This is a genomic window from Bradyrhizobium sp. LA6.8 (assembly GCF_040547935.1).
GTDB classification, from domain to species: Bacteria; Pseudomonadota; Alphaproteobacteria; order Rhizobiales; family Xanthobacteraceae; genus Bradyrhizobium; species Bradyrhizobium barranii.
In genome coordinates, this window is sequence record NZ_JBEPQQ010000008.1 from 331753 (window position 1) to 447095 (window position 115343).

Sequence of the window (115343 nt, forward strand, 5' to 3'; positions counted from 1 at the left end):
GGATCGAACGCATCAGCGGTGCAGCCGGCCCAGAAACTGTCCCAGCCCGCCTCGAACCCCGCGATGTCGATGAACTTGGCGCCGCAGCGGTCGTCCCAATACGGCACCGACGACACCGGTGCGAACTGGACGCGGTGCGGATAATAATCCGGGTCGCGCCACGGGCCGCCGGGATCCCATGCGAACACCGGCACGCCGCAGGACAGAGCCTGCTGATAGGCGATGCCCTGGCTTTCGTTCTGGCACAGGAAGATCATCGCGCGCGAGCGCGCCAGCGCGGCCTGATAGTCTTCTTCCTTGTAGCTGCCGTAGCGCAATTCCGTGAACGAGCGGCCCTCCCTGAGGAGGCGGGCGCGAACGGGCTCGATCAGCTCCGGCGCATAGCGCTCGCGATCCCAATGGACCTTGTCGTAGATCAGGACGTCGACGGTCTTTTGCGACGGCGCCGACGGCGCCCAGAGATCCGTGTCGATGCCGATCGGCCAGGCCTCCGTGTCGGGCCAGTACGGCCGGTACATGTCGACGTACCAAGGGCCGGGCACCACGACCTTCTTCACCGGCAGCCGCTTGAACAGATCAGGATCGTCCAGCGGATGATTGTGGGCGGCGACACCGAGCAGGATTGGATTCTTCCACGCGAACTTGTCGAGCAGGAAGGTGCGGCCGATGATGCAGGCGAGTTCGTCGGGATGCTGCGCGATGTAGCCGTAGTCGTTGACGCGGTAGCGGATGCCGAGCCGGTCGAGCCCTGCGCAGAGATTGAGGAACACGCGAAGCTGCCCGCTCATGCGCGGCTCGCCGAGCAGCATCCGGCGCGCCATGCGCCGCAGATGCCGGTCGCCGGGAAACCAGCGATCGTCCTTGTCCTCGTAGAAGAGATTGAGGACCATCGCATCGGGGTCGTGTTCGAACGTCTTTGCGGGCACTAGATCCATCCGCGGCAAACAGGTCGGCATTCTCGCATGGGACCGGCTGTCGCACTCTTCCAAATTTGCGACAGGCTTAATGCCCGCGGCTTAACGCTAATCTACGAAACCAGCGGCACGCAGGTCTTCGCGACAACGATTTGGCCGTAATGCGAGTATCATTCGCGGCGGGCCAATGTTGCGATTGATCGCAATGCCAGTCGGCAGATGCGCCCTGGTTAACAGACCCTTAAAGGCGAGCCGTGGCTCTGATCACCGCCGAAGATGTTCTCGATTTGCCGGCTACCTCGCGCGTCGTTCCGGCGCCGCGTCTCCCGCTGCCGGCCAGCTCAACGACATCGGTGTCCGTCGTCATTCCCGCCAAGAACGTTGCGGCCTATATCGGCGAAACCCTCGCCAGCGCACTGGCGCAAGGCGAGATCACCGAACTGATCGTCGTCGACGACGGCTCGAGCGACACCACCACGGCCATCGTCCGCGCCATTCGTGACCCGCGGCTGCGCCTGATGACCAACGACTCCGCCGGCGTATCCGCCGCGCGCAATCTCGGCGCACGATATGCGAGCGGCGAATGGCTGCTCTTCCTCGATGCCGACGACCGCCTGCGTCCCGGTGCGGTGGCCGCGCTGCTGGCGGCGGCCCGCAATGCTCCACGCGCGGTTCTCGTCTACGGCGACTACAACACGATCGACAGCGAGGGACGGCAGATCGGCCGGCGGGGCCTGCTGAAGGGACGCCGCAAGCCGTCCGGCGACGTGCTGGCGCGGCTCGCGGCGGGCAATTTCATCGTCAATGGCGGCATCGCGCTCGCACGTGCGGAGGCTTTCCGCGCCATCGGCGGCTTCGACACCTCCCTCAGATATTGCGAGGACTGGCATTGCTGGTGCCGCCTCGCCGCTATCGGCGAGTTCGAGTTCGCACCAAAGCTTCTTCTCGACTATCGCCTGCATACCGCCAACACCATGAATGCGGCGGTGCGGACGCCGAAGGACTTCTTCCCTGCGATCGCGCGGGTGTTCGACGATGGGTTGATCCTGGCGAGACTGCCCGAGGGCACGGCGGCCGGGCTGCGCCAGGCCGCCGAGGTCCATCTCGTCACCTATTCGGCGATGCAGGCGGTCCGCTTCGGCAGATATCGCGACGCCTTTGCCTATCTCGGGATGGTCGGCCGGCGCTCGCTCAAATCGCTGCCCCGCGCCGCGGTCAGGGTCGCCCTCGCCCGTTTGGGCATCTAACCCGCGTCAAGATACGATTTTCGACGCTTCGTAGGGCTTCGGTGCGAAGCCGAATGCTGCGAGCATGGAGCCAAGCGCGACCAGCGCGGGATGCATGGCGACGACGGCCTTCGATGTCGCGAGAAGACGAGCGGAACGCGCCAGCGACAGCGGCAGCCGTCCGAGCATCTGCGCGAACACCCGCGCCCGCGCGCCCGCGCCCTGTGCGGCCTTGTACTGCACGCGATAATTGATAGCGCCAATACGCAGGCCGCGCTTGGCGATCCAGCCGAGGCTGGTGCGGCTTTGCGGCACGGTCTCGGTGATGACCGCCTCAGCCGTCCAGTGGAAGATCATGCCGGCATCGCGGCACCGCACGAAGAAATCGCAATCGCCGCCGCCGAGGAAATTGAAGCGCAGGTCGAAGGCGGGACGATCGAACCGCTCGAACGCCGCGCGCGTGATCAGGCAGTTGCCACAGCCATAGATCAGTGGCACCGCGCCGCTGTAATCATAGGCGGGGCAGAAGGCGGGATGACGTGCGAGCCAGGGCTTGCTGTCGTCGTCGAAGACCGGCAGCACCGGCCCGCCGACCACGTCGGCGCCGGTCGCCTCCGCGGTGCGAACCATCAGCTCGAGCCAGTCGGGCGAAGCGATCTCGTCGTCGTCGATCATCAGGAAGCGGGTCGCGGCGGGAAACAGCGCCTGGGCCGTCTCGAAGGCGGCGTTGATCGCCTGGCAATTGCCCTGCCGCTTCTCGACCAGGCAAACGCCCTGGAGCCGGCCGTCGGCCAGATACTCCGCGGCAACCGGCGCGCTTTCGCGCCCCGCCGCGTCGTTCTCGACCATGACCACCGCGAAGGAGCGCGGGGTGCGCTGGCTCACGAGCGAGTCCAGTGTCAACCGCAGATGGTGCGGGCGACGGAAGCAGGGAATACAGACGACGATGCCGACCGACAGGTCGATGACGCGGGAGCTCGCCGCGATCTCCCGGTTGGGATCGCGCACGGCATCCGAGATCCGGCTGGCGGAAAGGTCTGTCGGGATCAGCGTCATGGCATCCTAGATGTCCGATATGTATTGAAAAAGCCCTGCGTCAATCACGCAGTAGTCGGCGCTGTCCTGCGACGGCACATCGCCGCGGGGCAGATCAGTCCCAAAATGAACGGCGGGCCCGAGGCTCGCGACGGCGCAACGCCGCCGATCTCCCGCCCTCCATACGCTTAACTGCTTTTGCGCGTTTCTCCTGTAGGTCCCTGCATACGTGATAGTGCAATTCGCAGTCCATCAAGCGCACGACAGCGCAACATGGACAATGCCGTAGTTAACGCCTGCCCGCATTAACCCGACCGTAAGCACCGCGACCGGTGAAGCGGCGCGGCACCGGATTTGCTCTTCGGGCATGCGAGATTTTTCCTGTAAATTTGAGTCGAACAAGCGCGGTCAGAAAAAATGAACAAGCCAGCCTCGATCGATTTCGCGACAGCCACGGCGATCCAAATCCCAACGGCCAGTGAACGCACCCAGGCGCTGCACGATCTGGTCCCCGGCGAAGCCCGCGACAGCCTGCTCGCCGTCCACGACGTGCTCCGCCGCGAGCTGCCGCAGGGCCAGCTCGCCACCTATGAGGCCGGCGGCGGCTCGTGCAGTGTTCTGCCACCGGAGCTGCTCAACCGCAGCAACGTCACCGTTGTCGATATCGACGAGGACCAGGTCCGCAACAACACTTACGCCGACGAGGCGATCCTAGGTGACGTGCAGACTTACAGCTTTGGACGCGAAACCTTCGATCTGGTGATCTGCTACAACGTGATCGAGCATCTGCCCCATGTCGATGCCGCACTCCTGAATTTCCGCGACGCACTCAAGCCCGGTGGAATGATCCTGATCGGCGCACCCAATCCGCGCTCGCTGTCGGGCGTCGTCACCAAATACTCGCCGCACTGGTTTCATGTCTGGTTCTACCGGAATATCCGCGGCATCAAGGATGCCGGCCTGCCCGGCGAGCCGCCGTTCCCGACCTTCTTCCATCCGCTGGTGACGCTGCCGCGGCTCGAAGCATTCGCCGCGTCCAACGGCCTCGAGATGATCTACCGCCGCGAGGTCGAGAGTCCGCGCTATCCCGAGATGCGCCGGCGCAAGCCGCTGTTCGCCGCTCTGGTCGATGCCGCCGCCGCCGTGATGAACGCCGTGCTGCCGGGCGGGATCGACGTTCGCCGCGGTGATTACCACGTCATTCTGCGGAAGAGCTAACAATCATGGCACGCGCGCGGTCCATCGCAGGACGAGCGAAGCCTTGCGGCGTCGCTGCGCGCGGTAACGAACCGTTAATTCCTTGGGGACCTCAGCGTCATCGCGACGCGTCGAAGAGTGGCATGCGCTTAAACGCTTTGTTTGCCATTTCGGTGAATAGTCCCTCAATGAGTATGGTTAATTTTCCCTGTTGCGTTGATTGGGCACCTATATCCCGGGTGCGTGGCGTAAAGCGAAGAGTAACCCCTCAGCCCGCGATCGTTGGAATGAAAGCTGGGGATTATGCTTGACTACAACCAGCCGATAGATCGGGCCGGACCGGAGGCCCCGCAGCAGAGGTCTCAAGCCAGCTTCAACGTGCTGGACCTCGTCAATCTGCTCTGGCGGCGAAAGATCGCGATTGCCGCTGCCGCGCTCCTCGGCGCGACGCTTGCCGTCACCGTGGGCAAGAGCGTGACGCCCCGCTACACCGCCACCGCCCAGCTCTATGTCGACCCGCGCGAGCTTCAGCTCGTCGATCGCGAGCTCACGCCGCGCGCGCAGGACGTCTCCGGCATGGCCATGGTGGTGGAGAGCCAGGCGCGCCTGATTACCTCGAACAGCGTGCTGCTCCAGGTGATCCAGCAGGCCAATCTGGACAAGGATCCCGAATTCGGCGGCGGCGGTGATGCCAGGAGCCTGATGTCGTCGCTGCTCGGCCTGATCGGCCTTCAGCCCCGCGCGCCCTCCGCCGCGGAGACGAAGGAAGTGCAGCTCGCGGCGCTCGACGCGCTGAACAGGCACATCACGGTCCGCAAGACCGAGAAGAGCTTCATCGTCGACATCGAGGTCTGGTCGACCGATCCGGCGAAAGCGGCGATGCTCGCCAACACGCTGACAAATGCCTACCTCGCCGAATCCCGCAACTCGCAGGCTTCGGCCGCGCGACGCGCCACCAACGATCTCTCCGGCCGCCTCAAGGAGCTGCGCGAGCGGCTGCGCAGTGCCGAGACCGCGCTCGCCACCTACAAGGCCCAGAACAATTTCGTCGGCACCCAGGACGCGCTGATCAGCGACCAGCAGCTCTCCGCCAGCAACCAGCGGCTTTCCGCGGCCCGCGCGGCGACGATGGACGCACAGGCGCGGCTCGACCAGATCGAGGCGAGCCGGCGCACCGCTGCCGATGCCGGCGCGAATTCGGAAGCGCTGCAATCGCCGACCATCGCGAACCTGCGCGCGCAATATGCCGACGCCCGCAAGAAATATGCGGAGCAGGCCGGCGAGCTCGGCCCGCGACATCCGGCGCTGCGCCAGACCGAGAAGCAGGTCGAGGATCTCAAGCGCACCATCAACGAAGAGATCGATCGCTTCGCGCAGTCCGCCAAGAACGATCTGACGCGCGCCCGCGACTTTGAAGCCTCGCTCAACCGGGCGCTGGAAGCGCAGAAGCGGCAGAGCGTTCAGCTCAGCCAGGCCGCCGTGCGCCTGCGCGAGCTCGAGCGCGAGGCCGATGCCAGCCGCGACGTCTATCAATCCTTCCTCAAGCGCTCGCGCGAGACCGAGGAGCAGGAGACCCTGAACACCTCGGCGGCCCGCGTCATCGGCGAAGCCACCGTGCCGCAGCGGCGCTCGTTCCCGCCGGCGATGAGCATGTTTGCCATGATCGGCTTCATCTTCGGCGCGCTCGCTGCCGCAAGCTGGTTCGTCGCGGCCGAGCTGCTGTCCGCCGCTGCGACCGCGCCGGCAGCGCCCACACCGGCCCGTCGCGAGCGCACGCCGGCACCGCTGGCCCCGCGGGCGCCAGAGGTTTCGCGGACACCGGAGATAGCCCAGCCGCAGCCGGCTCCGCGAGTTCCGGAGGTTGCGCAATCTCTACCGGAGCTAGCCGCGCCATCGCTGCAGCCTGAGATGGACGAAAATACGCTGATCGGAAAGCCGCTGATCGCGCGCCTCCAGGAGGCCGACGTCATTCACACGCTCGGCGCCATCCTCGCCACCGGCGGCGGCGTCGATCTGACCCGGCTGGGCTGGCCGACGCTCCGCCCCGGCTTTCCGCTGACGACGCTGCTCAACGCCTGGCGCGACATGCGCACTGCCGTGGCCCGGCGTGCCGGCGGCAAGACCATGCCGGTCATCGCGCTGGTCGGCGCGGGCGAGACCACCGGGCGCAGCGTGACCGCGCTGAATTTCGCGCTCGCGGCCGCGCGCGACGGCGCCCGCGTGCTGATGATCGATGCCGACCATCAGGCACACTCGCTCTCGAGCAAGGTGAGCCGCCCCGGCAAGAGTGAGCCGAGCCGGCTCGGCTGGCTCTCGATCGGCAGCAAGGCCTCGCGCGAGATCAAGACGGTCAACGGCATCTCGGTGCTGCCGGCCGCCGACGGCGATGCCGGCAAAGCGACTGAGGCCATACGCAAGGCCATCGAGCAGGCGCGCGCCGCCGGCGGCTACGATCTCGTGATCCTCGACGGCCCCGTGACGCCGCTTGGTGCGGCCAGCCGCAAGCTGCTCGACGACGCCGACGCGCTGGTGGCGGTGCTGCCGACCAGCCTCGACATCAACGACGGCCTGGAAGAAATCCTAAACACGCTCGGCCGCGCCGAGCGCAAGCTCGTCGGCGTCGTGCTCGACGAGCTCACCCCCGCAACTCAAGCGCGCCAGCGAGGCAGACAATATGCTTGAGCGCCGCGTCAATCTGGACGGCCGCGCCGCAACCGCCGACGTGCCGCGGATCACTCTCGGCGGCCTTCGCATGGCCGCGCTCGACCTGGAAGCAACTGCCGATTTCATGATCGAGGCCACCGATCCCAGACATCGCATCGGCCGTCCGCTGCACCTGACCTCGGCCAATGGCGAGGTGCTGGCGCGCTGCTCGACCGAACCGGAGACCGAACGCCTGTTCCGCGGCGCCGACCTCATCAACGCCGATGGCCAGCCCCTGGTCGCGGCGTCAAAGCTGCAATCCTGGTTTCCGCTGCCGGAGCGCGTCGCCACCACCGATTTGTTCCACGTGGTCGCGCGCAAGGCCGAAGCCGTCGGCCGCACTTTCTACATGTTCGGTGCCAGCGAGGAAGAGAACGCCGCGGCGGTCGCGAATGTCCAGCAGCTGTATCCAAACCTCAAGATCGTCGGGTACAGCCACGGCTATCTGCGCGGCGACGCCCTGCGCGCGAAAGTCGAGGAGATCAACGCGCTCGCCCCGGATTATCTCTGGGTCGCACTCGGCGTGCCCAATGAGCAGGCATTCGTCGAGCAATACACGCCGCTGCTGACCAATGTTGGCGTTATCAAGACATCCGGCGGCTTGTTCAACTTTTTATCGGGCAGCCGGTCCCGCGCGCCGCAATGGATGCAGAAGATCGGACTCGAATGGGCCTGGCGCACATGGCTCGAGCCGCGCCGCCTGCTCTGGCGCTATTTGACCACCAACCCTCGCGCGCTCTATCTTCTCTTCAGCCGCAAACGGCCTTCCAATCGCTGAGAGAAGAGTAGAAGACGACATGACTGACCGACCGACCGTCCTCGTCACAGGGGGCGCGGGCTATATTGGCTCGCATGCCTGCCGCGCACTGTCTGCCGCCGGCTATCAGCCCGTCGTTTATGACAATCTCTCGACAGGTCATCGCAGCTTCGTCGCGGGTCCGCTGGTGACGGGCGACCTGCTCGACGGCGCCGCGCTGGCGCGCGCCTTCGCCGACCACAAGGTCACGGCGGTGATGCATTTCGCGGCGGCAAGCCTCGTCGGCGAGTCCATGACCGACCCGCAGAAATACTACATCAACAACGTCCAGGGCACGCTGTCGCTGCTGCAGGCGATGCGCAACGCAGGCTGCCAGCGCATCGTGTTCTCCTCGACAGGCGCCGTCTACGGCAACGCCGATTCCAAGGAGCTGCCGGAGGACTTCCCGTGCGCACCGATCAATCCCTACGGCGCGTCGAAATGGATGATCGAGCGCATGCTCGCCGATTATCGCGCAGCCTACGGCTTCGGCGCGTTCTGCCTGCGCTATTTCAACGCCAGCGGCGCCGACCCGGCCGGCGGCATCGGCGAGTTGCGTGACAACGAAACGCATCTCATTCCGCGCGCCATGATGGCGCTCCAGGGCCATGTCGACTTCGCCGTGTTCGGCGACGACTACGATACGCCCGACGGCACCGCGATCCGCGACTACATCCACGTCACCGACCTCGCTGCGGCGCATGTCGCTGCACTGAAGCTCCTGGAAACGGGACATGCCGGCGGCAGCTTCAATCTGGGCACCGGCTCCGGCTTTTCGGTCCGCGAGATCCTGAACGCCATCAGGCAGGAGACCGGGCGCGAGGTGCCGCACACCATGAAGCCGCGTCGCGCCGGCGATCCCACTTATCTGGTCGCCGATGCCTCCGCCGCGCGAAAGGTGCTGAACTTCGTGCCGCGCCATTCCGATCTAAAGACGGTGATCCGGACTGCCTGGGCCTGGCACCAGACAGCACATCCGCTCAGGACGCGCTAGACACCCGTATTACGGCTTGCCGGTCGGGCCCCCGAGCGGCTAAAGAGATGATCACAGCCGGCGGCGGCGCATGTCCCGACCGCCGCATGTTGCTCTTATGGCCGCCAATGGAAGCGGCATGTGAGGCTCCGCCAATAGCGCGAGCCTGTTCTTCACAGCGAAGGCCACGATCGAGTCCGGGCATCGGCCTGCTTTCAGGCGCGGCCCAGGGAGCACGGAGCGAATGCATCAGGCCGCAAGCCTGCAATTCGAGCGCGTGATGGACGAGCTCGTCCTATGGCACGCCGTGCCGGAGGACGAACGCTCGCCCGCACCGGCCTGGTGGTGGGGACCGGCGATGGCGGTGGTCGACGCGCACGAGCCGATGCGACAGGTTTGGTGTTGTGAGCTGGGCCTCGGCGACGGCTCAAGCTTTGCCGAAGGTGCGCATGCCCTCCTTGAGCTGTTCGCCGAGCAAACCTCGCAGCCCTGGCCGGATGATTTTCCGCGCAAAGCGGACATCAAGCAAGACAACGTCCGCGAACTGCACCCGCAGCCGTCAGACGACAGCGCGTTTCAGCCGTAACGCCGCGGCTTCGGTCGCAGCGAGGTCAGGCTCCGGCTGGAGCGGCGGCGCGACAGGCAGCTCGATCGGCCGCAGCAGCTCGGCCATCTGCCGCGCCGGCACCGGCCTGGAGATGAGGAAGCCCTGCATCTCGTCGCAGCCATGGGCGCGCAGGAACGCTTCCTGCTCGGCGTTCTCGACGCCTTCGGCGACCACGGTCATGCCGAGCGCCTTGCCCATGCTGATGATCGCCTGCGCGATCGCCTGGTCCTCCGAATCCTGCGGCAGGTCGCGCACGAAGGAGCGGTCGATCTTGATGGTGTCGATCGGAAAATGCTTCATCAGCGACATCGACGAATAGCCGGTGCCGAAATCGTCGATGGCGAGGCGGATGCCGCGGCTCTGGATGGCGTCGAGCACCTTCAGCGCACGACCGACATTGCGCATCATCATGCTCTCGGTGACCTCGAGCTGGAGCAGTACCGGCGACATGCCGGACGCCGCCAGCGCCTCGTCGACGTCCTGCAACAGATGTTCGTCGACGAACTGCCGCGGCGACAGGTTGACCGCCATCGACACCGGCAACAGGCCACGGCGCTGCCAGGCCATGGCCTGCGCGCAAGCCTCCTTCACCACCCAGCGGCCGATCGGCACGATCAGCCCGGTCTCTTCCGCAAGCGGAATGAACTGCGCCGGCGAGATGCTGCCGAGATCCGGGTGCGTCCAGCGCAGCAGCGCTTCCACGCCGGTGATCTGGCCGGTCTCCATGTCCACCTTGGGCTGGTAGTTCAGCGAGAACTGCTCGCGCTCCAGCGCCCGGCGCAGCGCGCTCTCGAGCGACAGCCGCTCGATCGACTGCGTCTTCACCTCCTTGGAGAAGAAGCGATAGCCGTTCTTGCCGTCTTCCTTGGCGAGATACATCGCCATGTCGGCGTTCTTGGTCAGCGTCTGAACGTCGGAGCCGTTGGCCGGATACATCGCGATCCCGATCGAGGCCGTGGTGTGGCATTCGTGGCCGGCCAGCTCCATGGGCTCGGCGAGCGCCACGAGCAGCCCGGTCGCGATGCGCTGGACATCGTCGATCTCACCGCACTGGTCGAGGATCACCACGAACTCGTCGCCGCCGAGGCGTGCGACAACGTCGGTTTCCCGCAGCGCACCGCGCAGCCGGCTCCCCACCTCGAGCAGGAGCAGATCGCCGGCCTCATGGCCCAGCGAATCGTTGATGACCTTGAAGCGGTCGAGATCGATGAACAACACCGCGAAACGGTGATCGTGGCGCTGAGCTTCGTCGATCGCCTCCCGCAACAGCCCGTTGAAGGTCTCGCGGTTCGGCAGGTCGGTCAGGCTGTCATGCGAGGCGAGGTATTCGATCCGCTCGTCGGCCTCGTTCTTCTCGTCGGCGCGATCGAAATTCTCCATCGCGAAGGAGACGTTGTCGGCGAGGCGCTGCAACAACTCGACGAACTCGGCCGTGAAAGTCTCCTGCTCGGTCGACATGTAGATCATGACGCCGACGGGCTGATCGTGCGTGATCAGCGGGAACGCCGCGCCGGAGCGCGCGCCGCCGCCTTGCAGGACGGCGTGGAAGGCGTTCACACGGCTGTCGTTGACATAGTCGTTGCTGACACAGGGCTGCCGGGTGCGGAACGCGGTTCCGCTCATGCCGCGCCCCTCGGGCCGGTCGGCGTCGATGGAGAGACGAACGTTCCTCGTGGTTTCGGCGGACGGTCCTGCGGCCGCGACGATCGCGAGCTGGTCGCTGTCGGCCTTGGCGAGCGCAATGGTCGTCGAGGTGAACTTGCCGCCGGTGGACGCGGCCTGACACACCAGCTCGAACAGCTCGGTGCGGGACTTGGCCCGCACGATCGCCTCATTGGTGGCGCTCAGCGCGGCGAACATGCGCGTCAGGCGCTCCTTCTGCGCCTCGGCCCGTGACCGCTCCTCGGCCCGGGCGAAATTGTCGAGCGCAAAAGAGACGTTCTCCGCAAGGCGCCCCAGCAACTGGATGAGGTCAGGCGTGAAGGTGCCTTCGTCCGGCGAAAGGAACAGAAGGACGCCGACAGCATCGGTGCCGTTCTTCAGCAGCGGGAAGCAGCCGCCGGATTTCGTCCCTTGATCCCGCGCGATTCGACGCCAGTGCGTCGCACGAACGTCCGTGAGGAGCTCGTTCGCGACGCAAGGGGCCTTGGTGCGAAATGCGGTGCCGACGAGCCCGCGTCCTTCGGGCTCATCGGCGGACGTCGCGAAACGCCAGTTCTCGACGTGACTGCGGCACTCGCCCTTGGTGACGGCGATGTCGAGATAGCGCCCCGTCGGATCGACCAAGGCGATGGTGGCAGACGTGAACGTGCCGCCGAGCACGGCGGCCTCGCACACAGCTTCGAACAACTCGGCGCGGGACTTCACGCGCATGATCGCTTCGTTGGTCGCGCTCAGCGCCTCCAACATGCCCCGAAGACGGTTGCGCTGCATCTCGGCCTTCGCCTTCTCGTCGGCGCGATCGAAGTTCTCGAGCGCGAAGGCGACATTGGCCTGGAGCCGTTGCAGCAGCTCGACGAATTCGGGCGTGAACGTGCCGCGTTCCGGCGAGTTGAAGAGGAAGACGCCTTCGACGCTGTCGCCATTGAACAGCGGCAGCGCCGCGGAGGAGCCGATGCCGTTCCGACGAGCGTTGGCCGCCCAGGGCGCGATCCGGTCGTCGGACTGCACATCATTGCTGATGCAAGGCTGGCGCGTGCGGAAAGCGGTTCCCGTCAACCCTCGGCCTTCAGGCACCCGGTCGGACGTGGAGAATTTGAAATTACGGACCATATCCGCGTTCGGCCCGTAGCAAGCAACGACGCGAAGCAGCTCGGCATCGTGATCGACGAGCGCGATGTTGGCCGAGGTGAACTTGGCGCCTTTCGCCGTCGCTTCGCAAACGAGGTCGAAGAGCTCGGCCCGCGAGCGTGCGCGCAGGATCGCCTCATTGGTCGCGCTCAGCGCCGCGTACATGCGCGCCAGGCGGTCTTCCTCCTCGGCGATCCGCGCCTTCTCGGCCTCACGGTCGAAATTGTCGATCGCGAAGCAGACGTTCTCGGCGATGCGCAGCATGAGTGCGACGACCCCCTCGTCCTTCGCCCAGGTCTGGCTGAGGAAGGACAGGATGACGCCGATGCTCTCGCCGTTCCGGATCAGGGGGGCCGCGATGCAGGCGGCAACACCCGTGTTGATATTGGCCTGCTCCCACGGTGTTCCCCTGGTGCGACGCGCGAGATCGCGTTCGACATGGGGCTTCTGCGTTCGAAACACCTCGCCGGAAATGCCGCGACCATAGGGATTCTCGGGGTCGACGGAGTAGTGGGTCCGGGCCACGATCTCCAGATTCTCGCCGGTGCCGGCGACAGGCTTCAGCCAATGCGAGTCCTGCTCCTTCAGCAGAACGAAGGTCGCCAGCGACTTGCCGCCGTGCACCGAGGCGTCGCACACGAGCTGGTACAATTCCCGCTCGGTCTTCGCGCGCAGGATGGCTTCGTTGGTAGCGCTGAGCGCGCCAAACATGCGATTGAGCCGCCGCGTCGCGAGCTCGCTGGTCTGCCGCGCGGTCTCGCGCGCGAAATTGTCCAGCGCATAGGAGATGTTGGCCGACATGCGCTCGAACAGCGACACCATCTGCTCGTTCAGTGAGCCGGCTTCCCTGCGGGTCACATACAGCACGCCGACGCTCTTGCCGTTGCAGAGCAGCGGCAACGCAGCCGCCGCGCCGATGTGAGCCTTGGCTGCGCCCTCGCGCCACGCCAGCGAGCGAGGATCATTCAGGTAATCGTTGCTGATGCTCAGCTTCTGATTGCGAAAGGCTTCGCCGCCGACACCCGCTCCCTCGGGCGTGCCGGAGTCAGTCGTGATCTCGAGCGAACGCAGCCGCGCAACGTCATCGCCGCAACCGGCCGCAAAGCACAGCCGCCGGCCGTCCGGCCCCACCAGGAAAACCGCAACGGCCAAAAAGTCTCCGCTCGAAAACCCGGCGTCGCAGACCTTCTGGTACAGCTCGTCCGGAGATTTCGCGTAAAGGATCGCTTCGTTGATGGCGCTCAACGCTGCAAAGGTGCGCGCGAGGGTCGTCTGCACGGTCTCAGCTCCCGGGCATTTCTGCCTAATTCTCCCGGGTGCTTTATGAACGGCGACGGCCTAAATGGTCGTTATTGCGCGCTGCAAACCCTCGATCAAAGTGAACGAGCTGCGAACGGCCGGCGCCAAACTGTCGGGAATGCCGCCGCACGGGAGGATTCTTCGACGAAAGGCGCGCTCTCTTTACGATTTTGCAGCCCTGTATTGGTTTACGGGAGATTGATATCGCTCCCACGCTTTGAGACGATGGCTCCCAACAAGCAGCCCGTTAAGGGCAGAATGCCGAGGGAACGCCATGCCCGTCGTCAAGACCGACCGCCTCACGCTCATCAGCGCCGCGCTGCTCCGTGCCGCCGGAGCTTCCGACGAAGAGGCCGATGCGGTGGCCACAGGCTGCGTCAACGCCAACCTCGCCGGCCACGACTCCCACGGCGTGATCGCGGTTCCGACCTACATCGACCGCATCAAGGCCGGCCACATCGTGCCCGGCGCCAAATGGACCATCGTCCAGGAATCGCCGACCACGACGGTGATCGACGGCCAGTGGGGGTTCGGCTTCCACGTCAACGCGAAGGCGATGGCGCTGACGATCGAGAAGGCGAAGACGGCGAACGTTGCCGCCTGCACCGTATTCCGGCAAAGCCATGTCGGTCGCCTCGCCGCCTATCCGTTGATGGCGATGCGCGAAGGCATGATCGGGATTGCGACGGCGGATTCCGGCCGCTCGCCAAAGCACGTGGCGCCGTTCGGGGGCAAGGAGGCGCGGCTCGGCACCAACCCGATCTCGATCGCGGTGCCGTCCGATCTCGACGCGCCGTTCTATCTGGACATGGCAACCTCGGCGGTTGCGGCCGGCAAGATCCAGCTCGCGGTCGCCCGCGGCGAGGAGATTCCGACCGGGTGGATCATCGATGCCGAAGGACGGCACACCACCGACCCCACGCAATATCGCAAGGGCGGCGCGCTGCTGCCGCTCGGCGGCACCGAGGGCTACAAGGGCAGCGGCCTCGCCGCGATGGTCGAGGTGCTGTGCGGCCTGCTGACCGGTCTCGGCTTCGGCGTCGAACCGACCGGACGTCACAATGACGGATGCTTCATGGCGGTGTTCAACGTCGCCGCGTTCCGTCCGCTGAAGGAATTCAAGCGCGAGGTCGCCGAATTCGCGCACTATCTGAAATCGACGCCGCCCTCCGAAGGCAGCAAGGGCGTGTACTATCCCGGCGAGATCGAGGGGTTGCGCGAGCAGCAACGCCTGCGCGACGGCATCGAGATCGAGGATGCGACCTGGGAAAAGCTGCGCGCGCTGGCGCGCGAGTACCGGCTCGACACCGTCCTTGATCTGGCCTGACGGAATTTGGGAGAAGAGCATGACGCGGCAGATGGTACTGGTCGGCTTCCTCCAGGCGCAGAACTGCACGAATTTGCCGAGCTCGTGGCGGCATCCGGACTCGCGCGACGATTCGATGTCGGCGGACTATTATCAGGAGATCGCCAAGATCCTCGAAGCCGGCAAGTTCCACATGGCGTTCTTCGACGATCGGCTGGCGATGCCGGACCGCTACGGCAACGATCATGCCCACACCGTCGAATACGGCATCCGCTGCGTGAAGATGGATCCGCTGATCGTGCTGACCACGATGGGCATGGTCACCGACAAGCTCGGCCTCGGCGCTACTTGCTCGACCACCTATTACGAGCCGTTCGACGTCGCCCGCCGCTTCGCAACCCTCGATTTGATGTCCGGCGGGCGCGCGGGCTGGAACGTCGTCACCTCGCTCAATGACGGCGAGGCCCTCAACATGGGCCGCGACTCCCATCCCGAACATGATTCCCGCTACGACCGTGCCGACGAATTCATGGAGGTCGTGCTCGGGCATTGGGACACCTGGGAAGACGGCGCGCTCATCATGGACAAGAAGAGCGGCCGCTTTGCCGATCCGGCCAAGGTGAAGCGGCTCGATCACAAGGGGGCGGCCTTCAAGTCCCGCGGCCCCTTCACGGTACCGCGCTCGGACCAGGGCCATCCCGTCATCATCCAGGCCGGCGCATCCGGCCGCGGCCAACGCTTTGCCGGCCATTGGGGCGAGGTGATCTTCACGGCTGCGCGCAATCTCGCTGGTGCCAAGGAAGGTTATGCCGCCGTTCGAAACGAGGCAGCCAAGGCTGGCCGCGATCCCGATCAGATGCGCCTTTGCAATTTGACGACGCCGGTCTGCGCCGCGACCAGGGCCGAGGCTGAGGACAAGATGGCGCTGATCAACAAACTGCCGCTCGAGATCGACGCGCTGTCGCTGCTTGCTGAAGCGCTCAATTACGATTTCGCCTCCAAGGACCTCGACGAGCCGTTGACGACGGACGATCTGAAGAGCATGCAGGGCATTCTGGGCCTCCGCGACGGCGTGCTGAAGAATTCCGGAAAGAGCAATCCGAGCGCGCGCGACTTCGTCACCTTCTCCGGCCGCGGCCAGGTCCACGACGCCATGGTCGGCGGTCCCAAGGAGATCGCGGACAGGCTGGAAGAGATGTTCGTCGAGCGTGGCTGCGACGGCTTTGTCATCGCCGCGACCTATGTGCCCGGTTCCTACGCCGATTTCGTGCAACATATCGTACCGGAATTGCAGCGCCGCGGCCTGTTCCAGAAGGACTATCGCGGCAAAACGCTGCGGGAAAATCTCGGGCTGAAGCGGCCCGTGGCCGGCGCCTGGAAGGTACAGCCGCGCGATGCCGCGGAATAACTGGAGGATCCGACATGCGCTGGCTGAAATTCACCGCCTCGGACAAGACGTCCTGGGGGCTCGTCGAGGGCGACCAGGTGATCGCGGTCGACGGCGATCCCTTTGACGAATGGCAGCGCACCTCGCGCACGCATCCGCTGGCGCAGGTTCGGATCGAGCTGCCGCTGATCCCGCGTACCTTCTACTGCGTCGGCCTGAACTACCTGAAACATCTGAAAGAGGCCGCCGACAAGCGCGGCGAGGTGCCGGCCGTCCCTGATAGACCCGAGATCGGCTACCGCGCCCAGAACGCGCTGATCGCGCATGACGAGGACGTCGTGATCCCGTCCTTTGCGACGGACAAGATCCACTATGAAGGCGAGCTCGTCGTCGTGATCGGCAAGAAGGTGAAGCATCTCACCAAGCAGAATGCGATGGATTGCGTGTTCGGCTACACCATCGGCAACGACGTCAGCGAACGCAGCTGGCAGAAGGCCGACCGCAGCCTGTGGCGCTCGAAGAACGCCGACACGTTCAAGCCGATGGGCCCGTGGATCGAAACCGAGGCCAATCTGGCGAAAATGGAAACCGTCGTCCGGTTCAACGGCAAGGAGACCAACCGCTTCTACACCAACGACATGATCTTCGGCGTGGTGCCGTTCCTGGTCGAGCTGACCAAGTACTTCACGCTGTGGCCCGGCGATGTGATCTGGATGGGCACGGACGGCGCCTCGCCTGACATCGGGCACGGCGACGTGGTGGAGATCGACATCACGGGCGTGGGGACGTTGCGGAACAGGTTTGTGCGGGAGCAGCGGTAGTCCTCATCCTGAGGAGCTTGCGAAGCAAGCGTCTCGAAGGATGAAGGCCTGACTGTGGCCTCGCCCTTCGAGACGGCGGCTGCGCGGCCTCCTCAGGGTGAGGAGATAGAGTTTTATACGCCGCGAAATCAACGGTGCTGTAGGGTGGGCAAAGCGAAGCGTGCCCACCACCTTCGCAAATCGAGGCGAGATGGTGGGCACGGCGCTATGCGCCTTTGCCCACCCTACGGCACTTCCCGCGCAATCAAAACGGCAGCGCCACACTCGTCTTGATCTCCTTCAGCACCACGTTGCTGCGGACGTAGCGGATGCCGGGAATGCGGAACATGAACTCGTCGAGGAACCTGTTGTAGGCCGCCATGTCCTGCACGACGACGCGCAAATGATAGTCGGCGTCGCCCGTGGTCGCGAAACACTCCAGCACTTCGCGCCGCGTGGTCACCCGCGCGACGAACTCGTCGACGAATTTGGCATCGTGCCGCTCCAGCGAGACATGCAGGATGGCCGACATCGCAAAGCCCGCCTGCTCGCGCGCGATCAGCGCGGCATAGCCCTGGATGACGCCGGCCTCCTCCAGCGCACGCACCCGGCGCCAGCACGCCGAGGTGGACATGCCGACCTCGTCCGCGAGCTGCTGGTTGGTGGCGCGGCCGTCCGTCTGGAGATGGGCGAGAATCCGCGCGTCCTGCTCTTCAATCATGGAAGCCCCCGATTCGGTAACTTCTACCGAATTATGCCATCTTCCGCAAAATTTTACCGAATTATCGATCAAGACAGGGTGAATAGGCAAGACCTACCAGCCTGCCCGGCATACCCTCCCGTCATCAGGCAGGATGCCGCACGAGGTCCGCCATGGACGCCGTTCCATCACTCGACAGCTACGAGCTCTCAGACCGCTACGACCGCGAGGAGGGCCGTGTCTTCCTCACGGGCACGCAGGCCATTGTCCGCATTGCGCTCGACCAGGCGCGGCGCGACCGCGCCGCCGGGCTGAACACCGCCGGCTTCATCTCCGGCTATCGTGGCTCGCCGCTCGGCGGCGTCGATCTCGAGCTCTGGCGCATCCAGGAGCGGCTGAAGCGGGATCGCATCGAATTTCTCCCCGCGGTGAACGAGGACCTCGCGGCAACAGCAGTGCTCGGCTCGCAGCAGGTCGAAACGCAGGCAGATCGCGAAGTCGATGGCGTGTTCGGACTTTGGTACGGCAAGGGCCCAGGCGTCGATCGCTCCGGCGATGCCCTCAAGCACGGCAACGCCTACGGCTCCTCGCCGCGTGGCGGCGTGCTGGTCGTCGCCGGCGACGACCATGGCTGCGTCTCCTCCTCGATGCCGCACCAGTCCGATGTCGCCTTCATGAGCTGGTTCATGCCGACGCTGCACCCCGCAAGCGTCAGCGAATATCTCGAATTCGGCGAATATGGCTACGCGCTGAGCCGCTTTTCCGGCATGTGGGTCGGCTTCAAGGCGATCTCGGAGATTGTCGAGTCAGGTGCATCCGTCGCGCTGCGCCCGCCGCGCGCCTTCCAGACGCCTGACTTCACGCCGCCGCCGGGCGGACTGCACTATCGCTGGCCCGACCTGCCGGGCCCCCAGATCGAGGAGCGGCTGGAGGCGAAGAAGCACGCGGTTTACGCCTTTGCAAAAGCCAATCCGATCGATCGCCACATCTACGATATTCCCAATGCCACTTACGGCATTGTCACGACGGGCAAGGCGCATCTCGACCTGATGGAGGCCCTGCGGCTGATGGGCCTCGATGAAGCGGCCTGCCGCAACATCGGGATCGACGTCTACAAGGTCGGCATGGTCTGGCCGCTGGCGCTGCATGACGCGATGGACTTCGTGAAGGGCAAGCGCGAGATCCTCGTGGTCGAGGAAAAGCGCGGCATCATCGAGAGCCAGTTCAAGGAATATTTTTACGACTATCCAGGCTCAAAGCCCGAGCGCATGGTCGGCAAGCACGACGAGCGAGGGGCGCGGCTGATCTCATGGATCGGCGAATTGTCGCCGCGTGCGCTTGCTGGCGTGCTCGCACGCCGGCTCGATCCGATGTTCCCAGGCCTCAATCTCGCCGCACGCGCGGCCGGCTTGATGCCCGAGGCCGCGCGCACGATCAACGTCAGCGGTGCGACGCGCACGCCGTATTTCTGCTCCGGATGTCCGCACAACACGTCGACGAAGGTGCCGGAAGGCTCCAAGGCACTGGCCGGCATCGGCTGCCATTTCATGGCGAGCTGGATGGACCGCGAGACCTCCTCGCTGATCCAGATGGGCGGCGAAGGCGTCAACTGGGCGGCGTCGTCACGCTTCACCGGCCACAAGCACGTGTTCCAGAACCTCGGCGAAGGCACCTACTACCACTCTGGCTCGATGGCGATCCGGCAGGCGATCGCCGCCAGGGCCAACATCACCTACAAGATCCTGTTCAACGATGCGGTGGCGATGACCGGCGGCCAGCCAGTCGACGGTCCCATCAGCGTGCACGCCATCGCCCACAGCGTTCGCGCCGAAGGCGTCGGGCGCATCGCGCTGGTGTCGGACGATCCCGCGCAGTTCTTGCCGGCAGACCTGCCGATCGGCGTGACCATCCATCCGCGCGAGGAGATGGACGCCGTGCAGCGCGAGCTGCGAGACATTTCCGGCGTCTCCGTCCTGATCTATCAGCAGACCTGCGCCACCGAGAAGCGTCGCCGGCGCAAACGCGGACAGATGGCCGACCCAAAGCGCTTCGCCCATATCAACGATCTCGTCTGCGAAGGCTGTGGCGACTGCTCGGTCGAGTCCAACTGTCTCAGTGTCGAACCGAAGGAGACTCCGTTCGGCCGCAAGCGCCAGATCAACCTCTCGTCCTGCAACAAGGATTTTTCCTGCCTCAACGGCTTCTGCCCGAGCTTTGTCACCGTCGAAGGCGCGACGCGCCGGAAGAAGAGTGCGAGCGAAATCGACGTAGTCGGTCGCGCGGCTACGCTTCCCCTGCCTGCTCCCGCCGCGCTCGACCGTCCCTACGACCTGCTGGTAACAGGCGTCGGCGGCACCGGCGTGATCACGGTCGGCGCGCTGATCGGCATGGCCGCGCATCTGGAGCGGCGTGGCGTCTCCGTGCTGGATTTCACCGGCTTTGCACAGAAATTTGGTCCCGTGCTGAGCTTCATCCGCCTTGCGTCAAGTCCGGACGCGCTGCATCAGGTCCGCATCGACCAGGGCGCGGCCGACGCGCTGATCGGCTGCGACCTCGTCGTCAGTTCCTCACCTAAGGCGTCCGGCACCTATCACCGCGGCACACGCGCCGCCATCAACACCGCGGAGATGCCGACCGGCGACGTCGTCCGCTTCCGCGACGCCGACCTTGCCTCGCCTGCCCGCCTGCGCGCGATCCGACACGTCATTGGCAACGACAATCTCGACACCATCAACGCCAACGCGCTCGCCGAGCGGCTGCTCGGCGATGCAGTTTATGCCAACATCATCATGCTCGGTTTCGCCTGGCAACGCGGGCTTATTCCTGTCGCGCTGCCGGCGCTGCTGCGCGCGATCGAGCTCAACGGCGTCGCGGTCGAACGCAACAAGCAGGCCTTTGCCTGGGGCCGAATCGCCGCGGCCGATCCGGAGTTTTTGCCGGGGAGTGACGAAGCGCCCGAAGCCGAGACGCTCAATCAGATCATCGATCGCCGCGCCGATTTCCTCGCCGCCTATCAAGACGCCGCCTATGCGATGCGCTATCGGGCGACCGTCGCGAGGGTCCGCCAGGCCGAAGCCGCTCTGAGCAGTGAGGTGCTGACCGACGCGGTCGCGCGCGCCCTGTTCAAGCTGATGGCCTACAAGGACGAATACGAGGTGGCGCGTCTGCACATGCAGAGCGGTTTCCTCGGCGAGCTGAAGCGCGAGTTCGAGGACGGTTTTCGCGTCCAATATCACCTCGCGCCGCCGTTCCTGCCGTCAAAACCCGACGCACGCGGCCGTCCGCGCAAGCGCGCTTTCGGCCAGTGGATCCAGATGCCGCTCGCCATGCTGGCGCGGTTGAAGGGATTGCGCGGAACGCCGTTCGATCCGTTCGGCTACACGAATGAGCGGCGCACTGAACGGGAATTGATCGCCTGGTATGAAGGCCTGATCGAACGCATGCTCGGCCAGCTCAACGCAGCGCATCTACCCGACCTCATTGCCGTCGCAAAGGCGCCGATGGAGATCCGCGGCTACGGACCAGTGAAGGACACCGCGATCGCCAAGGTGAAGCCCGAGGTCGAGCGGCTGCTCACGAATTTGACGACGTCGGTAACGCAAAAGATGCACGCCCACGGTTGACGCGGCACCAGTGAGGCCTCAGCCTCCGGACTTTAGGCGGCCCCCTGTTGGCGCCCCTGCAATCGGATGACGCATCATGGATTTGGACCAGTTGACCCTGAGGCAGGCCGTCGCCGACCTGCGCGCCGGGAAAGTCACGAGTACCGCACTCACGACGGAAGCACTGAGCCGCGCCAAAGCCCATGCCGAGCTCAATGCCTTCGTCACGCTGGACGAGGCCGGCGCCCTGAAAGCCGCCGCCGCATTCGACGCGACGGGCGACAGGACAAAGCCGCTCGGCGGCGTGCCCATCGTGATCAAGGACAATATCGAGGTTGCCGGACTGCCCTGTAGCGCCGGCACACCGGCACTGAAGGACTACGTTCCGAAGGCTGACGCGCCCGTAGTCGCGAAGCTGCGGGCTGCAGGCGCCGTCATCATCGGCAAGACCAGCATGCATGAGCTCGCCTTCGGCATCTCCGGCTACAACACCGCGTTCAAGACCGGCGCGGAGTTCGGCGTGCGCAACGCTTATGACCGCACGCGGATCGCCGGCGGCTCCTCGTCCGGCACGGGCGCCGCGCTCGGCGCGCGAATCGTCACGGGCGGGCTCGGAACCGACACCGGCGGATCGGTCCGTGTCCCCGCCGCGCTGAACGGATGCGCCGCGTTGCGCCCGACGGTCGGGCGCTATCCGCAAGCTGGCATCGCGCCAATCTCACACACCCGCGACACCGCGGGGCCCATGGCCGCGACGTTGGCGGATGTCGCGCTGCTCGATCGCGTGATCGCAGGCGGCGACGCGATTGCGCCGGCTGATCTGAAGCAGGTGCGGATCGGCATCGTGAAGACGATGCTGACCAATCTCGACGCCGATACGGAAGCCGCGTTCCACGCGGCGATCGCAAAAGTGAAGGCGCAGGGCGTCACGGTCGTCGAGATCGAGATGCCTGAGCTCGCCGAACTCAACGGCCAGGTCAGCTTTCCCGTCGCGCTGTATGAGGCCTATGACGACATGGTCGCCTATCTCAAGCACACCGGGACCGGCCTCAGCATCGAGGCGCTGGCAGAGAAGATCTCCAGCGCCGACGTGAAAGGCATCTATGATGGCATGGTGATCCCGCGAAAACTGCCCGGCCCCGACAACGCGCTGTTCGACGCGAGGCCGATCTATGACGCAGCGATCAAGACCGCGCGCCCCGCGCTTCAGGCGCTCTACAGCAATACGTTTGCCACCAACAAGCTCGACGCCGTCGCCTTCCCGACCACGCCGCGCGTTGCGATTGCCTCCAACCCGGAGTCCAGCAGCCTCGAGACTTTCGGCCTGATCATCCAGAACACCGATCCTGGCAGCAATGCCGGTATTCCCGGCGTCCAGATCCCGATCGCTCTTGGCGCCACGAGCAAATTACCTGTAGGCCTCGAACTGGACGGCCCTGCGGGAAGCGATCGTCGGCTGCTTGCGATCGGCATGGCGCTTGAGAGCGTGTTCGGGCGATTACCGCCGCCGCGATAGAAGCGAGCCATAAATCTATCTCCTCACCCTGAGGAGCTTGCGAAGCAAGCGTCTCGAAGGGCGAGGCCACCAGCGGGGCCTTCATCCTTCGAGACGCGCGTTCCGCGCTCCTCAGGATGAGGAACGACGACGTCTCACGCATACGGATTGATCAGCTTCTGCTGCTCGGCGCTGTGCTGGACGAGCATGTCGATGAAGGTCCTGACCTTCGCCGACAGATGATGCCGATGCGGATAGACCGCGTTCATCGACATCTCGACCGGCCGGTACTCCGGCAGGAGGCGCACCAGCCGGCCCGCATCGAGGTCATCCCCCACCAGAAAGCCGGCCGCAAGACTGATGCCGGCGCCCTGCAACGCGGCCTCGCGCAGGGCTTCGCCGCTGTTGGTGACGAGATTGCCGGAGACGCGCACCGAGGCCGGCGTGCCCTTGCGATCGAAGAAGCGCCACTCGTCGAAGGGATAGTTGATGTGGCGCACGCAATTGTGCCCGGCGAGTTCCTCGAGCGTCTGCACGCGCCCATGCGCCTCGATATAGCCGTGCGAGCAGCACAGCACGTGCCGCCAGGTCGCCAGGCTCCGCACGATCAGGCTGGAGTCCGGCGGCGCGACCATGCGCAGCGCGAGATCAAAGCCTTCCTCGATCAGATCGACATTGGTCTCGCCCATGCGCAGATCGACCTTCACCTCCGGATAGGTCGCGAGGAATTCGGCCATCACGGGCGCGACGAACGGCACCATGTGGGTTGCGGTGTGAATGCGCAGCGTGCCGCGCGGCGTCGATTGCAGCGCGCCGGCGATGTCATCGGCTTGTTCGAGATCGGCGAGGATCTGCGTCGAGCGGTCGTAATAGGCCTTGCCGATTTCGGTGAGGCTGACTTTTCGCGTGGTGCGGTTCAGCAGCCGAACCCCGAGCCGGTCCTCCAGCGCCTGGACGTGGTTGCTCACCATGGTCGTGGACATGTTGAGCCGGCGGGCGGCGGCGGAAAATCCGCCATTTTCGACCACCCGGACGAAGGCGGTGAGACTGGTGAAGCGGTCCATCGGTCTGGCTCCGGATTATCCGCTATGGGTGGATAATGCTTCCATTTCTTCCGGGATTATCACAAGCGGGAAGACAGCGCATCTTGCCGGCATCAACGGCGCACCGTTCGGACCGGGGCGGTTGGGAATTCCGAGGATGCCATGTCGAACGCTTCTTATGCTACTGAAACCAATCAGAAAATCAGCTTTCGTCCATCCCGGCAGGCGATCAAGCGGGCGGCCATCGGCTTGGCACTGGCCCTCGGAATCGCCGCGGCTGGCGACTTCGGCTACAACTACCTGAGCACCGGCCGTTACCTCGAATCCACCGACGACGCCTATGTGAAGGCGGATTCCACCATCATCGCCCCCAAGGTTTCCGGCTACATCGCGAAGGTGCTGGTTGGCGACAACGAGAAGGTCCGGGCCGGCCAGCTCCTCGCCAAGATCGACGACCGCGACTTCAAAGCCGCGCTCGACCAGGCCCGCGCCGACGTCGCCGCCGGCGAAGCCTCGGTGCGCAACATCGACGCCCAGCTCGAGCTGCAGCAGCCGATCATCGAGCAGAGCACGGCCGACGTGGCCGCGGCCGACGCCAATCTGAAATTCGCGCAGGAAGAGCGAGCCCGTTACGACGACCTGATGAAGTCGGGCTCCGGCACGATCCAGCGTGCGCAACAGACCGATGCGGCACTGCGCGCCAGCAACGCCCAATTGCAGCACGCCAAGTCAGGCCTGGTGGCCGCACAGCGCAAGGTCGACGTGCTCACCACCCAGCGCGCCCAGGCCACGGCGCAACTCGAACGGGCGCGCGCGGTTGCACAGCAGGCAGAGCTGAACCTGTCCTATACCGAGATCACCGCACCGGTGGACGGCACGGTCGGCGCACGCTCATTACGCATCGGCCAGTATGTGCAGGCTGGTACGCAATTGATGGCGGTGGTTCCGCTCGATGCGGTCTATGTCGTCGCGAACTTCAAGGAGACGCAGCTCACGCATGTGCGTGCGGGCCAGCCGGTCGAGCTGCAGGTCGACAGCTTTCGCAATCGCACGCTTCGCGGTCACGTCGACAGCCTTTCGCCGGCCAGCGGACTTGAATTCGCGCTGCTGCCGCCCGATAACGCCACCGGAAATTTCACCAAGATCGTGCAACGCGTGCCGGTGAAGATCGTGCTCGACGACCACAGCCTGACCGGCCTGCTCAGGCCCGGCATGTCGGCGGTGCCGACCATCGACACCAAGGCGACTGTGCTGGCCGAGCGCGAGACGGCCAAGCGACTCGCCGACAACACACCACGCCCGAACGGCGGCTGAGGCGAGGAAGACCGGCAGGATTATCAAGTCCTGCCGGACGATCCTTCCCACGCTTCCTCGATTATCGAAACCAACCGCCTAATGCATCCTGTCTCCATGACCGAGACGAGGCTTCCATGAGCACGCTCCAACCGACCGCCGACGCCGCCTCCGCTGCCAGCATTCCCGCCCCTGCTGCGCCCGCGACGCCGGCCGTTTCCGCAAAGACCTGGATCGCGGTGATCGGCGCGACTCTCGGCGCCTTCATGGCGGTGCTGAACATCCAGATCGTCAACGCTTCGCTCGCCGACATCCAGGGCGCGATCGGCGCCGGCATCGACGACGGCGGCTGGATCTCGACCTCCTATCTGATCGCCGAGATCGTGGTGATCCCGCTCTCCGGCTGGCTCGCGCAAGTGTTCTCGATCCGCATCTATCTGCTCACCAATGCGGTCCTGTTCCTGCTGCTGTCGGCGGCCTGCGCGCTGGCGCAGGACCTGCCGCAAATGATCGTGCTGCGCGCGGTGCAAGGCTTCACCGGCGGCGTGCTGATCCCGATGGCCTTCACGCTCATCATCACGCTATTGCCTCGCGCGAAGCAGCCCGTCGGCCTTGCGCTGTTCGCGCTGTCGGCGACGTTCGCACCGGCGATCGGCCCGACCATCGGCGGCTATCTCACCGAGAATTTCGGCTGGCAGTACATCTTCTACGTCAACCTCGTGCCCGGCGCGATCATGGTCGGCATGCTCTGGTACGCGCTCGACGCCAAGCCCATGAAGCTTGCGCTGCTGCGCGAGGGCGACTGGGCCGGCATCATCACCATGGCGATCGGCCTGTCGGCGCTTCAGACCGTGCTGGAAGAGGGCAACAAGGACGACTGGTTCGGCTCGCCTTTCATCGTCAAGCTGTCGGTCATCGCGGCCACCGCGCTGACCGCCTTCCTGATCATCGAGCTCACGGCGAAGAAGCCGCTGCTCAATTTGCGCCTGCTGGTGCGCCGCAATTTCGGCTTCGGCATGCTCGCGAACTTCCTGCTCGGTGTCGCGCTCTACGGCTCGGTGTTCATCCTGCCGCAATATCTGGCGCGCATCCAGGGCTACAATGCCGAGCAGATCGGCATGGTGCTGGCCTGGACCGGACTGCCGCAACTCGTGCTGATCCCGCTGGTGCCGCGCCTGATGCAGAAGTTCGACGCGCGGATCATCATCGGCGTCGGCTTCGTCCTGTTCGCGGCCTCGAACTTCCTGAACATTTATATGACAAACGATTACGCTGCCGACCAGCTGTTGTGGCCCAATGTCGTCCGTGCGATCGGCCAGGCGCTCGTGATGGCCCCGTTGTCGGCTGTGGCGACCGCCGGCATCGAAGCGGAGAATGCGGGCTCGGCCTCGGGCCTGTTCAACATGATGCGTAATCTCGGCGGCGCCGTCGGCATCGCGCTGCTTCAGACGTTGCTGACCAAGCGCGAGCAATATCACTCCAACGTGCTGACGCAGTCGGTCTCGATGTTCGAGCAGGCGACGCGGACGCGGCTGGAGCAGCTCACCCAGTATTTCATCAATCACGGCGTGCTCGACCGCGCCGACGCCGCGCATCGCGCCTATGTCGCGATCGGCCATACCGTGCAGAAGCAGGCTTACATCTTCGCCTTCAGCGACACCTTCTATCTGCTCGGCATGGCACTGATCGTGGCCCTGATCGCCGTATTCTTCCTGAAGAAACCCGGCCAGACCTCGGCCGGTGGAGCTCACTGAGATCAACCCAAGAGACTAACTCAAGCAAAGGAGAACGACCATGAAACCCCGCATGAACTTCTACCAGGCCGCCCCCGACACGATGAAGGCGCTGATGGCGCTGGAGGAGCAGATCCAGTCCACGGGACTCGAGAAATCGCTGATCGAGCTCGTCAAGATCCGGGCGTCGCAGATCAACGGCTGCGCCTTCTGCATCAACATGCACACCGAGGACGCCCGCAAGCGCGGCGAGACCGAACAGCGCATCTATCTGCTCAACGCCTGGCGGGAATCCCCGCTCTATACCGATCGCGAGCGTGCCGCGCTGGCCTGGACGGAATCAGTGACGCTGATCTCCGAGACCCACGCGCCGGACGACGTCTACGAGCAGGTCCGCGCGCAATTCTCCGATGCGGAGACGGTGAACCTGACGATGCTGATCGGGGCGATCAATGCCTGGAACCGGATCGCGATCGCGTTCCGCGCGGTGCATCCGGTGAAGGTGAAGGCGTCGGTGGCGTAGGACGGCGCTTCCTCTCGGGTAAATCTCGTAGGGCGGGCAAAGGCGCACTTGCGCCGTGCCCACGTCTTCTGACGCCTTCGCTGAAGGAATGGTGGGCACGCTTCGCTTTGCCCACCCTACGATAGCGGAGTGTGTGGCTTAAACCGCCGTCGCCTTGGCGAACTCGATATAGATCTCCCGCAGCCGCGAGGCCATCGGACCGGGCTTGCCGTCGCCGACCTTCTTGCCGTCGATCGCAACCACCGGCTGGACGAACAGCGACGCCGAGGTGGCGAAGGCTTCCTTGGCGTCGAGCGCCTCGGCGACCGTGAAGGAACGTTCCTCGACGCGGAGCTGACGCTCTTCGGCGAGCGCCACAACGGCCTTGCGGGTGCAGCCCGGCAGGATCGCGTTGGAGTTCTTGCGGGTCACGATGACGTCGTCCTTGGTCAGGATGAACGCCGAGGACGAGCCGCCCTCGGTGACGTAGCCGTCTTCCAGCATCCAGGCCTCGCCGGCGCCGGCTTCGGCCGCGGCCTGCTTCGCCAGAACCTGCGCGAGCAGTGCCACGCTCTTGATGTCGCGCCGTTCCCAGCGGATGTCGGGCACCGTGATCACGTTGATGCCGGTCTTGGCCGAGGCGGCGTTGATGATGTCCTTCTCGGAGGTGAACATCACCAGGCTCGACTTGACGTCGCCCTTGGGAAAGGCGAAGTCGCGGCCCTTGTCGGCGCCGCGCGTGACCTGGAGATAGACGAGGCCGTTCTCGACCTTGTTGCGCGCGATCAGCTCCTTCTGGAGCTCGGTGATGCGCTCGACCGTCTCCGGCAACTTCAGCTTGATCTCGCCGACCGAGCGCTCCAGGCGCGTCAGGTGCGAAGCATTGTCGACTAGCTTGCCGTCGAGCACGGCCGAGACCTCGTAGATGCCGTCGGCGAACAGGAAGCCGCGATCAAGCACCGAGATTTTGGCGTCCGAGAGCGGGACGAATAAGCCGTTGACGTAGGCGATCGAGTCCAAGGCAGGTCTCCTGGCGGGAGTGGGGAATTTGCCAGTTCGTATACGGGATTTGTTTGGGCCACGAAACCCTCAACCCGTCATGCCGGGGCGGCGCGAAGCGACGAGCCCGGAATCCATAACCCCGGCCGGTGGTTATGGATTCCGGGCCCGCGCCAAGAGGCGCGTCCCGGAATGACAGCAGAGGTTAGTGCGACAAAATTTTCGACAGGAACTTCTGCGCGCGGTCGCTGCGCGGCTTGCCGAAGAAGTCCTCCTTCGCCGCGTCCTCGACGATCTCGCCGCGGTCCATGAAGATGACGCGGTTAGCGACCTTGCGGGCAAAGCCCATCTCGTGGGTGACGACCATCATGGTCATGCCTTCGCGGGCGAGATCGACCATGACGTCGAGCACCTCGCTCACCATCTCGGGGTCGAGCGCCGAGGTCGGCTCGTCGAACAGCATGACGATCGGGTCCATGGCAAGCGCGCGGGCGATCGCGACGCGCTGCTGCTGGCCGCCGGAGAGCTGCGCCGGAAATTTCTGCGCCTGCTCCTTCAAGCCGACGCGGTCCAGGAGCTGCATACCCTTTGCCACAGCCGTGTCGGACGACCGTCCTAGCACCTTCTGCTGCGCGAGGCAGAGGTTGTCGATGATCTTCAGATGCGGGAACAGCTCGAAATGCTGGAACACCATGCCGACGCGCGAACGCAGTTTCGGCAGATTGGTCTTGGGGTCATTGACTTTGGTGCCGTCGACGCTGATGTCGCCCTCCTGGAACGGCTCCAGCGCATTGACGCATTTGATCAGCGTCGACTTGCCCGAGCCCGAGGGGCCGCAGACCACGACGACCTCGCCCTTGGTCACGCTGGTGGTGCAGTCGGTCAGCACCTGGAAGGTCGGGGTGTACCATTTGTTGACGTGGCTGATTTCGATCATGACCGATGCGCTCTATCGAATGATGGCGATGCGCGACTGGAGGCGGCGAACGCCGAAAGACGCGATGCAGGAAATGGTGAAGTAGACGACGGCGGCAAACAGATACATCTCGACCAGACGGCCATCGCGCTGCGCGACCTTGCTGGCCGCGCCGAGGAAGTCCGGGATCGACAGCACATAGACCAGCGAGGTGTCCTGGAACAGCACGATGGTCTGCGTCAGCAGCACCGGCAGCATGTTGCGGAACGCCTGCGGCAGCACGACGTAGCGCATGGTCTGCGCGTAAGTCAGGCCGAGCGCGTTGGCGGCGGCTGGCTGGCCGCGCGAGATCGACTGGATCCCGGCGCGCATGATCTCGGAGAAGTACGCCGCCTCGAACATGATGAAGGTGATGAGCGAGGATGCGAACGCGCCGACGCTGATCGGACGCGAGGCGCCGGTCACCCACTGCCCGATATAGGGCACCAGGAAATAGAACCAGAAGATCACCAGCACCAGCGGCAGCGAGCGCATGAAGTCGACATAGACACCCGCGATGCGCCCGAGTGTCTTGTAGCCGGACAGCCGCATCAGGGCGATCGCCGTGCCGAAGATCAGGCCGCCGAAGGCGGCGAGCGCCGTCAGCGTCACCGTGAAGGTCATGCCCTCGTAGAACAGATAGGGCAGCGAGCGGCGGATGACCTCGAAATCGAGATTGCTGAACATGGTGCTATTTCCCCGTGATGTAGCCGGGGATCGCGACCCAGCGCTCGAGGAAGCGCATCGCCGTCACGACAATGGCGTTGACAAGGAGATAGAGCAAGGTCGCGGCCGTGAAAGCCTCGAACACCTGGAACGAGAATTCCTGCATCGAGCGCGCCTGACCAGTTAACTCGATCAGGCCGATCGTGATGGCGACAGCCGTGTTCTTGATGGTGTTGAGGAACTCGGAGGTCAGCGGCGGCAGGATGATGCGGAACGCCATCGGCAGCAGCACGTAGCGATAGCCTTGCGCGGTGGTCAGCCCGAGCGCGGTCGCCGCCATTTTTTGGCCGCGCGGCAGCGAGCCGATACCGGCCTGCAATTGTATCGCGACGCGGGCCGACATGAAGAAGCCGATGCCGATCGCGGCCGTCCAGAACGGCGCGTTCGGCAGCTGCTTCAGCCAGAGGCCGGCGGCCTTCGGCAGCAATTCCGGCAGCACGAAGAACCACAGGAACAGCTGCACCAGCAGCGGCATGTTGCGGAAGAACTCGACCCAGCAGAAGCCGAACCAGTAGGCGCCCTTGGACGGCAGCGTGCGCATGACGCCGACGAGCGAGCCGAAGATCAGCGCGATGATCCAGGCGAGCGCCGCCGTCTTGAGGGTCAACACCAGTCCCGACAGCAGCATATCGAGATAGGTGCCGGTCCCCATCGGGTTCGGCTCGAAGAAGATTCCCCAGTTCCAGTGGTAGTTCACGTGTCCCCCGCGCGAACGCGCCAGCTATGGATGTCCCGGCGCCTATGCAAATGTCCGGCCACTCTGGTGTCAAGAGTGGCCGGACATGATCCCGATCCGGAGACCGAGGTTATATCTTACTTATAGTCGTCCGGGTTCGGCGAGTCCGAAGGTTTCGCGAACTCGTTCTTCAGCTCGGCCGAGATCGGGGTGTTGAGGTTGAGGCCCTTCGGCGGGATCTTGGCCGTGAACCACTTATCGTAGATTTTCAGGCCCTCGCCGGAGGTGTAGAGCGCAGCGGTTGCTGCATCGACCACCTTCTTGAACGGCGCGTCGTCCTTGCGCAGCATGATGCCGTAGGGCTCAGGCTTGGAGAACGCGTCCTTGGAGATGACATAGTCGTCCGGCGTCTTCGAGCCGGCAACGAGGCTCGCGAGCAGAACGTCGTCCATCACGAAGGCGACCGCGCGGTCGGTCTCGACCATCAGGAAGGCCTCGGCATGGTCTTTGGCCGGGATGATATTGGCACCCAGGCTCTTCGCGACATTGGCCTCGGTGAGCTGCTTGATGTTGGTGGTGCCGGCGGTGGAGACCACCGTCTTGCCCTTGAGATCGTCGATCGACTTCAGGCCGCTCGACTTCTTGAAGACGTAGCGGCTGGCAGTCAGATAGTGCGTGTTGGTGAAGGCCACCTGCTTCTGGCGGTCGGCATTGTTGGTGGTCGAGCCGCATTCGAGGTCGATCGTGCCGTTGGCCATCAGCGGAATACGGGTCGCCGAAGTCACCGGATTGAGCTTGACCTCGAGCTTGTCGAGCTTGAGCTCCTTCTTCACGGCGTCGACGATCTTGTAGCAGATGTCCATCGCGAACCCGACGGGCTTCTGGTTGTCGTCGAGATAGGAGAACGGGATCGAGGAATCGCGGAAGCCGAGCGTGATGGCGCCGGTGTCCTTGATGTTCTTCAGCGTGCCGGTCAGCTCCTGGGCCCCGGCCTGGCTGACGGCGAAGGTCGCGGCGAGCGCGAGGCCGATGCTACGGAAATGTCTCACTTTTTTATTCCCCTTTCAGGATGATGCGGCCCGGATGCAAGCACAGATTGGGCCGGATTAGAATGTGACTTTCGGCTGGATTGCGGCTCAGGTTAATGGCTCAGCTTAATGGCTTGGGCAATTCCCCGAGATCCCAGAACAGCCCGGCCATCACCGTCAAGGCCTCTTCGGTCAATGGCAGCAGGATGTGCTCATTGGGCGCATGCTGGGAGCAGCCGGGATAGGAGTGCGGGACCCAGATCGTCGGCAGGCCCAGGATCTCGGAAAACACGTCGTTGGGCAGCGAGCCGCCGAAATTCGGCAAAACGGCCGGCGCCTTGCCGGTGGTCTCTTTCACCGAATCCGCCGCCCATGTGATCCAGGGGCTGTCGAAATCGGTGCGCGACGCCGCAAAGCTCTGGGCGGCCCGCACCTCGACCATCGGAAAGCCCTTTTGCACCAGATGCGCGCGGACCGCATCGATCAGGCCATCGACCTTGGTGCCGACCACGAAACGCAGTTGCAACACGGCATTGGCGTGGCCGGGGATGGCATTCGCGGGCTTCTCGATATTACCGGACGACATCGCCAGCACTTCGAGCGTGTTCCAGGCATAGAGCCGCTCGGCGGCCGACAGCCCTTCCTCGCCCCAGTTCTCCGCGAGCGCCGGCTCGTCCTCGGTCGGCACCACCTGCACGTCGGCAAGATAGCTGCGGATCTGGTTGGTGAGCCGCGGCGGCTTCAGCGCGTCGAGCTGAAGCCGGCCATGGCCGTCGACCAGCGTCGAGATCGCGTTGACGAGAATGGTCGCGGGGTTGGCGAGCACGCCGCCCCAATTGCCGGAATGATGGCCGCCATCGCGCAGATTGACGTCGAGATGAATGCGGATGCCGCCACGACAGCCCAGGAACAAGGTCGGCCGGTCGGCCGACAGGCGCGGTCCGTCGGAGGCCATGAACAGATCGGCCTTGAGCGCATCGCGATTGAGGTCGCAGACCTTGCCGAGATCGGGCGAGCCGATTTCCTCGCCCATTTCGACGATGAATTTTGCGTTGAAGCCTAGCTTGCCGCCGCGGGCCTCGCGCACCGCGCGGAGTGCCGCCATGTTGATGCTGTGCTGGCCCTTGTTGTCGGCGGTGCCACGGCCATAGAGCCGCGTGCCCGCAACCGTCGTGCGCCAGGGATCGCGGCCGTCGCGCCACTCCCCCTCCATGCCGTCGACGACGTCACCATGGCCGTAGATCAGCACGGTTGGCGCTGACGCGCTCTCGTGATGCTCGGCGAACAGGAACGGCGCCTTGCCGCTCGGGGATTCGACGATGCGGCTGGTAAAGTCTAGCGCAGCAAAGGAGGGCATCATCTCCTGTTCCAGATAGCCGCGCAGCTCGGCGCCGCGCGACGGGTTCTGGCTTTCGGTCTTGAAGGCCACACGGCGGTCGAGCTCGGTGAGGAACGCACCGGATTTGAAATCGTCACGGGCGCGGGCGATGGCGTCGGCTCTTGTCATGGCTGGTTTTTCGAGGCGTTGGGACGAAGGACCTTACCCGAGACAGGTAGCCCTTCGAAAGTGGCGGGGACTTGGACAGTTCTTGGAGTTCTCTTGTAGTTCTCTTGCGATTTCGTTCTTGCTCTCTTGAGATTGGCTTGCCAAGAGCGGGAGCGCCGCTGATCTTGGCCTTGCCAAGCGCAAGCCTTTCTATTCTTGGCCCTTGCCAAGGGCCAAGAATATGCAAGAACTTCGCCAAGTTGAGGCGCACGTTTATCATTCGAAGAGCGCTCGGTACAGGGCGCCGGGGGATCATCATGGCCAAGCAGATCAGGCTCAACGCCTTTGCGATGAATTGCGTCGCGCATCAATCACCCGGGCTGTGGACCCATCCGCGCGATCGCACCGCCGAATATAACCGCCTGCCTTACTGGATCGACCTTGCCAAAACGCTGGAACGCGGCCGCTTCGACGGGTTGTTCCTGGCCGACGTGCTCGGGGTCTATGACGTCTATGGCAGCAGCCCTGACGCGGCCTTGCGCAACGCAGCGCAGACGCCGTCGAACGAGCCGCTGCTGCTGCTCTCGGCGATGGCAGCGGTGACGCAGAATCTCGGCTTCGGCGTCACCAGCAATCTGTCCTTCGAGCCGCCCTACCCGTTCGCGCGGCGGATGTCGACGCTCGACCATCTCACCGAGGGACGGATCGGCTGGAACGTCGTCACCGGCTATCTCGACAGCGCCGCGCGCGGCGCCGGCAAGGACAAGCAGACCGGGCATGACGACCGCTACGACATCGCCGACGAATATATGGAGGTGGTCTACAAGCTATGGGAAGGCAGCTGGGAGGACGACGCCGTGCTGCGCGACCGGGCGCGCGGCATCTTCACCGATCCGAGCAAGGTTCATCGCATCAATCATGAGAGCGCGAATTACCGCATCAACAACACCATCCACCTCAGCGAGCCGTCGCCGCAGCGGACGCCGGTGCTGTACCAGGCCGGCACCTCGCCGCGCGGGCGGCAGTTCGCGGCGAAACACGCCGAATGCGTGTTCATGTCGGGACCGTCGGCCAAGATCATCGGGCCGCGCGTCTCCGCGATCCGCCAGGAAGCCGCTGCGCGCGGCCGCAACCCGGCGGAAATCCTGATGTTCAACATGATGACGATCATCCTCGGCAACACGGAAGCCGAAGCGGCGGCCAAGTATGCCGACTACCGGTCGCATATCAGTCCGGAAGGCGCACTGGCCCTGATGTCGGGATGGACCGGCATCGACTTCTCCGGCTACGAGCTCGACCAGCAGGTGCGTCACGTCCAGAACGATGCCGGCCGCAGCGCACTCGACAACGTCACCCGCGGCGACCCCGACCGCGTCTGGACCGTCCGCGACGTCATCGAGCATGTCGGCATCGGCGGCGCCGGCCCGGTCGTGGTCGGCACGCCCGAGAGCGTCGCAGACAAGATCGAGGATTGGTTCGAGAAGACTGACGTCGACGGTCTCAACGTCGCCTTTGCGATCTCGCCCGGCGACTTCGAGGATATCGCCGACATGCTGGTACCGGAGCTGACCAAGCGCGGGCGGTACAAGCCGGAATATGCAAAGGGAACGCTGCGGGAGAAGCTGTTCGGCGACGGCCGCGCAAGGCTCGGTGCGCCGCATCCGGCGGCGGGGTATCGGGTGGGGAAGAAGGGGTAGTTGCCACACCCACGCTGTCATGCCCCGGCTTGCCGCCTTCGCCAAAAGGCTTCGGCGGCCGAGCACCCTTGTGGCCCCGGCGTAGCCTTGGCGGAGCCGGGACCGGGGCATCCAGTACGCCGCGGCCTATCGAGGAATCACAGCCGTCTCTGGAATACTGGATCGCCCGATCAAGTCGGGCGATGACAGCTGAGAACCTGGCGAGCACCGACGCGATGGCCGCCCTGCCCTACACCTTCCCATCCACCATCACCTCGATCAGCTTAGTCCCCGGTCGGCCAAACGCCGACGTCAACGTCGCCTTCAGCTCGCGCGGATCACTCACCTTGATCGCCTCGCAGCCGAGCGCCTTCGCGATCCCTGCGAAATCCACCGGCGGATCGACGAAATCCATGCCGACGTAATTGTCGTCGCCATGGAAAGCGAGCAGGCGCTGCTTGATGATGCGGTAGCCGCCATTGTTGGCGATGACGACGTTGAGCGGCAGCTTGTGATGTGCCGCCGTCCACAACGACTGGATCGAATACATCGCACTGCCGTCGCCGGAGAAGCACACCACCGGGCGATCCGGATTGGCGATGCTGGCGCCGACGGAGGCCGGCAGGCCCCAGCCGATGCCGCCGGAGGCAAGCCCATGATAGCCGAAGCGGTCGCGGTGCGGACGCAGCGCCGTGATCTGGCGGCTCGAGGTGAGCCCTTCGTCGACGAGGATCGCATGATCGGGCATGGCCTCGACCATTTGCAGCACCAGGAAGTCCGGATCGATCGGGCTGCGGCCGGCGGTCTTGCCGATCTGCTCGACCAGCGCAGCACGCCGCGCGGTCCAGTTCTTCGGCGCGAGCTCGGCGAGGCGCTGCTTTGCGCGGCTTGCCAGCGCAGCGCCGCCCATCTCCTTCAGCACCGGGATCAGCGCCCGCAGCGTTTCCTTCAGATCCGCCTTCAGCGCGATTTCAGCCCCGTAGTTCTTGGCGATCTCCCAATCGACGAGGCCGATCTGCACGATGCCGAGTCCGTCAGGCAGCGCATCGACCTCGCTATAGACCGACATCCGCAAGGGATCGCCACCGAGTGCGATCAGGAGGTCATAAGGCGCAAGCGTGTCGCGCGCGGCCTTCTGCACGCGGGCCAGCGTGCCGAGGAAGCTCGGGCTTTCCGAGAGGAAATGCGAGCCATAGGGCGTCGAGGACTGATAGGCGGCCGCACCAAGCAGCTCGGCGAGTTCGGCGGCCTCCTTCAGCGCATCGCTCTTGACCACCTCGTCCATGGTGACGATGACGGGACGTTCCGCCTTGAGCAGCCGCGCGGCAAACGCCTTCAGCGCCTCGTCCGACGGCTTTACGCGGGCGTCGATCCGGGTGGAGCGGCCGAGATCGATGCCGGCCTCGCTGTTGAGGATGTCGCCCGGCAGCGAGATGAACACCGGCCCGGTCGGTGGCGTCATCGCGACCTTGGCGGCGCGGCGCACGATGCGCGGCAGATCTTCCAGCCGCGTCACCTCGACCGCCCATTTCACGAGCGGCTCGGCCATCCGCACCAGCGGGCCATAAAGCACCGGCTCCATCAGGCCGTGGCCCTGCTCCTGCTGGCCGGCGGTCAGGATCATCGGCGTGCCCGTGAACTGGGCGTTGTAGAGCGAGCCCATCGCGTTGCCGAGCCCCGGCGCGACATGGACGTTGCAGGCGACGAGCTTGCCGGAGGCGCGGCTGTAGCCATCCGCGATCGCCACCACCAGGCTCTCCTGCATGGCCATCACATAGGTGAGATCAGGATGGTCCTTCAGCGCATGCATGATCGGCAGCTCGGTGGTGCCGGGATTGCCGAACAGATGGGTGATGCCCTCGTCCTTGAGCAGCGCGAGAAAAGCGGAGCGGCCGGTAATCTTGTTCTTCATGTTTCCTCCAGGCCCCGCGGGCGCTGCCGCAAGGTGAGTCATGATGGCCGAACTTGGCCGAGGCACGCAAGGAAGCGCCGTCATGGCAGACTTGCGTCGGCGCGGGCAAGCTGGGAACATGCTCGGGCGTAAGCCTGCACGGGGAAACGCGATGGCCTATGACGAGAACACCGCGGCGCGGGTGCGCAAATTGCTGGCGGGTCAGCGAGACGTCGCGGAAAAGAAGATGATGGGCGGCCTCTGCTTCATGGTGAACAACACCATGTGCTGCACCGTAAGCGGGCGCGGCGGCATGCTGATCCGCGTCGGCCCGGAAGCGCATGCACGCATGCTGCAGGAGCCGCACACCAGCCCGATGGAAATGCGCGGGCGCATCATGACCGGCTTCGTGCGCGTCGCGCCGGACGGCTATCAGAGCGATGCCGAGCTGAAAAAATGGGTCAAGCGCGGGCTCGACTTCGTGGCGGCGAATGCCACGGGACGCAAAGCGGCGCCGCGGAAGGCTGTTGCGGCCAAGACCAAGGTCGCCGCCAAGGCTAAAGCACCTCCTCGCGACCGAGCTCGAAAGGGTCTTCGCCGCTAGCGCGCTTCTTCTTTTTCGAGCGCTGCCAGACCACACCGGGAAAGCCCTTCAGCGGCACCAGCGGCTCGCCGGTATAGGCCCATTCCTGAAGCTCTTCGATCGCGATGTGATAGAGCGGCTGGCGGCCGGTGCGCTCGTTGAACAGGGCGCGGGGGATGTTGACCATGTGCGGTCCGCGCGGCCGCTCGTACGCGATCGGCGTGCCGCAATGGGCACAGAAGCTGCGCGCGGTCCTGGTGGCCTTGTCCTCGTAGCGGGCGAGCGCGGTTTTCCCCGAGGTGATGCGAAAGCGCTTCTTCCAGCTTCCGACATAGGTCGCATAGGCCGCGCCGTGGGCGCGGCGGCTACTGGCAGAATGGTCATGCCAGGCCCAACGCGCGGGGACGTCGATCTCGAAGGTGACCTTGCCGCAGAGGCATTGGCCGGTGGCGGTTCCTGCGGCGGCTGCGGCTTTGGCCATGGTAGGTCCTTCCGTCGTCATTGCGAGCGCAGCGAAGCAATCCAGACTGCCTCTGCGGAAAGACTCTGGATTGCTTCGCTACGCTCGCAATGACGGAGTTTGTGGGCTCGTCGGAGCTACGAATATAGACCTGTAGCCCGGATGGAGCGAAGCGCAATCCGGGGAAGTCTATCGGCGAGGTGAGAAACCCGGATTTCGCTGCGCTCCATCCGGGCTACGAAGGTCTCTACGCCGTCGCGAGCTCGTCATACACCGGGTAATCCGTATACCCCTTCTCCTCGCCGCCGTAGAACGTCGCGCGGTTATACGGCGTGATCGGATAGTCGCGCCGAAGGCGGCGCGGCAGATCGGGGTTGGAGATGAAGATGCGGCCGAAGGCGATGATGTCGGCGTGGCCGTCGGCGATCGCCGCATTCGCGGTCTCGCCGGTGAAGCCGCCGGCGGTCATCAGCACGCCGCTGTAGAGCGGGCGGAACAGCACCATTGCGGAGGGCACGTTCTCCCAGTGGACGTCGGCACGGCCGGCGCCGCTGGAGCGCGGCTCGATGAAGTGAAGATAGGCAAGGCCGAGCTTGTCGATCGCCTTCACGACGTGCGTGTAAAGCGGCATCGGATCGGGCTCACCGGAATCATTGGCGATGCCGTGGGGCGACAGCCGGACGCCGACGCGGTTCGCGCCCCAGACGTCGATGGCGGCCTGCGTGACTTCGAGCAGAAGCCGCGCGCGGTTCTCGATTCCGCCGCCATACTGATCGGTGCGCTGGTTGCTGCGCGACTGCAAAAACTGCTCGAGCAGGTAGCCGTTGGCGCCGTGGATCTCGACGCCGTCGAAGCCGGCGGCGAGCGCGTTCTTGGCGCCCTGCCGGAAGGCCTCGACGATGCCCTTGACCTCGTCGGTCTCCAGCGCGCGCGGGGTCTCGTAATCAGAAATCTTGCCGTCGGCGGTCATCGCCTTCATGCCTTCGGCCTTGATCGCAATCGCCGAAGCCGAGACCGGCGGCTCACCGCCGTGGAAGGATGAATGCGAGACGCGGCCGACATGCCAGAGCTGGAGGAAGATGATGCCGCCCTTGGCGTGCACGGCATCCGTCACCTTGCGCCAGCCGGCGATCTGCGCCTCCGAATAGATGCCGGGCGTCGCGGGGTTGCCGCGGCCATGCGAGAGCACGGGGGACGCTTCAGCGATGATCAAGCCGCCTTGCGTGGCGCGCTGACCGTAATATTCGGCGTTGAGCGGCCGCGGCGAGAAGCTCTCGCGCTCGGCGCGCATGCGCGTCAGCGGCGCCAACGCGACGCGATGCGCCAGCTTGTACGGACCGACCTGCAACGGTTTGAACAACGCCTCGAATTTCATGTGATCCCCGGAATGATCGATGAGAGGACGGGGATCATATGAGAAAGCGTGGTAGCCCGGAAGCCGCTTGGGTGGATGGCTGGCCAGCCGAAAGATGCGGCAGAAGCAAAAAGCCCCGGGCCGGGCCCGGGGCTTGCTGTCCGTCCAGAACGGCGGATCAGTATTTCGCGACGACCGGGCCCGAGCCGAACTTGTAGTTCAAGCCGACCCGCGCGATGTGGCCGGTGAAATCCGCGGTTGCGTCAAAGCCACGCGCGGGGCCCGGAGTGAACGGGAACAGCGGATTGAAGAAAGTGTATTTCTCGCTGCCGAGATCATAATAGAGATATTCGAGCTTGACGCTCCAGCTCGACGCAAAGCGGTACTCGCCGCCACCGCCGACGGCCCAGCCCGCGCGCCAGCTTTCCGACGTCCCCGCGCCACAGATCACGTTGAGGCAGGGCGTGCCGGCCGCAAGCGTGGGATCCACGATCGACGTCGACGCCTTGACATGTCCATAGGCAAGACCGCCGGTCGCGTAGAGCATCAGGTCGGGTGTAACGGTGGCACCGATCCGGCCGCGCACGGTCCCCAACCAGTCGACCTTCTGCTCTTGCCTGGTCATGATGTCCGGAAAGACCGGCAGGGTTCGGGAGACCGTCGCACTGCCCTTGATGCCGGCGGCCGCGATATCGGCTTCGACGCCCCATACCAGGGAGCCCGTCTGCACATTGTAGCCGGCCTGCACGCCGCCCAGCACACCACGCGGGTTTGTTGCCAATGACGGCGGGACAAGGCCTCCCGCGAGGGCCACGTCGAGCACACCCGCGGTGAAAACCGGGTCGTGCGGCGCGAGCTTGATCGCATCATCGCTCCAGCCATATCCGACATTCACGCCGGCGTAGAAGCCCGACCAGTTGTAGGCGACGGGCAATTGCGGCGCCTTGTAGAGCGGCGCACGCGCGACGATATCGGCTGCGACCGCGGGCTGCGCCGAGGCGACGCCCAAAGCCACAAGCATGATCGAAGTGAAGCGAAGCATTCTCGATATCCCAACCCGAGCATTGACGTTGACCAGCAGTAACGGGCCGACGTTCGAAATGGGATAACAATCCTTGCGAGATCGCGGACAACAGCCGTTTCAAAAACGCTTGTAGCGTCCGGGCAACAACTTCTGGTCGTCGCAAGCAGCCTCTCGTCGCCGCAAGCAAGATCAGCCGCTGAAACCCGGACGCGGCAGCAGAAACGCCCTACGCCGTCTTGATCCAGACGGCCTTCACGTTGAGATATTCCTCGACATGCTGCTTGCCGGATTCGCGGCCGTAGCCGCTCATCTTGTAGCCGCCGAAGGGCACGGCCGGGTCCATCGCCTGGTAGCAATTCACCCACACCGAGCCGGCGCGCAAACTCTTCGCGACCGCATGGGCCTTGCTGACGTCGCGCGTCCACAGGCCCGAGCCGAGGCCGAACGTGGTGTTGTTGGCGCGCTTGACCAGCTCGTCCATGTCCTTGAACGCGATCGCGGAGATGACGGGACCAAAAATCTCCTCCTGCGCGATGCGCATGTTGTCCTGCACGCCCGCGAACACCGTCGGCGAGACGAAGAAGCCCTTCGACAGCGCGCCTTCGGTGACACGGCCACCGCCGGCGAGCGCACGCGCGCCTTCCTTCTGGCCGATGTCGAGATAGCCGGTGACGCGCTTGAGTTGCTCCTCGGACACGAGCGGGCCGATCTGCACATTGGGATCAAGGCCGTTGCCGACCTGCAGCTTCTTGCCGAACTCGGCGACGCGGCCGACGAACTCTTCGTAGACCGACTGCTCGACGAACAGGCGCGTGCCGGCGCTGCAGATCTGGCCGGAATTGGCGAACACCGCCATCGCGGCGCCGGGGACGGCGGCATCGAGATCAGCATCGGCAAACACGATGTCCGGCGACTTGCCGCCGAGCTCGAGCGAGACGCGCTTGAGGTTGCCGGCCGAAGCGCGGATGATCGACTGGCCCGTGACATGCGAGCCGGTGAAAGCGACTTTGTCGACATCGTGGTGCGAGGCGAGCGCGGCGCCCGCGGTCTCGCCATAACCGGGCACGACGTTGATGACGCCGGGCGGAATGCCGGCTTCCATCGCCAGCTCGGCGATGCGCAGCGAGGTGAGCGGCGCCTCTTCGGCAGGCTTCAGCACCACGGTGCAGCCGGTCGCGATCGCAGGACCGATCTTCCAGATCGTCGCGGTGAGCGGGCCGTTCCAGGGAATGATGGCGCCGACGACGCCGATCGGCTCCTTCAGCGTGTAGGAGAAGATTTCGCCGGGCAGCGAGTTCTCGATGGTCTCGCCATGGATTGCGGTGGTCTGGCCGGCGTAATAGCGCAGCATGCCGACGGCGCGCAGACGATAGGCGCGGGTGCGGCTGAGCGGCGCGCCCATGTCGAGCGTGTCGAGCTGCGACAATTCGTCGAAATTCTTCTCGACGAGGTCGGCGAGCTTGAGCAGCAGGTTCTGCCGCTCGAACGGTTTGACTTTGCTCCAGGGGCCTTCGAAGGCACGGCGAGCGGCGGCGACCGCACGGTCGATGTCTTCCTTGTCGCCCTCGGCGACCGTCGCCAGCAATTCGCCGGTGGCGGGGTTGTGGGTCTCGAAGCGCTTGCCTGAGGCAGCATCGACCCACTTCCCGTCGATCAGCATCTGCTTGTAGGACCCGTTGGCGAACGGATGGCGCGTGATCGGAATAGCCTGCGACACAGCCATGGCTGCACTCCCTGTCAAATGATTGATTGGTTCGATCTGGGCGGGATCGTTAGGTCGAATAGAATACAGCGCCGCCGGAAAGGCGTAAAGGCGGCGTGGAACGAAGATCTCCCATGCCGACTTGTGCAGGGTCGCGCGAGTGCCATGTTATAGCTCGACCGAGCCCTTCCCCGGAGACCAGCCATGCCACATTCCGCCATCGTCAAAGACAATGTCGCCGTGATCACGGGCGGCGCATCCGGTATCGGATTGGCTGCCGCGCTGGCCTTCGCGCGCGCCGGCATGAAGGTGTGCATCGCAGATGTGGATCAGGCGCGGCTGGCGGAAGTTGCAACAAAACTGTCATCCGTCACGCCTGCCACATATGTGATGACGTTCGCGGTCGATGTCAGCAAGGCCGAGAGCGTGGCGGAACTGGAACGCGGCGTGCGCGAGCGCTTCGGCGGCACCGACATCCTCATGAACAATGCCGGCATCCAGCCGGGCAGCACGCTGTTCGGCGAGCCCGACAACTGGCAGCGCATCATCGGCGTCAACATGTGGGGCATCATCAACGGCTCGCGCATCTTCGCACCCGGCATGATCGCGCGCGGCAAGGCCGGGCTGATCATCAACACCGGCTCCAAGCAAGGCATCACCACGCCGCCCGGCGATCCCGCCTACAACGTCTCCAAGGCCGGCGTGAAGGCTTTTACGGAAGCGCTCCAGCACGAGCTGCGCAACACGAAGGACTGCCGCATCACCGCGCATCTGCTGATCCCCGGCTTCGTCTTCACCGGCCTGACCGCGAAGGGCCGCATCGAAAAGCCGGCCGGGGCCTGGACGGCTGAGCAGACCGTGGATTTCATGCTGGCGCGGCTGGAGGCCGGCGACTTCTACATCCTGTGTCCAGACAACGACGTGCCGCGCGCGCTCGACGAGAAGCGGATGCTGTGGGCGGCAGGAGACATCGTCGAGAACCGCCCGCCGCTGTCGCGCTGGCACCCGGACTATGCCGACGCGTTCGCGAAGTTCGTGAAGGGGGAGTGACTATCAGACCCTCATGGTGAGGAGCGCGGAACGCGCGTCTCGAACCATGAAGGCCCCACTGCGACAGTTCGGCCTCTATCCTTCGACACGCCCGCTTTCAGCGGGCTCCTCAGGATGAGGAGCTAGAGCCTCGCGGCGCGGCAATACCGCGCAAGCGCCCTACAGCGTCTCCTGCTGATGCCCGCAATTCTTGCAGGCGAACTTGACCCGGCTCTGGCCTTTTTCAGCCTGCACCCGGTTCGGCGCGCCGCACTTGCCGCAGACGGCCTCGATGCGGGTCGAGCCCTGCTTGACGACGATGGTCTTCTTTTCCATCGATTCGCGGATCAGGCGCTCGGCCTCCTCACGCAGGGATTGTTTCGACAAAGCTCATCTCCGCCTCTGGAAAGCGCGAGAGCCATAACGCACCTGCGTTCGAATCTCAATCGGCAATGCCGGCTCAGACCTCGACAATCACATAGCTGTCTTCGACATGCACCGGAAACGTCTCGGCTACATACGGGCCCTTCTGCAACTCTTCGCCACGTTCCACCGCGACCGGATAGGACCGGATCTTGACCCGTTTCGGATCGAACCAGGACTGGCCGTTGCGCATGTCGAATTCCCAGCCGTGCCAGGGACAGCGCAGCATCTCGCCGACGCGCGAGCGCTCATAGACGCCGGGCTCGGGCGAGGTCAGCCGCGCCACGCAAGCGGCCTTCTCCAGCGGAGCGCCCTCGTGCGGGCAGCGGTTCAACAGCGCGAAGAACTCGCCGTTGACGTGGAACACGACGATGTCGCGACCCGCGATATCGACGACCTTGTTTCCGCCGGGCGGGATCTCCGAGGTGCGCGCGACGATGTGACGGGCCATATCCCTTCAGAATCCCTTTGCTCAGAACTTGTAGACCGCGCGGGCGTTGGTGCTGAAGATCTTCTTCCGCTCGGCTTCAGAGAGCGGCGTCTTGAAGGCGAAGCGCGGATCGTCGAAATCCCAGTGCGGATAGTCCGACGAAAACAGAAGACGGTCGATGCCGACCCATTCGATCAGCGAACGCAGATGCCGCGCCTCGTCGGGCTCGTCGATCGGCTGCGTCGTGAACCAGAAGTTTTCGCGCACATATTCCGACGGCTTGCGCCTGAGATGAGGCACCTCGCTGCGGAACCGCTCGAAATGCTGGTCCATTCGCCACACCGCCGACGGGATCCAGCCAAAGCCGCCCTCGATGAAGACGATCTTCAGCTTTGGAAACCGCTCCGGCACGCCTTCGATCACGAGGCTCGCGAGCTGCGCCGCGATGGTGTGCGCGTTGGACTGGTGCTCCTCGACATAATAGGACGGCCAGCCACCACCGGTCGGCGCATGGCCGCCATAGCCGCCAACATGGATGCCGAGCGGCAGGTCCAGCGCCTCGGCACGCTCGTAGATCGGCCAGTAGCGACGGCGGCCGAGCGGCTCGTTGGCGCGCGGCGAGACGTTGATCTGGACATACTCACCGACCTTGGCGCAGCGCTCGATCTCGGCGATGGCGAGATCCACGCCGTCCTGCCCGACCAGGATCGAGGCCTTCAGGCGCGGATCACGATGCGACCAGAACGCAAGCTGCCAGTCGTTGATGGCGCGCTGGATCGCGGCGCCGAACTCCAGGTTCTGCTGCGAGAAGATGAAAAGATCGAGCACCTGCAGAATCCCGAACTCGACATCGAGCGGATCGAGATGCTGCTTCTGCATGAAGGCAAGGTCGGAGCCCGGCGGCCCCCCGGTCGGCGGCCAGGCATCGCGCCGTGCGATCAGCGGCGAGGAACGCGGATAGGGCGTGGTGAAGAGATAGGGCGTGCGCAGATGGCTGCCATATTCCTTCAGATGCTGCTGCCAGCGTTTCGGCAGGAACTCGTTGAGGTCGTCGGTCGAGCGCAGGCTCGGATGCACGTCGCAATCGACGATGCGCAACCGCGAGGCGGCGGGCTTTTCTTCGTCGAGCAGCGGGCGGTCGATGACGTCACTCATGCGATCCTCCAAACTTTTTGTTTGCGCTTGATCTTATCGGAAAACCGGTACCCACTTTTCCGGATCATGCGTCAGTTGATCGACAACCGCGGAAACGTTTCCAGCGGATTGTCGACGCACGTCTTCGCGATGATGCTCTTCGGCAGGTTCGGCGGGATCGGATCGTCGCCGTCGAACTGCCAGTGCGGATAGTCGGACGCGAACAAGAACATCTTTTCCGAGCCGATCTGGTCAATGATCTCCTCGACGCTTTTGGCGTCGCCCGGCGCATCGAAGGGCTGCATGGTCACGCGAAAATTGTCGCGGATGATCGCGGCCGGCTCGCGTTCGACCCAGGGCACTTCGACGTGGACGCCTCGCCAGGTCTTGTTGGCGCGCCACATGAAGGCCGGCAGCCAGCTCACGCCGGACTCCATCAGCACGACCTTCAGGTTTGGAAACTTGCCGAACACGCCCTCATAGATCAGGCTCAGGATCTGCGCCTGAAACGCCTGCGCCTCGACGAAGTAGTATTCGTAGCGGTGCGACGGCCAGCCGGCCGAGCTCGGCGCCTGGCGATATTGCGTGCCGGCATGGATCGCGAGCGGCAGCTTGTATTTCTCGGCGAGGCGGTACACCGGCCAGTAATGCCGCCGTCCCAGCAGCGTCTCGCCCTGCGCCAACACCAGGATGGAGACGAAACGATTGTCGCCGGCGCGGCGCTCGATCTCCTCGATCGCCAGATCCGGGTCCTGCATCGGCACCACGATGGAGGCACGCAGGCGAGGATCGCGCGACAGCCATTCGGCGGCGATCCAGTCATTGATCGCCTTGCAGAAGTCGGCCGCCATGTAGGCATCGAACACGGCCTGCGCGCCGTAGAGCACGTTGAGGATCGCGTGGCTCGCACCCAACTGCTCGAACGCGCCCTTCTGCACCATGGCGAGATCGGAGCCGGGCTTGGCGCCATTGGCCGGCCGCCAGTCGGCACGGCCGGTGAGCGGCATGCTCGGCGGATAGGAGGTGAGATCGAGCCCGTCGATGGCGCGGCTCACGACCTGCTCTTTCCAGTGATCGCTGAGATAGGGAAGCAGCGTCGTACGCGTGCCACCAACCGCCGGGTGGATATCGCAGTCGATCCGCGTCACCGCCATGAAGCTTCCTCGCCGGGATCTTGTAAGCACATCTTATTGGCGGCGTTCTTGTGCGCCGCTTGCGCAGAGTGCCCCTGCCCGCGCTGGCGCGCAAGGTCGCCCGCCCGCGCGATCCGTCATGGCTCGGTTGCATTTCGCAGGCGCGATACGAAGATCCGCGATCGCCGAACGGGGCGACCGCTCGAGGGTGGATGGTCTCACGGCGCGAGCGGTGGATGCCGGGGCATCCTCCGCTCCATATTGCAGGTAGCTTTGCGCTTATATGCGCTCTCGCCTCAGGCCGCCTTGGACACTTCCATCAGCAGGCGCTCGGCCTTGGCATCCTCGATGCGGTTCACCAGCCGGCTGCTCTCGTGATTGTCGCGCACCGTCTTGGTCAGGGTGATGCAGGTCTGGATCAGCATCACGATGCCCATCGTGAGATAGCCCTTCATCCAGAGATCGATCGGCAGGAAGAAGATGCCGATGGCGACGAGGAACGCGGAGGCTGCGAAGGACGCGTAAGTGAAGGTCACCCAGGCGCTGCTGTGGGGCTGGCCGTTCTGGTTCATGATGGTCTCCTGTTGGTTCGAATGATGATCGGGTTTGAGTTCAGGCAGTCGGCATGCGCTTGGACTTCAACCGCGCCAGCACGTCGTCCGCGGTCGTCTTGAGCCGGGGGCCGAAGCCCTGCTCGGCGAGCCGTTCGGCGGTGTCGAGCGGACCGCTGGCCGCATCGAGCTCGACCAGCGCGTCGTCAGCGGCCTGGGCTTCCATTTGCCGGTCGCGCAGGCGCCTCAAGGTGCTCTCCGCTTCCGGCAGCGTGGATTCGTAAGGGCGTGCCGCCTCGATGCCGCTGCGGCGAAGCGAGCGCACTGCTTCCGAGGCACGGGCAACACGACGGCCGCGATCGAGCTCGGTGATGCGGGCCTGCGCGCTTGCGACATGGCGCTTCAGCCTGATGATCTCGGTCGCGAACAATGCGCGTGCGGTCATCGCCGCATCGCGATCGGCCTCCAGGCCAGCGATGGCTTCGGCGGCATCCTTGGCGAGGTCCTCGCGGCCACCGTCGAGCGCCGCAACCGCACGGGTCTCGAGGTCGGCGATGCGGGCGACGGTCGCTTCGAGCTTGCGGCCTTCCTGCTGGTCCTGGGCGATCGCCAGCGCCAGCGTCCGCTTGCTGCGCTCGACGGCGGCCGCCGCATCGCGCATCTGCTGGTCGAGGATCAGAAGGGCCGTCCGGTCTTCCAGCTCCTCGCCGGCGGCCGCCACGCTGCCGCGGAAAAGTGTCACTACGGTCTTGAACATTTGCCGCTCCCTGTTATGAGCGTTGCTCACAGATGGTTTGTAACAGAAACCTTGAACATCGTTCAATAAATATTTGAGCATCGCTCAAGAATTTGATTAACAAATGGCTAAAGCCTTGGAACGTCGAGAGAAACTGCGGGCCGACCTGATCCAGGCGGCCGAGCGGATGATCGCTGAGCGAGGGTTGGCGGGTCTAAAAACCCGCGATCTCGCCCGCGAGATCGGCTGCGCCAATGGCGCGGTCTACAATCTCGTCGCCGACGTGGACGAGTTGGTCCTGCGCGTCGGCTCGCGCACGTTACTCCGGCTCGACAAGGTGCTCAGCGCGGCGGTGAGCGCGGGCAATCCATCGCCGCAGGAGACGCTGGTCCGCATCGCGATCGCCTATTGCGATTTCGCCGCAGAAAATCTCGAGCTCTGGCGCGCAATGTTCGAGCATCGCATGGAGCCCGGCAAGGAAGTCCCCGACTGGTCCGTCGACGACCAGTTGCAGCTGTTCCGCCACATCTACGCGCCGCTGGCAGCGTTGTTTCCGGACAGAGGGACCGAAGAGCTCGGCATCACCGCACGCAGCCTGTTCTCGGCCGTGCATGGCATGGTGGCGCTGGGGCTCGAGCAGAGGCTGGTCGCCGTGCCGCTGCCGGCGCTGCGGAAGGAAATCGCGGGCCTGGTGCGGGCGATGATCGACGGCTTGATCGCGCGGGCGGCGTAGAAGCCGAGAGAGCGCAGCGAAACCGGTGGCGGCGCCTGACTAAAATTTCGCCTGTCGCATCGCTGGCAGCACGCTTAGCTTTCGCCGCGTCTCGTCCTCTCTCCGGAGTCTCCCATGCCCCTCCTCATCCGCGGCGGCACCGTCGTCAATCATGATCATTCGCGCCGTGCGGACGTGCTGATCGACGGCGAGACCATCGTCGCGATCGGAACATCGCTCGATGCACCGACGGGCGCGGAGATCGTCGATGCCGGCGGCGCCTATGTCATCCCGGGCGGGATCGATCCGCACACCCATCTCGAAATGCCGTTCATGGGCACGGTGACCGCCGACGATTTCGAATCCGGAACGAAGGCGGCGCTGACCGGCGGCACCACCATGGTGGTGGATTTCTGCCTGCCCGATCCCGGCCAGTCGATGCTCGCGGCCTATCAGGAGTGGCGGCACAAATCCGAGAAGGCGGCGACCGACTACGGCTTCCACATGGCGGTGACGTCGTGGTCGAAGCAGATCTATGACGAGATGGAGACCGTGGTCAAAACCTACGGCATCAACACCTTCAAGCATTTCATGGCCTACAAGGGCGCGCTGATGGTGAACGACGACGAGCTCTACAACTCGTTCGCGCGCTGCGCCCATCTCGGCGCCATACCTGTGGTCCACGCGGAAAACGGCGACGTCGTCGCCTTGATGCAGGAGGCGCTGATCGCGCGCGGCGTCACCGGCCCCGAGGGCCACGCCTACTCGCGGCCGCCGGAGGTCGAGGGCGAGGCCACCAACCGCGCCATCATGATCGCCGACATGACGGGCACGCCGGTCTACATCGTGCACACGAGCTGCCGCGAAGCGCATGAGGCGATTGCCCGCGCACGGGCTGCTGGGAAACGCGTCTATGGCGAGCCGCTGATCCAGCATCTGCTGCTGGATGCCGGCGAGTACCAGAACAGGGACTGGGATCATTCCGCGCAACGCGTGATGTCGCCGCCGTTTCGCGACAGATCGCATCAGGATAGTCTTTGGGCCGGCCTGCAATCAGGCTCGCTCCAGGTGGTCGCGACCGATCACTGCGCCTTCACCACCGAGCAGAAGCGGTTCGGGCTCGGCGATTTCAGGAAGATCCCGAACGGCACCGGCGGCCTCGAAGATCGGCTCGCACTGTTGTGGACCGCGGGCGTCGCCACGGGACGGCTCACGAAGGAAGAATTCGTCGCCGTGACCTCGGCGAACATCGCGCGCATCCTCAACATCTACCCGCGCAAGGGCGCCGTCGCCGTCGGTTCCGATGCCGATGTCGTGGTGTGGGACCCCAAGGCGAGCAAGACCATCAGCGCGAAGCGGCAGATGAGCCGGATCGATTACAACGTGTTCGAAGGCTTTGCCTGCACCGGCGGACCCGCCGCGACGCTGTCGCGTGGCCGCGTCGTCTGGAAGGCTGGCGATCTCCGCGCCGAGGCCGGCGACGGTCACTACATCGAACGGCCGGCGTTCTCGCCGGTGCACGTCGCCAACTCGACATGGAAACAACTGACCGCCCCGCGCGCGGTTTCGCGCGGAGCGGTGACGCCGTAGGGTTACCTCTACCTCAAACCTGCGTAATGCCGCCATCGGCCGCGAGATCGATGCCCGTGCTATAGCTGCTGTCGTCCGAGGCCAGAAATAAAATGGCGGAGGCCATTTCCTCCGGGCGACCAATCCGGCCGAGCGGCGTGATCGAGGCGAAGAACACGCGGGCACCTTCGGCCTCCCCTGGGGTCTTGAACTGGCCGTCGATGATCGGCGTATCGATGGCACCCGGTGACAACGTGTTCACGCGGATGCCGCGATCCTTCAGCTCCATCGCCCAGGTCCGCGAGAACGAGCGCAGCGCGGCCTTGGTGGCGGCGTAGGTGCCGTGCTCGGGAAGGCCTTTCAGGTGCAGGCCAGACGACACCAGCACGATCGAGCCACCCTTGCGCATCAGCGGCAGCGCCCTCTGTACCGTGAAATAGGCACCGCGCGCATTGATGCCGAATGTCGTGTCGAAATGCGCCGGAGTGACGTCCACCGTGAGCTTGCGCTCGACGAACGCGGCACTGGCGACGATGATATCGAGCGCGCCCTTTTCATCCTTCACCCGGGCGTAGAGTCGGTCGAGATCGTCGAGATTGGCGACGTCGGCCTGAATCGCGGAGACATTGCGCCCGATCTCGGCCTTGGCCTTGTCGAGTTCGCCCTGACGCCGTCCAACGATGAAAACATAAGCGCCTTCGGTCACAAAGGACTTCGCCGCCGCGAGACCGATACCACTGGAGCCGCCGGTGATGACGGCAATCTTTCCTTCGAGCTTTGACATGACACAGTCCTTTGGTTTGGGCGTGCGCGGGCGTTCGGCACGCGCACGCCGTTGACCATTTGAGGGAGAGAGATTGGCCGGCCCGTGAGCCGGCCGGTTCTTGATCAGGCCGCCTTGCCGGCCCGCAACCGGTCGAGCACCGGCAACAGTTCGGACGGATCGGGGCGATGCGTGTAGTCCGGGTTCACCTCCGCATAGGCGATGATGCCGTCGCGGCCGATGACGTAGCGCGCGGGCATCGGCAGCACCCAGGCCGGATTGTCGTTGAACGTCGGCAGGTCGTTCTTGAAGGACTGGTAGAGCGAGACGAGGTCGGCTGGCAGCGCGAAGCGGATGCCGAAAGCGTCGGCGAGGCCGCTCGCGACGTCGCTCAGGATCGGGAACGACAGCTTGTTCTCGCGCTCCGACTTGCGGCTGTTCGGCGCGGTCTGCGGCGAGATCGCAACGAGGCTCGCACCACGCGCGGCGATCTCCGGCAGCGCCTCCTGCAGCGCCTGGAGCTCGAGGTTGCAATACGGGCACCAGACGCCGCGATAGAACGACACGACCAGCGGTCCCTTCGCGAGCAGGTCGCGCGACGCGACCTGCTTGCCGTCGGGATCCCTGAGGATGAATTCCGGCGCGGCGTCGCCGGCCTTCTTGGCGCGCTGCGCCTGGCCGCTCGCGATCAGTTCGGCGGTGGCGCGGTGCATGGTGTCCAGCGCCTCCTTCGTCGGCTTGATTGGAAAGCGGCCGCCTTCGAAGTCGGCTTTGAAAGCATCGAGTTTGTCTTGCAGGGCCATGGGAAGCTCCATCAGTTGCTGTTGGCCCATCCCATCTGGATCATTCGAGATTGAAGGGGTATACGGTCAATACGTAGAACATATATTTGAAATTCAAATGAGCGATCGCTTGCAGGAATTGACCGTCTTCGTCCGCGCGGCCGAGAGCGGCAGCTTTTCGAAGGCCGCACGCGAGCTCGGCCTGTCGCAGCCCTCGGTGTCCCGCATCATCGGCGAGCTGGAGGCCCGGCTGGGCGTTAAGCTGCTGCTGCGAACCACGCGCCGCATCACCGTCACCGACGCCGGCGCGCTGTTCCTCACCCGCGCGCGCGAAGTGCTGGCCGATATCGAGGACGCCGAGGATGCCGCGCGCGGCATCGACTCGCTGCGTGGCACGATCCGCGTCACGATGCCCGTCATGTACGGCGCCCGGAACATCATCCCGCGCCTGCCGAAATTCCTGGCTGCGCATCCGCTGCTGCGCGTCGAGCTATCCGTGGTCGACGAACGCCAGGACCTCGTCGCCGAGGGCACCGACGTTGCCATTCGGCTCGGCCTGCTCAACGACTCCGGCTTTGGCGCGCGCAGTCTCGGGATATTGCCGCGCCTCGTGGTGGCATCGCGGTCTTATCTTGCCATCCGTGGCACACCGAAAACGCCGGCGGACCTCGCGTCCCATGATTGCATTTTCGGACCAGGCCAGTCCGGCCGCACCAGTTGGTCGTTCACGCGGAACGGAACCGAGACATCGGTCGATGTCCGCGGCCGCATCACCACCGATTCCGGCCCCGGCGTATTCGCTTGTGTGCAGGCGGGGCTCGGCATCGCGATCACATCGCCAATCATGGCCGGACCCGAGATCGCCGCCGGCACGCTGGTCCCCCTGTTGAAGAGCTACAAGCTTTCGCCCATCGACGTCTACGCCGTCTTCCCGGGTGGCCGCCGCCCCTCGACCAAGGTGCGCGCTCTGGTGGACTATCTCGCAACCGACATGAAGCAGACGCCATGAGCGACGCGCCGGACCGTTCCGCGGGCACAGCGGACTGCGACACCATGCGTCGCATTTAATGGCATGGCGCTTGCGTCCCTTGGTCGCAATTGGCTCAAGGAGGCATCGATGAATGCATCGTCTTTCGACATCAACCGCCGCGATTTGGTGCTCGGTGGCCTTGGCGCGGCCGGACTGACGGCGATCACATCCTCCTTCGTCAGGGCGCAGGGGCGTGCCGAGACGCTGCTGGTGGTGCAGGAGCTCGGGCCGAACTCGCTCGACATGCAAGGCGTCGGCTCCAACCAGACCGTGAACGGCCTGTCCTGGAACTGTTACGACCGCCTGCTCACTTACGCCTCCAAGACGCTGCCCGACGGGATCGTGTCCTATGATCGCGAGAAGCTCGCGCCTGAACTCGCCGAGAGCTGGGAGGTCGCCGCCGACGGCATGTCCTGCACCTTCAAGCTTCGCAAGGACGCGAAATTCCACGACGGCACGCCTGTTACCGCCAAGGACGTCAAATGGTCGTTCGACCGCGCCGTGAAGGTCGGCGGCTTTCCGACCTTCCAGATGTCGGCGGGTTCGCTGGAGAAGCCCGAGCAGTTCGTGGCGGTCGACGACCACACCTTCCGCATCGACTATGTCCGCAAGGACAAGATGCTGCTGTTCAACGTGGCCGTCGTCGTGCCCTTCATCATCAATTCCGAGCTCGCGAAGAAGAACGCGACGGCGGAAGATCCCTGGGCGCTGGCCTGGCTCAGGACCAACGAGGCCGGTGGCGGCGCCTACAGGATCGAAAGCTGGAAGCCAGGAAGCGAGACGGTGCTGGCCCGCTTCGACGACTGGAAGAGCGGACCGCTGCCGAAAATCAGGCGCGTGATCGCGCGCGACGTCCCCTCCGCCGGCACGCGCCGCGCGATGCTGGAGCGCGGCGATGCGGATATTTCAAGCGGCTTTGCGCCGCGCGATTTCGAGCAGATCATTCGGGAAGGCAAGGTCAAGGTCTCGGGCGTGCCGATCCCGAATGCGCTCTGGTACGTCGCACTCAACACGGCGAAGCCGCCGTTCGACAATGTGAAGCTACGGCAGGCCATCGCCTGGGCGATGCCGTATGAGCAGATCCAGAGCAGCGCGTTCTTCGGCCGCGCCGTTCCAATGTATGGCGGCGCCGCCGAAGTCTCAAAGCCGGTGTGGCCACAGCCCTCTCCCTATGTCACCGATCTCGACAAGGCCAAGGCGCTGATGAAGGAAGCAGGCTTCGAGTCCGGCCTGGAGACGACCTTGTCGCTCGACACAGGTACTGCGACCGTCGGCGAGCCGACCGTCATCCTGATCCAGGAAAGTCTGGCCAAGATCGGCATCAAGGCGTCGATCGAAAAAATCCCCGGCGCGAACTGGCGCACGACGCTGAACAAGAAGGAGCTGCCGCTGGCGCTCAACCGCTTCAGCGGCTGGCTCGATTATCCAGAGTACTACTTCTACTGGAATTTCCACGGCAACAATTCGATCTTCAACATCTCCTCCTACCAGAACAAGGAGATGGACGCGCTGATCGACAAGGCGCGCTTCACGGCGGATGCGGCGGAATACGACCGGTGCGTGAAGGATTTCATCGCGCTCTGCATGCGCGACGTTCCCGTCGTTCCGCTCAACCAGCCGATCCACGACGTCGCCATGCAGAAGGCCATCACCGGCTACGAGTTCTGGTTTCACCGCGAACCCGACTACCGCCAGTTCGCGAAGGGCTGATGCCGGTCGACAACGCGGACGACGTCCGAGGCGGCTCGCGCCTGCTCGGTCGGGAAGCCCCGCGCCAACCGTGCCGCGCTGGTGCGCAGCATCGCGGCGTCGAGCTTGCCCTGCCGTGCCCCATCCAGCGCGCAGGCGAAGACCCGGTAGAATTGGGCGCCGTCATAGGCAACCAGCAGCAGATCGACGCCGGCGTTGATCGCCTCGACCACGGCTTGGCAGACGTCGTGCTGGTAGATCGCACCCATCACGAGGTCGTCGGTCATCACCATGCCCTGGTAACCCCACTTGTCGCGGATGATGCCATCAATAACGCGTTTCGAATGCGAGGCGGCGCGATCGGGATCGACGGTCGTGAGCGTCACGTGCCCAACCATGAGCGCGCTGCGCGAATGCGACAGCACCTCGCGGAACGGCAGCCAGTCGGTTGCCTCCAATTCCCTGACCGGCGTATCGAGATTGGCGCTGAAATGATGCGTGTCGGTGCGGACGCGGCCGATGCCGGGAAAATGCTTCAGCGTAGCGCCGACGCCTGACTCTTCCAGCCCGCGCACATAGGCGCTCGCGATCGTGCTGACGACGGCAGGGTCGGTCGCAATCGCGCGCTGACCGATCAGCGTATGAAAATCGAGGCGATTGCGCCGGACCGGCGGCTTGAGGTCGAGCACCGGCGCGAGGTTGAGGTTGACGCCGAGCCCGGCGAGCTCGCGGCCGTGGATGCGGCCGAACTCTTCGGCCCTGGCCTGCTGTTCGTCGGGGGCGAGCCCGCTGAGCGTCGCCAGCGCCGGTAGCTTCGTCAGCGGCGGCGCGAGATGTCCGACGATGCCGCCCTCCTGGTCTGCCGCAACGACCAGCGGCGGCAGGCCGGCGGCGCGCCGCTTGTCCTGGAGCGCCGCGATCTCGGTGCGCAACGTCTCGACGGTCCGGCCGCGGATGTTCCGCCGGGTCACGTAGACGCCGCCGATCAAGCCCTGCTCGGCAAGGCGCGCAACCTCGGGAAAGGAGGAATAGCCCACCATGAAGTGAGGTCCGAGCTGACGCGCCTCGGTGGCGCTCGCGGCAAGCACCTCGTGCTTGCGCAGCTCGAACTTCAGATGCGCCGCCGACATCAGGACCGGCGGCAGGCACCAGAGCACGACGAGCAGCTTGCCCGCGATGGTACGCCAACGCCCTTTGCGGAGCAGGAGGATGACGATCGCGAGGCTTGCGACGACAAGCGCGAGGTTTCCCGCGCCGCGCAGCGGGACCAGATAGGGATCGTTCTTGTTGGCGGCCACGAATGCGACGAGCGGCGCGGCCAGCCAGAGCAGGATGAGACCAATACGACCGAGGAATTGCATGATGCGTCACACGCTATGAGTGGCGAATGCTTCGCACCTAATCAAAGCGAATCGCGCTGTGCGAGAGGCAAACGCGCGCCTGCACGAAAACTGCAAAAGACTCCTGAAACCGTGCAGACGATGGTCCCGCCTTCTGCACAAGCGCCGTTCAGACTTCGTGATGCCACCCATCACGAAAGGTCATTTGGACATGACGAGCCTGGCTTCGACGATAGCAGCGGAAATCCAGCCGATCAGGCATTCCTCGATCCCGGCCAAGGTCGGCCTCGCGCTGGTGCTGGCCGCGCTCGCCGACTGGCTGTTCTACGGCCAGCGGATCGGGCTGTCGCTGACGCTCTTTGCGATCGTGATGGCCTGCGTGTCGGTGCTCTTCAATCATGCGGCCCTGGATCTGCGGCGCGCCATGATCGGCACGGCCGTTCTCGTCGCCGGTCTCGTTCCGGCCGTCGAGGAGCTCAACATGCTGTCCTTCCTGATCCTCACCATGGCGCTGGCCATTGCGCTTCTGATCGCGACCAATCCTGAAACGACCGGGTTCGCTGAGCGTGCCCGCGCGCTGCGCAACTTTGTCCTGTTCGGGCCCTTCAGGTTCTTCCTCGAGGCGCTCCAGATCTTCAACATGTCGGCGTTCACCCGCGGCCTTGCACTCTGGCTGATGCCTGCCGCGCTGAGCACCGTCTTCGTCGCACTGTTCGCTGCGGCCAATCCGGTGATCGAGCAGTGGGTGTCGCTGCTCAATCCAAAGCTCATCCTCGAATATATCAGCATCCCGCGCCTGCTGTTCTGGGCCATGATGCTGACGCTGGTTTGGCCGTTCATTCATGTGCGCTGGCGGCGCAGGACGATTGTCACCACCGCCGTTGCCGATGGCCCCGTGCCGCCCCCGCTCCCGCCCTTGGTCTCGGCCGAATTCCTGAACCCTTCCACCATTCTGCGCTCGCTGATCCTGTTCAACCTGCTGTTCGCCGCGCAGTCCATCCTCGACGGCATCTATCTCTGGGGCCATGTGGCGCTGCCCGACAATTTGACCTATGCGGCCTACGCCCATCGCGGCGCCTATCCGCTGATAGCGACCGCGTTGCTCGCCGCCGCCTTCGTGCTGGTCGCGATGCGCCCGGGCGGCGCGGCCGAGAAATCGAAGGTGATCCGGCCGCTGGTCTATCTCTGGGTCGGGCAGAACGTGCTGCTCGTCGCCTCCTCCATCCTCCGCCTCGATCTCTACGTCGACATCTACATGCTGACCTATTGGCGCATCGCGGCCTTCATCTGGATGGGGCTGGTGGCGCTCGGGCTGGTCCTGATCGTGGCGCGCATCGCGCTCAACCGGTCCAACCTGTGGCTCGTCGGCGCCAATCTGATCGCGCTGACGATCGTGCTCTATAGCTGCTCGCTTGTGAACTTCGATGCGTTCATTGCCGACTACAATGTCACCCACAGCCGGGAAGCATCGGGCAAAGGCGTGCAGATCGACATCAACTATCTCCTGACGCTCGGGCCGCAGGCGCTGCCTGCCATCGACAAGGCGCTTCTGCTCCGGCCCGGCGCCCCCGAGAGCTGCCTTGTGTCTCGCCGCGACCGCCTTGTAGAACAGCAGCGCCAGGATCTGGCTTGGCGGAGCTGGGGCTTTCGGAGCTGGCGGCTCCAGCGCAGGCTGGACGCGCAGGCGAAGGATCAGCAGGCAGGCTGAGGAAGCGGAGAGGTTCTTGGCGCATCGCATTCTCATCGTCGACGACGAGGGCCACATCCGCGAGGTCATCCGCGTCGCCTTGAAGAAGGCCGGCATGGACGTGATCGAGGCGCGCGACGGCAAGGAGGCACTCGCCCGCTTTGCCGCCGACAAGCCCGACCTGGTCGTGCTCGACATCGGCATGCCCGAGTTCGACGGCCTCGACGTCTGCCGCGAGGTGCGCAAGACCTCCGACGTGCCTATCCTGTTCCTGTCGGCGCGCGACGAGGAGATCGACCGTATCCTTGGTCTCGAAATCGGCGGCGACGATTACGTGACCAAGCCGTTCAGCCCGCGCGAGCTGGTGGCGCGGGTCAACGTTATCCTGCGCCGCCTCAGCCCGCGCAATGGCGAGGCCAAAGCAAGTCCGGCCGCGTTGTCGCAAGGCGGCCTGCTGATCGATCCCGAGCAGCATGTCGCATCCTTTGCCGGCACGCCGCTGAAACTGACCGCGATCGAGTTTGGCATTTTGCGCGCGTTCCTGACCCGGCCGACCTCGGTGTTCAACCGCGAGCAGCTGATGCGGGCGGCCTATCAGCTCAACATCCAGGTCTCCGACCGCACCATCGACAGCCACATCCGCAACATCCGCGCCAAGCTCGCGGCGCACAATTGCGAGAACGTGGTCGAGACCATCCACGGCGTCGGCTTCAAGCTCGGCCGCTGCGAGAAAGAGGCATGAGCGCAGCGCCCGACAAATGGCGGCCGTCGCTCACCCTCGTGATTTTCACGGTGCTGGCGACCGTCGGTGTGCTGCCGCTGGTCGGCCTGTTCTTCTTCCGCCTCTACGACAACCAGCTGATCCGCCAGACCCAGGCCGAGCTGATCGCGCAGAGCCGCGTGCTCGCGACGATCTATGCGCAGGAGGTCACGGCGCGGCTCGACAGCGGCCTGACGCTCGGCGCCGAGGTGCCGCCCAACGTGCTGCCCGACCCCGGCGACCAGGTCACCCCGATCCGTCCCGCGCTCGACCTCACCGCCAACGATCTCTTGCGGCGGCGACCCGATGCGCAAGCCGCGCCGCAGCCGGCGCAGCCAACCTATGTCGAGATCGGCGCAAAGCTGACGCCGATCATCCGCGAGACCCAGAAGGTGACGCTGGCGGGCTTTCGCATCCTCGACCCGCAGGGCGTGGTGATCGCCGGGCGCTACGAGACCGGGCAATCGCTCGCCCATATCGAGGAGGTCGCGGACGCGCTGCACGGACAATACCGCGCCACCTTGCGCAACCGCGTCCCGGATCGGCCGCCGCCGCCGATCTATTCGTTCAGCCGCGGCCTCGGCGTGCACGTGTTTTCGGCGATGCCCGTCATCGTCAACAACCGCGTTGCCGGGGTGATCTACACCACGCGGACGCCGAGCAACATTTTTGATCATCTCTACCAGGAGCGGGCCAAGTTCGTGCTGGCGGGGCTCGCCGTGATCCTCGGTACCATCGCGATCGGCCTCGTATTCTCGCGCACCATCACGCTGCCGATGCGCGAACTGATCGACCGCGCCGCGCGGATCGGCCGCGGCGATCGCGAGGCGTTTCGGCCGCTCCGGCATTACGGCACCAGCGAATTCGCCCAGCTCTCGCACAGTTTTCTCGGCATGGCGGAACAGTTGGCGCGGCGCTCGGACTATATCGCGACGTTCTCGGCCCACCTCACCCACGAGCTGAAATCGCCGCTGACCTCGATCAAGGGCGCGGCCGAGCTGTTGCAGGATTCGTTTCAAGGAAAGCCGGAAGGCCTGACGCCGGCCGAGCAGAAGACGTTCATCGCCAACATCCTGTCGGACACGCAGCGGCTGGAGGCGATGGCGCAGCGGCTGCGCGAGCTCGCCCGCGCCGAGAGCCTGCCGCAGAACGAACGCACCGAGCTTGCGCCCGTGATCGCCGACCTCCGGAGCCGGTTTCCGGCCAGCTCAATCGAGGCCAGCGGCCGCCTCGACCGGGCGATCGGCATGTCCGGCGAGAAGGCGCTGATCGTGCTGTCGCATCTCGCCGACAACGCGATGCGGCACAGGGCGAGGACCATCAGGCTGGAGGCGGTGGACGAGCGGACGACCCTGCTTGTGACGGTCAGCAATGACGGCGAGCCGATTTCGGCGCCGAACCGCGACAGGATCTTTGATGCATTCTTCACCACGCGCCGCGACCAGGGCGGCACCGGGATGGGGCTGGCGATCGCACGCGCGGTGATGGCGAGCCATGGCGGCTCGATCAAGCTGAAGCCGACCGACGAGGGCGCGGCCTTCGAGCTCCAGTTTCCGATCGCCTAGATCGCGAACACCCAGGCGGCGACGATGGTGCCGATGGTGACCAGACCGGCGATGGTCCAGCCGGCGGCATATTCCAGCTCAGGATGACCGGTCGCCCGCATGATCTCTGCCGGATCGGCGGTATGCTTCTCTGCCATGACAGCCTCGCACGTTTTTTTCCGTGTCATATGTAAGTCGCTTCAGCCGCCAATAGGTTCCATCACGGAAATGCGAGGAATGACGCAACTTGGTCTGTTCGCCGACCCGCAAGCCGGCCCTGCCGGGCTTCGCTATACCGATGACTTCGTCGAGGCCGCCGTCGAGCAGGACTTGATCGGCCGCATCGCAGCATTGCCGCTGCAGCGCTTCCAGTTCGGCGCCTTCGAGGGCAACCGCCGGGTGGCGTCGTTCGGCTATCGCTATGACTATTCGCTGCAACGGCTGGCCGAGGCCGAGCCGATCCCGGACTGGGTCGTGCCCGTCGCGCGGCAGGCCGAGGCCTGGGCGGGCCTCGCCGCCGGCAGCGTCCGGCAGGTGCTCTGCACCGAATATGACACCGGCGTCGGCATCGGCTGGCACCGCGACAAGCCGCATTTCAAAGAGATCCTCGGCCTGTCGCTGGGCTCACCGTGCAAATTCCGCTTCCGCCGCCGTAGCGGCGACAAATGGCAGCGCCACGCGCTCGAAGCCCTGCCGCGCTCGCTCTACCTGATGGACGGCGAGGCGCGATCACAGTGGGAGCACAGCATCCCGTCGGTCGAGGCACGCCGCTATTCCATCACCTTCCGGACGATGCAGCGGGTGTAGCGGCCGGTCCAAAACTAAAATTGCGAAAACAACCCCATGCACAGTAGAACGCGCGGCCGGCATGCGGCCGCGGTCGCGGGCCCCAACTGTTTGACACGTCGGATCAAAACAGCCGCGCCGCGCAATCGTCGCGCGGTTGGCGGATTTTCCCTTCAATTGCCGGCCAGGGGCAAGATTTCGGGCGGAAGGGAAGCCGCCACTCGACTCTCCGCAAGATTGTAAGTTAATCTCGCTTCTATCGGCCGGTCTATTTTTAACCGATGTTGCAGCATTTCAGGGCGCGGCACGGCGCCGTCCCGGCAGAAGACATTTTCAAGGGAAGCTCGCGATGCGTTCGCTGTTTGCGCGGCTGCACCGGCGTTACGGGCCCAGGATTTCGGGGGCAGAGCGCCAGCGCCGGGTCAAGGACAAGCTCGCCCTTCAACCCACCCCACCCACGATCCGCTCACCCACCGCGCTCCGCGCGCTGGCGGTGCGACGCCCGAAAGTCGCGATCATCGGCGGCGGCTTCGCCGGCCTGATGGCGGCCTCCGAGCTCGTCGCGCATTGCGAGGTGACGCTGTTCGAGGCCCGCGACCGCTTCGGCGGCCGGGTTCTCAGCAAGAAGAAGCCGAGCGGGATCGTCGAGGCCGGCGGCGAGCTGATCGGCTACAACCATCCGCTCTGGCTGAAATATGCCAAGCGGTTCGAGCTCGGCCTGTCCGTCATCACCTCGGACACCAATTTCGACGCGCTCGAGCTCGACATGCCGGTGTTTCTCGACGGCCACAAGCTCTCCGACGGCCAGATGAAGCGGGTCTATCACGAGATGGACGATGCTTTCGGCAAGCTCAGTCGTTGGGCCGGCAGGGTCAAGCCTGACAAGCCCTGGCGCGCCAAGGGCGCAAGGAAGCTCGACGCCAGGACGATTGCGGAGTGGATCGCCAGCCTCGACTGCTCGAAGCTCACCAAGCACGCCATGGAGGAGCAGTTCTCCAACGACGCCGGCCAGCCGACCACCAAGCAGAGCCTTCTTGCTAATCTGGCCGTCGTCGCGGGCGGACGGATGAAGGACCAGATAGACGCCTTCTTCACCCAGACCGAGACTTTGCGCTGCTCGGAAGGCAATCAGGAGCTCGCCATTCGTCTCGCGCAGGACATCGAGGACAAGGGCGCCAGCACCCACCTGTCGACGCCGGTGCGCGCCATCCGCATCGACAGCGAAGGCGTGACCCTGGAATTCAGCACCTCCGGCAACGGAACCACGCGCGCGTCCTTCGCCGCCGATTATGCCGTGCTCGCGATACCCCCGAGCCTGTGGCCGGACTCACCCAACGCCAAGATCACGATCACGCCCCACCTGCCGCACGACTACTACGTCACGATGGGGACGGCGGTGAAATATCTCAGCCCGCTCAAGAAGCGCTTCTGGATCGGCGAGGGCCTCGCCCCAACCGCCATCTCGAACCAGTTCGGTGTCACCTGGGAAGGGACGGACAACCAGATCGCCCCGCCGGATCATCCGGTCGAGCTCAGCCTGTTTGCCGGAGCCGACGTCGCGGCGGAAGCTCTCAAGCACTACCGGCCCGGTGACCAGACGCAGGTCGACGCGTTCTACGCGCAGCAGATCGGCAGCGTCTACAAGGGCTATGTCGCGCATCTGGCCGATCAACCGGAGTTCATGGCCTGGCCGCGCGACGAATGGACCGCCGCCGGCTATTCCTGTCCCGCCCCCGGCGAGGTCTGCCGCGCCGGGCCGCTGCTGGCCAAGGGTTTCGAGGACCGCCTGTTCTTTGCCGGCGAGCACACCTGCTTTGCCTATTTCGGTTACATGGAAGGCGCTCTCCAGTCCGGCCAGACGGCGGCGGCTGCGATCATCAAGGCCATCGACAAGCAGCCTGAAGCGCTTGGCTCTGCCCGGACCAGCAATTCTGTCATAGGCTCGGGGCGCCTTGCGGCGGCGAAGCCGTGACGGGAGAGGAAGCGACGCGAATGACATTCACGACAAGGGCTCGATCCAGGATTTGGGCTCGCCTCATCTCTGCGCTCGCTTTTGCCGGCGCCTTCAACGCCGCCGGAGCCTCTGGGGCAACGCCTGCAAAAGTCTCGGGCTCGACGGCGCTGGCGCTCGCGGGCGTGATCGCGCCGCTGTCGCCGGACCTGACCGGCGCCGAGAGGAAGGCGGTGGCGATGCTGTTCGCCGCCAATGCCGAGATTCCCTACAAGAAGCCGATCGTGGTGACCGTGGACAGAATCGTCTGCCGCACCGGCAATGTCGACATCACGCTACGCAATTGCGAGCTGACCTTCGGCAAGAAGAGCAGGACCGTGAACGGCTCGACGGCCAATGAAATTTTCGCGACCGAAGCGCTCGCCGGCATTCCGCCCGATGGTGCGGCGGGATCGAACTTCGAGAGCCTGAGCAAGCTGAGCTGCATCATCGACCCCAATGCCATCCGCCGCAAGGACGGCAGCGGGGCCGACTGCACGTTCCAGCCGGGGAATTGAACCGCGCATGGGCAAGAACATGGGCAAGAAACCGGGTGCCGTGAAATCGCCTCAAGACCAACTAACTAATAAGGCGAATTGAAAAGACGGGCCAAATGCGCGAGCCCATATCGGGCACGCAGGGCCGGCACCAACATACCAACATGAAGAATTATCTCGCTTTCTTCCTCATCCTGGGCATGACGGCAGCCTCCGCACACGGTCCGTTGCCCGCGCGGCTCACGGGGCCGTCCAATCTCGTCCGGGTGGGCCTCACCGACAACGACACGACCGCCGGTGGCACCGCGCGGCTGTGCGAGCAGATCTCCTTCTCGCGGGGGCTGCGCTACGGCGAGAGCGAGGCCAATGTGCTCGACGTCGCCACCAGCAGCGAGACCAAGGCGGATACGCCCCGGCCCGTGCTGGTGTTCGTGGGGGGCGACACCTTCACCGGCGATCGCGGCGCGCCGGACCTGTCCCGCGAGGTCCAGGACCAGGCGATGTGCTTTGCCGCGCGCAACGGCATGATCGGCGTGCGCGTCAACTATCGCTTTGCGCCTGCGGCGACCTGGCCGATGGGTGCAACCGACGTCGCGGCGGCGCTATCCTGGGTCCACGGCAATATCGACCTGTTCAATGGCGATGCCCGCGAGATCGTCGCGGTCGGCTACGGCGCCGGCGCCTTCCATGTCGCCACCTTGCTGGCGCATCCCGAGTTCCAGACCGACCGTGCCGATGTCGCGGCCGTCGTGCTGGTGTCAGGGATCTACCGCGCGGGCAAGGACGCGAGCGACAGCGAGAAGGCCTATCTCGGCACTGACCCCACCCAATATGACAAGCGGTCGGTCTTCCCCGGCATCCTCAACGTCGATGCGCCGATCGTGCTGGCCTGGGCCGCGAACGATCCCGCGAGCCTCGTGGCGCAGGGCGAGATCTTGAAGAAGACGCTGTGCGGCGCCGGCCACTGCCCGCGCAGCACGCTGCTGCGCAGCCGCGACGGCATCGCCGCCGCCTTCGGCCTCGACGGCTCCGGCGACAGCCTCGCCGAACCGACCCTGCTGCTGGTGCATCAGCTCGAGGCGCGGGAGCTGCCGTAAGCGGGCGCGGGCACTCCAAGCTCCCGCAGCGTTATGGTCGGGCCCTACGAACCCGGCCGCGACAATGAGGCTATCACCGTCACCCTGAGGTGGCCGCTTCTTCAGCGGCCCTCGAAGGGCGACGGCCCGGCCGTCTTCGCTCGGTTGTAGCGGGGGCCATTCATCCTTCGAGGCTCCGCCCGCGATGCGCTGCATCGTGGGCTTCGCACATCAGGATGACGGAGCCACTGACCTCAACACGAACGGCGCGTCAGCACGCCTGTCGTTTGCTGAGCGCCCACGCAGCCACAGCTTTGACAAACGCTTGACGTAGATCAAGCGGACTTGGTGCGGATTGAGCCGACCTCTTGGAGGGGCCAATATCAAGGTATCGAGCATGCGCGTCATCGGCAGGATGCTGTTCGTTTCGATGATCGCTATCGCGTCGCTTGGCGCGATGTCCCAGCAACACGCCGAACAACCCGCGAGCGGCGATGAAATCCGCATCGGCAATGTGATGCCGTATTCGGGACCGCTCTCGGAGTTCGGCGCCATCGGCCAGGCGGAGGCTGCCTATTTCGACATGGTCAACGCGCGCGGCGGCATCAACGGCCGCAAGATCCGCTTCATCACGCGCGACGACAATTCCGATCCGGCCACCGCGCTGGAGCTGACGCGCAATCTGGTCGAGAAGGACGACGTGCACCTGATGTTCGGCTCGTTCGGCACGCCCGGCAATATCGCCACGCGCTGGTACCTGAACGAGAAGAGAATCCCGCAGCTGTTCGTCGCATCCGGCGACGAGGAGCTGAGCCAGGCCAAGGCGTTTCCCTGGACCATGGGCTGGCAGCCGTCGTTCCGGTCGGAGGGGCGCATCTATGCCAACTACATCCAGGCCTATTACCCCAAGAAGAAGATCGTGGTGCTCTGGCAGAACGACCAGTTCGGACGCATGCTCTACAGGGGCATCCAGGAAGGTCTTGGCGACCTGAACCGCCTTGTCCTCGTCGACATCGCCTTCGACATTGCCGATGAGCATCTCGAAGGGCACGTCTCGATCCTCAAGCGCGCGGGCGCGGACATCTTCGTCTTTCTCGGCGTGCCGTCGACGGCGTCCAAGGTGATCAAGCTGGCGGCGTCACTCAAATGGCGCCCGGTCATCATCGTCAACGACGCCTCCGCCTCGATCGCCAACGCGATGGCGCCCGCGGGCCTGGAGAATTCGTCCGGCGTGATCTCGGCGGCCTTCCTGAAGGATCCGAGCGACCCCGCATGGAAGAACGACCCCGCCATGAAGGACTGGTTCGCCTTCATGGACAAGTACCATCACGTCGAAAGCACCAACAACAGCGCCGCGGTCTACGGCTACGGCGCAGCCGAGGCGCTGACGCAGGTGCTGAAGCAATGCGGCGACGACCTGTCGCGCGAGAACATCATGCGTCAGGCGGCTTCGCTGAGGGATCAGCAGCCCTCCGTTGCCTTGCCCAACATCAGGATGAGCACCTCGCCGAACAGCTACCTGCCGATCAAGCAGATGCGGCTTGTGCAGTTCGACGGCCGTTCCTGGCAGCCTTTTGGCGATGTGATCGAGACCGCGTTCACGGAGGGCGCGGCGCGGTAGGCCGACTCGGACGCACCTTTTGCTGGGCCACCCCTCTCCCCCGCCCTCCCCCGCAAGGGGGGAGGGAGCGCAGTGTGCCGCGCGGCGAAGGCTGAGCTCACAAGCTCAATGAGTTCACAGGACCAAAGCCAATTGTCGTCCCTTGACGTAGCCACACGCGCAAATGCGTTCCCTCCCCCCTTGCGGGGGAGGGTTAGGGAGAGGGGTCCACACGGGGGACTCTCTCAATCAGAAACGCGGCTACGCAAGACTGCGCGCACCCTCACGCCGGCTTCAGCGAAGCCAGCGCGTTTTCCAGCAGCGAGCGGACGCGCGCGGCATCGCCTGACTTCACCACCGCGGGGTCGAGATACAGCTCGAGGCCGGGCGCGCGCTCGGTGATGACACCGCTCTTCTCCGCCGCCGCGTCGTTGAGCGCGTCGACCGAATAGGGAATGATTTCGCGGCTGATGCCCTTCATCGTGATCGCGGGCAGCGCGTGCGCGCGGACGATGTCGCTGACCAGCGCAAAGGTCTCGTAGCTCAACACGATGCCGCCGGGCTCGGCGATCGATTGCAGCCGCGCGGCGAGGTTCGCTTCGGCACCGATGATGGTGTAGTCCATGCGGTCGCTGCTGCCGAAATTGCCGACATTGCAATAGCCTGAGTTGATGCCCATGCGCGAGCGGAACGGCTGCTCGATGCCGGAGGCGCGCCACTTCGCATTGAGCTCGGCAAGACGCTGCTGCATGCGCCAGGCCATCTGGAGGCAGGCCTCAGCGTCCGCACGGTCGCCCCTGGTCTCGGGGTCGCCGAAGAAGATCAGCATGGCATCGCCGATGAACTTGTCGATGGTGCCGCCATATTCGTGCGCGATCGCCGACATCTCGGTGAAATATTCGTTGAGGAGCTGGGTCAACAATTCCGGCTGAAGCCGCTCCGCGGTCGCCGTAAAATTCTGGATGTCGGAGAAGAAGATCGTGAGCTTCTTGCGCTCGGTGTGGATCGTGACGTCCTTCTGGCCGCTGAAGATGCTCTTGTAGACTTGCGGCGGGATGTAGCGCGAGATCTTCATCGACAACGAAGCCAGGAAGTCGTTGGCGGATTCGAGCTCCTTGTTCATGCCCTTGATGCGGCCGGCCTGTCGGCGCTGGAGCGAGAGGAACGACAGGCCGCAGCCGGCGGCGATCAGGAAATAGGCCAGCAGGAACTTGAACGAGAAGATGTTGGCGGCGATCGGCTGCGCGATGATCACCTCCTGGATGCCTCTGATGTCACCGACCTTCCAGTCCTTCTTCGGGCTCTCGGGGTGGCTGTTGTGGCAGCTGACGCAGGCAGGGCCCATCGTGACGGGCGCGACCAGGCGGACCTTGTCGGAGAACAGCGAGGTCTCGGTCTCGACGATCTTCTGCTCGGGGTCCTTGCGAAGCGCGTCGAGCGCGTCCTTCTCGAACTTGTCGAGCTGGTGCGCGGCGCGGTTCTGGAACGGGAAATCCGAGACGAAGCGGTAGGCGATGTTCTCCTGCTGCGCGCCGATCACCCGTCCGAGCTCCAGCGACAGCGTCGCCGGGATCGGGATCGCACCGGGGACGGATTCGTAATTGTGCACGACCCTGGTGGTGCCATCAGGGTTGGCCAGGATGCGGCCGACCACGTTGGACGCATAGTAGCTGCGCACGCTCGTGATCACCGAGTTGAGGTCGGCGGCCTGCCGGCGCAGCGCGGTCTTGCTGAGGTCGGTCAGGTCCAGCCACACCGCGACCGGCAAAGCGAGCAGGAGCAAGGCGATCACGGCCCCCGTGAGGATGCCGCTCTTGCGCTGTTCTTCGGAGATCTCTTGTTTCACCCTGTGGCTCCGTCGTGTGCGATCTTGTCGCAAATCCCGGGAATTCGCGGCAAGAGCTTGCGGCGGCACAGAGCCCGCAAATACGAGGCCGCGCAACCCCATTTCATGGTGGGTCGCAGCAAATGGCTTTTCGTTTCATGGCGAATGTTTAAGATCGGTATTAACCTGCATTCACTCCGCCGGGAGATCCTCCATATGACCGAGACTATCCGCATCAGGCGCTTCAATGCGCGCCCCGTGATCGTGCCGATGAATTTGCCGCTCAAGACCTCGACCGGCGCGGTCGCAAAGGCGCCGCTGGTGCTGATCGACTGCGAGACCGACCAGGGCGCGGTGGGGCATGCCTATCTGTTCTCGATCACGCCTTCGGCCTTGAAGCCGCTGACGGCGATGGTCACGGAAATGTCTGAGCTCGTCGCCGGCGACGAGCTGCTGCCGTTCGAGATCGAGCGCAAGCTGACCCAGCGTTTCACCCTGCTCGGCCTCGCCGGCCTGCAGCGGCTGGCGCAATCCGGCATCGACATGGCGGCATGGGACGCGCTGGCGCGTAGCAAAGGCTTGCCGCTCGCGCGCCTGCTCGGCGGCGCGCCGAAGCCGGTCAGGGCCTACAATTCGAAGGGGCTCGGCATCATGCCGGCGGGCGCCGCCGTGGACGAAGCCCACAAGCTGCTGGCCGAAGGTTTCCACGCCGCAAAGATCCGCGTCGGCCGGCCCGATGCGCGGGAGGATCTCGCCGTGGTGCGCGCGGTGCGCAAGGCCGTCGGCGATCAGGTCACGCTGATGTGCGACTACAACCAGGCGCTGACGGTCACCGAGGCCATCCGCCGCGGCGAGATGCTCGACGACGAGGGGCTGACCTGGATCGAGGAGCCGGTCCGCCACGACGATTACGCTGGTAACGCGCGCATTGCGGATGCGCTCCGCACGCCGGTCCAGATCGGCGAGAATTTTGACAGCGCCTTCTCGATGCAGGCGGCGCTGTCCGCGGAGGCCTGCGACTACGTGATGCCCGATGTCCAGCGCATCGGCGGCGTCACCGGGTGGCTCCGCGCCGCCGCGCTCGCACATGCCGCCGGCATCGAGATGTCGACGCACCTGTTCTCGGAAGTGAGCGCGCACCTGCTCTGCGTGACGCCGACCGCGCACTGGCTGGAATATGTCGACTGGGCCGACGCGGTGCTGGCGACACGATTGCAGATCAAGGACGGCTTTGCCCTGCCGGGCGAGGAGCCGGGCAACGGGATTGCCTGGGACGAGGCGGCGGTGAAGAAGTATCTCGTCTGATAAGACCGCCTCTTACGACCGAACAGCGGCAATCATACTCAGCTCGACGGGAGCGCCCCGCGGCAACTCGGCGACGCCGACAGACGTGCGCGTGTGACGACCGCGATCGCCCAAGCGCTCGATCAGCCGGTCGGAGGCCCCATTCATGACTTGTGACTGCTGGGTAAATCCAGGCGCTGAAGCAATGTATCCGACGAGCTGCAGGACCTGGACGATCCTGTCCTCTCCGCCTGTTGCGTGGTTGATGGCTGAAATGCAGAGATCGGCGCAGAGAGCAGCGGCCTCCTGCGCGGCCGCGATATCGACATTTGCGCCGACCTTGCCCGCATACAGCAGGTCCTCACCGCGACGCGGCAGCTGACCACTGACATACGCAATTCCACCATGGATGATCACCGGCAGATAGTTGCCGCCGGGCTTGTTCACGCTGTTCATCTCGAAAACCTGCCTTCTCGTCACGTCCGGCGAAGCGACACGTTTCGCCGAACGCCGCAAATTGTATCTCACCAGGCTCGTCGCCCTAGTGGAGGACCGGACAATGGCAGGCGGCGAGTCACGGATCAAGGCTGCGAAGCATTTGCATGCCGAAGGCAGTGCGGATCCAGCCCGACAAGGCCTCGCCACCGCGCATTGCGCAGCGGCGGCGGGCACGATAACGATGCCCCCATGTCCACATGGCGGCCCCACCCTCATATCCGCGTCGTCGCGCTCGGCCTGCACTGGCGGGACGGGCGCCTGCTGGCGGCCGAGGTGCGCGACGATGCGGGGCGGATCAAGGGCGTGCGCCCGCTCGGCGGCGAGATCGAGTTCGGCGAGAGCTGGCGGACTGCGCTCGTGCGGGAATTTGGTGAAGAACTCGGCGTGGACATCACCATCACGGGCGAGCCGCTGGTGATGGAGAACATTTTTGTGCACGAGAGATCGACCGGGCATGAGGTGATGTTCATCGCGGAGGTCGCGCTTCCAGACGGCGCGTTCAGCGGCCAGGATCGCGTCGACTTCCGCGAGGATAACGGCGAAGAGATCGTCGCACGCTGGTTCGATCTTGCGGAGCTCGACGTCGAGGGCGGGCCGGGCCTTTATCCGAACGGGTTGAAGGATGTGCTGCTCCGACGGAAGCGCCAGTCCGCCTGACGGGCGCCTGACTACCAAACCTCCGCACCGGGGATCTTCTTGCGCACCGCGATGCGCTGGATCCAGATGCAGCGACGGACGGACCTGTTGGAGCGGCCGACGGCGGATATCCCCTCGCCGGCCTGAAGCAGCGGCGCGATGTTCGCGCGCAGCGCCCGGCAGCGCTGGAGCTCGGCCTGCCAGTCGATCACCGCTGCATCCGCGCATGACGCCATCAGCGCCAGCACAGCTATTGCAAGACAGGTCGCCCGCATCGTTCGCATTCCTTTCACTGTGATCCCCCCGCGTCGCGCCGGTAGCGGAAGTCGCAATGGCTCGCGCGCCTTGCATGATGGTCTGCGCCCGCGTCAGCTTGACGTCGGGGCCGGACCCTTCCGCAGTCGCGAAGTCGGAAGTGCAGACAAAGGAGAAAAGCCGAGCTCCGGCTCGCCCAGCAGTGGCGGCCCCAACAAGGCTGAGCCAACGCAGACGTGATTTAGCGGTTACCGCGGATCGCCAGATCCTGAAGAGCCGACGGCGCAGTCAGTGATATTATCACCATCATACCAAATGCTGCGCGGGATTCCCTAAGAACCAGCCAACGTCAAGGAGAACTCGAGTGCCGTTGTGGAAAGTCTATCACCCCGTCGGGGCCTACTCGGCTCATGACAAGAAGGAATTCGCAGAGAAGGTCACCGCAATGTATGCGAGGATTCCCATCCCGAAATTCTACGCCGTGATGATCTTCGAGGAAGTCGCCGCAGGTTCGGTCTATGTCGGCGGAGCTTCGCACGAGAAATTCGTCCGCTTCAAGATCGACCACATGGCGAGGACGATGCCCGGCCCCGTCATCAGGGAATGGTGGGTGAAAGCAGTCGACAAGTTGATCGCGCCCTACGTCAAGGACCGGGGATACGACTGGGAGGTCACCATCGACGAGCTACCGGCCGACCTTTGGTCGATTCAGGGGCAAATTCCGCCGCCATTCGAATCCCACGCCGAAAAAAGATGGGTCAAGGAGAACCGGCCGAGTTCGTATGACCTCCAGGAAAAGCTGCCGGTCGGAGCCCTGTTCAAGCCGGGCGTGTCCGCCGGCTGAGGCGACGCCCGCAGGACTGTCGATCGACGCAAGACGCCGCTCCGCAGGGCGGACCGAGCCTCTATCCGACAGGACTGAAGGACCTGCTGCTCCGGCAGAAGAGCCAGTCCACCTGACGGGCGCCTGCTACCAAACCTCCGCGCCGGGGATCTTCTTGCGCACCGCGATGCGCTGGATCCAGATGCAGCGACGGACGGATCTGTTGGAGCGGCCGACGGCGGATATTCCCTCGCCGGCCTGAAGCAGCGGCGCCACGTTCTGCCGCAGTACGCGGCAGCGCTGGAGCTCGGCCTGCCAGTCGATGATCGCCGCATCGGCGCGTGATGCCATCAGCGCCAGCGCAGCCATGGCAAGGCAGCTTGCCCGCATCATTTGCATTCCCTTCACTGTGATCTCCCGGCGTCGCGCCGGTAGCGAAAATCGCAATGTCTGGCGCCCTGCATGATCGTCTGCGTGCGCGTGAGCCTGACGTCGGGACCAAACCCTTCCGCGGTCGCGAAATCGGCGGTGCAGACCAGGAGGAAGCCGAGCTGCGGTTCGCCCAGCGCCTTGTAGAACTCGGCATAGGCGCATCGCGTCACGTCGAACGCGAAGGTATCCGCCGTCTGCTCGACGACGTCATAGGCGAGCGCGTCGTCGCGGGCATAGGTCTTGAACGCCGACGACACGGCCTTGCCGAGATCGGTCTCGTTCTTCGTTTTCCAGAACTCCTCACCGAAGCCGCGATAGAGATCGCCGAGCACCTTGCGCACCAGCGCGTTGGCGCGCGCCTCGCCGAGCTCGGCCTGCAATGCCTTGACCAGCGGCACCAGCACCTGCGCCTGGATTTTTGCTTGCTCGATGACGGAAACGCTCATGGGCAGCCTCGCTCGTCTCTCGTTGCTGCGACTCTTTGGCCCTGTGACCTGGCACACATTTGCGACCATCTTAAGGTTGTATGATAGCCCAGCATAACCGAAGCCGGCCAGGCGCCCGACCTCCATTTTGATGATCTCATTTTCGAGCACGGAGAAGGAAGCAATGCTTCACTCAGTTCGCAGGGCTCGGCTATTTCCCGACCGCACATTTGCCCGAACCACAAGTTGAAAATCACGATCGATTCACGCAGATCCGTTCAGTATCCGGCCCGGCCAACAACGTAGGGCCGATCAATGTTCGTAGTCGGCACGCGCGCATGAGCGCGCGTGAACGATGTTGTCATGCCCGGCATCGGGCAGATCACGAGACGCGATCGGGATCACGAGGCGCGATCGGGATCACGAGGCGCAATAGCGCAGGACTCACCTGCCCGGACAGCCGGCCCGGGGAAATGCCGGCATCGACAGTTGCAGCACCGCGAGGGATCACCATGGACGAGCCCAAACCACTCACCAGTGCATTCACCAAGACCGCGAATTTCTCCATCCACGAGGTCGACGAGGTGTTCAGGGACGCCGCGCAGCCCACCGCGGGGGCCGCCGCCCGAGCTGCGCGTCCGCCGGTCACCTTGCCGGCTCCCCTCGGTCCGCTCGCGGCCTTCAAGGGCACGTTCACCGGACAGGGGTTCAATACGATCTTCCGGCCGGAGAGCAAGATCACGCCGACACCGATGCCGGGACCAGTCAACACGACCGATCCCGACGACAACGTGCTGGAGCTCAATCTTACCGACGAGACGCTCTCTTTCGAACCCAGCCTCGGCTCGATCCCCAATCGCGGCTCCGACCAGCAGAGGGACGCATTCCTGAACGGCGTGCCCTATCTGCAGACCATCCGCGACGTCACCACGCAGGAGCCCGTGGGCATTCACTTCGAACCCGGCATCTGGCTGGCGGTGCCGGCCACCACCAATCCGAACGAGCCGTTCACCGTTGCGCGCATGGCATCGATCCCGCACGGCACGACGATCACTGCGCAAGGCACCGCGCTGGCTCCGGTCGCCGGCAAGCCAACCATCGCGGCGATCGACATCACACCGTTCATCGGCGGCAATCCGGGCAGCAAGATCACATTCCAGAACCAGACCGCGACCAACAACACGACTCGCAGGCTGCCTCAGGATCTGACCGCGCTGATCGCCTCCGGCAGGCTGACCCAGGCCATGATCACTGACCCAAACACGGTGCTGCGCAATCAGATCGCGCATCAGACCATCACGCAGACCATCGTCATCGAGACCTCGACGAAGCCCGGCACACCGCTGTCCGACGGACCGTTGCCGGCCATTCCCTCGCCCGGACCTCATCCCACCGCGCCGAACTTCGCGGGCGGCACCGTGAACATCGCATTCCTCGAGGGGCAGCCCAATCCGCCGCCAGGCGGCGGGAGCGCCAACGCCAACGCCTTCCAGATGGACGCGGTGTTCTGGATCGAGACGGTGGTTTACGACATCGACGTGCCGGCCCTGCCGCCCGGAACGCCGCCGGTGATCCTGCAACCGCGCCAGAGGAGCAACGTGCCGCTGGTTCCGAGCTTCGTCGCCGCGATCCCGTTCGTGCCCAACAAGGGCTTCAAGGGCGGCCACGTCAGGGTGGCGACGACGCAGATCCAGTATTCACAGAAGGTCATGCTGGATTTCGCCGGGCTGACCTGGCCGCACGTCTCGGTCGCATCGCTGGTGCCGGCAGCACCCGTGCCGATCCCGGATCATCTGTTGCCGCTGACGTGAGGCGAATGGCGGTGTGACGACGATGCGCCACGTCCGCGGCATCGGACGTGGCGTGAACCAACGCATCCGTGATGCGACGGTGACCGCCGCTCGCGCGGTCCTGAAAAGCCGGCGCGGCGATCTATGGTATGATCACTGTCATCCAAAAGAGAGATGATCATGCCCCCTTCCAAGATGTCCCGCGGCTCCATCAGGCTACGACGATTTGCACGGCGCGGTCATGTTGCGGCAATTGCCGCAGCGCTGTTTCTCGCGGCGACCGCCTGGTCGTCCGGGCCGGCGCTGGCCGCGGCAGATGATGCCGAGGCGCGAACCATCTTCGAGAAGTTCATTGCCGCGCAGAATGCGCACAACGCGGACGAAGTGAAAGCCATGCTGTGGAATTCGCCCGGCACGCTGTTGTTTGCGAGAGGTATCGAAACCAGAGGCCGTGATGCGGTCGCGGACCGTTTCAAGGGCTACTACGAGGGCACCTGGCACCTCGAACCCGACATGTCGAAATTCCACGTCGCCGTGATCTCGAACGAGGTCATGCAGGTCCTCGTTCCCATCGTCTTCACGCGTGGCCTTCCCGGCAAGCCAGCCCAACAGAATACGTTTCTGATCAGCCAGACCTACGTGCGGGATGCGAACGGCTGGTCCGTCGCCTCCGTCCTGCCGGTCGCGAATACGGAACTGAAATAGCTGCGATCGGGAATGGTCAGGGCGTGGCTCGCTGCAGCACCGGGGCAAATCCCGGATTGCGCTTCGCTCCATCCGGGCTACACGCACGCTTCGCAATCGCGGATTGTTTGGGCTTGCCTGGCCGAAGCTCGCGGCGGCAGCCCGCCTGCGCCCTTTGGGCTGCGGCGTCGCATCCTTCTCTCGGCTATCGCGAGCGAAGGATGGTGGGCGCGACAGGGATCGAACCTGTGACCCCTACCATGTCAAGGTAGTGCTCTCCCGCTGAGCTACGCGCCCTAGATGTCTCTAGATCGGGTCGGGTCCCTATAACGGCTCAGGGGAGCCGGTGCAAGGACCGAAGGGGGCCGATTTAGGCCGCCAGCATCTTGTTCACTTCGCTGACCAATTCGCGCAGATGCACCGGCTTGGACAGCACCTTGGCGTTCTTGGGGGCGTCCGAATCCGAGTTCAGGGCGACCGCGGCGAAGCCGGTGATGAACATGATCTTGATGTCGGGGTCGAGTTCCGAGGCCCGGCGGGCGAGCTCGATGCCGTCCATCTCCGGCATCACGATGTCGGTCAGCAGCATCTCGAACGGCTCTTCCCGGAGCCGCTGATAGGCGGCCATGCCGTTGTCATGGGACGAGACCTGAAAACCAGCGTTTTCCAGCGCCTTGACCAGGAAACGGCGCATGTCGTTGTCGTCTTCGGCGAGCAGGATTTTGGGCATGGCAGGAAACGTCAAATCCCCAGAGGATATCAGCAGAGGTTACTAAGCCCGACAGAGGGTAAATTTGGGGTGAAAATCTTTACCCTGGGCTGGCTGCGCTGCCGGTCCCTTGTGAACCCGAATGCGGAACGAATCAATCGAGCCGCGCCGGCGCATCCCCGCTTCCCTGCCCACACGGTTAAGACATGTTCCAGCGCCAATCACATCTTTTCGCTTGGCAGAATGGTTGCGATTCCAGACAATGACGACACATAAGAGCCGCTCCACCGGCCGAATCAATTCGATCCGAGACCCGGATCCCGCGGCGCGAAGGGACGAAGCCTGAGAAGATGACCCGGTTTGACGGCGACGTGTCGCCCGCCTTCGAGATCGTGGAGCCCGCGCAATGGCGCGCGCCTGTCATCTTCAACTCGCCCCATTCCGGCTCGACCTATCCGGACGAATTCCTCGGCGCCTCCAGGATCGACCTGACGACGCTGCGGCGGTCCGAAGATTCCTTCATGGACGAGCTGATCGGCCATTTGAGCGAGCGCGGCTTTCCGACCGTGCGGGTCAACTTTCCCCGCTCCTATGTCGACGTCAATCGCGAGCCCTATGAGCTCGATCCCCGCATGTTCACCGGACGGCTGCCGAGCTTTGCCAATACCCGCTCGATGCGGGTCGCCGGCGGGTTAGGCACCATCCCGCGCGTGGTCGGCGACGGCCAGGAGATCTACCGCGAACGCATCCTGGTCGACGATGCGCTGGCGCGGATCGAGACGCTCTACAAGCCCTATCATCGCGCGCTGCGCCGGCTGATCAACAAGGTGCACCAGATGTTCGGCACCGTGGTGCTGGTCGATTGCCACTCGATGCCCTCGGTCGGCGTCAGCAGGGACGAGCCGCGGCGGCCCGACATCGTGATCGGCGACCGCTACGGCACGAGCTGCACGCCGCTGCTTCCGGACAGGGTCGAGGAGACCATGGGCGGGCTCGGCTATTCGATCGGCCGCAACAAGCCCTATGCCGGCGGCTTCATCACCGAGCATTACGGCAACCCCGCAAGCGGCCTGCACGCGGTGCAGCTCGAGCTCAACCGCGCGATCTACATGGACGAGCGGCGGCGCGAGCGCAGTCCGCGCTTTGCGCAAGTGGCAAGCGACTTCGGCGTGCTCGCCGACGTGCTGGCGACGACGATCCCGTTCGGCGATCTCGGCCCGTTCCAGGCCGCGGCGGAATAGACGCGAGCCGTCGCCGCGCGATCGCGTCGCCGATCAAACATCAGATCAAGCTGCCAGCGTATCGTGCGCCGAATCTTCGCTTCGCGTTTTCGCGCGCTCGAAGTGAAGATCGAGGCTCAAAGAAAAAAGGGCCGCTTCTGATGAAGAAGCGGCCCAAGTCTAGGGAGGAAACGCCCAAGGAGGGCAGCGGTAACGCAGAGCGCTACCGCACCGCAACAATATGCGGCCGCGACGCACAAAGTGCAAGGGCTTTTGAGCCGTTTCCCATGCAATATGCACATGGCTCAATTGCTTATAGCGAAACCCAGATTCAGTTTCTTTGATAAGGAAATTCAATGGGTTGATAACCGTTTGCATACGAACGAGGCATACTCGGAACTAAGTTTTCAACTCTATGATCGATATTTGGCCAGCATATGACTGGGATGGGGCAGCCGGTTGCGGCATCCAAAATACCAGGGAGCAAACCAACTCAGCGCTGCACGCGAGAAGCGAATTGAGCTAGGCAGGAGCGAGCTTCACCCGACTTTCGTTTTGAGGATGCGCCGTGACGGTGATCGACTTCTCAGCCTTCATCGGACGGCTCGCCACCGCCTCCGGCGAAACCATCCTGCCGTTCTTCCGCACCTCGCTGTCGATCGACGACAAGAGCAAGACCAAGGATTTCGACCCCGTGACGGAGGCCGACCGCGCCGCGGAGGCGGTGATGCGCCGGCTGATCAAGGCGAGCTTCCCCCAGCACGGCATCGTCGGCGAGGAATTCGGCAATGAGCGCGAGGACGCCGATTATGTCTGGGTGCTCGACCCCATCGACGGCACGAAATCCTTCATCGGCGGCTTTCCGATCTGGGGCACGCTGATCGCGCTGCTGCACAAGGGCGCGCCGGTGTACGGCATGATGCACCAGCCCTTCATCGGCGAGCGCTTCTCCGGCGACAACGGCTCGGCCACCTATAAAGGCCCGTCCGGCGAGCGCCGGCTCCAGGTCCGCCGCTGCGCCTCGCTGTCGGAAGCGACGAGCTATACCACCAGCCCGCTGCTGATGAACGAACGAGACCGCGCCATCTTCAGCCGCATCGAACAGGGCGCGCGGCTGTCGCGCTATGGCGGTGACTGCTACTCCTATTGCATGCTGGCGGCTGGTCACGTCGATCTCGTGGTCGAGACCGAGCTGAAGCCTTACGACATCGCAGCCCTGATCCCGATCGTGACCGGCGCCGGCGGCGTCGTCACCACCTGGGAAGGCAAGCCGGCCCAGGGCGGCGGCCGCATCATCGCGGCCGGCGACGCTAGAGTTCACGAAGAAGCACTGAAACTGCTCAACGGATAAACGCCCCAAGGAGCGTGCATGAAAAGAGCCTGCATGAACAACTGGCCTAAGCTCCTCCTCGCATTCCTGCTCCTGTTTCCCGCCCTCGCCTCCGCGCAGAATTTCCCCGCAAAACCGATCAAGCTGATCGTGCCGTTTCCGGCCGGCGGGCCCAACGACATCATTGCTCGCGTGATCGGCCAGCGCATGTCGGAGCTATCAGGGCAGCCGGTGCTGATCGACAACCGCGGCGGCCAGGGCGGCGTGCTCGGCACCGATGCGGTCTCCAAGGCCGCGCCCGACGGCTACACCATCGCCATCTCCTCGGCCGGCGCGCTCGCAATCAGCCCGAGCATGGAGCGGGTCGCCTACGACACCGCGAGCGACCTCACGCCGGTGACGCTGGTTGCGACCGTGCCGGAAATGCTTGTCGTCGCCACCAACGTGCCCGCAAAGGACATCGGCGAGCTGATCGCGCTCGCCGAGGCGCAGCCCGGAAAGCTCAATTTCGCCTCCTCCGGCCCCGGCAGCCTGCCGCACCTCGCCGGCGAATTGTTCAAGCTGACGGCCAAGATCGACATCGTCCACGTGCCCTATCGTGGCGCTGCTCCCGCAGTTAACGATCTCCTGGGGCAGCAGGTGCAGATGACGTTCCTGGATCTCCCCGTGCTGCTGCCGCAGGTCAAGGCGGGCGCGTTGAAGCCCATCGCGGTCGGCTCGGCCGAGCGCTCCGCGACCGCGCCCGACGTGCCGACCACCGCGGAAGCGGGCTTTGCTGATCTTCGCATCGAGAACTGGTACGGCATGGTGGCGCCGAAGGGCACGCCGAAGGAGATCGTCACCGCGCTGCATGGCCTGGCGACGAAGGCCATGGCGGATCCGGCCGTAAAGGAAAAGCTCGCCGCCCAAGGCGCGACCCTGATCGGCGACGAGCCGGAGCATTTTCGCAGCTTCATCGCGGACGAGACCGCGAAGTGGGCGAAGGTGATCAAGGACGCCGGCGTCGAGACGGCGAAGTAGCGCGCGGTAGGCGAACGGCCTCACAACGCGACAGGTGCGTTCCCTCCCCCCTTGCGGGGGAGGGCCAGGGAGAGGGGTCCACACGGGGACTCCATCGATCTCTCTTCTTCGCGACAGAGACACCTTTTTCTGGGTACCCCTCTCCCCCTCCCTCCCCCGCAAGGGGGGAGGGAGCGCAGTTGTGCGCACCGCCGCAGCGTAGGCTCACATCAAAAAGCCGCCCTCACGCCGCCTCTGCCCTTAAATGCTCCACCAGCATCTTGGCCGGCGTTGGCAGCGCCTTGAAGCTGCGGGCGCAGATCACGAGCTTGCGGTTGGCGAAGGCATCACGCAGGCGGACCATGGCCAGCGGCATCAGCTTGGCGCAGCGGCGGGCGGCGGATATCGGCACCAGGGCGATGCCGACGTCAGCGGCGACCATCTGACAGATCGCGTCGAAATCGCGCAGACGCGCACGGTAATGCGGACGCATGCCGAGCCGGGCGGCGTGCTTCGAAATGTGCATCTGGAGCGCAGTGGCGCTCGTGAGCCCGACGAACTCGCAATCCCCCGTCTCCTGAAAATCGATCTGACGACGGCCCGCGAACGGGCCGCGCCGCGACGTCACCAATGTCAGGTGGTCCTCGCTGAAGACGAAGCGCTCGATATGGTCGGGCAGCGCGTGCTCGGCAGCGAAGCCGAGATCGGCCGCCCCCGCGGTGATCGCTGCCGCGATATCGGTGCTCTCGCGCTCCTCGATGTCGATGGCGACGTCGCGATGCTCGCGCAGGAAGCCCGCCAGCGCCTTCGGCAGATGTTCCGACAGCCCCGAGGTGTTGACAAGAAAATGCACGCTCGCGCGCACGCCGCTGGCAAAGCCGGCGAGATCGCCGCGCATGGCGTCGACCTGGTGCATCACGACCCGTGCATGATCGAGCAGGCTCTCGCCCGCCGCAGTCAGCTCGACACCGCGCCGCCCGCGCTTGAGCAGCGCGACGCCGAGCGCGTCCTCGAGCCCTTTTATGCGCGCGCTGGCAGAGGCCAAGGCGAGATTCGATCGCTCGGCGCCGCGCGTAATGCTGCGCTGGTCGGCAACCGCGATGAAGAGCTGGAGGTCGACGAGGTCGAAGCGCATGGCTGGATTCTCCTCAGCCTCCGCCAGGAACGAAGGCTGTCTCCGTAACCTCCAGATTGTGCCCGCGCGCGGCTTCGGTCAATGTGCAAGATATGATTGACCCGCTCCTCATCCTCATCGCCGCCGTCTTCCTGATCGCCGGATTCGTCAAGGGCGTGGTCGGGCTCGGCCTGCCGACCGTGTCCATGGGCCTGCTCGCGGTGAACATGGCGCCGAGCCGCGCGATCGCCATCGTGATCGTGCCCGCCATCGTCACCAATATCTGGCAGACCTTCGCCGGCCCCTATCTGCGCGACATCCTGAGGCGGCTGTGGCCGCTGATGATCGGCACCGTGATCGGATGCTGGCTCAATGCCGGCGCGCTGACCGGCCCGCATGCCCGTTACGGCACGATCGTGCTCGGAATCCTGCTCGTGATCTACGCGATCATCGGGCTCAGCAAATTCAAGTTCCACGTCGCGCCGCAGAACGAGAAATGGGTCGGCGGCGTGGTCGGCGTGATCACCGGCGTGATCTCGGCCTCGACAGGCGTGCAGGTGATCCCCTCGATGCCGTTCATGCAGGCGATCGGCATGGAGAAGGACGAACTGGTGCAGGCGCTCGGCGTGTTCTTCACAACGGCGACGCTGGCGCTCGCCTTCAACCTCACCGCCGGCGGTTTGCTGACGCCGGCGAATGCCGTGCCGGGCGCCGTGGGCATGGCCATGGCCTTTGCCGGCATGTTCGTCGGCCAGTCGGTGCGGGCGCGGATGCCGGCGGAAGCGTTTCGCCGCTGGTTCCTGATCGCGATGATCCTGCTCGGCGTTTATCTCGCGGGCAGCGCGCTGCTGAAGGAGTTCGCCTGAGGCCTACGATTTGGGTTCGTATCCCGGCACCCATTTTTCGTGCTGGGGCAGATCGTCCTGGATCGTCCACCACGGTGCGCGCGACGAGGTGAAGACGTGGAGGCGGGGCCTGACATCGGGATCGTCATCGAGCAGGCCGGCGGGAATGCTGACGGTCGGCAGATAACTCGCCTTGCCCGGCGTCAGGCAGCCGCAGGTCTTGCAGCGATGGCGGAAGCTCCCCGGTGCGGATTCGTAAGCCACCATCATGTCCTCGCCGGCAACGAAGCGAAACTTGTCGGCATCGACATGGGCGTAGGTGGCGAAGGCGGCACCGGTCAGCTTGCGGCAATTGGCGCAGTGACAATGCGTGAGCGCACGCACCTGATCGATCTCGAAACGCACGGCGCCGCATAGGCAGCTTCCACGAACCATCGAAACCTCCCCGCGCGGCCTCTATCGGGCCGACTGCATGCCGGACCAGTCATCCGTTCGAATGAGTTACCGCGTCTCCAGCATGGCGACGCGGATGCCGAGATAGATGAAGAGGCCGCCGAGCGCGCGGTTCACCCAGGCGATCGCGCCCTCAGACTTGCGCAGCCGGTGGGCCGCCCTTGCCGCGAACGCCGCCAGCACGAGGCACCACAACGTTCCCGTAAAGATGAAGATCAGGCCGAGCGTCAGGAAGGCGAGCGGCTTGTGCGGGGAATCGGCTGCGACGAATTGCGGCAGGAAGGCCAGGAAGAACAGCGCGACCTTGGGATTGAGCGCGTTGGTGAAGACGCCCTGGAGGAAGACCCGCCGCAGCGGGCTCCGCTCCGGCTCGTCGATGGCTGCGGCCAGCGCCGGGCGCGACCACAGCATCTGAAGTCCTGTCACGACGAGATAGGCCGCGCCGACCAGCTTCAGGATCGAGAAGGCGGTCGATGAGGCCATCAGCAGCGCCGAAAGGCCGATTGCCGCGCCCGCGACGTGGAAAAAGCAGCCGAAACTGATGCCGAGCGCGGCCGCGGCGCCGCCCCGCCAGCCCATCTGCATGCTGCGGCCGATCACGTAGACCGAGTCCGGGCCGGGCGTGATGTTGAGCAATATGCCCGACAGGATGAAGAGCCAGATCTCGTGAATGCCCAGCATGTGAGGTGCCCCCGTCAGCCTTGAAAGGCGGGCTTATTCGGTTCGGCCGCCGCCGTCCACCGCCAGGATTGCGGAGAATTTACCTCAAATTTGCAATGCGGATCATGCTTTCGCTCGGCCTTATCTGCTCTATAAAGGCAGGGTTCTTGGAAATGCGGGATTCGAGGCGACTGCCACGCGGGGGCCGGTCATCGATCCCTTGGAGCTCCGGACTATGGAAAGACGTCTGGCCGCCATCGTCTGCGCCGATGTCGCCGGCTATTCGCGCATGATGGGCAGCGACGAGGCCGGCACCCATGCCGCCTTTAAGGCCCATCGCAGCGCGATCCATCCCATCATCCTCAACCATGGCGGCCGCGTCGTCAAAAACACCGGCGACGGCTTCCTGCTGGAGTTCCCGAGCATCGTCGGCGCCGTCGAGGCCGCGATCGCGATGCAGACGCTGATGGCGGAGCGCAACCATCACCTGCCTGCCGAGCGCGCCATGCAGTTTCGCCTCGGCATCCACATGGGCGACGTCATCGCCGACGAGGACGAGGTATTCGGTGACGACGTCAACATTGCCGTCCGCCTCGAAGCGGTGGCGAGCCCCGGCGGCTTCGCCATCTCGGCCAAGGCCTACCGGGAGGCGAGCAAGCACCTGACCGCGCTGCTGGTCGATGCCGGCAACCATCGCTTCAAGAACATCAAGGACCCGATCGGGGTCTGGACCTGGATGCCCGAGGGTGCGCCGGCGCTCGCGCCCGAGCTCCGGGAGGCGTCGGTGCTGTCGCAGCAGTACCGCACAGCGATCGTCGGTGTGCTGCCCTTCGCCAATCTCAGCGACGCCCAGGACGAATATTTCTCCGACGGCCTCACCGAAGATCTGATCCACGCGCTGTCGCTGCAATCCTTCTATCGCGTGCTGAGCCGCAACTCGACCTTCGCGTTCAAGGGCAAGAACACCAGCACCCGCCTGATCGCGCGCGAGATCGATGCCACCTATCTGATCCAGGGCTCGGTGCGGCGCGCCGGAGCCAAGATCCGCGTCACCGCCGAACTGGTCGCGCCGGAGACCGGCGAGCAGCTCTGGACCGGCCGCTACGACCGCGACATCGGCGAACTGTTCGCGATGCAGGACGAGATCACCACCAATCTGTCCGCCGCCATCGCCACCGAGATCGTCCGGGCGGAGGCCTCGGCGCCAGCGCGGCTCTCCACCGACGTGACCGCCTGGGACCGCTTCCTCAAGGGGCTGTCGCACTACTACCGGCAGACCAAGGAGGACCTGGCCACCGCCGTCGACCTGTTCCGCGAAGCCATCAGCCTCGACCCCAAACTGTCGATCGCGCACGCCTATCTCGCCACGATCCAGATCCAGAGCATCCAGTTCGGGTGGGTCAAGGGCACACGCGAGATGTGGGCCGAGGCGATGGCCCTCGCCGAGACCAGCGTCCGGCTCGACCCGCGCTCCTCCTTCGCCTTCTCGATCCTGTCCTGGGCGCATGCCATGGAGGCGCATTACGAGGCCGCGATGGACGCCGCCAAGCGCGCGGTCGCGCTCAACCCCTACGACAACGGCGCACGCGGCGTGCTCGGCATCTGCCATTTCGTCATCGGCGAGCACCGCGAGGCGATCGAGCTGTTCTCGATGGCCGCGCAGCGCGACAACAGCGACCCGCGCTACCAATGGGCCGCGCTGAACGCCTTCAGCCATTATCTGCTCGGGCAATACGACGCGACCCTGTCCTGGGCCCGCGAGCAGCTCTACATCAACCCGAACCACATGCAGGCGCTGGCGATCCGTGCCGCGGCGCTGGCACAGTTGGGCCGGGACGATGAAGCGGGCGAGGCCGTCGGCGTGCTGATGCGCAACTACCCGACGCTGAATGTCGATCGTCACTTGCGCAATTTCCACTGGAAGCGGCCCGAGGACCTTGCCCATTACCGCGAGGGGCTTGTGAACGCGGGCGTGCCGCTCAGCAAGCTGACCCTGGTGCAAAGCGACGTCAAACGCGCGGCCGAGTCCTGACAGGCGGGCCTTCTCGGTCCCGACCCAGTCCCTTCGCAACCTCGCGCCGGCCTTTATTGACACGACCGTGAATTCAGCCACACTTCTTTACACGCTGAAGTAGTATAAGCTGCTGTCGGTTTGTTAGGACTTTCCGCGCTCTATCGGCGCGTCTTCATTTCACGATTCGCTGTTTTCAGGATTTTGGGCCATGAACGACCCCGCCTCGAAGCCTCCCTTCGATCCCTCGATCCAGGTCTCGCCAGACAATCCCTGCCCCTTCCTGCGCGGCCTGGTCGGCGAAGGCTTCGTCGACGGCGGGACCGTCCCGATCGGCAAGCTATCGCAGACGATCGCGAATGCGAGCGGCGACAAGGGGCTGATGAAGACGGTGGCCCGCGTCGAGACCCGCGGCATCGCGCTGATCGCCAACGGCTTCGGTCACATCCTGAAGAGCATCTTTTCGGGCGCACAGCTCGATGCCCTGCGCGGCGGCCCCCTGGACAAGCGCGGCGCCGGTTCGCGCATCCTCGGCGTCGACGGCAAGGTCAACGAGGATCAGATCGCCCGCCTGGCCAGCTTCGGCAGGGACTATACCGATCCCAACGGCGGTGGCACCGAGCCCGGCATCAACGCGTCGGAAATACAGACCTACATGCGCGACAATCTCAAGCGCGCCGGGAGCGCTGCGCGCTGGTATTACCGGATCTTGATGCAGTTCGAATGGCCCATCCTGCTGAAGATCATGGGCAAGGGCGAAGGCGAGAACCGCTATCTCGCCATCGCCGACGTGCGTACGCTGTTCAATGAGCGCAAATTCCCTGAGAGGATCACGCAGCGAGTCGTCAGCCAGCCGGTCACCCCGCCCTCGCTCATATTGCGCGTTGCCGGCGGGTTAGTCGCCGCGCTCCTCGTCTTTGGCGTCGTCGCGCTGCGCTTTCCCGATCAATTCCAGCCGATGCTGCCCGGCATCCTCGGTGACCTCGTGGCGCCGCCATTGCCGAAGCTTGTCGAACCGCGGGCCGCGTACTGGCTTGAGCAAAACTGGGCGCTGGAGGACCGGCACTGGTTTCATCACGCCAGTCAGGGCACCGCGACCTTCCCGGTGCCCTACAGCTGGTTCATGGCGCTCGAGCAGCCGCGGCTTCATTTCTTCGCAAAGCCCGGGATGCTGCATGACAGCGACCATCTGCAGCGCTTCGGCTTCATCCCGAGCCCGCAGACGATCAACACCGACGACGCCACGCTGCGCCGGTTCGGCTACGCCAATGTCTACGACAAGACCAAGCCGGTGCCGGCGCGACTTTGGGATCCGCCGGTTAACTGGGGCACCCAGGCCGAAAACGTCGACGGCCTGCCCGTCGGCTTTGCGCGCATGACCGGCGTACCCGATCCTGCGACCGGCCAGGTCGGCGACGACCGGATCGGCCTGACCTGCGCCGCCTGCCACACCGGCCAGATTCACTACAAAGGCATCGACATCCGTTTCGACGGCGGCCCGGCGATGACCGACCTGAGGAAGCTCGAGGTCACGACGGGTCTGTCGATCGCCTACACGCTCCTCGTGCCGGGTCGCTTTACCCGCTTCGCCGACCGTGTGCTCGGCCCCTCCGCCAGCGGTGCGGATCGCGATGCGCTGAAGCAGAAGCTGCGCACGATCAGCACGTTCCTGATCGACTGGGAGAAGACCTACGCGAAAACCATCGACGGCAAGACGAGGTTCAACGAGAAGACGAAGCGGGAAGAGAAGCAGCAGGACACCGAGGAAGGATACGGCCGTCTCGACGCGCTCAACCGCATCGGCAATCAGGTCTTCGCCCAGGACATGACGCTCAGCGGCCTCAGCGGCTTCGAAAAGAATCTGCATGCCAAGGATGCGCCGGTCAGCTTCCCGCCGATCTGGACCGTGCCCTGGCTCAAATTCGCGCAATATGACGCGTCCATCGAACAACCGCTGATCCGCAACGCCGGCGAAGCGCTGGGCGTGACGGCGCTGCTCAATCTGTCCGACAATACCCCCAAGGACACGCTGTTCCGCTCGTCGATGGATATCAAGAATCTGAACTGGATCGAGGATCTGCTGAAGGGGGCGGCGCCCTATCCGAAAAAGCAGCTTTCCGGACTGACATCGCCGAAATGGCCGTCGGACATCTTCGGCGACAATGCCTGGAAGATCGATGGCGAGCGCGTCAAGAACGGCCGCAAGCTCTACGCGCAGATCTGCGTCGAATGCCATCTCGGGCCGGTCAACGATCCCGTGTTCGACACCGAGTTTCCGGACCAGAGCATCTGGTCCTCGTCGCGCTGGGAGACCATCGGCAAAGACAAATTCCTGAACGAGGTCCAGAAAAGCGTCAAAGGCATGGGGACCGATCCCGCTCAGGCGAGCGTGCTGGCGACGCGGACGGTTCAGGTCCCGGGCTTTCTCGAGCTCGATCCCACGCAGAAGCTCAATGCCTGGTGGAGCTGCAATCTGCCGGCTATCTCCTCGACCGACATGCCGTACTCGGTCGGGCTGATGGTGCTCGTCGACATCGTCAGCCGCAAAGCGATGGACGATGCGAAGATCGACCCGAAGGTTCAGCAGGCCTGGTGGGGTGAGCGCAAGAACTGCCCGAATCCCGGTCCGCAGCCGGCCGAGGCGAAGGAGCCGCCGCCCTGGTATCGCGCGCGCCCGCTCAACGGCGTCTGGGCCACCGCGCCTTACCTGCACAACGGGTCGGTGCCCTCGCTCTACTGGATGCTGAGCCCCGCGGCCGAGCGCCCCAAATCGTTCTGCATGGGTGGTGGTCGCGACTACGATCCGAAGCAGGTCGGCTTCGCGGTCGTCGACGGCGAGAGCTGCAAGACTGGGCAGTCGCGCTTCTCGACGCGAGCGTCTGATGGCACCGAGACCTTCGGCAACAGCAATGCCGGCCACTCGTTCGATGGCACGCCAGGCCCCGGCAAGGACGGCACCATCGGCCGCGTGCTCAAGGAGCAAGAGCGCTACGACCTGATCGAGTATCTGAAGACGCTGTGAGGCTGAGAAGGTTCATCGTCATGGCCGGGCTTGTCCCGGCCATCCACGTTCTTCGATCGCGCAGCAAGGCGTGGATGCCCGGGACAAGCCCGGGCATGACGGAGATTGTAGAACGATCAGCCGTCCTCAGGAAGCTTCCGTCACTTCACTTGAACAGCGGCGTGCCCGGCACGAAGGCGTCGAAGGCGGCCCAGAACTGGGAGCGGTAGCGGTCCTGCTCCTGGAGGATCTCGTGCTTGGCACCGGCGATCACGAGATGGGAGCCGGCGCGCAAATGATAGGCGAACTCCTCGATCGCCGCGGTCGAGACCACGGTGTCGCTGGAGGCCGCCAGCATCAGGATCGGCTGGCGGATCTGGGAAGGGTAGTTCTTGCCCTTGAAGGTGTTCATGGCGTGGAAGGCGGTATCGGCCCAGGCGACTGTTGGTGACGCGAGCCCGAGCGTCGGATCCTCCTCCAGGATCGCGGCATTGCGCGCATAGCGCACGGGATCGCTGGTCAGCGGATTGTTGATGAAGGGATTGAGCCCGGTGATGTGGTCGCTGCCGCCGGGGACATAGCGACCGCCCATCCCCATCAGGCGCATCGTCTTCAGCAGCGCCCGCGCCGGAAACGAGGTGGCACGGCCGGGCAGGTCGATCATCGGCGCCGACAGCACCATGCGGTCGAACCAGCGCTTGCCCGCATGCGCCACCCGCAGCATCACCGTGCCGCCCATGGAATGGGCGAGCGCGAAGAAGGGCGGCGGGCAATCCGGCAGCACCACCTGCTGCACGAAGGTCTCGACGTCGATCTCGAAATCGGAGAAGTCGCGCACATAGCCCTTGCGCGGATCGCGCAGGCGGCGCGAGGAGTGGCCCTGCCCGCGCCAGTCGATCATCGCCACCGCGAAGCCGCGGTCGCGCAGGTCGCGCACGGTCTCGAAATATTTCTCGATCTGCTCGCTGCGTCCGGTGAAGACGCAGACCGTGCCCTTGCGGTTCGCCGGCGGCGCCCAGCGCGCAAAGCGCAGCTCGGCGCCATCGGGCGTCTTGATGGTGCCGCTGACGACGTCTTCGGGAACGGGATTGGACGGAATCGAGATCAGCGTCATTGGGCGAGAAATGCTGCAAATCAAGGGGCTGGAGCGCCGAAAAGGCGCAACTTGCCGCCCTCTTGAACGCCGTTCCCCTGAACCCATATCACCATGGTGCAGGCCGCTACCAGTGTTTCGGAACCGGAACATCAGGCTGCACACAGACTAAAGCCCGGCCCGATTGGCGGGCGGGTTACCAACAGTCGCTCAATGGAGGACTAGACCATGCGTAGCTACGACCTGACTCCGTTTTACCGTTCCACCGTCGGCTTCGACCGCCTCTTCAGCCTGCTCGATCAGGCTGGTTCGGACGGCAGCCCCGGTTATCCCCCCTACAACATCGAGCGTACCGGCGAGAACACCTACCGCATCACGGTTGCGGTGTCCGGCTTCGCCAAGGACGAGCTCTCCCTCGTCGCGAAGGAAAACACGCTGACGATCAAGGGCGAGAAAGTCGCCAACGAGAACTCGAAGTCCGAAGTGCTCTACCGCGGCATCGCGGCGCGTGCCTTTGAGCGCGCCTTCCAGCTTGCCGACTTCGTGCAGGTGAAGGACGCCTCGCTCGAGAACGGGCTGCTTCACGTCGACCTCGTGCGCGAGATTCCCGAAGCCAAGAAGCCGCGCCAGATCGCCATCAACGCGGGCGCGCCGAAGGCGCAGGTGATCGAGAGCTCGGTCGCCGCCTAAGCACGTCGACAGCCGCCAAGTTGCGAAAACGCCCCGGTGCCCCGGGGCGTTTTTTCGTTTTGCATTGCATCACAGAACGGTGAGGACACGTAACGCCGCGACCACGCGCTCCGTCCTTTGGGCATCGCAGCAAAAACACTACGGAGCACGATCATGTCACTTTTGCGCAGCCTTTTCGTCGCAGCGAGCCTGCTGGCGGCCCCCATCGGCCTTGCTCACGCGCAGACGCCGCAGACGGTGAAGGCGAAGAACGTCGTGCTGGTGCACGGCGCCTGGGCCGACGGATCGAGCTGGTCGGAGGTGATCCCGATCCTCCAGGCCGCGGGCCTGCACGTCACTGCCGTGCAAAATCCGCTGTCGTCGCTTGCGGACTCCGTCGAGGCGACCAAACGCGCGCTGGCCGAACAGGATGGTCCGACGGTGCTGGTCGCGCATTCCTGGGGCGGCACCGTGATCAGCCAGGTCGGCAACGACCCGAAGGTCACCGGCCTCGTCTACGTCGCCGCACGCGCGCCCGATGCGAACGAAGACTTCGTCGCGCTGTCGAAGCAGTTTCCGGCAGGCCCGGCCCGCGCCGGCATCGTCGAGCGCGACGGCTACACAAAGCTCTCGGAAGACGCCTTCCTGAAGTATTTTGCCAATGGCGTGAAGCCGGAGCAGGCCAGGGAGCTCTACGCCGTGCAATGGCCGACGGCCGCCTCGATCTTCGCCGGCCGCACCACGGAAGCTGCATGGCACACGAAGCCGAGCTGGTACGCGGTGTCGAAGAACGACGGCACCATCAATCCCGATTTCGAACGCTTCCTCGCCAAGCGCATGAACGCAACCACGATCGAGCTCGATGCCGGCCACCTCTCGCTGGTGTCGCATCCGAAGGACGTGGCGAATCTGATCCTGGAAGCCGCGGGGTATCCGCGCAGCTGAGCGCGCGATCGCCGCAATGAAAAAGCGCCCGAGCTCTTCGGGCGCTTTTGTTTTGCTCAGGCCTCTCCCCGATGTCGTCCCTGCGAACGCAGGGACCCATAACCCCAGGGAGAAGTTTGGCGAAGACTCGTCGTTCGGGACTCGCACCTCATCCCCGTCGATAGATCACGCGGTATGGGTCCCTGCGTTCGCAGGGACGACACCGAATCTGTAACCCGCACCGTCGCGTCAAATCAGCAACGCGCTAGTCCAGCCCCTGCGCCGCCGGCATCTCCTGCGTCGGCATGATCGTCGGAGCCGGCTTGGCCTGACCGACGGTTGGCGCGGCGGTTTGAGGTGCGGCTTCGGCGGGCTTTGCCTGCACCGCAGCGGTCTGTTGTGCAGGCTGCGCCTGTGGTGCTTGTGCCTGCGGCGTAGCAGGCGCGGCCGGCTTGGCGGCGGCGACAGGCGCCTCGCCGCGGCGCGGGGCGGCCTTCGGCAGCGGCACGGTGCGGCTGGCGACATGGGGGATGGAGGCCGGTGGACGCGGCGGACCGCCGCGGACCATGGTCGGCGGCGGCAGCGCGCTTTGCGGACGGTAAGGTGCAACCGTCGGCACCTCATCACTGGGGGCCATGCCGAAGGCGTCAGCGGCCGGCATGAAGCGCAAAATTCGCCCGTCGCGGGCATCGATCACCAGCCGGCCGTCGTCGCCGCGGCGGTCGATCACCGCGATGGTGTAGACGCTGCCGCGCAGGCGCGGGATGCCGAGCGGCGAGAAGCCGTTGTCGCGCAGCACCGCGTAGACCTCGATCGACGGCAGCAGCGCCGGCGCCGGGCCACGCTCCTCGTAGCCATAGCCGTAGCCGTAACGCGGCGGCGGTGGCGGCGCGGCTTCCGGCGGCCCATAGGGTCCGTCGAAATCCGAGACCGCGATATAGGCGCCCCGCGCAGCGCCGTTGGCCGGAACTTGTGCCTCGGCGGCCGTTGCCACCAGCGCCAGCGTGGCAGCGGCCACACATCCTGTGAAAAACTTCATGGTCGACACGCTCCTGTCAGGCCCCCGAATGTCTCGCGCTCTTTCGCTTCTTGCGGCATGGCGCGCCTTTCGAAGGGCTGATCCGAAGCTTCATTCGGGATTTCGGCGTCGGCAGGGCCGGATCAGGGCGCGTTTGCTTCAAAACCGGGGCCGCGTGCCATGCGGAAAGCGCTGATTGACACTCTGGGAATCGGGACTTCCGCGCGCTTGTGTGATAGACAAAAATTTGGCAAGGTGATGGTTAGGACAGGAAGACTGTCTCAATTTTGCTTGCAGTTCCGGCATACGGATTGCAACGAAAGTCGGTGCTTTCGAGCGCCAGGAAGGCAACAGGCAAAGCCGTTCTCGGGGACGAAGAACGCCTTGGCCTGAATTTAAGAAAATGCGGCTCGCAGCGGTCGAGCGGTGACCCAGAGGCGGGTGCCGCGGAACGCCCAAGGTGCGCCGAAGATAGCGGTGAGGCAGCTTGCCGCATGGAGAGGATTGGAACAATGAACGGGTCGCAATTCGAGCGCGCAAACATCGTGGCAGAAGAACTGTCGGCGACGGTCGCCTCGAAAACGACTGATCCGATTCAGGAACACAATTCGCGCCCGCCGGCTGTAGGTCTGTACGATCCGAGCCTGGAGAAGGATTCCTGCGGCGTCGGCTTCATCGCCAACATCAAGGGCAAGAAGTCCCACGAGATCGTCGCGGACGCGCTTAGCATCCTCTGCAACCTCGAGCATCGCGGCGCCGTCGGTGCCGACCCGCGCGCCGGTGACGGCGCCGGCATCCTGGTACAGATCCCGCACGCCTTCTTCAGCCGCAAGGCCAAGGAGCTCGGCTTCACGTTGCCGGCTCCGGGCGAATACGCCATCGGCGCACTGTTCATGCCGCGCGACACCGCCTGGCGCAATGTCATCAAGAGCATCATCGCCGACCAGATCAAGGAAGAGGGCCTGACCCTGCTCGGCTGGCGCGACGTGCCGACCGACAATTCCTCGCTCGGCGTCACCGTGAAGCCGACCGAGCCCGCCTGCATGCAGGTGTTCATCGGCCGCAACGGCACCGCCAAGACCGAGGACGATTTCGAGCGCCGGCTCTACATCCTGCGCAAGTCGATCTCGCAGGCGATCTACCAGCGCCGCGACCGCGGCCTCGCGGGCTATTACCCCTGCTCGATGTCGTGCCGCACCGTGATCTACAAGGGCATGTTCCTCGCCGACCAGCTCGGCAAGTACTATCCCGATCTGCACGAGGCGGACTTCGAGAGCGCGCTGGCGCTGGTGCATCAGCGCTTCTCGACCAACACCTTCCCGGCCTGGTCGCTGGCGCATCCCTATCGCATGATCGCGCATAACGGCGAGATCAACACGCTGCGCGGCAACACCAACTGGATGGCGGCGCGCCAGGCTTCCGTGAGCTCCGAGCTCTACGGCAAGGACATCAACCGGCTCTGGCCGATCTCCTACGAAGGCCAGTCGGACACCGCCTGCTTCGACAACGCGCTCGAATTCCTGGTGCAGGGCGGCTACTCGCTGCCTCACGCCGTCATGATGATGATTCCGGAGGCGTGGGCCGGCAATCCTCTGATGGATGAGAAGCGCCGCGCCTTCTACGAATATCATGCCGCGCTGATGGAGCCGTGGGACGGCCCCGCCGCGATCGCCTTCACCGACGGCCGCCAGATCGGCGCCACGCTCGACCGCAACGGATTGCGGCCGGCGCGCTATCTCGTGACCAAAGACGACCGCATCGTGATGGCGTCCGAGATGGGCGTGCTGACGATCCCCGAGGACCAGATCATCACCAAGTGGCGGCTGCAGCCCGGCAAGATGCTGCTGGTCGACCTCGAGCAGGGCCGCCTGATTCCGGACGACGAGATCAAGGCCGAGCTCGCCCGGAGCCATCCCTACAAGGAGTGGCTGGAGCGGACCCAGATCGTGCTGGAAGAGCTGCCGAAGGTGCCGACCACCGGCGTGCGCTCCAACCTGTCGCTGCTCGATCGCCAGCAGGCGTTCGGCTACAGCCAGGAAGACATCTCCATCCTGATGACGCCGATGGCCTCCACCGGCGAGGAAGCCGCGGGCTCGATGGGCAACGACACGCCGATCTCGGCGCTGTCGGACAAGGCCAAGCCGCTGTTCACCTACTTCAAGCAGAACTTCGCGCAGGTCACCAACCCGCCGATCGACCCGATCCGCGAGGAGCTGGTGATGAGCCTCGTCTCCATCATCGGACCGCGGCCGAACCTGTTCGACCTGCAAGGCCTCGCCACCACCAAGCGTCTCGAAGCGCGCCAGCCGATCCTGACCGATGCGGATCTCGAGAAGATCCGCTCGATCTCGGACGTCGCCGAGTCGCATTTCAAGTCGCGCACGCTCGACACCACCTTCCACGCCGGTCTCGGTGCTGCCGGCATGGACCAGGTGCTCGACGAGCTTTGCGCGCGTGCGGAAGCCGCCGTCCGCGAGGGCGTCAACATCATCATCCTGTCCGACCGCATGGTCGGCAGCGACCGGGTGCCGATCCCGGCACTGCTGGCCTGCGCCGCCGTGCATCATCATCTGATCCGCGTCGGACTGCGTACCTCGGTCGGCCTCGTCGTCGAATCCGGCGAGCCGCGCGAAGTGCATCACTTCGCCTGCCTGGCCGGCTACGGCGCCGAAGCGATCAATCCCTATCTGGCGTTCGAAACCATCATCGCGATGAAGGACCGCCTGCCCGGCTCGCTCGACGACTACGAGATCGTCAAGCGCTACATCAAGTCGATCGGCAAGGGCCTGCTCAAGGTGATGTCCAAGATGGGCATCTCGACCTACCAATCCTATTGCGGCGCGCAGATCTTCGACGCCGTCGGCCTCAAGGCGGACTTCGTCGGCAAGTTCTTCGCCGGCACCCACACCCGTGTCGAGGGCGTCGGCCTTGCCGAGATCGCGGAAGAAGCGGTGCGCCGTCATGCCGACGCGTTCGGCGAGGCGCAGGTCTACAAGACCGCGCTCGATGTCGGCGGCGAATATGCCTATCGCAGCCGCGGCGAGGACCATGCATGGACCGCGGAGTCGGTCGGGCTGCTCCAGCACGCCGCCCGCGGCAATTCGCTGGAACGCTACCGCGCCTTCGCCAAGATCCTGAACGAGCAGTCGGAGCGGCTGTTGACGCTGCGCGGCCTGTTCCGGATCAAGAACGCGGACGAGGAGAAGCGCAAGCCGATCCCGATCGACCAGGTCGAGCCGGCCAAGGACATCGTCAAGCGCTTCGCCACCGGTGCGATGAGCTTCGGCTCGATCTCGCGCGAGGCGCACACCACGCTCGCGATCGCCATGAACCGGATCGGCGGCAAGTCGAACACCGGCGAAGGCGGCGAGGAAGCCGACCGCTTCAAGCCGATGCCGAACGGCGATTCCATGCGTTCGGCGATCAAGCAGGTCGCCTCGGGCCGCTTCGGCGTCACCACGGAGTATCTCGTCAACTCCGACATGATGCAGATCAAGATGGCGCAGGGTGCCAAGCCCGGCGAAGGCGGCCAGCTGCCCGGCCACAAGGTCGACGCGACCATCGCCAAGGTCCGTCACTCGACGCCGGGCGTCGGCCTGATTTCGCCGCCGCCGCATCACGACATCTACTCGATCGAGGATCTGGCGCAGCTCATCTACGACCTCAAGAACGTCAACCCGACGGGCGACGTCTCGGTCAAACTGGTCTCCGAGATCGGCGTCGGCACGGTCGCCGCCGGCGTTGCCAAGGCACGCGCCGACCATGTCACCATCGCGGGCTTCGAGGGCGGCACCGGCGCTTCGCCGCTGACCTCGATCAAGCATGCCGGCTCACCGTGGGAGATCGGCCTTGCCGAAACCCACCAGACCTTGGTGCGCGAGCGGCTGCGCAGCCGCATCGTGGTCCAGGTCGACGGCGGGTTCCGCACCGGCCGTGACGTCGTGATCGGCGCGCTTTTAGGGGCCGACGAGTTCGGCTTTGCCACCGCGCCGCTGATCGCGGCCGGCTGCATCATGATGCGCAAGTGCCACCTCAACACCTGCCCGGTCGGCGTCGCGACCCAGGACCCCGTCCTGCGCAAGCGCTTCACCGGCCAGCCCGAGCACGTGATCAACTACTTCTTCTTCGTCGCCGAGGAAGTCCGCGAGATCATGGCATCGCTCGGCTTCCGCACCTTCAACGAGATGATCGGCCAGGTTCAGCTGCTCGACCAGACCAGGCTGGTCGCGCACTGGAAGGCCAAGGGCCTCGATTTCTCGAAGCTCTTCGTCAAGCAGAAGGAAGAGAAGGGCCAGAAGATCTATCACTCCGAGCGCCAGAACCATCATCTGGAGGCGGTGCTCGACCGCACGCTGATCGAGAAGGCGACGCCTGCGCTCGACCGCGGCGCGCCGGTGAAGATCGAGGCCAGGATCAACAGCACCAACCGCTCCGCGGGTGCGATGCTGTCGGGCGCGGTCGCCAAGATCTACGGTCATGCCGGCCTGCCGCACGACACGATCCATGTCGGCCTCAAGGGCACCGCCGGCCAGGCGTTCGGCGCGTGGCTGGCGCAAGGCGTCACCTTCGAGCTCGAAGGCGAAGCCAACGACTATGTCGGCAAGGGCCTCTCGGGCGGCAAGATCATCGTCAAGCCCCCCGCCAACAGCGGCATCGTGCCGGAAGAGAGCATCATCGTCGGCAACACGGTGATGTATGGCGCCATCCAGGGCGAGTGCTACTTCCGCGGCGTCGCCGGCGAGCGTTTCGCCGTGCGCAACTCGGGTGCGGTGGCGGTCGTCGAAGGCGCCGGCGATCATTGCTGTGAATACATGACCGGCGGCATCGTGGTCGTGCTCGGCAAGACCGGGCGCAACTTCGCGGCCGGCATGTCCGGCGGCATCGCCTATGTGCTCGACGAGACCGGCGACTTCGACAAGCTTTGCAACATGTCGATGGTCGAGCTCGAGCCGGTGCTGTCGGAAGAGCTGATCAACGCCGGCACCTATAACCACTCGGGTGACCTCGAGGCGCACGGCCGGGTCGACGTGTTCAAGAACCTGCTCGACTCCGACGTCGAGCGCCTGCACGTCCTGATCTCGCGCCATGCCAAAGCGACCGGCTCCAAGCGCGCCGCCGACATCCTTGCCAACTGGAAGGACTGGCTGCCCAAATTCCGCAAGGTGATGCCGGTCGAATACCGGCGCGCGCTGCGCGAAATGGCCGCCAACGCGGACGCCGAGCCGAAAATCGCGATCGGCGCGTAGAGCGATAAGCCCTCATGGTGAGGAGCGCGATAGCTGCGTCTCGAACCATGAGGTCACCAGCGGGGCCTTTCATCCTTCGCGACGCGGCGCCAGTGCGCCGCTCCTCAGGATGAGGGTCTAGCTAGAGAGAAGACGAATTTAAGCGGCAGGGACTTCGGGTTTAATGGGCAAGATCACGGGTTTTCTCGAAATCGAACGGCATGACCGCAAGTACACCCCGGTCGCCGAGCGCGTGAAGCATTACAACGAGTTCGTCGTTCCCTTGACCGAGAAGGAAACGCGCGATCAGGCCGCGCGCTGCATGAATTGCGGCATCCCCTATTGCCACGGCACGGGCTCGGTGGCGCCCGGCACGCCCGGCTGCCCGGTCAACAACCAGATCCCCGACTTCAACGACCTCGTCTATCAGGGCAATTGGGAAGAGGCCTCGCGCAACCTGCACTCGACCAACAATTTCCCGGAGTTCACGGGGCGCATCTGCCCGGCGCCGTGCGAAGCGTCCTGCACGCTCAACATCGACGACAACCCCGTCACCATCAAGACCATCGAATGCGCGATCGTCGACCGCGCCTGGGACAATGGCTGGCTGAAGCCGGAAGTGGCGACCGTCAAGACCGGCAAGAAGGTCGCGGTGATCGGCTCGGGTCCGGCCGGGATGGCCTGCGCGCAGCAGCTCGCGCGCGCCGGCCACGACGTGCATCTGTTCGAGAAGTTCGCCAAGGCCGGCGGCCTGCTGCGCTACGGCATCCCCGACTTCAAGATGGAGAAGGGCGTCATCGACCGCCGCGTCAAGCAGATGGAAGGCGAAGGCGTCACCTTCCACTACAACAGCCATGTCGGCGCTGACGGCAATGTCGATCCGCGCGAGATGCTCAACGATTACGATGCGGTCGCGCTGACCGGCGGCGCAGAAGCCCCGCGCGACCTGCCGATCCCCGGCCGCGACCTCCAAGGCATCCACTACGCCATGGACTTCCTGCCGCAGCAGAACCGCCGCGTCTCCGAGGAGCCGCTCGGCGGCGTCCAGGAGATCCTGGCCGGCGGCAAGCACGTCGTCGTCATCGGCGGCGGCGACACCGGCTCGGACTGCATCGGCACCTCGCTGCGCCAGGGCGCGCTCTCGGTCACCCAGCTCGAGATCATGACCGCTCCGCCCGAGCGCGAGAACAAGGGGCTGACCTGGCCGAACTGGCCCTTGAAGATGCGCACGTCGTCGAGCCAGGCCGAAGGCGCGGTCCGCGAATACGCCGTGCTGACACAGAAGTTTTCCGGCGAGAACGGCAAGGTCAAGAAGCTGCACTGCGTGCGCGTCGACGACAAGTTCAAGCCGATCGCCGGCACCGAGTTCGAGCTCGATGCAGAGCTCGTCCTGCTCGCGATGGGCTTCGTGCATCCCGTGCACGAGGGCCTGCTCAAGCTGCTCTCGGTCGACCTCGACCCGCGCGGCAACGTCAAGGCCAACACGCTCGACTATCAGACCTCGCGCCCGAACGTGTTCACCGCCGGCGACATGCGCCGCGGCCAGTCGCTGGTGGTGTGGGCGATCCGCGAGGGCCGGCTGTGTGCGCGGTCGATCGACACGTTCCTGATGGGGAAGACGGATCTGCCGCGGTAACCACCGCGGCTGGTTCTGCTGCCAGATTAGCAAACGGTGTCATCGCCCGGCTTGACCGGGCGATCCAGCATTCCAGAGACAGTTGTAATTGAAACGATAGGCCGCGGCGTACTGGATGCCCCGGTCAAGCCGGGGGCATGACAGCGGAGTAGGTGGCGAGAGCGGAGCCGAACTAGGCCGCACACGCTCAAACGCGACGCACCGCCGCCTCTAGTTCTGCAACCTCACCCCCACCAACATCACCGTCCCCTGCGAGCTCGACCCCGGCTGGTTCGAGTTCAGGATGTCGTGGCGCAGCGTGCCCTTGATCCAGATGTTGCGGTTGAGCTTGTAGATCAGATTGCCTTCGAGCGAGTAGGTTTTGTCGTTGCGATTCTGGTTTTGGTAGTCGTAGGTGCCGTAGGTGAACTTGCCGACGGCGGTGAGCCAGCGGCGGAAGTCGTGATCGACCTCGATCCCGTAGGTGTGCACCAGCACGCCGGAGGAGCCGGGGACCGTGGACTCCGCGATCTGCGTGTCGGTGGCGAATTTAACCGTGGTCAGGCCGCTCGCATTCCAGATCAGCGAGCCCGCGGTGAGGAAGCCCGCGAGCTGGCTGAGGCGCGGGTCGACATAATTGCGCGCGGTATAGCCGACCGAGATCTCACCGATCAGGATGCGCGAGAACTCGAAGCTCGAGCCGACCTTGGCGTAGCCACCCGATGAATCGCGGAAATAGCCGTTGCGGTCGGCGGGCTGGTCGTGCACGCGACTGTCGCCTTCGATCTCGACGAACGGCTTCAGCCCCGGCTTGAGGTCGTAGGAGAAACGACCGATGCCGCCATACTGGTTGAAGTCGCGGTCGTCGTTGCTGAAGGTCGAGCCGTCGGTCAGCTTGGAATCGGTGTAGGCGGTGCGATCGACGGTGGCGCCGGCGGCCACCTGGAAGCGATTAAAAGTCTGGTTGAAGCCGAGCGTGGTGCCGTAAGCGGCGTAGATCGGATATTTCTGCAGGCCGGCCTGCACGTTCGGGCTGCCGGGATTGTCGGTGGCGAGCCGCAGGCGGAGCTGCGAGGTCAGCTTGAAATCGCGGTCAACGTCGAGGCGGCCGTCGACATGGCCGGTGAAATCGGGGCGGTCGATCTCGACCGGCGACGGCGAGGCGAAGCCGTCGATCGTCGCCGGCATGTTGTTGGTGTAGCCGGAGAACGAGCCGCGCAGATCGGCGACCAGCGCGTGGCGCTCCCAGTCAGACATCACGAGAAGATCGGGCGCGACGACATAGGCCGGCGAGCCGACCGGCTTGTTCAGGCGCGCCGGATTGGTGTCGTAGCCGGCCGAGAGCTCGAGCCCGCCCTTGATCAGGAAGCTGCCGGCATAGTCGCCGACCGCTCCGAACGCATCGTCGTCGGCCTTGAGGCGGCGGCGCAGCGGCTGGCCGGGCACGGTGCCCGCCATCGCCCGCGGCACCGGCGCCTTGTTTGCGGTTTCCGACGGCGGCGGCGCGATGCGCGGCGGCCCGAGCGTCCGGTCCGGCGTTGCCGGCGGCACCGGCGAGCCGGGTCCGACCGGGCGCTTCGGCTTCGGCTGCCCGGGATAGAGCTTTGGCTGCTGCCGCTTGCGGTTGAGCGAGTCGTAGCCGGAGCCGCTGGCGCCGTTAGCCGCCGGCAGGCCGTAGGTCGGCACCTGGCCGACGCGCGAGGTCGCCGGCGCCTGCTGGCGCTTGCGCGGATCGGCATTGGGATCGGGCAGCGCCGGGAGCGCGTCCAACGGCGCCTGCGGCACGCCCCCCGTGCGGCGCGTCGGCAGCGTGTCGGGCGCAGCAAAGCCGCCGCGGTTGGGATTGAACAGGTCGGGCGTGAGGCTCTGGGCGGCCGCCGGCGCGCTTCCGAGGGCGGTCAGCGCAAGGCACGGCAAAGCCGCGCGCAGGAAATGCCCGCGTTTGCTCCGGCCCGTGCCTGGAGGCGCCCCCACGATGTAATAACTCCAACGAAATCAAGCACTTTCACGACGACCTCCGCCGGCGGGCGGGAACCATCGTTAATGGAGTTAAAACAATTATGGTTAATGACCGGTTGAGGGCCTTGGCGCTCTCGTCGCCTCGCCGGTCTGGCCATGCTAAGCAGGCACCAACGGGCGCGCGCCCCTCCTTCCTGGACCTGAACATGTCGAGCTCGAAACCGCTGATGACCCCATCATCCGGCCCTACTCCCGACAGCGTCGAATCCGCGCTCCGCACGCTGGAGACGGAGAGCGGCGGCATCAATGCGCTCGCCGCCGCCCTGCGCGGTCCGCTGGGCACGACCTTCGCCAAGGCGGTCGACCTGATCCGCAACGCCAAGGGCCGCGTCATCGTCACCGGCCTCGGCAAGTCCGGCCACATGGCGCGCAAGATCGCGGCGACGCTGGCCTCGACCGGCACGCCGGCCTTCTTCGTCCACACCGCGGAAGCCGCCCATGGCGACCTCGGCATGATCACCACCGACGACGTCATCATGGCGCTGTCCTGGTCCGGCGAGCAGCCGGAGATGAAGACCCTCGTGAACTATTCGGCGCGCTTCGCGATCCCGATGATCGCGGTGACGTCGAACGCGGCGTCCTCGCTGGGCCAGGCCGCCGACATCGTGATCGAGCTGCCGAAGGCGCGCGAGGCCTGCCCGCACAATCTGGCGCCGACCACCTCGACGATGATGCAGGTCGCGATCGGCGATGCCATCGCGATCGCGCTGCTCGAAGGCCGCGGCTTCACCGCGCTGGAGTTCGCGCATTTCCACCCCGGCGGCAAGCTCGGCGCGATGCTGAAATTCGTCCGCGACTACATGCGCACCGGCGCGGAGATCCCGCTCAAGCCGCTCGGCACCAAGATGTCGGACGCGGTGATGGAGATGTCGGCCAAGGGCCTGGGGTGCGTCTGCATCGTCGACGATGCCGGCGGCATCGCGGGCATCATCACCGACGGCGATCTGCGCCGCCACATGCGGCCGGATCTGCTGACGGCGTCCGTCGACGACATCATGACCAGGCAGCCGAAGACCGTGCCGCCCTCGATGCTCGCCACCGAGATGATCGAGGTGCTGAACACAAGCAAGATCACGACGCTGGTGGTGACCGAGGCGGACAAGGTGGTGGGCATCGTGCACCTGCACGATCTGCTGCGGGCGGGCGTGGCGTAAGCACGCTGTTTCTCGACCCTCACCCTGAGGAGCGCGCCAACGGCGCGCGTCTCGAAGGGCGAGGCCACCGGCCGGGCCTGCATCCTTCGAGACGCGCGTTCCGCGCTCCTCAGGATGAGGAACTAAGAGCGGCACTGCTGCCCTCGCAATGACGGCGGTTAGACCACCGGAAACCGCGCCGCCCTCTCCTCCAGCGGCAGCTTCAGCCCATTCGCCAGGTACGACACCGTGCGGTAGAAGCCGCACAGCAGCATGATCTCCAGGATCTGGGCCTCGTCGTAATGCGCCGACAACGCGGCGAATTCGGCAGCGTCCAACGTCGCGCGGTGATGCAGCGCGTCGACGGCCGCGATCAGCGCCTGCTCGGCCGGCGACCAGCACGGTGACGTCGCATCGCCCCGCGCGGTCGCGTGCACCTCCTCATCGCTGAGCCGCGCCGGCCCAGCGAAGATCGCGACATGCACGCCCCATTCATATTCGCATCCGGTCAGCGCGCAGGTGCGGTCGATCACGATCTCGCGCTGGCGCAATGACAGCGGGCCGGGATCGAGCAGCCCGCCGGCGCGGAACTTGTCCCAGGCGCGGGCGTGGCCCGCCATCACCCGAAACAGCAGCAGCGGCGGCGCGCCGCGCATGACGCGGTCGAACTGCGCCTGGATCTCCGGGGGATAAGGCGGGACAAGCGGCGCGATGCGCGGCGTGGCCTGGGACATCAGCTGTCTCCGTTGCTACAATTATCGTAGCAACACGCTACATTATTTGTAGCACCGCGCAAGAGGGGCCAGGATGGCGAAACAGGCAGCATCAGGGAGCCGCAACGTCCGCGGCTCGCGCACCGGCCGGCCGATCATGGCGCTGCTCGACATCCTCGGCCGACGCTGGAGCCTGCGGATCCTGTGGGAGCTGCGCGACGCCCCCCTCACCTCCCGCGCGTTGCGCACCGCCTGCGACGAGGCCTCGCCGACGGTGCTGCAGGCGCGGCTGACGGAGCTGCGCGACGCAGGGTTCGTGGAGCTGGGCGACGGTGGAGGTTACGGGCTGACGGCGCTTGGGCGCGAGCTGTGCGAGACGTTCATGCCGCTGCACCGGTTTGCGGAGAGGTGGAAGAGGTGAGATCTTCTCGCTTACCCTCCCCTGGAGGGGTCCGAGACGAGCGTAGCTCGCTCGTGGGTCGCTACGCATGCAGCGGAGCGAAATGCGTAGCGGGGCGGGGTGACGGTGCCTCAACAGCCAACAGTGCCCGCGTGGAGAGATCACCCCACCCCGCTCGCGCTTCGCGCGATCGACCCTCCCCCTCCAGGGGAGGGTAAGAAGCAGCTACGCCTCCCCGACCGTCAAATTCGCACCGTCCACCTGCACCACCTTCACCCGCGTCCCGGCCGGCGTATCCGGCCCGGCCACGCGCCACACCGTGTCGCCGAGGCGCACGGTGCCGTTGCCGTCGATGATCGGCTTCTCCAGCGTGAACTCGCGGCCGAGCAATGCCTCGCTTCGCTTGTTCAGGAAGGGGCTGGTGCTTGCGTCCAGCTTCGGCCGCGCGAGCCGGCGCCACACCGGCACGGCGGCGGCCGCGAAGATTGCGAACATCACGAGCTGGATCTGCCACGATACGGCGACAGCAAAGGAGATCAGGCCGACCAGCAACGCGGCGAGCCCGAGCCAGAACAGGAATACGCCCGGCGCCAGCACCTCCAGCGCCATCAGGATGAAGCCGAAGATCAGCCAATTCCAGGTGCCGAGCGATACGAACATGTCGGTCATGACACGACCTCTTTATGCTGGCGTATGCCCTGATCGGAAGACCGGTCCCCACTTTTCCGGGGCATGCGCTTTAAATTGCCGCATGCACTTTTCGAAAGTGCATGCGCTTTGATTACCCCTGTCGCGGCGGCACCGCCGGCGGCGTGGGGCCGGTCGTCGGCACCGAGCCGCCGCGGCGGGCGGCAGCGGCCGCGGACGCCGCGCTTTCGCCGAACGTTGCCTTGGCGATCTCGCCGATGCCGGCGAGCGAGCCCAGCATGCTCATCGCTTCGACCGGAAGCATGATGACCTTCTGGTTCGGCGAGTCGGCCAGCTGCCCGAACGCCTTGATATACTTGTCGGCGATGAAATAGTTCAGCGCGGCGACGTCTCCCTTGGAGATGGCCTCACTGACCATCTGCGTCGCCTTGGCCTCGGCCTCCGCGGAACGTTCGCGAGCCTCGGCGTCGCGGAACGCGGCTTCCTTGCGGCCCTCGGCCTGGAGGATCTGCCCCTGCTTGGCGCCCTCGGCGCGCAGGATCTCGGACTGGCGCTGGCCTTCGGCGGCCAGAATGTCGGCGCGCTTGACGCGCTCGGCCTTCATCTGCCGGCCCATGGCTTCGACGAGGTCGGCGGGCGGCACGATGTCCTTGATCTCGATGCGGTTGACCTTGAGGCCCCAGGGCGAGACCGCAGCGTCGACGACGCGAAGCAGGCGCTCGTTGATCTCGTCGCGATGCGACAGCACCTGGTCGAGATCCATCGCTCCCATCACCGAGCGGATGTTGGTCATGGTCAGGACCGTGATGGCCTGGGTCAGGTTCGAGACCTCGTAGCTCGCCTTGGCGGCATCGAACACCTGGTAGAAGGCGACGCCGTCCACCGTCACGGTGGCGTTGTCCTTGGTGATGACCTCCTGCTCGGGAATGTCGATCACCTGCTCCATCATGTTGATCTTGCGTCCGACGCGATCGAAATAGGGCACGATCAGATTGAGCCCGGGGCTCAGCGTCTGGGTGTATTTGCCGAACCGCTCGATGGTCCAGTCATAGCCCTGCGGCACCGTCTTCACGCCGGCAACCAGCGTGACGATGACGAGCAAAACCAGAACAATCGCGAAAACATCGAAACCGCTCATATTTCCTCCAAGGCGGGAAAGCCCTTTCCCGCGCTGTCATTGGTCGGGAACGTGACCTTACCGGTTCAGCGGTCACCATTTACGTCGGCGCGGAGCGACATTTCCACAAGAAGTACGGAGGCGGAACGATCGCCGATAAGTATTGTGAGAAAGCCCTTGAAAGGGCACGGAGGCAACCTAGCAACGGCCGGTGCCCTAGTTGGACCATGTAAAATTCACCGGCTTCAGCGCGGCGAGCTCGGGCCGCTCCTTTCGCAGCTTCGCCAGTTGGACGGCCGTCGGCCTTGTCTCGAAACTGCGTTGCTGCCCCGGAAAGACGGTCGCAACGTAATACAGTCCGGGGGCGGGAAGATCGATCCTGGGCGTATGCACCGGCACGAATCCCATCGACGCGCCATTCGGGAGATAGGTGCCCGGGCGCCCCGTCGTCGTATAGTTTTGCAGCTCAAGCCCTGTCGTTCCGACCGCGACCGGAATCGCAACAAGGCCGTCCGGAGCAAGGCTGATCCCTCGCGCATTGATCGCGGGAAAACCGTTGTGAACGAACTGGAGATAGTTGATCGTCTCGCTGCCGCCGTTTGCGACCAGGACAATCGCCGTATCGCTCTTGACGGTACCGCCGGCCCGCACCGCTTCCGGATACATGGTCGACGCTACGTCCCCGGTCGTGTTGCAGCCAGCGAGTCCGCAGGCCACGACAGCTACAAGCAACAATCCCCGCATGCAATCGCGCCCGCCCCGTTCGAGCCGCATCGCTCGCGGCAACATCCCCACCGTCATTCTGCCTCAGGAATTCCGGAATCACCAGTTGAAGGTAGCTTCGGCGCCCCTATTCAACCACGGTGTTGGCGAGCGCAAGCAGCGAGGGCGACATGGTCAGCCCCAGCGCCCTCGCCGTCTTCAGGTTGATCGCCAGCTCGAACTTGGTGGGGTTCTGGACCGGCAGGTCGGCTGCCTGCGCGCCCTTCAGGATGCGATCGATGTAGTTGGCGGCGCGGCGGAGCTGCTCGGCGCTGTCGGTGCTGTAGGACATCAGCCCGCCCTCGTCGACGAAGGTGCGGCTCCAGAACACCGCCGGCACGCGGGCTTCACCGATTGCAGCCAGGAGCTGGGCGCGATTGGCCATGGTGAAGAAGTCAGGCAGCACCAAAAGGCCGCCGTCCTTCCGCGAAGCCAGCGCGGCGATCGAGCCAGCGTCCTGAACTGGCGCTGCCTCGACCGTCACGTGAAGCGTCCGTGCGGCGTCCTCGATCGTGCGCAGCATCAGGGGCGCGAACGGCGCGGTGGCTGGATTGTAGACGACGAAGACGCGGGACACTTTTGGCGTGACCTGCGTCAGCATCTCCAGCCATTTGCCGGCGAGCGGGCCGTCGTAATCGGTGAAGCCGGTGATGTTGCCGCCGGGATGAGCGAGGTTTTTGACAAAGCCCTGGCTGACGGGATCGGTGACGACGGCGAACACGATCGGAATCGCCGTGGTGCGCTGGCGTAGCTCCTCGACCGAGGGCGTGCCGACCGCGAGCAGGATGTCCGGCTTGAGCGCCACGAGTTCGTCGGCGAGGCGCGCGATGCGTGCCCGATCGCCGGCGCCGCTGCGCCAATCGATCCTGAGGTTGTCGTGCTCGTTCCAGCCATGAGCGGCGAGCGTCTCGACCAGGATCGTGCTGCGGGCCTGCCCGATCGCGTCATCCGCGGCCGTGACCGAGAGCACGCCGAGCCGCCGCGTCGCGTTCGGCTGCTGCGCCAGCACCGAGGCCGGCAGCGCGGCGATCGTCCCAAGAAGCGCCAAAGTCTCGCGGCGGTTCATGGGACACGCCATCAGATCCAGCCCTGAAGCTCGCGCAGCACCAGGGTGCGGATCACGTCCATGCCGGGATCACTGTCGTTGAGGCAGGGGATCGCGGAAAACTGCTCGCCGCCATTATGCTTGAAGATCTCGGCATTCTCCTGCGCGATCTCCTCCAGCGTCTCCAGGCAGTCGGCGGAAAAGCCCGGCGTCACCACCGCGATGCGGCGCACGCCTTCCTTGGCCAGCCGCTCCATGGTCTTGTCGGTGTAGGGCTGGAGCCACTCGTCATTGCCGAAGCGGGACTGGAAGGTCAGCAGCAGTTTCGTCTCGTCCATGCCGAGCCGGCGGCGCAGCGCATCGGTCGTGGCGACGCAGTGGGACTGATAGGGATCGCCCTTGTCGACATAGGATTTCGGCATGCCGTGGAAGGATGCCACGATCAGCTCCGGCGTGAACGGCAGCGTCGCCAGATGCGTCTCGATCGAGATCGCGAGCGCCTCGATATAGGCCTCGTCCTCGTAATAAGGCGGCGTCACCCGCAGCGTCGGCTGGTTCCGCAAGCGGGCGAGCACGCGGAACACTTCGTCGCAGACCGTCGCCGAGGTCGAGGCGGAATATTGCGGATAGAGCGGCACGGCGAGGATGCGGTCGCACCCCTTCGCGATCAGCGCATCGATGCCCGACTTGATCGAGGGATTGCCGTAGCGCATCGCCCAGTCCACGACGACGTGGTCGCTGTCAGACAGTGCAGCCGCAAGCTTGTCGCTCTGCGAGCGCGTGATGGTCTTCAGCGGCGACTCGTTCCGCTCATTGTTCCAGATCTTCTGATAGTCCAGCGCCTTGGTGCGGGGACGGCTGCGCAGGATGATGCCGTTGAGCACGAACTGCCAGACCAGCCCCTGGTCCTCGATAACGCGGGCGTCCGAGAGGAATTCCTTGAGATAGACCCGCACGCCGGGCGCATCGGCCGTATCGGGCGTGCCGAGATTGACCAGGAGCACGCCGACGCGCCGCAGGCTGGACCGGACGGCGGGCTTTTGCGCTGCGATGGGGGCAATTGTCGTCATGATCAGTTGCGTCGCGCGTTGCTCCGAACTTGTCAAGATGAGGTCGATTTCGCTAGGGTCGCGCCCAAGCGGGGAGGGGCTGATGACACTCGCGGAATTCTGCGTATTGGGAGCGCTGCTGCTTTATCTGGCGACGATCGTCTCGATCAAATGGACGCGGTTTCGCATCTTCGACAATTCCCGGCCGCGCGACCCCGCCTTCTTCGAGGATGCGCTGGCGCAGCGCGCGCTTGGTGCCCACCAGAACGGCATCGAGACCTTTCCGTTCTTCGCCTTCGCGGTGCTGCTTGCCGAATTCCGGGATTCGCCGCAGCGGCTGATCGACGAGCTCGCCGTGCTGTTCCTGATCGTGCGGATCGCCTACGTGCTGACCTATCTCGGCAACCGCCCGACGCTGCGCTCCATCCTCTGGAGCATCGGTTTTGCGATCAATCTCGGGATCTTCTTCATGCCGGCGCTGAAGCGGTTCTTGCCCGTGTGAGGCGGCCTCACTCCGACAGATGCCGCTCCCGCGTCGCAATCAGCGCCCGCATCGATGCCGGGATCGTGACCGGACGATGGGTTTCCTGGTTGGTGTAGACCCACACGATCTCGCCGGTCACCAGTGCATCCGTGCCGTCCTTCAGGAAGATGGCGAGCTCGAAGACGAGGCTCGAATTGCCGATCCGCGCGACGCGTGCGCCGACGTCGAGCTCCCAGTCGAAGCGGACAGGTGCCTTGTATTCGATCAGCGATTTGACGACGTGGAAATCGATGCCGCTCGCCTGCGCGGCCGCATATTGGTCAAAGCCCAGCGCGCGGAAATATTCGGTGATGGTGGTGTCGAAATAGGTGAGATAATGCGCGTTGAAGACGACGCCCTGCCCGTCGATCTCGGAATAGCGCACCCGAAACGGATGAAAGAACCGGAAGTTTTCGCGCGACATTGAATCCCCCGACCATTCTTGTTGATTGATCGATTGAATAGCCGACCGGAGAGAGTTCGGAAAGCCGCCGCTCTCGTGTCCCGGACGCGGTGCAGCGCTATTGCCCTGCTCCGCAGAGCCGGACCCAGAAAGCCACACGCTACCGTAGGGAGAGATGGACCCCGGCTCGGCAGCGCATCGTCGAAGGGACGCTGCGCTGCGTCCGGGGCACGAGAGCGGGGCTCAGAAACACGTCGTCCGCTCGGCGGCGATGTAGCCGAACAACAGGCCCGCGCCGAACAGCAGCACGAGAGCGGCGGCGCCGAATTCGATGCCGCGCATGAACAGCGCGCCGCCGCCGTCGCGCCCGGCGCTGAGGCGGGCGGCGATGTCCTTGGCGGAGACGGCGACGACGGCGATGGCCGCGACCGTAATGGCGGTGCCGAGTCCCATCAGCAAGGTCGCGGCGATGCCGGCCCAGAACAGGCCCTGCGCGAGCGCGAACACCAGCACCAGGATCGCACCCGAGCAGGGCCGGATGCCGACGGTCAGGATCGCAGCGAACCCGCGCCTCCAGCCGCCGGGACCGGCAAGCTCGCTCGGCGTCGGACCGTGGGAATGGCCGCAATGCTCGTCATGGACGTGGTCGTGCGCATGGTGGTGATGGGCCTGGGCGTGGGCGTGACCATGGTCGTGATGATGGTGATCATGACCGTGATCGTGGTCGTGATGATCATGGACATCATGGTGATGGCCGTGATCATGATGGTCATGCGGCACGCCGGCGATCGCCGGCACCGGCTGGACCGCCTGCAGCGCGCGGATGAACGTGCGGCCCTTGACCCAGACCAGCCGCAGGCCGAACAGCGCGATCAGGCCGTAGCTCGCGATCTCGATTGCGCCTTCCGCCTTGCACATGGTCTTGGCGGTCGCGTTCAGCACCCAGGCCGAGATGCCGACGATCAGGATCGCCACCAGCGACTGCATCAGCGCCGAGGCAAACGACAGCGCGATGCCGCGCCGCGCGGTCTCGCGGTTGGCGACGAGATAGGAGGCGATCACCGCCTTGCCGTGGCCGGGGCCGGCGGCATGGAAGATGCCATAGGCAAAGGAGATGAAGAGCAGCGTCCACACCGCCGAGCCGTCGGACTTGGCGGCGCGGATGGTCGCCGACATCTGGCGATAGAATTCCGACTGCTTTGCCAACAGCCAGCCGATGACGCCGCTGGCCTCCGGCTCGGCCGTCTGCGCCGCGCGCGGTGCGCCGAACGGATTTTGCGCGAGGAGATCGTGAAGCGCGGCGTCCGCCACGCTCACAACAAGGAGCACGGCCGCACAGGCCAGAAGCCCGCGCACAAGCGGGGAACGAAGACGACCGATCAAGGGCAATCCACCGTGATCTTGTTGGCGAACATCATGCCGAAATTCGAGTTCTCACCGTTCAGGAAGGTCTGCTCGTTGAGCTTCTGCGCGGTGGCGGAGCCGTCGCTGGGCCGATCGAGCTTCATCTGGCAGCCGGCGGGCGCGCCGACCAGCTTGACCGGATTGTCCTTGGCCATCTGGAAGTCGATGAAATAGGAGCGGTCGAACACTTCGAGCACCAGCTGCTTGGGCTTGACCGGGTTCTTCAGCGGCAGCGTGAAGTGCAGGGTCAGCACGGTATCCTTGTAGTCGAGGAAGTAGTCGACCGGCTCGTTAAAACGCTCCTTCTTGCCGTCGCCTCGCGCGAAGGTGAAGTAGGCGTATTCCTTCAGCGACTCGACATTGGTCTGCGCCAGCGGCCCCAGCTCTTCACGGGTGTAGGCGCCCTTGGTCTTGCTCTCGAGCCCCTGCAGGGCATAGGCCGAGAACATGTCATCAAAGGTCCAGGCGTGGCGGACGCCGGTGATCGAGCCGTCGGCGGCGTAGAGCAGCTCGCTGGTCGCGGTGATCCAGACATGCGGATGCGCCCGCGCCGCGCCGGCTGCGAACGTCATCGCAGCGGCGAGCAACAGGCCGAACAGGGCACGCATGCCCATCAGGCTGCCTTTGCGCCATCGAGCAGGCCGCGCCGGCGGAGCAGCGCGTCGGGCTCCGGCGGGCGGCCGCGGAAGGCTTCATAGGCGGCCTCGGGATCGACCGATCCACCCGAGGAGTAGATGTCGTCGTGCAGGCGCTTTGCCACCGCAGGATCGAAGATGTCGCCGGCCTCCTCGAAGGCGCCGAAGGCGTCGGCGTCCATCACCTCCGACCACATGTAGCTGTAGTAACCGGAGGCATAATGGTCGCCGGAGAAGATGTGGCCGAACTGGGTGGGGCGGTGGCGCAGCGAGATCTCCTCGGGCATGCCGATCTTCTCCAGCTCCTTCTTCTCGAAGGCGCGGACATCCTGCGCGGCGGAAGCCGGCTGGGTGTGGAATTCGAGATCGACCAGCGCCGAGGAGACGAACTCGACCGTGGCAAAGCCCTGGTTGAACTTTCGTGCGGCGAGGAAGCGCTGGAGCAGATCGTCCGGCAGCGGCTCGCCGGTCTGGTAGTGGCGGGCGAACTGCTGCAGCACCTCGGGCCGCTCCTGCCAGTGCTCGTAGAGCTGGGAGGGCAGCTCGACGAAGTCGGTGAACACCGCGGTGCCCGAGAGTGACGGATAGGTCACATTGGAGAGCATGCCGTGCAGGCCGTGGCCGAACTCGTGGAACAGGGTACGGGCATCGTCGGGCGAGAGCAGCGAGGGCTCGCCGTTGGCGCCCTTGGCGAAGTTGCAGACATTGATGACGAGCGGCGCGATCTCGCCGTCGAGCTTCTGCTGGTCGCGTAGCGAGGTCATCCAGGCGCCGGAGCGCTTCGACGGCCGGGCGTAGTAGTCGCCGTAGAACAGCGCCTTGTGCTTGCCGTCAGGGCCCTTCACCTCCCAGACCCGGACATCCGGGTGCCAGGCCGGCACATCCTTGCGCTCCTCGAAGGTGATGCCGAACAGGCGCGTGGCGCAGTCGAAGGCGGCGGCGATCATGTGATCGAGCGTGAGATACGGCTTGATCGCGGCGTCGTCGAAATTGGCGCGCTGGAGGCGGAGTTTTTCGGCATAGAAGCGCCAGTCCCAGGGCGCGAGCTTGAAATTGCCGCCCTCTTCCGTGATCAGCGCCTGCATCTCGTCGCGGTCGGAGAGCGCACGCGCACGCGCCGGCTTCCAGACCCGCTCCAGCAGGCCGCGCACCGCATCCGGCGTCTTGGCCATGGAATCCTCGAGCCGGTAGGCGGCGAAGGTCGGATAGCCCAGAAGCTTGGCGCTCTCCTCGCGCAGTTGCAGGATCTCGACGATGGTGCCGTTGTTGTCGTTGGCATTGCCGTTGTCGCCACGCGCCGTGAAGGCCTTGTAGACCTTCTCGCGCAGGTCACGGCGGACCGAGCTCTTCAGGAACGGCTCGGTCGAGGAGCGCGACAGCGTGACGATGGCCTTGCCGTCCATGCCGCGCTCTTCCGCCGCAGCCTTGGCGGCGGCGACGAAGCTCTCCGGCAGGCCCTCGCGGTCGGCCTCCCCCAACTCCATGAACCACTCCTGCTCGTCGCCGAGCAGGTGGTGGCTGAAGCCGGTGCCGAGTTGGGCGAGCTTCTCGTTGATCTCCGCCATCCGCGCCTTGGCCTCTTCGGAGAGGCCGGCACCGGAACGGTGGAAGCGGGTGTAGGTGCGCTCCAGCAGCCGGAGCTGCTCGGGCGAAAGACCAAGACCGGCGCGGTTCTCGTGCAGATGGGCGATGCGACCAAACAGCACGGCGTTCATCATGATCGGATTCCAGTGCCGCGCCATCCGCAAGGAGACCTCCTTGTCGATCTCCAGGATGGCCGGGTTGGAATGCGCCGAGACGAGGTCGTAGAAGACCGCCGCGACCTTGGTGAGGAGCTTGCCGGATCGCTCCAGCGCCGTGATGGTGTTGGCGAAGTCGGCGGCCGCCGGATCGTTGGTGATCGCCGCGATCTCGGCGGAGTGGTCGGCGAAGGCCTGCTCGAAGGCCGGGAGAAAGTGCTCGGGCTTGACCTCGTCGAAGGGCGGGGTCGCAAACGGCGTCACCCAGGCCTTCAGCAGCGGGTTGGTCTCGGGGTCCGTGGTTTGGCGGGGGTCTGACATCGCAAGTCCCGGTTTTTGTGGCTCGATTGTTGGGGTCAGCTATAGCACGCGATGGGGCTTTTTTGGGCCATTTGCCCTTGCTCCCGGCCGCCTTTTCGGGGAGATTGCGGCCCTCGAAGCCACGGACCCCAGAGCTCATGAACGCGCCTGCCTCCTCTTCCCGTCAGATCGTCTGGCCAAGCGTCATCACTGTCGTCAGCGCGGCCATCCTGATCGGCGCCGAAGTATTCGGCGCCGCGTTCGCCGGCGGCTGGGCGCTCGCGATCCTATTCGGGCTCGGCGATCAGGGCACGCACATCCTCCAGGCTGTGCTGTTCGCGCTCGGCGTGCTCGTGATGACCGCGTTCATCCGCGCGGCTCAGCGCGTCGAGCCGTTCACGAAGCGCCGCTGACGCTTCCTCGCGCGCGCAAGACGCGCGCACGGCTGAGAAAACTTAACGCGCGTTCATCTTCCGCGCCGCTCGCGCAACACTGCGCAAGCAGATGTTAGGCAATTCTGTCCTCAGCCTAAAAAAATTCTTGCGAAGCTGAGTCAAAACGCTTATGTGCGCTCTTGCCCAATTTCGCACGTGCCTGTGGTCGTGTGTCAGTCGGTAGGTATCCGGACAAGAGGCCGGACAGCCGCCAAGGGGTGAAGAAGCCGAGGGGCTCTTCGGAAGTGCGGAAGTCGCGAGACCGAAAGGTCGGACGAGGAAGCAAACCCGGAGCGTCCAGCATCTCTCTCAAAGAGATGCCTAGTCGAAGGTGACTTCACTTTTTGCAACCGTGACTGGCAGCCGGAGGCGAACCGGCGCACCCCGCTCTCAACGGGGGACGCGACTTAAAGCAACGACGGATCGGGCTTTTTTGGTCTCTACCGGCAGTCCAACGCCGGCGCGGGCTACTGAAAAGGCTTGTCCTTCATTGCCAGGTGTGCGGGCGGGAAATTCCCAACCAATCCACGGCAGCACAGTCTGATGTGAGTCTTTGGCTCGTCACGCCTCCATCGCGTGATCTGGCCGGAGCGCTCTTATCCGACGACATTTTTTGAACGGATCCCCGTCGCTGGGCCGTTTGGGAGAGTGCTATGACCGAACGTATTCAGGAATTCCTGCGCAACCGCCGCAGCGAGGGCCGGGACACCGAGCCTTGCCTCGTCGTCGACCTCGAGGTCGTGCGCGACAATTACCAGACCTTTGCCAAGGCGCTGCCCGACAGCCGCGTGTTCTATGCCGTCAAGGCGAACCCGGCGCCGGAAGTGCTGTCCCTGCTGGCATCCATGGGCTCCTGCTTCGACACCGCGACAGTCGCCGAGATCGAAATGGCGCTGGCCGCGGGTGCGACGCCCGACCGCATCTCCTTCGGCAACACGATCAAGAAGGAGCGCGACATCGCGCGCGCCTTCGCGCTCGGCATCCGGCTGTTCGCGGTCGACTGCGTTCCTGAGGTCGAGAAGGTCGCCCGTGCCGCTCCCGGCGCGAAGGTGTTCTGCCGCATCCTCTATGACTGCGCCGGCGCCGAATGGCCGCTGTCGCGCAAGTTCGGCTGCGACCCGGAAATGGCTGTCGACGTGCTCGACGTTGCCAAGCGCCTGGGCCTGGAGCCGTGCGGCATCTCCTTCCATGTCGGCTCGCAGCAGCGCAAGGTGAAGGCGTGGGACCGTGCGCTGGCGATGGCCTCGCAGGTGTTCCGCGACTGCGCCGAGCGCGGCATCAACCTCTCCATGGTCAACATGGGCGGCGGCTTCCCGACCAAGTACCTGAAGGACGTGCCGCCGGTGGTCACCTACGGCCGCTCGATCTTCCGCGCGCTGCGCAAGCACTTCGGCAACCAGATTCCGGAGACCATCATCGAGCCGGGTCGCGGCATGGTGGGCAATGCCGGCATCATCGAATCCGAAGTCGTGCTCATCTCGAAGAAGAGCGACGAGGACGAGGTGCGCTGGGTGTATTTGGACATCGGCAAGTTCGGCGGTCTCGCCGAGACCATGGACGAGTCGATCCGTTACGCCATCCGCACCCCGCATGACGGTGCGGACATGACGCCGTGCGTGCTCGCAGGCCCGACCTGCGACAGCGCCGACGTGCTGTACGAGAAGAGCCCGTATCCGCTCCCCGTCACGCTCGAGATCGGCGACAAGCTGCTGATCGAAGGCACCGGGGCCTATACGTCGACCTACTCGGCGGTGGCGTTCAACGGCATCCCGCCGCTGAAGACGTACCACATCTGATTTGCCACATCTGATCCGCCTCTCGTTTTGAGGCCTGACGAACCCGGGAGCCGGTCCGCCGGCTCCCTTCCTGACATTGCCATTCTGACGACGTCTTGAGCCGGCGTGCTTCTCGCACGCGGGTTCAAGCGGGGACTGACGCGCCATGACTGCTTTTCGGAAGCCACAAGCCGCCCTCACTTCGAAAGCCGCTCCGTTCGCGATCCGTGCGGAACGTGCTGCCGACGTCGCCGCCCGTGAAGCGCTGCTGGATGCAAGCTTTGGCGAGAACCGCCATGACCGCACCTGCCAGCGCCTGCGCGACGGACGTGCACCTGCCGCAGGCCTTGCCCTGTCGGCTGTGCGCGAGGGGACACTCGTGGGAACCGTGCGGCTGTGGCACGTCAGCGCCGGAGGCAGGCCCGCTCTGGTCCTCGGACCGCTGGCGGTGGACCCTGCCTTCCGCGAGCTCGGGATCGGCGCCGCGCTGATGCATCAAGCGCTGGCCGCCGCCCGGGCACGCGGGCATGCCGCCGTGATCCTGCTCGGCGATGCCCCCTATTACGCCCGCTTCGGCTTCTCGCCCGAGAAGACCGGCGCATTGATGCTGCCCGGCCCGTTCGAGCGCGATCGCCTGCTGGCGATCGAATTCCAGGCCGGTGCGCTGGATGGCGTTGGGGGGATGATCGTGCCGACCGGCGCGGCCCTGCCCAAACGGAGGGTAGTTCGCGCCCTCCAGGCGCACGCGGCGTAAGGGATTGCCATGATGGCGACGACTTAAGCCGCATTCCGCGGCGACGCCCGCGCGTGCCCATTCCTTTGGGGTTGCGCGGGCCTGAGAAACGCCCTTTAACCCGCCAACCCCCCCCTTCAGTCGAGGCCCACGACCATGTCCCGTCGCCTGATCTCCACCGGCTCTCCCCTCGAGAAGACCGTCGGCTACAGCCGCGCCGTCATCGACGGCGAGTTCGCCTTTGTCGCCGGAACCACCGGCTATGACTACACGACGATGACGATGCCGGCCGATGTCACGAGCCAGTCACGCAACTGCTTCAAGACCATCGAGACCGCCCTGAAGGAGGGCGGATTCGAGATGGCCGATATCGTCCGTGCGACCTACTACGTCACCGACGCCAGCTACATCGATGCCCACTTCGCCGTCTGCGGCGAGGTTCTCGGCGACATCAGGCCGGCTGCGACACTGCTTGTCGTCAGCGCGCTCGCCAAGCCCGAGATGAAGGTCGAGATCGAAGTCACCGCCAAGCGCCGCAGCGCCTGATCCACCCCCCACCCTTTGTCTGCCAGCACGTTCCGGAGAAACCATCCCATGAGCCACCCCTCGCAGATCTACGCGAAGATCACTGGTCCCATCGTCATGGTCGGCTTCGGCTCCATCGGCAAAGGCACGCTGCCGATGATCGAGCGGCATCTCGATTACGACAAGTCGCGCGTCACCGTGATCGATCCCAAGGACGAGGGACGCAAGGCGCATTGCGAGAAGCAGAACGTCCGCTTCATCCAGAAGGCCGTGACCAGGGACAATTACCGCGAGTTGCTGACCCCGCTGCTCACCGAAGGCGGCGGCCAGGGCTTTTGCGTCAATCTCTCGGTCGATACCGGCTCCACCGACATCATGGAGCTCTGCAATGAGCTCGGCGCGCTCTATATCGACACCGTCAACGAGCCTTGGCTCGGCTTCTATTTCGATTCCTCGAAGGGCCCGGAAGCGCGCTCCAATTACGCGCTTCGCGAAGTAACGCTGGCCGCCAAGAAGGCGCGCCCCGCCGGCTCGACGACGGCCGTCTCCTGCTGTGGCGCCAATCCCGGCATGGTCTCCTTTTTCGTTAAGCAGGCGCTGCTCAATGTCGCCGCCGATCTGAAGCTCAATGCCCCCAAGCCGAAGACCAAGGCCGAGTGGGCGGACCTTATGCGGCAGGCCGGCATCAAGGGCATCCACATCGCCGAACGCGACACCCAGCGCTCCAAGTCGCCGAAAGAGCCTGACGTCTTCGTCAACACCTGGTCGGTGGAAGGCTTCCTGTCGGAAGGCGTTCAGCCGTCCGAGCTCGGCTGGGGCACCCATGAAAAATGGATGCCCGGGAATGCGCGCACCCACGAAGCCGGCTGCGGCGCGGCCATCTATCTGATGCAGCCCGGCGCCAACACGCGCGTGCGCACCTGGTGCCCGACCCGCGGCGCGCAGTACGGCTTCCTCGTCACCCACAACGAGTCGATCTCGATCTCCGATTACTTCACGGTGCGCGACGCATCGGGCACGGCGGTCTACCGGCCGACCTGCCACTACGCCTACCATCCGGCCGACGATGCCGTGCTGTCGCTGCACGAAATGTTCGGCCGCGCCGCGAAGATGCAGGAAAAGCACCACATCCTCGATGAGAACGAAATCGTCGACGGCATCGACGAGCTCGGCGTGCTGCTGTTCGGCCACGACAACAATGCCTATTGGTACGGCTCGCAGCTCTC

At 64.9% G+C, this 115343-nt stretch carries 100 protein-coding genes and 1 tRNA gene (2 of these 101 only partly in view); 52 read left to right on the plus strand and 49 right to left on the minus strand.

Features of this window, described 5'->3' with window-relative positions; genetic code table 11:
• Nucleotides 1-926, minus strand: the 5' portion of a protein-coding gene (locus ABIA90_RS33345; RefSeq protein WP_354120819.1) for a glycosyltransferase. It extends 142 nt beyond the left edge of the window; 926 of the gene's 1068 nt are visible here — the first part of the coding sequence; the start codon lies at nt 924-926; the stop codon falls past the left edge of the window.
• A gap of 248 nt (nt 927-1174) precedes the next feature.
• Between ABIA90_RS33345 and ABIA90_RS33350 the strand changes: the two genes are divergently transcribed.
• On the plus strand, nt 1175-2161 hold the full coding sequence (locus tag ABIA90_RS33350) for a glycosyltransferase (RefSeq protein ID WP_354120945.1): 987 nt from the start codon (nt 1175-1177) through the stop codon (nt 2159-2161).
• A gap of 6 nt (nt 2162-2167) precedes the next feature.
• Here ABIA90_RS33350 and ABIA90_RS33355 read toward each other — a convergent pair whose 3' ends face one another.
• The gene (locus ABIA90_RS33355) at nt 2168-3196 is read right to left on the minus strand and encodes a glycosyltransferase family 2 protein (RefSeq protein WP_354120818.1); all 1029 of its coding nucleotides are present in this window, start codon (nt 3194-3196) and stop codon (nt 2168-2170) included.
• A gap of 396 nt (nt 3197-3592) precedes the next feature.
• Here ABIA90_RS33355 and ABIA90_RS33360 point away from each other — a divergent pair, with 396 nt between their 5' ends.
• The 5 genes from ABIA90_RS33360 to ABIA90_RS33380 all read left to right on the plus strand — a co-directional run bounded on the left by ABIA90_RS33360 (nt 3593) and on the right by ABIA90_RS33380 (nt 9430).
• On the plus strand, nt 3593-4393 hold the full coding sequence (locus ABIA90_RS33360) for a class I SAM-dependent methyltransferase (protein ID WP_354120817.1): 801 nt from the start codon (nt 3593-3595) through the stop codon (nt 4391-4393).
• A gap of 282 nt (nt 4394-4675) precedes the next feature.
• Entirely contained in the window at nt 4676-7054 is a 2379-nt protein-coding gene (locus ABIA90_RS33365) for an exopolysaccharide transport family protein (protein WP_354120816.1), read from the plus strand.
• On the plus strand, nt 7047-7853 hold the full coding sequence (locus tag ABIA90_RS33370; RefSeq protein ID WP_354120815.1) for a WecB/TagA/CpsF family glycosyltransferase: 807 nt from the start codon (nt 7047-7049) through the stop codon (nt 7851-7853). The genes ABIA90_RS33365 and ABIA90_RS33370 overlap by 8 nt, the downstream gene beginning before the upstream one ends.
• Before the next feature lie 19 nt (nt 7854-7872).
• Nucleotides 7873-8865, plus strand: a complete 993-nt coding sequence (gene galE, locus ABIA90_RS33375) for a UDP-glucose 4-epimerase GalE (RefSeq protein WP_247315605.1) — start codon at nt 7873-7875, stop codon at nt 8863-8865.
• A gap of 223 nt (nt 8866-9088) precedes the next feature.
• A complete protein-coding gene (locus ABIA90_RS33380; protein ID WP_063985656.1) occupies nt 9089-9430 on the plus strand; it encodes a hypothetical protein in 342 nt (113 codons plus the stop codon).
• On the opposite strand, the gene ABIA90_RS33385 is transcribed toward ABIA90_RS33380, so the two are convergent.
• Nucleotides 9404-13519: a bifunctional diguanylate cyclase/phosphodiesterase gene (locus tag ABIA90_RS33385; protein WP_354120814.1), complete on the minus strand. Its 4116-nt coding sequence runs from the start codon at nt 13517-13519 to the stop codon at nt 9404-9406. The genes ABIA90_RS33380 and ABIA90_RS33385 overlap by 27 nt on opposite strands.
• A gap of 295 nt (nt 13520-13814) precedes the next feature.
• On the opposite strand from ABIA90_RS33385, the gene ABIA90_RS33390 reads away from it, so the two are divergent.
• Genes ABIA90_RS33390 through ABIA90_RS33400 form a run of 3 tightly spaced genes read left to right on the plus strand, consistent with a single transcriptional unit; the run spans nt 13815 to nt 17054 of the window.
• The gene (locus ABIA90_RS33390; protein WP_063985658.1) at nt 13815-14867 is read left to right on the plus strand and encodes an Ldh family oxidoreductase; all 1053 of its coding nucleotides are present in this window, start codon (nt 13815-13817) and stop codon (nt 14865-14867) included.
• A gap of 19 nt (nt 14868-14886) precedes the next feature.
• The gene (locus ABIA90_RS33395) at nt 14887-16254 is read left to right on the plus strand and encodes an LLM class flavin-dependent oxidoreductase (protein WP_085403404.1); all 1368 of its coding nucleotides are present in this window, start codon (nt 14887-14889) and stop codon (nt 16252-16254) included.
• 14 nt (nt 16255-16268) lie between these two features.
• Nucleotides 16269-17054, plus strand: coding sequence for a fumarylacetoacetate hydrolase family protein (locus ABIA90_RS33400; protein WP_354120813.1), 786 nt, complete (start codon nt 16269-16271; stop codon nt 17052-17054).
• A gap of 244 nt (nt 17055-17298) precedes the next feature.
• Here ABIA90_RS33400 and ABIA90_RS33405 read toward each other — a convergent pair whose 3' ends face one another.
• Complete coding sequence (locus ABIA90_RS33405) at nt 17299-17754, minus strand: Lrp/AsnC family transcriptional regulator (RefSeq protein WP_014491864.1); 456 nt, start codon at nt 17752-17754, stop codon at nt 17299-17301.
• 152 nt (nt 17755-17906) lie between these two features.
• Between ABIA90_RS33405 and ABIA90_RS33410 the strand changes: the two genes are divergently transcribed.
• Both ABIA90_RS33410 and iaaH read left to right on the plus strand, forming a co-directional pair.
• Nucleotides 17907-21356 (plus strand): indolepyruvate ferredoxin oxidoreductase family protein, encoded by a 3450-nt coding sequence (locus ABIA90_RS33410; RefSeq protein WP_354120812.1) that lies wholly within the window; start codon nt 17907-17909, stop codon nt 21354-21356.
• A 76-nt stretch (nt 21357-21432) separates the two neighbouring features.
• Complete coding sequence (gene iaaH, locus ABIA90_RS33415; RefSeq protein WP_354120811.1) at nt 21433-22851, plus strand: indoleacetamide hydrolase; 1419 nt, start codon at nt 21433-21435, stop codon at nt 22849-22851.
• A gap of 134 nt (nt 22852-22985) precedes the next feature.
• Here the strand turns inward: iaaH and ABIA90_RS33420 are convergent, their stop codons facing one another.
• On the minus strand, nt 22986-23894 hold the full coding sequence (locus tag ABIA90_RS33420) for a LysR family transcriptional regulator (RefSeq protein ID WP_071909470.1): 909 nt from the start codon (nt 23892-23894) through the stop codon (nt 22986-22988).
• A 141-nt stretch (nt 23895-24035) separates the two neighbouring features.
• Between ABIA90_RS33420 and ABIA90_RS33425 the strand changes: the two genes are divergently transcribed.
• The 3 genes from ABIA90_RS33425 (at nt 24036) to ABIA90_RS33435 (ending at nt 27422) form a co-directional block, all read left to right on the plus strand.
• Complete coding sequence (locus ABIA90_RS33425) at nt 24036-25187, plus strand: HlyD family secretion protein (RefSeq protein WP_354120810.1); 1152 nt, start codon at nt 24036-24038, stop codon at nt 25185-25187.
• A gap of 116 nt (nt 25188-25303) precedes the next feature.
• Nucleotides 25304-26920, plus strand: coding sequence for an MDR family MFS transporter (locus tag ABIA90_RS33430; RefSeq protein ID WP_354120809.1), 1617 nt, complete (start codon nt 25304-25306; stop codon nt 26918-26920).
• Nucleotides 26921-26960: 40 nt separating this feature from the next.
• Nucleotides 26961-27422, plus strand: a complete 462-nt coding sequence (locus ABIA90_RS33435) for a carboxymuconolactone decarboxylase family protein (protein WP_007615070.1) — start codon at nt 26961-26963, stop codon at nt 27420-27422.
• A gap of 138 nt (nt 27423-27560) precedes the next feature.
• On the opposite strand, the gene ABIA90_RS33440 is transcribed toward ABIA90_RS33435, so the two are convergent.
• The 6 genes from ABIA90_RS33440 to ABIA90_RS33465 form a co-directional block, all read right to left on the minus strand.
• Entirely contained in the window at nt 27561-28421 is an 861-nt protein-coding gene (locus tag ABIA90_RS33440) for a D-amino-acid transaminase (RefSeq protein ID WP_354120808.1), read from the minus strand.
• Nucleotides 28422-28605: 184 nt separating this feature from the next.
• A complete protein-coding gene (locus tag ABIA90_RS33445; protein ID WP_014491857.1) occupies nt 28606-29337 on the minus strand; it encodes an amino acid ABC transporter ATP-binding protein in 732 nt (243 codons plus the stop codon).
• A 12-nt stretch (nt 29338-29349) separates the two neighbouring features.
• A complete protein-coding gene (locus ABIA90_RS33450; RefSeq protein WP_063985666.1) occupies nt 29350-30042 on the minus strand; it encodes an amino acid ABC transporter permease in 693 nt (230 codons plus the stop codon).
• Between the two features lie 4 nt (nt 30043-30046).
• Nucleotides 30047-30778, minus strand: coding sequence for an amino acid ABC transporter permease (locus ABIA90_RS33455; protein ID WP_354120807.1), 732 nt, complete (start codon nt 30776-30778; stop codon nt 30047-30049).
• Nucleotides 30779-30894: 116 nt separating this feature from the next.
• Entirely contained in the window at nt 30895-31806 is a 912-nt protein-coding gene (locus ABIA90_RS33460; protein WP_063985668.1) for an amino acid ABC transporter substrate-binding protein, read from the minus strand.
• 100 nt (nt 31807-31906) lie between these two features.
• Entirely contained in the window at nt 31907-33292 is a 1386-nt protein-coding gene (locus tag ABIA90_RS33465) for a M20 family metallopeptidase (protein ID WP_014491853.1), read from the minus strand.
• Nucleotides 33293-33588: 296 nt separating this feature from the next.
• Here ABIA90_RS33465 and ABIA90_RS33470 point away from each other — a divergent pair, with 296 nt between their 5' ends.
• On the plus strand, nt 33589-34968 hold the full coding sequence (locus tag ABIA90_RS33470) for an LLM class flavin-dependent oxidoreductase (protein ID WP_354120806.1): 1380 nt from the start codon (nt 33589-33591) through the stop codon (nt 34966-34968).
• Between the two features lie 229 nt (nt 34969-35197).
• Here ABIA90_RS33470 and ABIA90_RS33475 read toward each other — a convergent pair whose 3' ends face one another.
• Complete coding sequence (locus ABIA90_RS33475; protein ID WP_354120805.1) at nt 35198-36859, minus strand: thiamine pyrophosphate-binding protein; 1662 nt, start codon at nt 36857-36859, stop codon at nt 35198-35200.
• Between the two features lie 40 nt (nt 36860-36899).
• Here ABIA90_RS33475 and ABIA90_RS33480 point away from each other — a divergent pair, with 40 nt between their 5' ends.
• Complete coding sequence (locus ABIA90_RS33480) at nt 36900-37442, plus strand: TfoX/Sxy family protein (protein WP_354120804.1); 543 nt, start codon at nt 36900-36902, stop codon at nt 37440-37442.
• Here ABIA90_RS33480 and ABIA90_RS33485 read toward each other — a convergent pair.
• From ABIA90_RS33485 to ABIA90_RS33500, 4 genes are all read right to left on the minus strand, one after another.
• A complete protein-coding gene (locus ABIA90_RS33485; protein WP_354120803.1) occupies nt 37396-37902 on the minus strand; it encodes a GFA family protein in 507 nt (168 codons plus the stop codon). The genes ABIA90_RS33480 and ABIA90_RS33485 overlap by 47 nt on opposite strands.
• A gap of 226 nt (nt 37903-38128) precedes the next feature.
• Entirely contained in the window at nt 38129-39256 is a 1128-nt protein-coding gene (locus ABIA90_RS33490; RefSeq protein WP_354120802.1) for an alkene reductase, read from the minus strand.
• 157 nt (nt 39257-39413) lie between these two features.
• Nucleotides 39414-40277, minus strand: a complete 864-nt coding sequence (locus ABIA90_RS33495) for an outer membrane protein (protein ID WP_354120801.1) — start codon at nt 40275-40277, stop codon at nt 39414-39416.
• Between the two features lie 208 nt (nt 40278-40485).
• On the minus strand, nt 40486-41982 hold the full coding sequence (locus tag ABIA90_RS33500; protein WP_135214800.1) for an aldehyde dehydrogenase family protein: 1497 nt from the start codon (nt 41980-41982) through the stop codon (nt 40486-40488).
• 183 nt (nt 41983-42165) lie between these two features.
• On the opposite strand from ABIA90_RS33500, the gene ABIA90_RS33505 reads away from it, so the two are divergent.
• Nucleotides 42166-43011, plus strand: coding sequence for an SDR family NAD(P)-dependent oxidoreductase (locus ABIA90_RS33505; protein WP_354120800.1), 846 nt, complete (start codon nt 42166-42168; stop codon nt 43009-43011).
• A 159-nt stretch (nt 43012-43170) separates the two neighbouring features.
• Here ABIA90_RS33505 and ABIA90_RS33510 read toward each other — a convergent pair whose 3' ends face one another.
• The 6 genes from ABIA90_RS33510 to ABIA90_RS33535 form a co-directional block, all read right to left on the minus strand.
• Nucleotides 43171-43377, minus strand: a complete 207-nt coding sequence (locus ABIA90_RS33510) for a hypothetical protein (protein WP_014491844.1) — start codon at nt 43375-43377, stop codon at nt 43171-43173.
• A 73-nt stretch (nt 43378-43450) separates the two neighbouring features.
• A complete protein-coding gene (locus tag ABIA90_RS33515) occupies nt 43451-43864 on the minus strand; it encodes a Rieske (2Fe-2S) protein (RefSeq protein WP_282521892.1) in 414 nt (137 codons plus the stop codon).
• Nucleotides 43865-43885: 21 nt separating this feature from the next.
• Nucleotides 43886-44998: an amidohydrolase family protein gene (locus ABIA90_RS33520; protein ID WP_354120799.1), complete on the minus strand. Its 1113-nt coding sequence runs from the start codon at nt 44996-44998 to the stop codon at nt 43886-43888.
• Between the two features lie 71 nt (nt 44999-45069).
• On the minus strand, nt 45070-46131 hold the full coding sequence (locus ABIA90_RS33525; RefSeq protein WP_354120798.1) for an amidohydrolase family protein: 1062 nt from the start codon (nt 46129-46131) through the stop codon (nt 45070-45072).
• A gap of 275 nt (nt 46132-46406) precedes the next feature.
• On the minus strand, nt 46407-46682 hold the full coding sequence (locus ABIA90_RS33530; protein WP_014491840.1) for a YiaA/YiaB family inner membrane protein: 276 nt from the start codon (nt 46680-46682) through the stop codon (nt 46407-46409).
• A 40-nt stretch (nt 46683-46722) separates the two neighbouring features.
• Nucleotides 46723-47418 (minus strand): PspA/IM30 family protein, encoded by a 696-nt coding sequence (locus tag ABIA90_RS33535; protein ID WP_354120797.1) that lies wholly within the window; start codon nt 47416-47418, stop codon nt 46723-46725.
• A gap of 103 nt (nt 47419-47521) precedes the next feature.
• On the opposite strand from ABIA90_RS33535, the gene ABIA90_RS33540 reads away from it, so the two are divergent.
• Both ABIA90_RS33540 and hydA read left to right on the plus strand, forming a co-directional pair.
• Complete coding sequence (locus tag ABIA90_RS33540) at nt 47522-48130, plus strand: TetR/AcrR family transcriptional regulator (RefSeq protein WP_354120796.1); 609 nt, start codon at nt 47522-47524, stop codon at nt 48128-48130.
• Nucleotides 48131-48244: 114 nt separating this feature from the next.
• A complete protein-coding gene (gene hydA / locus ABIA90_RS33545) occupies nt 48245-49699 on the plus strand; it encodes a dihydropyrimidinase (RefSeq protein ID WP_354120795.1) in 1455 nt (484 codons plus the stop codon).
• Between the two features lie 13 nt (nt 49700-49712).
• Here the strand turns inward: hydA and ABIA90_RS33550 are convergent, their stop codons facing one another.
• Nucleotides 49713-50462, minus strand: coding sequence for an SDR family NAD(P)-dependent oxidoreductase (locus tag ABIA90_RS33550; protein WP_354120794.1), 750 nt, complete (start codon nt 50460-50462; stop codon nt 49713-49715).
• A gap of 104 nt (nt 50463-50566) precedes the next feature.
• Nucleotides 50567-51244, minus strand: a complete 678-nt coding sequence (locus tag ABIA90_RS33555) for a peroxiredoxin-like family protein (protein WP_354120793.1) — start codon at nt 51242-51244, stop codon at nt 50567-50569.
• A gap of 97 nt (nt 51245-51341) precedes the next feature.
• Here ABIA90_RS33555 and ABIA90_RS33560 point away from each other — a divergent pair, with 97 nt between their 5' ends.
• Together ABIA90_RS33560 and ABIA90_RS33565 are read left to right on the plus strand one after the other, a co-directional pair.
• Entirely contained in the window at nt 51342-52232 is an 891-nt protein-coding gene (locus ABIA90_RS33560; protein WP_354120792.1) for a LysR family transcriptional regulator, read from the plus strand.
• A gap of 108 nt (nt 52233-52340) precedes the next feature.
• Entirely contained in the window at nt 52341-53963 is a 1623-nt protein-coding gene (locus ABIA90_RS33565) for an ABC transporter substrate-binding protein (protein WP_354120791.1), read from the plus strand.
• Here ABIA90_RS33565 and ABIA90_RS33570 read toward each other — a convergent pair.
• Complete coding sequence (locus ABIA90_RS33570) at nt 53939-55303, minus strand: glycoside hydrolase family 3 N-terminal domain-containing protein (protein WP_354120790.1); 1365 nt, start codon at nt 55301-55303, stop codon at nt 53939-53941. The two genes, ABIA90_RS33565 and ABIA90_RS33570, sit on opposite strands and share 25 nt — an antisense overlap.
• A 190-nt stretch (nt 55304-55493) precedes the next feature.
• On the opposite strand from ABIA90_RS33570, the gene ABIA90_RS33575 reads away from it, so the two are divergent.
• From ABIA90_RS33575 to ABIA90_RS33585, 3 genes are read left to right on the plus strand one after another with little or no spacing between them, the layout of a single operon-like run.
• On the plus strand, nt 55494-56990 hold the full coding sequence (locus tag ABIA90_RS33575) for a DUF4153 domain-containing protein (protein ID WP_354120789.1): 1497 nt from the start codon (nt 55494-55496) through the stop codon (nt 56988-56990).
• Between the two features lie 16 nt (nt 56991-57006).
• Entirely contained in the window at nt 57007-57711 is a 705-nt protein-coding gene (locus ABIA90_RS33580) for a response regulator (protein ID WP_354120788.1), read from the plus strand.
• Nucleotides 57708-59294: an ATP-binding protein gene (locus tag ABIA90_RS33585; protein ID WP_354120787.1), complete on the plus strand. Its 1587-nt coding sequence runs from the start codon at nt 57708-57710 to the stop codon at nt 59292-59294. The genes ABIA90_RS33580 and ABIA90_RS33585 overlap by 4 nt, the downstream gene beginning before the upstream one ends.
• Here the strand turns inward: ABIA90_RS33585 and ABIA90_RS33590 are convergent.
• Nucleotides 59291-59431: a hypothetical protein gene (locus ABIA90_RS33590; RefSeq protein ID WP_007597071.1), complete on the minus strand. Its 141-nt coding sequence runs from the start codon at nt 59429-59431 to the stop codon at nt 59291-59293. The two genes, ABIA90_RS33585 and ABIA90_RS33590, sit on opposite strands and share 4 nt — an antisense overlap.
• Nucleotides 59432-59510: 79 nt before the next feature.
• Between ABIA90_RS33590 and ABIA90_RS33595 the strand changes: the two genes are divergently transcribed.
• The 5 genes from ABIA90_RS33595 to ABIA90_RS33615 all read left to right on the plus strand — a co-directional run bounded on the left by ABIA90_RS33595 (nt 59511) and on the right by ABIA90_RS33615 (nt 65243).
• Entirely contained in the window at nt 59511-60080 is a 570-nt protein-coding gene (locus tag ABIA90_RS33595) for an alpha-ketoglutarate-dependent dioxygenase AlkB (protein WP_354120786.1), read from the plus strand.
• Nucleotides 60081-60408: 328 nt separating this feature from the next.
• Complete coding sequence (locus ABIA90_RS33600) at nt 60409-62031, plus strand: flavin monoamine oxidase family protein (protein ID WP_354120785.1); 1623 nt, start codon at nt 60409-60411, stop codon at nt 62029-62031.
• 20 nt (nt 62032-62051) lie between these two features.
• Nucleotides 62052-62567, plus strand: a complete 516-nt coding sequence (locus tag ABIA90_RS33605; RefSeq protein WP_354120784.1) for a hypothetical protein — start codon at nt 62052-62054, stop codon at nt 62565-62567.
• 143 nt (nt 62568-62710) lie between these two features.
• On the plus strand, nt 62711-63643 hold the full coding sequence (locus ABIA90_RS33610) for an alpha/beta hydrolase (RefSeq protein WP_354120944.1): 933 nt from the start codon (nt 62711-62713) through the stop codon (nt 63641-63643).
• A gap of 376 nt (nt 63644-64019) precedes the next feature.
• Nucleotides 64020-65243 carry an ABC transporter substrate-binding protein gene (locus tag ABIA90_RS33615; RefSeq protein WP_135214796.1) on the plus strand — a complete coding sequence of 408 codons (1224 nt, stop codon included), beginning with the start codon at nt 64020-64022 and terminating at the stop codon, nt 65241-65243.
• 262 nt (nt 65244-65505) lie between these two features.
• Here ABIA90_RS33615 and ABIA90_RS33620 read toward each other — a convergent pair whose 3' ends face one another.
• Entirely contained in the window at nt 65506-67068 is a 1563-nt protein-coding gene (locus ABIA90_RS33620) for an adenylate/guanylate cyclase domain-containing protein (RefSeq protein WP_354120783.1), read from the minus strand.
• A gap of 195 nt (nt 67069-67263) precedes the next feature.
• Between ABIA90_RS33620 and ABIA90_RS33625 the strand changes: the two genes are divergently transcribed.
• Nucleotides 67264-68352, plus strand: coding sequence for an enolase C-terminal domain-like protein (locus ABIA90_RS33625; RefSeq protein ID WP_354120782.1), 1089 nt, complete (start codon nt 67264-67266; stop codon nt 68350-68352).
• A 12-nt stretch (nt 68353-68364) separates the two neighbouring features.
• Here the strand turns inward: ABIA90_RS33625 and ABIA90_RS33630 are convergent, their stop codons facing one another.
• Nucleotides 68365-68787: a RidA family protein gene (locus ABIA90_RS33630; protein ID WP_063985690.1), complete on the minus strand. Its 423-nt coding sequence runs from the start codon at nt 68785-68787 to the stop codon at nt 68365-68367.
• Nucleotides 68788-69018: 231 nt separating this feature from the next.
• On the opposite strand from ABIA90_RS33630, the gene ABIA90_RS33635 reads away from it, so the two are divergent.
• Nucleotides 69019-69486, plus strand: a complete 468-nt coding sequence (locus ABIA90_RS33635) for an NUDIX hydrolase (protein ID WP_354120781.1) — start codon at nt 69019-69021, stop codon at nt 69484-69486.
• Between the two features lie 11 nt (nt 69487-69497).
• Here ABIA90_RS33635 and ABIA90_RS33640 read toward each other — a convergent pair whose 3' ends face one another.
• Complete coding sequence (locus tag ABIA90_RS33640) at nt 69498-69740, minus strand: hypothetical protein (RefSeq protein WP_354120780.1); 243 nt, start codon at nt 69738-69740, stop codon at nt 69498-69500.
• Nucleotides 69741-70084: 344 nt separating this feature from the next.
• On the opposite strand from ABIA90_RS33640, the gene ABIA90_RS33645 reads away from it, so the two are divergent.
• Nucleotides 70085-70564: a tautomerase family protein gene (locus ABIA90_RS33645; protein ID WP_071909434.1), complete on the plus strand. Its 480-nt coding sequence runs from the start codon at nt 70085-70087 to the stop codon at nt 70562-70564.
• 126 nt (nt 70565-70690) lie between these two features.
• Here ABIA90_RS33645 and ABIA90_RS33650 read toward each other — a convergent pair whose 3' ends face one another.
• On the minus strand, nt 70691-70936 hold the full coding sequence (locus tag ABIA90_RS33650; RefSeq protein ID WP_071909433.1) for a hypothetical protein: 246 nt from the start codon (nt 70934-70936) through the stop codon (nt 70691-70693).
• A gap of 11 nt (nt 70937-70947) precedes the next feature.
• Complete coding sequence (locus tag ABIA90_RS33655; protein ID WP_354120779.1) at nt 70948-71421, minus strand: L-2-amino-thiazoline-4-carboxylic acid hydrolase; 474 nt, start codon at nt 71419-71421, stop codon at nt 70948-70950.
• Nucleotides 71422-71912: 491 nt separating this feature from the next.
• On the opposite strand from ABIA90_RS33655, the gene ABIA90_RS33660 reads away from it, so the two are divergent.
• Nucleotides 71913-73211 (plus strand): heme-binding protein, encoded by a 1299-nt coding sequence (locus tag ABIA90_RS33660; protein ID WP_354120778.1) that lies wholly within the window; start codon nt 71913-71915, stop codon nt 73209-73211.
• Between the two features lie 159 nt (nt 73212-73370).
• Nucleotides 73371-73895 carry a Cif family virulence factor gene (locus tag ABIA90_RS33665; RefSeq protein WP_354120777.1) on the plus strand — a complete coding sequence of 175 codons (525 nt, stop codon included), beginning with the start codon at nt 73371-73373 and terminating at the stop codon, nt 73893-73895.
• A 201-nt stretch (nt 73896-74096) separates the two neighbouring features.
• Here the strand turns inward: ABIA90_RS33665 and ABIA90_RS33670 are convergent.
• Both ABIA90_RS33670 and cpdR read right to left on the minus strand, forming a co-directional pair.
• A tRNA-Val gene (locus ABIA90_RS33670) sits at nt 74097-74171 on the minus strand.
• A 73-nt stretch (nt 74172-74244) separates the two neighbouring features.
• Nucleotides 74245-74604: a cell cycle two-component system response regulator CpdR gene (gene cpdR, locus ABIA90_RS33675; RefSeq protein WP_007597092.1), complete on the minus strand. Its 360-nt coding sequence runs from the start codon at nt 74602-74604 to the stop codon at nt 74245-74247.
• A gap of 329 nt (nt 74605-74933) precedes the next feature.
• Between cpdR and ABIA90_RS33680 the strand changes: the two genes are divergently transcribed.
• The 3 genes from ABIA90_RS33680 to ABIA90_RS33690 all read left to right on the plus strand — a co-directional run bounded on the left by ABIA90_RS33680 (nt 74934) and on the right by ABIA90_RS33690 (nt 78153).
• Complete coding sequence (locus tag ABIA90_RS33680) at nt 74934-75824, plus strand: N-formylglutamate amidohydrolase (RefSeq protein WP_354120776.1); 891 nt, start codon at nt 74934-74936, stop codon at nt 75822-75824.
• Nucleotides 75825-76371: 547 nt separating this feature from the next.
• On the plus strand, nt 76372-77154 hold the full coding sequence (gene hisN / locus ABIA90_RS33685) for a histidinol-phosphatase (RefSeq protein WP_014491808.1): 783 nt from the start codon (nt 76372-76374) through the stop codon (nt 77152-77154).
• 33 nt (nt 77155-77187) lie between these two features.
• Nucleotides 77188-78153: a Bug family tripartite tricarboxylate transporter substrate binding protein gene (locus tag ABIA90_RS33690; RefSeq protein WP_354120775.1), complete on the plus strand. Its 966-nt coding sequence runs from the start codon at nt 77188-77190 to the stop codon at nt 78151-78153.
• Between the two features lie 223 nt (nt 78154-78376).
• Here ABIA90_RS33690 and ABIA90_RS33695 read toward each other — a convergent pair whose 3' ends face one another.
• The gene (locus ABIA90_RS33695) at nt 78377-79267 is read right to left on the minus strand and encodes a LysR substrate-binding domain-containing protein (protein ID WP_354120774.1); all 891 of its coding nucleotides are present in this window, start codon (nt 79265-79267) and stop codon (nt 78377-78379) included.
• 92 nt (nt 79268-79359) lie between these two features.
• Between ABIA90_RS33695 and ABIA90_RS33700 the strand changes: the two genes are divergently transcribed.
• On the plus strand, nt 79360-80112 hold the full coding sequence (locus ABIA90_RS33700; protein WP_028148087.1) for a sulfite exporter TauE/SafE family protein: 753 nt from the start codon (nt 79360-79362) through the stop codon (nt 80110-80112).
• Nucleotides 80113-80115: 3 nt separating this feature from the next.
• Here the strand turns inward: ABIA90_RS33700 and ABIA90_RS33705 are convergent, their stop codons facing one another.
• Complete coding sequence (locus ABIA90_RS33705) at nt 80116-80526, minus strand: GFA family protein (RefSeq protein WP_354120773.1); 411 nt, start codon at nt 80524-80526, stop codon at nt 80116-80118.
• A 66-nt stretch (nt 80527-80592) separates the two neighbouring features.
• Nucleotides 80593-81225, minus strand: a complete 633-nt coding sequence (locus tag ABIA90_RS33710) for a LysE family translocator (RefSeq protein ID WP_071909427.1) — start codon at nt 81223-81225, stop codon at nt 80593-80595.
• 214 nt (nt 81226-81439) lie between these two features.
• Here ABIA90_RS33710 and ABIA90_RS33715 point away from each other — a divergent pair, with 214 nt between their 5' ends.
• Together ABIA90_RS33715 and ABIA90_RS33720 are read left to right on the plus strand one after the other, a co-directional pair.
• Nucleotides 81440-83236, plus strand: a complete 1797-nt coding sequence (locus ABIA90_RS33715; protein WP_354120772.1) for an adenylate/guanylate cyclase domain-containing protein — start codon at nt 81440-81442, stop codon at nt 83234-83236.
• Between the two features lie 190 nt (nt 83237-83426).
• Nucleotides 83427-86237 (plus strand): di-heme-cytochrome C peroxidase, encoded by a 2811-nt coding sequence (locus ABIA90_RS33720; RefSeq protein WP_354120771.1) that lies wholly within the window; start codon nt 83427-83429, stop codon nt 86235-86237.
• 145 nt (nt 86238-86382) lie between these two features.
• Here ABIA90_RS33720 and ABIA90_RS33725 read toward each other — a convergent pair whose 3' ends face one another.
• A complete protein-coding gene (locus ABIA90_RS33725; RefSeq protein WP_028148092.1) occupies nt 86383-87330 on the minus strand; it encodes an alpha/beta fold hydrolase in 948 nt (315 codons plus the stop codon).
• 207 nt (nt 87331-87537) lie between these two features.
• On the opposite strand from ABIA90_RS33725, the gene ABIA90_RS33730 reads away from it, so the two are divergent.
• Entirely contained in the window at nt 87538-87999 is a 462-nt protein-coding gene (locus tag ABIA90_RS33730) for an Hsp20 family protein (RefSeq protein WP_166349068.1), read from the plus strand.
• A gap of 153 nt (nt 88000-88152) precedes the next feature.
• Nucleotides 88153-88923, plus strand: coding sequence for an alpha/beta fold hydrolase (locus ABIA90_RS33735; RefSeq protein WP_354120770.1), 771 nt, complete (start codon nt 88153-88155; stop codon nt 88921-88923).
• Between the two features lie 244 nt (nt 88924-89167).
• On the opposite strand, the gene ABIA90_RS33740 is transcribed toward ABIA90_RS33735, so the two are convergent.
• Complete coding sequence (locus tag ABIA90_RS33740) at nt 89168-89941, minus strand: hypothetical protein (RefSeq protein ID WP_354120769.1); 774 nt, start codon at nt 89939-89941, stop codon at nt 89168-89170.
• A 491-nt stretch (nt 89942-90432) separates the two neighbouring features.
• On the opposite strand from ABIA90_RS33740, the gene gltB reads away from it, so the two are divergent.
• Entirely contained in the window at nt 90433-95166 is a 4734-nt protein-coding gene (gene gltB, locus ABIA90_RS33745; RefSeq protein ID WP_071909422.1) for a glutamate synthase large subunit, read from the plus strand.
• A gap of 163 nt (nt 95167-95329) precedes the next feature.
• Nucleotides 95330-96781: a glutamate synthase subunit beta gene (locus ABIA90_RS33750; protein ID WP_354120768.1), complete on the plus strand. Its 1452-nt coding sequence runs from the start codon at nt 95330-95332 to the stop codon at nt 96779-96781.
• 210 nt (nt 96782-96991) lie between these two features.
• On the opposite strand, the gene ABIA90_RS33755 is transcribed toward ABIA90_RS33750, so the two are convergent.
• Nucleotides 96992-98734, minus strand: a complete 1743-nt coding sequence (locus tag ABIA90_RS33755) for an outer membrane beta-barrel protein (protein WP_354120767.1) — start codon at nt 98732-98734, stop codon at nt 96992-96994.
• 191 nt (nt 98735-98925) lie between these two features.
• Here ABIA90_RS33755 and ABIA90_RS33760 point away from each other — a divergent pair, with 191 nt between their 5' ends.
• Nucleotides 98926-99933 carry a KpsF/GutQ family sugar-phosphate isomerase gene (locus ABIA90_RS33760; protein WP_354120766.1) on the plus strand — a complete coding sequence of 336 codons (1008 nt, stop codon included), beginning with the start codon at nt 98926-98928 and terminating at the stop codon, nt 99931-99933.
• A gap of 158 nt (nt 99934-100091) precedes the next feature.
• Here the strand turns inward: ABIA90_RS33760 and ABIA90_RS33765 are convergent, their stop codons facing one another.
• Nucleotides 100092-100646, minus strand: coding sequence for a carboxymuconolactone decarboxylase family protein (locus ABIA90_RS33765; RefSeq protein ID WP_354120765.1), 555 nt, complete (start codon nt 100644-100646; stop codon nt 100092-100094).
• A 73-nt stretch (nt 100647-100719) separates the two neighbouring features.
• On the opposite strand from ABIA90_RS33765, the gene ABIA90_RS33770 reads away from it, so the two are divergent.
• Nucleotides 100720-101046, plus strand: coding sequence for a winged helix-turn-helix transcriptional regulator (locus tag ABIA90_RS33770; RefSeq protein WP_259256127.1), 327 nt, complete (start codon nt 100720-100722; stop codon nt 101044-101046).
• Between the two features lie 204 nt (nt 101047-101250).
• Here the strand turns inward: ABIA90_RS33770 and ABIA90_RS33775 are convergent, their stop codons facing one another.
• The 5 genes from ABIA90_RS33775 to hemH all read right to left on the minus strand — a co-directional run bounded on the left by ABIA90_RS33775 (nt 101251) and on the right by hemH (nt 105667).
• Nucleotides 101251-101694, minus strand: a complete 444-nt coding sequence (locus ABIA90_RS33775) for an NfeD family protein (protein WP_354120764.1) — start codon at nt 101692-101694, stop codon at nt 101251-101253.
• Nucleotides 101695-101806: 112 nt separating this feature from the next.
• A complete protein-coding gene (locus ABIA90_RS33780; RefSeq protein ID WP_071909416.1) occupies nt 101807-102811 on the minus strand; it encodes an SPFH domain-containing protein in 1005 nt (334 codons plus the stop codon).
• A gap of 195 nt (nt 102812-103006) precedes the next feature.
• Nucleotides 103007-103456, minus strand: coding sequence for a hypothetical protein (locus ABIA90_RS33785; protein ID WP_354120763.1), 450 nt, complete (start codon nt 103454-103456; stop codon nt 103007-103009).
• Nucleotides 103457-103640: 184 nt separating this feature from the next.
• On the minus strand, nt 103641-104618 hold the full coding sequence (locus ABIA90_RS33790; RefSeq protein ID WP_354120762.1) for an ABC transporter substrate-binding protein: 978 nt from the start codon (nt 104616-104618) through the stop codon (nt 103641-103643).
• 11 nt (nt 104619-104629) lie between these two features.
• Nucleotides 104630-105667 (minus strand): ferrochelatase, encoded by a 1038-nt coding sequence (gene hemH / locus ABIA90_RS33795; RefSeq protein WP_354120761.1) that lies wholly within the window; start codon nt 105665-105667, stop codon nt 104630-104632.
• 82 nt (nt 105668-105749) lie between these two features.
• On the opposite strand from hemH, the gene ABIA90_RS33800 reads away from it, so the two are divergent.
• On the plus strand, nt 105750-106148 hold the full coding sequence (locus ABIA90_RS33800; RefSeq protein ID WP_063985710.1) for an MAPEG family protein: 399 nt from the start codon (nt 105750-105752) through the stop codon (nt 106146-106148).
• Nucleotides 106149-106155: 7 nt separating this feature from the next.
• Here the strand turns inward: ABIA90_RS33800 and ABIA90_RS33805 are convergent, their stop codons facing one another.
• The 4 genes from ABIA90_RS33805 to ABIA90_RS33820 form a co-directional block, all read right to left on the minus strand.
• Nucleotides 106156-106593: an acyl-CoA thioesterase gene (locus tag ABIA90_RS33805; RefSeq protein ID WP_354120760.1), complete on the minus strand. Its 438-nt coding sequence runs from the start codon at nt 106591-106593 to the stop codon at nt 106156-106158.
• 222 nt (nt 106594-106815) lie between these two features.
• A complete protein-coding gene (locus tag ABIA90_RS33810) occupies nt 106816-107961 on the minus strand; it encodes a nickel/cobalt transporter (RefSeq protein ID WP_354120759.1) in 1146 nt (381 codons plus the stop codon).
• Nucleotides 107952-108590, minus strand: coding sequence for a DUF1007 family protein (locus ABIA90_RS33815; protein ID WP_354120758.1), 639 nt, complete (start codon nt 108588-108590; stop codon nt 107952-107954). Before ABIA90_RS33815 ends, ABIA90_RS33810 begins: the two co-directional genes overlap by 10 nt.
• Nucleotides 108590-110671: a M3 family metallopeptidase gene (locus ABIA90_RS33820; protein WP_354120757.1), complete on the minus strand. Its 2082-nt coding sequence runs from the start codon at nt 110669-110671 to the stop codon at nt 108590-108592. The genes ABIA90_RS33815 and ABIA90_RS33820 overlap by 1 nt, the downstream gene beginning before the upstream one ends.
• A gap of 137 nt (nt 110672-110808) precedes the next feature.
• On the opposite strand from ABIA90_RS33820, the gene ABIA90_RS33825 reads away from it, so the two are divergent.
• From ABIA90_RS33825 to ABIA90_RS33845, 5 genes are all read left to right on the plus strand, one after another.
• Entirely contained in the window at nt 110809-111063 is a 255-nt protein-coding gene (locus ABIA90_RS33825; RefSeq protein WP_041954176.1) for a hypothetical protein, read from the plus strand.
• 674 nt (nt 111064-111737) lie between these two features.
• On the plus strand, nt 111738-112880 hold the full coding sequence (locus ABIA90_RS33830; protein WP_063985715.1) for a type III PLP-dependent enzyme: 1143 nt from the start codon (nt 111738-111740) through the stop codon (nt 112878-112880).
• A gap of 145 nt (nt 112881-113025) precedes the next feature.
• The gene (locus ABIA90_RS33835) at nt 113026-113613 is read left to right on the plus strand and encodes a GNAT family N-acetyltransferase (RefSeq protein WP_354120756.1); all 588 of its coding nucleotides are present in this window, start codon (nt 113026-113028) and stop codon (nt 113611-113613) included.
• A gap of 135 nt (nt 113614-113748) precedes the next feature.
• Nucleotides 113749-114138, plus strand: a complete 390-nt coding sequence (locus tag ABIA90_RS33840; RefSeq protein ID WP_354120755.1) for a RidA family protein — start codon at nt 113749-113751, stop codon at nt 114136-114138.
• 48 nt (nt 114139-114186) lie between these two features.
• Nucleotides 114187-115343, plus strand: partial view of a homospermidine synthase gene (locus tag ABIA90_RS33845; RefSeq protein ID WP_354120754.1) — the 5' portion only. 286 nt of this gene lie beyond the right edge of the window; 1157 of the gene's 1443 nt are visible here — the first part of the coding sequence; it begins with the start codon at nt 114187-114189; its stop codon lies off the right edge, out of view.

Bases quoted from the DNA above. Each gene is read 5' to 3' on its own strand.
- ABIA90_RS33355 (WP_354120818.1), bottom strand. From the start codon at position 3,196: ATGACGCTGATCCCGACAGACCTTTCCGCCAGCCGGATCTCGGATGCC.
- ABIA90_RS33360 (WP_354120817.1), top strand. From the start codon at position 3,593: ATGAACAAGCCAGCCTCGATCGATTTCGCGACAGCCACGGCGATCCAA.
- ABIA90_RS33365 (WP_354120816.1), top strand. From the start codon at position 4,676: ATGCTTGACTACAACCAGCCGATAGATCGGGCCGGACCGGAGGCCCCG.
- ABIA90_RS33370 (WP_354120815.1), top strand. From the start codon at position 7,047: ATGCTTGAGCGCCGCGTCAATCTGGACGGCCGCGCCGCAACCGCCGAC.
- galE (WP_247315605.1), top strand. From the start codon at position 7,873: ATGACTGACCGACCGACCGTCCTCGTCACAGGGGGCGCGGGCTATATT.
- ABIA90_RS33380 (WP_063985656.1), top strand. From the start codon at position 9,089: ATGCATCAGGCCGCAAGCCTGCAATTCGAGCGCGTGATGGACGAGCTC.
- ABIA90_RS33390 (WP_063985658.1), top strand. From the start codon at position 13,815: ATGCCCGTCGTCAAGACCGACCGCCTCACGCTCATCAGCGCCGCGCTG.
- ABIA90_RS33395 (WP_085403404.1), top strand. From the start codon at position 14,887: ATGACGCGGCAGATGGTACTGGTCGGCTTCCTCCAGGCGCAGAACTGC.
- ABIA90_RS33400 (WP_354120813.1), top strand. From the start codon at position 16,269: ATGCGCTGGCTGAAATTCACCGCCTCGGACAAGACGTCCTGGGGGCTC.
- ABIA90_RS33405 (WP_014491864.1), bottom strand. From the start codon at position 17,754: ATGATTGAAGAGCAGGACGCGCGGATTCTCGCCCATCTCCAGACGGAC.
- ABIA90_RS33410 (WP_354120812.1), top strand. From the start codon at position 17,907: ATGGACGCCGTTCCATCACTCGACAGCTACGAGCTCTCAGACCGCTAC.
- iaaH (WP_354120811.1), top strand. From the start codon at position 21,433: ATGGATTTGGACCAGTTGACCCTGAGGCAGGCCGTCGCCGACCTGCGC.
- ABIA90_RS33420 (WP_071909470.1), bottom strand. From the start codon at position 23,894: ATGGACCGCTTCACCAGTCTCACCGCCTTCGTCCGGGTGGTCGAAAAT.
- ABIA90_RS33425 (WP_354120810.1), top strand. From the start codon at position 24,036: ATGTCGAACGCTTCTTATGCTACTGAAACCAATCAGAAAATCAGCTTT.
- ABIA90_RS33430 (WP_354120809.1), top strand. From the start codon at position 25,304: ATGAGCACGCTCCAACCGACCGCCGACGCCGCCTCCGCTGCCAGCATT.
- ABIA90_RS33435 (WP_007615070.1), top strand. From the start codon at position 26,961: ATGAAACCCCGCATGAACTTCTACCAGGCCGCCCCCGACACGATGAAG.
- ABIA90_RS33445 (WP_014491857.1), bottom strand. From the start codon at position 29,337: ATGATCGAAATCAGCCACGTCAACAAATGGTACACCCCGACCTTCCAG.
- ABIA90_RS33450 (WP_063985666.1), bottom strand. From the start codon at position 30,042: ATGTTCAGCAATCTCGATTTCGAGGTCATCCGCCGCTCGCTGCCCTAT.
- ABIA90_RS33465 (WP_014491853.1), bottom strand. From the start codon at position 33,292: ATGACAAGAGCCGACGCCATCGCCCGCGCCCGTGACGATTTCAAATCC.
- ABIA90_RS33470 (WP_354120806.1), top strand. From the start codon at position 33,589: ATGGCCAAGCAGATCAGGCTCAACGCCTTTGCGATGAATTGCGTCGCG.
- ABIA90_RS33475 (WP_354120805.1), bottom strand. From the start codon at position 36,859: ATGAAGAACAAGATTACCGGCCGCTCCGCTTTTCTCGCGCTGCTCAAG.
- ABIA90_RS33480 (WP_354120804.1), top strand. From the start codon at position 36,900: ATGATGGCCGAACTTGGCCGAGGCACGCAAGGAAGCGCCGTCATGGCA.
- ABIA90_RS33485 (WP_354120803.1), bottom strand. From the start codon at position 37,902: ATGGCCAAAGCCGCAGCCGCCGCAGGAACCGCCACCGGCCAATGCCTC.
- ABIA90_RS33490 (WP_354120802.1), bottom strand. From the start codon at position 39,256: ATGAAATTCGAGGCGTTGTTCAAACCGTTGCAGGTCGGTCCGTACAAG.
- ABIA90_RS33495 (WP_354120801.1), bottom strand. From the start codon at position 40,277: ATGCTTCGCTTCACTTCGATCATGCTTGTGGCTTTGGGCGTCGCCTCG.
- ABIA90_RS33500 (WP_135214800.1), bottom strand. From the start codon at position 41,982: ATGGCTGTGTCGCAGGCTATTCCGATCACGCGCCATCCGTTCGCCAAC.
- ABIA90_RS33505 (WP_354120800.1), top strand. From the start codon at position 42,166: ATGCCACATTCCGCCATCGTCAAAGACAATGTCGCCGTGATCACGGGC.
- ABIA90_RS33515 (WP_282521892.1), bottom strand. From the start codon at position 43,864: ATGGCCCGTCACATCGTCGCGCGCACCTCGGAGATCCCGCCCGGCGGA.
- ABIA90_RS33520 (WP_354120799.1), bottom strand. From the start codon at position 44,998: ATGAGTGACGTCATCGACCGCCCGCTGCTCGACGAAGAAAAGCCCGCC.
- ABIA90_RS33525 (WP_354120798.1), bottom strand. From the start codon at position 46,131: ATGGCGGTGACGCGGATCGACTGCGATATCCACCCGGCGGTTGGTGGC.
- ABIA90_RS33530 (WP_014491840.1), bottom strand. From the start codon at position 46,682: ATGAACCAGAACGGCCAGCCCCACAGCAGCGCCTGGGTGACCTTCACT.
- ABIA90_RS33535 (WP_354120797.1), bottom strand. From the start codon at position 47,418: ATGTTCAAGACCGTAGTGACACTTTTCCGCGGCAGCGTGGCGGCCGCC.
- ABIA90_RS33540 (WP_354120796.1), top strand. From the start codon at position 47,522: ATGGCTAAAGCCTTGGAACGTCGAGAGAAACTGCGGGCCGACCTGATC.
- hydA (WP_354120795.1), top strand. From the start codon at position 48,245: ATGCCCCTCCTCATCCGCGGCGGCACCGTCGTCAATCATGATCATTCG.
- ABIA90_RS33550 (WP_354120794.1), bottom strand. From the start codon at position 50,462: ATGTCAAAGCTCGAAGGAAAGATTGCCGTCATCACCGGCGGCTCCAGT.
- ABIA90_RS33555 (WP_354120793.1), bottom strand. From the start codon at position 51,244: ATGGCCCTGCAAGACAAACTCGATGCTTTCAAAGCCGACTTCGAAGGC.
- ABIA90_RS33560 (WP_354120792.1), top strand. From the start codon at position 51,342: ATGAGCGATCGCTTGCAGGAATTGACCGTCTTCGTCCGCGCGGCCGAG.
- ABIA90_RS33565 (WP_354120791.1), top strand. From the start codon at position 52,341: ATGAATGCATCGTCTTTCGACATCAACCGCCGCGATTTGGTGCTCGGT.
- ABIA90_RS33570 (WP_354120790.1), bottom strand. From the start codon at position 55,303: ATGCAATTCCTCGGTCGTATTGGTCTCATCCTGCTCTGGCTGGCCGCG.
- ABIA90_RS33575 (WP_354120789.1), top strand. From the start codon at position 55,494: ATGACGAGCCTGGCTTCGACGATAGCAGCGGAAATCCAGCCGATCAGG.
- ABIA90_RS33585 (WP_354120787.1), top strand. From the start codon at position 57,708: ATGAGCGCAGCGCCCGACAAATGGCGGCCGTCGCTCACCCTCGTGATT.
- ABIA90_RS33590 (WP_007597071.1), bottom strand. From the start codon at position 59,431: ATGGCAGAGAAGCATACCGCCGATCCGGCAGAGATCATGCGGGCGACC.
- ABIA90_RS33595 (WP_354120786.1), top strand. From the start codon at position 59,511: ATGACGCAACTTGGTCTGTTCGCCGACCCGCAAGCCGGCCCTGCCGGG.
- ABIA90_RS33600 (WP_354120785.1), top strand. From the start codon at position 60,409: ATGCGTTCGCTGTTTGCGCGGCTGCACCGGCGTTACGGGCCCAGGATT.
- ABIA90_RS33605 (WP_354120784.1), top strand. From the start codon at position 62,052: ATGACATTCACGACAAGGGCTCGATCCAGGATTTGGGCTCGCCTCATC.
- ABIA90_RS33610 (WP_354120944.1), top strand. From the start codon at position 62,711: ATGAAGAATTATCTCGCTTTCTTCCTCATCCTGGGCATGACGGCAGCC.
- ABIA90_RS33615 (WP_135214796.1), top strand. From the start codon at position 64,020: ATGCGCGTCATCGGCAGGATGCTGTTCGTTTCGATGATCGCTATCGCG.
- ABIA90_RS33625 (WP_354120782.1), top strand. From the start codon at position 67,264: ATGACCGAGACTATCCGCATCAGGCGCTTCAATGCGCGCCCCGTGATC.
- ABIA90_RS33630 (WP_063985690.1), bottom strand. From the start codon at position 68,787: ATGAACAGCGTGAACAAGCCCGGCGGCAACTATCTGCCGGTGATCATC.
- ABIA90_RS33635 (WP_354120781.1), top strand. From the start codon at position 69,019: ATGTCCACATGGCGGCCCCACCCTCATATCCGCGTCGTCGCGCTCGGC.
- ABIA90_RS33640 (WP_354120780.1), bottom strand. From the start codon at position 69,740: ATGCGGGCGACCTGTCTTGCAATAGCTGTGCTGGCGCTGATGGCGTCA.
- ABIA90_RS33650 (WP_071909433.1), bottom strand. From the start codon at position 70,936: ATGATGCGGGCAAGCTGCCTTGCCATGGCTGCGCTGGCGCTGATGGCA.
- ABIA90_RS33655 (WP_354120779.1), bottom strand. From the start codon at position 71,421: ATGAGCGTTTCCGTCATCGAGCAAGCAAAAATCCAGGCGCAGGTGCTG.
- ABIA90_RS33660 (WP_354120778.1), top strand. From the start codon at position 71,913: ATGGACGAGCCCAAACCACTCACCAGTGCATTCACCAAGACCGCGAAT.
- ABIA90_RS33665 (WP_354120777.1), top strand. From the start codon at position 73,371: ATGCCCCCTTCCAAGATGTCCCGCGGCTCCATCAGGCTACGACGATTT.
- cpdR (WP_007597092.1), bottom strand. From the start codon at position 74,604: ATGCCCAAAATCCTGCTCGCCGAAGACGACAACGACATGCGCCGTTTC.
- ABIA90_RS33680 (WP_354120776.1), top strand. From the start codon at position 74,934: ATGACCCGGTTTGACGGCGACGTGTCGCCCGCCTTCGAGATCGTGGAG.
- ABIA90_RS33690 (WP_354120775.1), top strand. From the start codon at position 77,188: ATGAACAACTGGCCTAAGCTCCTCCTCGCATTCCTGCTCCTGTTTCCC.
- ABIA90_RS33695 (WP_354120774.1), bottom strand. From the start codon at position 79,267: ATGCGCTTCGACCTCGTCGACCTCCAGCTCTTCATCGCGGTTGCCGAC.
- ABIA90_RS33700 (WP_028148087.1), top strand. From the start codon at position 79,360: ATGATTGACCCGCTCCTCATCCTCATCGCCGCCGTCTTCCTGATCGCC.
- ABIA90_RS33705 (WP_354120773.1), bottom strand. From the start codon at position 80,526: ATGGTTCGTGGAAGCTGCCTATGCGGCGCCGTGCGTTTCGAGATCGAT.
- ABIA90_RS33710 (WP_071909427.1), bottom strand. From the start codon at position 81,225: ATGCTGGGCATTCACGAGATCTGGCTCTTCATCCTGTCGGGCATATTG.
- ABIA90_RS33715 (WP_354120772.1), top strand. From the start codon at position 81,440: ATGGAAAGACGTCTGGCCGCCATCGTCTGCGCCGATGTCGCCGGCTAT.
- ABIA90_RS33720 (WP_354120771.1), top strand. From the start codon at position 83,427: ATGAACGACCCCGCCTCGAAGCCTCCCTTCGATCCCTCGATCCAGGTC.
- ABIA90_RS33725 (WP_028148092.1), bottom strand. From the start codon at position 87,330: ATGACGCTGATCTCGATTCCGTCCAATCCCGTTCCCGAAGACGTCGTC.
- ABIA90_RS33730 (WP_166349068.1), top strand. From the start codon at position 87,538: ATGCGTAGCTACGACCTGACTCCGTTTTACCGTTCCACCGTCGGCTTC.
- ABIA90_RS33735 (WP_354120770.1), top strand. From the start codon at position 88,153: ATGTCACTTTTGCGCAGCCTTTTCGTCGCAGCGAGCCTGCTGGCGGCC.
- ABIA90_RS33740 (WP_354120769.1), bottom strand. From the start codon at position 89,941: ATGAAGTTTTTCACAGGATGTGTGGCCGCTGCCACGCTGGCGCTGGTG.
- gltB (WP_071909422.1), top strand. From the start codon at position 90,433: ATGAACGGGTCGCAATTCGAGCGCGCAAACATCGTGGCAGAAGAACTG.
- ABIA90_RS33750 (WP_354120768.1), top strand. From the start codon at position 95,330: ATGGGCAAGATCACGGGTTTTCTCGAAATCGAACGGCATGACCGCAAG.
- ABIA90_RS33760 (WP_354120766.1), top strand. From the start codon at position 98,926: ATGTCGAGCTCGAAACCGCTGATGACCCCATCATCCGGCCCTACTCCC.
- ABIA90_RS33765 (WP_354120765.1), bottom strand. From the start codon at position 100,646: ATGTCCCAGGCCACGCCGCGCATCGCGCCGCTTGTCCCGCCTTATCCC.
- ABIA90_RS33770 (WP_259256127.1), top strand. From the start codon at position 100,720: ATGGCGAAACAGGCAGCATCAGGGAGCCGCAACGTCCGCGGCTCGCGC.
- ABIA90_RS33775 (WP_354120764.1), bottom strand. From the start codon at position 101,694: ATGACCGACATGTTCGTATCGCTCGGCACCTGGAATTGGCTGATCTTC.
- ABIA90_RS33780 (WP_071909416.1), bottom strand. From the start codon at position 102,811: ATGAGCGGTTTCGATGTTTTCGCGATTGTTCTGGTTTTGCTCGTCATC.
- ABIA90_RS33785 (WP_354120763.1), bottom strand. From the start codon at position 103,456: ATGTATCCGGAAGCGGTGCGGGCCGGCGGTACCGTCAAGAGCGATACG.
- ABIA90_RS33790 (WP_354120762.1), bottom strand. From the start codon at position 104,618: ATGAACCGCCGCGAGACTTTGGCGCTTCTTGGGACGATCGCCGCGCTG.
- hemH (WP_354120761.1), bottom strand. From the start codon at position 105,667: ATGACGACAATTGCCCCCATCGCAGCGCAAAAGCCCGCCGTCCGGTCC.
- ABIA90_RS33800 (WP_063985710.1), top strand. From the start codon at position 105,750: ATGACACTCGCGGAATTCTGCGTATTGGGAGCGCTGCTGCTTTATCTG.
- ABIA90_RS33805 (WP_354120760.1), bottom strand. From the start codon at position 106,593: ATGTCGCGCGAAAACTTCCGGTTCTTTCATCCGTTTCGGGTGCGCTAT.
- ABIA90_RS33815 (WP_354120758.1), bottom strand. From the start codon at position 108,590: ATGGGCATGCGTGCCCTGTTCGGCCTGTTGCTCGCCGCTGCGATGACG.
- ABIA90_RS33820 (WP_354120757.1), bottom strand. From the start codon at position 110,671: ATGTCAGACCCCCGCCAAACCACGGACCCCGAGACCAACCCGCTGCTG.
- ABIA90_RS33825 (WP_041954176.1), top strand. From the start codon at position 110,809: ATGAACGCGCCTGCCTCCTCTTCCCGTCAGATCGTCTGGCCAAGCGTC.
- ABIA90_RS33830 (WP_063985715.1), top strand. From the start codon at position 111,738: ATGACCGAACGTATTCAGGAATTCCTGCGCAACCGCCGCAGCGAGGGC.
- ABIA90_RS33835 (WP_354120756.1), top strand. From the start codon at position 113,026: ATGACTGCTTTTCGGAAGCCACAAGCCGCCCTCACTTCGAAAGCCGCT.
- ABIA90_RS33840 (WP_354120755.1), top strand. From the start codon at position 113,749: ATGTCCCGTCGCCTGATCTCCACCGGCTCTCCCCTCGAGAAGACCGTC.